Raw genomic sequence first — 114,082 nt, 5'->3', positions numbered from 1 at the left:
TGGCCGGCTGTCCGGGCGGTCCCTGGACGACATGATCGCAGGCGCGCGGGTCGAGGTTGCCCCCTTCAAGCGCGATCCGATGGATTTCGTGCTGTGGAAGCCGTCGGACGCGGATCAGCCGGGATGGGACTCGCCCTGGGGCCGGGGGCGGCCCGGCTGGCATATCGAATGCTCGGCCATGTCGGCGGAACTGCTGGGGCCGGTGTTCGACATCCACGCCGGCGGCATCGACCTGCAATTCCCGCATCACGAGAACGAAATCGCGCAGAGCCGCTGCGCGCATGGCTCCGAGGTGATGGCGAAGTATTGGCTGCATAACGAGATGTTGCAGGTCGAGGGCAAGAAAATGTCGAAAAGTCTCGGCAATTTTTTCACCGTGCGCGATCTGCTCGATCAGGGGATACCGGGCGAGGTGATCCGGTTTGTGCTGCTGATGACGCATTACCGCAAGCCGATGGACTGGACGGCGGAGAAGGTGCGGGAGGCCGAGGCGACCTTGCGCAAGTGGCGTGGTCTGACAGCGGACATCGAGCCCGCCGCCAGCCCTGCGCCCGCTGTCGTCGCCGCACTTGCGGATGATCTGAACACGGCGGGCGCGATTGCCGCGCTGCATGATCTGGCGCGGGCAGGGGATGCGGCCGGGTTGCAGGCGTCTGCGGATCTGCTCGGGCTTCTGACCGATGATCTCGGGGATTGGACAGCAGATGGGCCGGATCTCACGGCCTTGTCGGCACGGATGACCAAGCTTCGCGCAGAGGCGAAGGCCAGCAAGGATTTCAGCGCCGTCGATGCAATGAAGCAAAAGCTGACCGATGCCGGTGTCGAGATTCGCATGAGCGCGACCGGGGTGGAATTGCTGCCGGGCAGCGGCTTCGACGCGGCCAAGCTGGAGCGGATCTGATGGACCGCCTCTACCTCTATGACACCACGCTTCGCGACGGCCAGCAGACTCAGGGCGTCCAGTTCTCTGCCAGCGAGAAAACCGAGATCGCGCAGATGCTCGACGCGCTTGGAATCGATTACATCGAAGGCGGCTGGCCCGGTGCAAACCCGACCGACAGCGAGTTTTTCGACAACCCGCCCGCGACGCGCGCCACGCTGACCGCCTTCGGCATGACCAAACGGGCCGGGCGCTCTGCGGGGAATGACGAGGTGCTCGCGGCGGTGCTGAATGCCGGGACGGGCAGTGTGTGCCTCGTTGGCAAGACCCATGATTTCCATGTCCGTGAGGCGCTTGGCATCTCGCTCGACGAGAATGTCGAGAATATCCGCGCCTCGCTCGCCCATCTCAAGGCGCAGGGGCGTGAGGCGATTTTCGATGCGGAGCATTTCTTCGACGGCTGGAAAGCGAACCGGGATTACGCGCTGCAATGCCTGCTGGCGGCGCGGGATGCCGGGGCGCGGTGGATCGTGCTGTGCGACACCAATGGCGGCACGCTGCCCCATGAAATCGGCGCGATCACCGAGGCCGTGATCGCGGCGGGGATTCCCGGCGACTGGCTGGGCATCCACACCCATGACGATACCGGGAATGCGGTGGCGGGATCTCTGGCCGCGATCCGGGCCGGGGCGCGGCAGGTGCAGGGCACGCTGAACGGGCTGGGCGAGCGTTGCGGCAATGCCAATCTCACCACGCTGATCGCCACGCTGGCGCTGAAAGAGGAGTTCGCCCCGCTGGTGCCGCAGATCAGCAAGGCGGCGCTGACATCGCTGCTGAAGACCTCGCGCCGCCTGGACGAGATCCTGAACCGCCAGCCCGCGCCGGGCGCGCCCTATGTCGGTCCCTCGGCATTCGCCCACAAGGCCGGGCTGCATGCGAGCGCCATCGTCAAGAACCCCGCCACCTATGAACATGTCCCCCCCGAGGCGGTCGGCAATGCCCGCATCATTCCGATGTCGAACCAGGCCGGGCAGTCCAATCTGCGCGCAAGGCTGCAGGATGCCGGGCTGGTGGTGCCCGAGGGCGCGGATCTGGCCGCCATCCTGACCGACATCAAGATCCGCGAGGATCAGGGTTATGCCTATGACGGGGCGCAGGCGAGTTTCGAGCTTCTGGCCCGCAAGCATCTGGGTCAGTTGCCGAAATTCTTCGTGGTCGAGCGCTATCGGGTGATCGTGGAGCGGCGGCGCAACGCGATGGGTCAGCAGATCTCCGTCTCCGAGGCGGTGGTGGTGGTCGAGATGGACGGCCAGCGGGTCATGTCGGTCAGCGAGTCCCATGGCGAGAGCGACGCCGATGATCGCGGCCCGGTCAATGCGCTGTGGCGGGCGCTCGCCAAGGATCTGGGGCCGTTCCAGGCGGCAATCGACGATATGCGGCTGGTGGATTTCCGGGTGCGCATCACCAATGGCGGCACCGATGCCGTCACCCGCGTCACCATCGACAGCGAAGATCGCGACGGGCATCGCTGGTCCACCGTTGGCGTCTCGCCCAATATCGTCGATGCCAGTTTCGAGGCGTTGCAGGACGCGGTGGTCTGGAAGCTGATCCGGGACGGGGCGCGGCCGTGACCCCCGATCACTGCCTGGCGCTGCTGCGCGCGGGCGACCCGGACCGTTTTGCCGCGGTCGCGGCGTCCGAGCCGCGCGACCGGCCCCGGCTGGCCACGCTCTATGCCGCCAATCTGGAGATCGCGCGCGCCGCCATCGCCTCGCGCGAGCCGCTGATCTGCGAGATGCGGCTGCAATTCTGGGCCGATCAGATCGCGTCCATTGCCGAAGGGCGCGAGGCGGCGCGCCACGAGGTGGTCACGCCGCTGGCCGAGGCCTGGGGGGCGGAGATTGCGCCGCTCGCCACGCTGATCGCCGCGCGGCGCCGTGACACGGAGCGTCAGCCCTTCCGCGACGACGGTGCGTTGCTGGATTATATCGACGCCTGCTCCGGCACGGTGATGCGGCTCGCGGCGCAGGGCTGCGGCATGGCCGGGGACGCACCGCTCATCGCGCAGCAGGCGCGCGGGGCCGGGCTGGCTGGCTGGCTGGAGAATTACACGGCGTTGCGGACGCTGAACCTGGGGTTGCAGCCCGAAGGGGATGCGCGGCTGGCGCGGCTGGCGGAGATCGGGCTTGATGCGTTTGCCGCCGCGGCACGGATGCAGCCCGCGCCGCCGCGCCGCGCGGCGGGCGCGCTCTATGCCGGGGCCGGTGCCGGGCGGGTGCTGCGCGCGATTCGCGATGGGCGGAAGGTGCGCGTCACCGGATTTGCGCGCAACCTGTCGCGGACCGCGCTTGCCTTTTTCGGCCGCTGGCAGGGCTGAGCGAGCTTAAACCTATCTTCATCTGTCTCTGCCAGTTTGCCGTCCCAGAGAGGCAAGCAAGAAGGTTCGGTATGCCCCTGACATGGCGCGATTCGGGACGGGCATGAGCCAGGTCCGGGTCCTGATTGTCGACGATTCCGCAACGATGCGGCAGTTGATCCGCTTTCGCCTGCGCGCCGATCCGCGGATCGAGGTGGTGGGCGAGGCGTCGGACACCGCCCAGGCCCGCGAGGCGCTCGATACGCTGTCGCCCGACGTGATGACGCTGGATGTGGAGATGCCGGGGCAGTCGGGGCTCGATTTCCTGCGCGAGGTGATGCGCAGCCGGCCGATGCCGGTCATCATGGTGTCCACCGAAACCGAAAAGGGCAGCGCCGCCGCGGTCGAGGCGCTGTCGCGCGGCGCAATCGATTGCGTGGGCAAGCCGCGCAGCCGGGAATTCAACAATGCCTTCGGCGATCTGGCCCGGCTGGTCCATGGCGCCGCCACCGCCAGGGTGCAGCCGCGCGGCGCGGCGGAGGGGGCGCAGCCCCCGGTGGTCAGCCGGGATTTCCAGTGGAACGGCATGTATGTCCTGATCGGGTCGTCCACCGGCGGGGTCGATGCGCTGGAACGGATCATCGCCGGGATGCCGGCGAATTGTCCGCCGATCCTGATTACCCAGCACATGTCGGACGGGTTTCTGGCCAGTTTCGCGGAGCGGATCAACAGCCGCTACGCGCCGCGAGTCGAACTGGCCCGCAGCGATGCCCCGGTCGAGCAGGGCCGGATCTACCTCGCCCCCGGCGGCGAACAGCATCTGACGATGACGGTGGGCGCGCGACCGCGATGCCGGCTGATCGGGGGCGAAAAGGTCAGCAGCCACCGGCCATCGGTGGATGTGCTGTTCAACTCCGCCCTGCCGCTCGGCAACCGCGTCTGCGCGGCGCTGCTGACCGGGATGGGCAGCGACGGGGCGGACGGCATGCTGGCGCTGCGCCGGGCGGGTGCGACCTGTCTCGCCCAGGACGAGGCCAGCTCCGTCGTCTGGGGGATGCCGCGAATCGCCTGGGAACAGGGCGCCGCCCATCGGCTGGTCCCGCTGAAGCGGATGGCCTCGGAGATCCTGGACGCCACCGACCGGCGCGGCCGCATGTCCCGCGCGCCGCGATGAATGCGCCGCGAATCCAGGTGGTGCAGGGGGCGTTTCACGTGGCGTCAGGCCCCGGCGATTGCCTGCTGGTCACTGTGCTGGGCTCCTGCGTGTCGGTCTGCCTGTTTGATCCGGTGGCGCGGGTCGCGGGGATGAACCATTTCCTGCTGGCCAGCGGCGGCGCGGAAGCGGGCGACTCGGCGCGCTACGGCGTGAACGCGATGGAGCTGCTCATCAACGGGTTGCAGAAACGCGGCGCAGAGCGCGCCCGGCTGCGGGCCGAGGTGTATGGCGGGGCGACGATGGTGCCGGGGCTGTGCAATGTCGGCGCGGCGAATGCCCGCTTCGCGGTGGAATTCCTGCGCAACGAAACGATCTATCTGCGCCATGCCTCGACCGGCGGGCATCGCGCGCGCCGCGTGACGCTGCGGTCTTCGACCGGACTGGCGCGCGAGGAATTCATCGACCGCGTGGTGCTGACCGGCCCGCCGCCGCCGGTCGAGGCCGGGCATGTCGACCTGTTCTGATCCGCCGCGCCGCGGGGCGGCGCATCGGTCTTTCCCCCGGCATTGCAGGCTGTTGCTTAGCCCGTCATAACTCTGATCGGCCCGAATCGGGGCCGGTCGAGGAAGGTGCGCCAGATGCAATACGAACAGCCGGGACAGGTGGAGCGCGACTGGTCGGACGCGATTTCCAGCGTCGAGGAGATCATCGAGGATGCCCGCAACGGGCGGATGTTCATCCTGGTCGACCACGAGGATCGCGAGAATGAGGGCGATCTGGTCATCCCCGCACAGATGGCCACGCCCGACGCGATCAACTTCATGGCCACCCATGGCCGCGGGCTGATCTGCCTGGCGCTGCCGGGCGAACGGATCGACGCGCTCGGGCTCAGCCTGATGTCTCCGAAGAATTCCAGCCGCCACGAGACCGCCTTCACCATGTCGATCGAGGCGCGCGAGGGGGTGACGACCGGCATCTCGGCCCATGACCGCGCCCGCACCGTGTCGGTCGCCATCGACCCGACCAAGGGCGCCGCCGATATTGCCACGCCGGGCCATGTCTTTCCCTTGCGCGCCCGCGAGGGCGGGGTTCTGGTCCGCGCCGGACATACCGAGGCGGCGGTGGATATTCCGCGCCTCGCCGGTCTGAGCCCGGCAGGGGTGATCTGCGAGATCATGAACGAGGACGGCACCATGGCCCGTCTGCCCGATCTCATCGCGTTTGCGCAGCGCCACGGGCTGAAGATCGGCACCATCAGCGATCTGATCTCCTATCGCCGCCGCCACGACAACCTGATTGCCGAGCGCAAGCAGCGCCCGGTGCATTCCATGCATGGCGGCGACTGGATGATGCGGATCTTCGCGGATGAAACCCAGGGCGCTGAACATATCGTGCTGTCCAAGGGCGATCTGTCCGCGCCGGGGCCCGTGATGGTGCGGATGCATGCGCTCGACCCGCTGCATGACATCCTGGGCATCGAGCGCGAGCGGGCGGGCGATCTGCCGCAGGCGATGCGCATGATTGCCGAGGAAGGCCGCGGTGCCGTGGTGCTGATCCGCGATCTGACCAATGCGCTGCCGCTGGATGGCGAGGCCTCGCCGCACACGCTGCGCCAATACGGGCTGGGCGCGCAGATCCTGTCGGCGCTCGGTCTGACCGACCTGATCCTGCTGACCAACTCCGCGCCGCTGAAGGTGGTCGGCCTCGACGCCTACGGGCTGAGCATCGTCGAGACGCGCGCCATCTCCGGGGAGGGCTGACCATGGCCGGTGTCACACATCACCTGCTGGCGCTGCCCGAATTCGCCACGCCGCCGCGCCTGCTGATCGTGGTCGCGCCCTATTACAAGGACATCGCCGACCATCTCGTCGCCGGCGCGCGCGCCGTGGCCGAGTCCGCCGGGGCGGTCGTCGATCTGGTCGAGGTGCCGGGCGCGCTGGAAATTCCCGCCGCCATCGCCCTGGCCGCGCGCAGCGGGCGGTTCGACGGCTATGTCGCGCTTGGCTGCGTGATCCGGGGCGAGACGACGCATTACGACACGGTCTGCAACGACAGCTCGCGCGGGCTCACCCTGCTGGGGCTTCAGGGCCACGCGATCGGCAACGGCATCCTGACGGTGGAGAACATGGACCAGGCCGCGGTCCGCGCCGATCCGGCCGATCAGGACAAGGGCGGCGGGGCGGCGGCGGCGGCCTTGCATCTGGTTGCATTGTCGCGCAAATACGCGCCCACACCCACGCCCCGGCCCGCGGACAGCGCGGATCGCGACCCGATCCGGCTGGCGGGACGACTGGAAGGACCGACCGGCGCATGAGCAGCCAGACCAAACCGGAGGATCGCCGCCGCCGCAGCAGCGCGGCGCGTCTCTATGCCGTGCAGGCGCTGTTCCAGATGGAGGCGGCCGGCCAGTCCGTCGATCGCGTGCGCCGGGAGTTCGAGGATTGGCGCATCGGCGTCGAGGTCGAGGGCGAGATCGCGCCCGAGGCCGACGAGGCCCTGTTCCGGCGCGTGATCGAGGATGCGGTGAGCTGGCAGGCGAAGATCGACCAGATGACCGACCGCGCCCTTGTGGCCCGCTGGCCGATCGACCGGATCGACCCGGTGCTGCGGGCGCTGTTCCGCGCCGCCGGGGCGGAGTTGGTCAGCGGCAAGGCCCCGCCGCGCGTGGTCATCAGCGAATATGTCAGAATCACCGGCGCCTTCTTCGCCGAGGGGCGCGAGATGAAATTCGTCAACGCGGTGCTGGACCACATGGCCCGCGAGGCCCGGCCCGAAGCGATGGGCGGCGCAACCGGCTGAGCCGGTCCGCCGGGCGGCGGATGGCGGCTGCCATGCGCGTCTGGAACTTTCCAACCGGAATGGGGATGCTGGTGTGGCCACATCTGCCGGAGTGGCAGACATGCCCCGACTGATTCGTCTCTATCTGTTCAGCGCCGCCTGCGGGATCGGCCTGTCAGTACTGTTCACCGCGCTGCTGCTGATTTTCGACATCGCGCATCTGCGCCGCCTGCTTCTGACGGCGCCGGGCGGGGGGACCGCGCTGATGATGCTGATGCTGTTCACGGCGGCGCCGTTTTCCGCCGTTCAGTTCGGCATCCGGATCATGGCGTTGTCCGAGCCCGGAAGCGGCCCGCCCAGGGGCCGGCGCGCGGGGTCGCCCGCGCATGCCTCCCGCGACTCGGTTTCAGCGATCTGCGGCGCATCTTCGCCGCCCTGCCGCGCTGATCGGGGCTTTCCGGCAAAGCGACGGCAAAAATCGCGCTGAAATCGCCACGCAGATGTTGCAAAGCCGCAACGCGCGCCGTCACGATTTGCCGGACCTCGTTGCAGTATTGTAACGCTGAGGGGCGGAATGTGAATGAACATGCATCTGAACTGTTCGGTTCGGCGCTTTGCTCAAGCTTCGGATGTCAATTGTTTTTATAGCACCTGACATGTCCTTTTAGTCAGGTCTGCCGGAGAGTTCCCTCTCTTTGGCTCACATTTCCGCGATTGAGCCATCGCGCGGGGGTCGCTGGAAACCCGCCCCGGTCGGGCATAGTTGGGTCATCGGAAGTGAGGCGGCGTTTACATTGTCGCTTTGTAACTTTGATGAGGATGGAAACCATGAAAGCAGTTGCTCTTCTTGCCAGCGCCACCGCCATCGCCACCGTGTTCACGGTGCCGGCGTTTGCGCAAAGCGAAATGTCGACCGGCGCCGACGTGACCGGCGTGAGCCAGGTCGAGGATCGCCTGGACGATATCGAAGAAGCGGTTGAAGACGACTTCGCCCGTTCGAACGACGCCGACCGCTTCGGTCCGCAGGACCGTCGCCAGGGCCTGTTCGGCGGCATCTCGATGACCTATTCCGGCTCGACCGGCAATGACGAGAGCCAGGACATGGCGCTCGCCGGCCGCATGTCCTACAATCAGGGCCCGTTCGCGCAGTCCGTGGGTCTGGGCATCGAGTTCGGTGAAGACTCCGACGGCGACAAGGATCAGGAAGAAACCTACGCGATCTATGACGCGCAGTATTACTTCAACGATCGCTTCTATGCCTTCGCCCTGGGCCGGATCAACCAGGACGGCATGGTCGACGAAGAGCTGGACGACCTCTATGACGGTCTGCTGGACGCCGAAGAAATCTCCGAGCTGGAAGGCCGCAAGAAGCGGGACGCGTTCCTCGGCTTCGGTCCGGGTTACCGCATCATCAACACCCCGGACACCACCTGGCGTGTTCAGGCCGGTGTTGGTGTCCGCTACACCCAGGCCGTGGACTATAGCGAGGCCGACAACCTGGCCTCGGAAACCGAAACCGGCTACATCGCGTCGTCGCGGTTCTACCACCGCTTCAACGACATGATCTTCGTCACCAACGACACCGACTACATCACGTCGGACAGCGCCGGCGACGAGATCACCAACGAATTCGGCGTCAACTACCAGATGTCGGAACAGCTGGCGACCCGCATCTCCTACTCGACCGAGTACCAGGAGAATCGCGAAATCCGCACCGACAACGTGCTGGGCGTGTCGCTCGTCTATGGCTTCTGATCCCTCCCTCGGATCATAAGTCTCTCGGGGAAGGGCGGTCTTCGGACCGCCCTTTTTCATGCGGGACTGCCGCTCGCGGAAATGAGAAAGCCGCCCCCTGTCAGGGACGGCATGTGGCGAGAACCGCTGCGACCGTGGGCGCACAGGTTTTCCCGAAAGCCTGGAGAACCAGGTGGGCGCCGGGTAACATGACCAGGGCCATGACAGAGCCAGCTCCCATCGAGAAATTATAGGCCAGTGGAAAAAATGGCCCGCACGCGAAGAGCAGAAACTCGCCAGAGCCGGAGATAAGCCGGAGCAGGGCCGGTTTCAAGCCCCGCGCCCTGTGCGCCGTCTTGCATTTCGTTTCCGATTTGTTCACGATGCCCCCATGCAGATTGCCCCCGATCCCGCGGTGACCGAGACCGCCTTGCCGGCGCAGCCCGGTTTTCGCCTGGCCCGCGGCGTCGCCCGGCTGCTGCACAGCCTGGGCCACGCGGCGCTGTGCGAATTCGTGCCTGCGCGCGGGCTTCGGGTGGATGTGATCGCCATCACGCCGAAGGGCGAGATCTGGATCGTCGAATGCAAGAGCTGCCGGGCGGATTTCACCGGCGACCGGAAATGGCAATCCTATCTGGAGTGGAGCGACCGGTTCTTCTGGGCGGTGGATTGCGATTTTCCCGACGGGCTTCTGCCCGAGGAGAGCGGGCTGATCCGCGCCGATGCCTACGGCGCCGAGATCCTGCGCGACGCGCCGCTGACCCGCATGGCCGCGGCGCGGCGAAGCCGGCTGACGCGCGATATCGCGCGGGTGGCGTCGATGCGGTTGCAGGCATTGCACGATCCCGGCGCGGCCGGGTTCGGGGCAGGGGAGATCTAGGCGGCGGGCGCGGCCGGTCCCGCGCGGCCCGTGCAAAGCCTTTCAGCGGCGCGGCTTGCTCTTCTTGCCCTTGCCCATGTTGCGCGCGACCTCGACCGCGGCCATCAGCTCCTCGGCGATCTCGGTGGCCTCCTCGGGGTCGAAATCCAGCGGCAGATCCACGCCCTCGCCCTCGACATAGATCCGCACCATGCCCTGATCGGTCGGCCCGATCTGGAGGTTCGCGGCGATGTCGCTTTCGCTGTTGATGCCCATGTCCATGTCCTTTTTTTCCGTCCTAGCGCGGCAGCGAATTTGCGGCAAGTCCGGCCTTGCATCGACGCGCGCGGGGCGTTAAACGACGCGAACCGTGCCGCCTTAGCTCAGTTGGTTAGAGCGCTGGATTGTGGATCCAGAGGTCCCCCGTTCAAGCCGGGGAGGCGGTACCACCTCCTTCATCGCCTAAATCCCGCCGCCATCCGCAGTTTTCTTGCGGTTCTTGCGATTTATCAGTGCCTCACGCGGAACGGGCGGGCGGCGCGCAGCGTTCCCCTGCAGTATCTGCTGAATGCAAAGGAGTGCCATCATGGCGAGTAACGAATACACCGCCCGCGATCTGAAGACCGACGCGAAATCCGCCGCCCGCGACGTCAAGAGCGATGCGCAGGACACGCTCGACACCGCCCGCGCCCGCGGAGAGGAGCTGTCGGACCGCGCTCAGCATGTCGCGCAGAATGCCCGCGACAAGGCCGGCGAAGTCGCTGACCAAGCCCGCGATCTGGGCCGCGAATATGCCGATGTGGCCCGCGACGAGGCCAAGCGCCTGTATCGCGAAGGCGAGCGCCGCGCCGGTGAAGTCGCCGAGCAGGCCGAGATCTATTACGACGAGGTGTCCGAGATGGTCCGCCGCAACCCGGCGCAGGCCCTGGGCATCGCGGCCGGGGTCGGCTTCCTGTTGGGTCTGATCATCGCGCGGCGCTGATCCGATGTTCGACTATGTCAACAAGGTGCAGCTTGCCCTGAGCGACAAGGCGCGGCGCACCGGCCTGAAGGCCGGTGCCGCCGTGATCGCCCTGATCGCCCTGGGCTTCCTGCTCTCCGCATTGTGGAGCTTCCTCGCCTGGCGGCTGGAGCTGGGGCCGACCTATGCCTCGCTCATCATCGGCGGCGGGTTCCTGCTGATCGCGCTGATCCTGCAGCTCATGTCGAATTCCGAAAAGCACAGCATGCCATCGACCGACGAGCTGAAGAACGAGGTCGAGGCACGGCTGAGCCTGGCTGCCGACACCGCGCTCGACAAGGCCAAGTTCAAGGCCGAGGAGACGATGGATAGCGCACAGCAGCGCGTCCATGCGCTGTTCGGCAAGGCCGAGGACACGGCGCGTGGCTTCGTCAGCCGCACGGAATCGAAGGTGCATGACGTGACCGCCGATGTCAGCACGAAGGCGGGCGATCTGGCCGAGAAGGTCGGGCTGACCGACCGCAATCTGCGCGAGGCCAAGGATTCCTTCGATCGTGCCACCCAGTCGCGCGCCGCACCGGGTGTCGGGATTGTCGGCGCGTTTGCCGTAGGAATGGCAATCGCCGGGGCGCTTCGCGGTCGTCGGGATCGGGATGATTTCTATTATGACGATTTCGAGGATGACGCGGATCGCCGGGAGTATGACCCACGCTATCGCGGCGCCTGAGCCGAAGCGGGTTGAGACAGACCCGTCGTGAAATACAGCACCCGCCCCCTTACCGGGGCGGGTTTTTCGTGGGCGAGGGGGCGGAGCAGGGGCGCAGCAGAACGGACTCGCCCGGCTCCGCGCCGATCTCCCGGCAGGCCTTGCCGTCGCAGAGCCGCCAGCCCGCGCCCGTTGCGCCCGAGGCGGCGAGGCGCAGCTCTGCCTGCGGCGGCAGGTCGGGATCCCAGCTCCACCAGCCATCGCGCAGCACCGCATCCGCGCCGGGCTCCATCCCCGCGCCGGAGCCCTTGACCGAGGCGCGGGCGAGGTCCAGCCCGGCTTCGGTGACGCGCCATTGCTCGCGCCAGGCGATGTTCTCGACCGAATGGGTCCATTCCAGCGAAAAGCCGGGGCCGGACAGGCTCAGCGCCACGGTCCCGATCATCAGGCAGCTCATCGCCGCCGCCGCCCCAGCCACCAGATCCCGGCAAACAGGACAGCCAGGCCGAATCCGATCTCGTCGGTCAGGGGCAGGGCGGCGATCAGCGTGAAGGCGGCAATCATCGCCACCGCGCGTTCCCACAACGCCAGACGATGCCCCAGCCAGCCGATCACCGCGGTGCCCCACATGCCGATGGCCAGCACGCATTTCAGCACGATATAGGCGACGGCCAGCGGAAACCCGATGGAATCGGCCAGCGGCCCGCCCGCCTGCAGCATCAGCGCCGGGGTGAACACGGCCATATAGGGGATGACGAAACCCGCGGCAGAGACCTTGATCGCTTCCAGGCTGATCTTGAAGCCGCTTTCCTTGGCGATGGGGGCGGCGGCGAAACAGGCAAGCGCCACGGGCGGGGTCAGATCGGCGAGAATGCCGAAATAGAACACGAACATATGGCTGACGATCAGCGGCACACCCAGTTCCAGCAGGGCGGGCGCGGCGATAGACGAGGTGATGATATAGTTCGGGATGGTCGGGATCCCCATGCCCAGCACGATGCAGGTCAGCATGGTCAGCAGCAGCGACAGCATCAGCGAGTTCTGCCCGACGCCCACGATGAAGATGCCGAAGGTATTCGCCGCGCCGGTCAGCGTCATGGTGCCGATGATGACACCGACAAGCGCACAGGCGACGCCGACGGGCAGGGCGGTCTTGGCGCCTTCGGCCAGGCTCTCGATCACCTGGGCGATGGTCTCGCGCCCGCCATTGGTGAAGGCGCTGATCGCCAGCAGGGCGAGGACCAGATACCACAGCATCGCCTCCTGCCGCTCGCGCAGGATGAAGCCCACCGCCAGCCCCAGACCGATCCAGAAGATCGCGCGGATCACCGGCGAGGGCAGGCCCAGCATCAGCGAGGCACCGAGGATCAGCATCACCGTCAGCGCCAGCCCGACCGCGCCGGCAAACAGCGGGGTGAAGCCCGAAAACAGCAGAAACACCAGCACCGCCAGCGGCAGGATCAGATACCAGCCATCCTTCAGCGCCTTGCGGGCCGAGGGCAGCTCCTCCTTCGCCATGCCGCGCAGGGCGCGCCGCCCGGCCTCAAGATGGACCATCCAGAAGGCCGAAGCGAAATACAGCATGGCCGGCACGATGGCGGCGCGGACCACCTCGACATAGGCCACGCCAAGGGTTTCGGCCATGATGAAGGCCACCGCCCCCATCACCGGCGGCATGATCTGCCCGCCCATGGACGAGGTCGATTCCACGCCGCCCGCGAATGCGGCCCGGTAGCCGAAGCTTTTCATCAGCGGGATGGTAAACTGCCCGGTGGTCACGACATTGGCGACGCCCGAACCCGAGATCGTGCCCATCAACCCCGAGGACACGACAGACACTTTCGCGGCCCCGCCCATGCGATGCCCGACCATGCCAAGGCTGACATCGGTGAACAGCCGGATCATCCCGGCCTTTTCCAGAAACGAGCCGAACAGGATGAACAGGAAGATATAGGTCGCGCTGACATAAAGCGGCGTGCCGTAAATCCCCTCGGTCCCGAAGGACATCTGCTCGACCACCTGCTCCAGCGAATAGCCGCGGGTCTGGAGCGCACCGGGGAAATACTGCCCGAACAGCGCATAGAACAGGAACACCCCCGCCACGATGGGCAGGGCCGGGCCCATCACCACCCAGGCGGCAGCGAAGACCGCGATCAGCGTGGCGATGCCGATGACGGTATCGACCGCGTTGATATCACCCGCCCGCAGCATCAGAGGCACGTAATTCAGCCATTGATAGACCGCGATGCCGACGCCGATCGCCCCCATCAGCCAGACCACACCCAGCCACAGCCCGCTGCGCCCGCGCAGCGCGGCGAGCAGCGGGAATCCCAGCAGCAGCAGGAAGCCCAGATGGAAGCCCCGCTGGATCTGGCTGTTGAGGTTCAGCAGATGCGCCGCCGTCGCGATCTGGTAGATCGAGAAGATCACCGCGATCCAGAACAGGATGCGGCCCTGAACGGTCTGCGGGAAGCTCTCGGCCAGCGGGTCGTGAAGGCCCAGATCCGCGTCACCGGCGGGGGCAGGGTGGGGCTGTTCGGTCATGTCGGGCGTTCCGGTTCATGCGGGCCGGGGCATGAGCGCCCCGGCCCGTGTGGCTCACTCGGCGCTGACGCCGACCTCATCGTAATAGCGCTGCGCACCGGGATGGACCGGGATCGGCATCCCCTGAAGCGCGTTCAGCACGTCGATGGCGTTGGCCGCGGCATGGGCCGCTTTCAGATCGTCGAGATTGTCGAAGATCGACTTGGCCATGACATAGGCGTCGTCATCGCTGACCGCGTCCGAGGTGACCAGGTAGTTGATGACCGCCACAGTGGAGACCGCCTCGTCCTGTCCCTCATAGGTGCCGGCCGGGATCTCACCCGCGACATAGGGATCGCCGAGCGCCTCCGACACCTCGGCCGGGACCGACACGACGGTGATCGGGATGGAACTGGACAGATCCTTCAGCGAGGCCACGCCGAGACCGGCCGATTGCAGCGTCGCGTCAAGCTGGCGGTTCTTCATCAGCTCGACCGATTCCGCGAAGGGCAGGTATTCGACCTTGCCCAGATCGTCATAGCTCATCCCGGCGGCGTCCAGGATGGCGCGGGCGTTCAGCTCGGTCCCGGATTTGGGCGCGCCGACCGAGACGGATTTCCCGGCCAGATCGGCCAGGGTGGTGATGCCGGATTCCTCGCTGGCGACGATCTGGATATAGTTGGGATAGATCGCGGCAATGCCGCGCAGCTTGTCCAGCGGTGCGCTGAACCCGGCATCGGCATTGCCTTCCGCCGCCAGCTTGACGGAGTCGCCCAGCGAAAAGCCCAGCTCGCCATTGCCCTGCTGGAGCAGGTTCAGGTTCTCGACCGAGGCCTTGGTGGACTGCACCTGCACGCGGGCATCCGGCATGGCCTCGGAATAGATCTTCGAGATCGCCACGCCCATCGGGTAGTAGACGCCCGAGGTGCCGCCGGTCAGGATATTGACGAATTCGGCCGCGCCGGCACCCAGCGGCGCGGCCAAGGCCGACAGCCCGACCGCGGCAGCGGCGATGCGGTTGCGAAAGCTCATTTATTGTTCCTCCCACATGTTCTGTGCCGTCAGGTTAGGGAGGATTTCGCGCCGCGTCAAAAGGAAAGCCCCGCGCGGCGGCGGGGCTTTCGTGGCGTGAGTTGGTCAGGAAATTACCGCGATATCAGGCGTTTGCCTGACGGATCTTGTCCGCCGCTTCCTTGTTGTAGTCGATGTCCTTCTGATCGAAGAGCTGATCGAGCTCTCCCGACAGGGTCATCTCGGTGACAATGTCACAACCGCCGATAAACTCGCCCTTCACGTAGAGCTGCGGGATGGTCGGCCAGTCGGAGAAATCCTTGATCCCCTGCCGCACCGCCTCATCCGCCAGCACGTTCACGTCGCGATACGCCACGCCCATGTAGTTGAGCACGCCCGCCACGCGGCTGGAAAACCCGCATTGCGGCATTTCCTTTGTGCCCTTCATGAACAGCACCACATCGTTTTCGTCCAGGGCCTGCTGGATCTGGGTCTGCGCTTCGCTCATCGCTGGTTCCTTATTCTGGGGCCTTGGTGGTCAGCGCCAAGGCGTGAAGCTGACCGTCCGGCCCGTCCATTTTCCCGTTCAGCGCCGCATAGACGGCGCGCTGCTGCTGGACGCGGTTCTGGCCCCGGAAGGATTCATCGATCACCTCGGCGGCGTAGTGATTGCCATCCCCGGCCAGATCCGTGACCGAAATCGTGGCATCGGGGAAGGCGGCGCGGATCAGGGCTTCGATTTCGTGGGCTTCCATGGCCATGCAGCTATCCTTCGGCTTTCGGGAAAGATGTAGGGGAAGGGGCAGCGGCTCGCAAGGGCGTGACCGCCGGGTTTTCGTGCCGGCAGGAACCATGCAGGCCGGGCGCCGGGGTCAGCGCGCCGTGGTTTTCGGCCATGTCCACCAATGCTGATGGACCGGATTGTCGCGCCGCAGATCCGCCGAGGCGGGATCGGGCAAATGGTTCAGTTGCGGGGCTGAATCGTCCGGCATGGCAAGGTCTTCGGCCGCCAGTCCGACCCGGTTGCGATGCCAGTTCCGTGCCAGCTCATCGGCGGAAAAGCTCCGCCCGACATATTTCCGTTGCGCGGCCCTTTCGCTCAGCGCGATGTAGTGGCGCAGATTATGCGAGACAGGCGACAGCTTCAGCGGCCCGGTCAGACGATGCCCGGCGCTGTCGAGATTGGACAGGCCGACCCCGTGACGCCACATGCGGATCAGCCTGTAGGGCATTGGATTCAGGAAATAATACCGCGTCATCTCGGCCAGGTAGTCACGCCCGCTGAAATCCTCTCCCGGCCGGGGCAGAAACACGAATTCATCAAAATTTACAGCGTTGTATCCGGATTTCTTCGCGTGAGCAGCGAGATCGTGCAACCCCTGTCCGGGCTGGCGGCTTTGCAGGATTTCGTCGGCATCCATATGCAGCACCCATTCGGGCGCGTGCACCTCCATCAGGCGCTGCTTGGCCTGAAGCTGTGCCTGCAGCGAAAACGCACCCGCATAGGGCAGGTGGTGCAACTCCGTGATCCCGCGGCCGACAAGCTCGGCCGCAATCTCGGACGAGCCGTCATCCGAACCGTTGTCGATATAGGTCAGCGGCACATCCTGCGCACGAAGATAGTCCGTCATAACAGGTAGATACGAACTGATATTGCGGCCGCAGACATAGGCCATCATGGCCGGCCGGTTGCGGCTGTGCAATGCGGGCAGGGCGGGCAGATCGACATCGGGGCTGTCCACGCGAAACCGCCGGATCAGGTTGCGCAGCGCATCCTCATCCGCGACCAGATCGGAGAGCGGCTCACGCGCCAGCGGGGCCGGATCGGTCAGGCCGAGTTCGGCCAGAAGCGCCGGATCCGGCACGGTTTCATCGTCGAAGCGCAGCCACCCGGACGGCGCGTCGCCAAGGAACGCCGCCAGCAGCGCCCGGCCGATCTGGATCTCCTGCAGCATGGTCTTGAACCGCTGCGCATCCGTGGTGATCCGGAAACCGGCATCGGCGGGAATGGGCAGCGGATGCGGCGCATCCCTGGCGCGGCGGTCGAGGATCCACGCCTCGATGCGCAGCGCCCGGATCACCGCGCGGGTCGGATCGGCGCTGTCCATGCGGATGATCCGCGCATGCTGCATCCCGGCGTCCTGCAGCGTGATGCGGTCGAGCGCCGCCGTGCCGGGCAGGACGACGATCCGCGCCGACGATCCTTCTGGCAGGCTGTCCTGCGCCGCCAGGCCGCGCAGCCGCGTCAGGATGGCCGCGCGGTCCTGTGCCAGCCCGGAGAGCGGATCGACCACGATCTCCGCGCCGCTGCGGTGCAGGTTCTGCATCAGCGCCAGCGGCGCAACAGCCATGGAGGGCACGGCGAGGATGGTCAGCCAGGGTTGCGACATGAAGGCTCCGGGTCGGTTCGTGGTCACGGTTATCCGATCGCTGGCGGATTGACCATTCTCCAGCGGGCCGGGGCGATTTCCAAATATTCAATAATCGGTATTATGTAACTCACGTGCTGATGTCCGATGGCCGCGATCTGCGTGTGGCACGGCGTCCGGTCGCGCAGATCTATCGGATGCAGTGCCGATGCGCTATGGAGAAGCCGGCCCGCATGGGTCTGACCTTCACATCTAACGAGATGAGGCTGACATGGCGGTTTCTCCTCCGATCTGCGATTTCGGCGCGGCGATGCCGGATTTCACCCTGCCGGATCCCGATGGCACACCGCACCGGCTGGAAGACCTGCGCGGCGCGAATGGCACGCTGGTGATGTTCATCTGCAATCACTGCCCCTATGTGCAGGCGGTCATGGACCGGATCGTGCGCGACGCGGCCGAATTGCAGCGCGATCACGGAATCGGGGTCGTCGCGATCTCTGCCAATGACGTGGCCGATTATCCGCAGGACGCGCCGGAGCATATGAAGGCCGAAGCGCAGAAACACGGCTTCACCTTCCCCTATCTTTACGACGAGGATCAGTCGGTGGCCCGTGCCTATGGCGCCGAATGCACCCCGGATTTCTTCGGCTATAACGCGGATGGCGCGCTGCAGTATCGCGGGCGGCTGGATGCATCGGGCCGCAGCGCCGGCCCGCCGGATGCGCAGCGCGAGCTGTTCGACGCGATGGTCCAGATCGCGCGGACCGGCACAGGCCCGCGCGACCAGACCCCTTCCATGGGCTGCTCGATCAAGTGGAAGAGCTGAGGCGTCACTCCTCGATGCCCAGCCCGCGTTTGACGTTCTTGGTCCAGCCCAGATAGTGATCCTCGCCCGCGATGATCGCGGGGCGTTTCATCAGCGCGGGCTTGGCCGAAAGCATCTCCTCGGGCGGCTGGCTGCGCTCGTCTTCCGACATGCCGCGCCAGGTCAGGCTGGCCCGGTTGACCAGCTTTTCACCGAATGTATCGAGCATCCGCGACCATTGGGCGGTGTCGGGCGTGTGTTGCTTCACGTCGTGAAACTCGATTTCCCAACCGGCAGCCTCAAGCGCGGCGCGCGCCTTCTGCACCGTCGAGCAATAATCGAGACCGAACATTTTCAATGACTTGGCCATGATGTCAGACCAGCGGCACGAATGGCACGTTGCAGGCGGACAGCGCCAGAATGGCAGCCAAGGCAATCAGGATCTTCATGTCAAAACTCCGTTTCCATCCGCCTGTATCGCCGCCCCGCCCCGGCGCGTCCAGTCACGACTTTTGGATGGCCGCCTTCAGCCGCCGCAGCCCCATCCAGACCAGCCCGACCACCAGCGGTGTTGCCAGCGCCATCAGCACCGGCTTGTCGATCCCGGCCGCCCCGGCCAGGGGCGCTGCAAGATAGCCCAGCAGACCCACCGCGTAATAGCTGATCGCCACGACCGACAGCCCTTCGACCGTGTGTTGCAGGCGCAACTGCATCTCCGCCCGGCGGTCCATGCTTTCCAGCAGAAGCTGGTTCTGGGCGCTGCGATCCACCTCCACGCGGGTGCGCAGCAACTCGCCGGCCCGGCCGGTGCGTTCCAGCATCTGGCTGAGCCGCGCCTGGGTCGAGGTGACGGTGCGCATCGCCGGGTCGTAGCGGCGCGTCATGAACTCCGACAGAAGCTGCTTGCCGCCATAGCGCTCCTCGCGCAGCGCGTTCACGCGATCCATCACGATCGCCTCGTAAGCCCTTGTTGCGCCGAAACGAAATGCGCTTTGCGTGGCCAGCGTCTCAAGCCGGGAGGACACCGATAACAGGCGGTGCAGCGTGGCCTCGGCCGGGCCGTTCTCCATCCCGTCCACCATCGCGGCCAGTTCCGGCTCCAGCCCGTTGAGCCGCGCCGAAAGCAGGCGCGCCCGGCCCAGACCCAGCATCGACATGGCCCGATAGGTCTCGATCTCGCAGAGCCGCTGGATGATCCGGCCGGTCCGCCCTGCCCCGGTCTCCGGCCGGACGAAGACGGCGAACCGCATCCAGCCATCGGGATCGATGCGGAAATCCGAGGCGACGAGCGCCGAGCGGTCCAGCACCCAGAAGGCGGTCAGACCGTCGCGGCTGAACCAGTCCGCCAGCTTGGTGTCGATCTCCGAGAGATGACCGGGCAATGGCTCGATGCGCACCATCGCCGCGGTGACGCGCTTGCCGGGCGCGCCTTGCTGCCAGTCGGTGGAAAAGATCGCCGCGCTCGCCGGATCGAAGGGCTGCGGCGGCAACCCTTCGGCAAGCGCGGTGTAGCTGACGAACTCGGTATGGCTTTCCCAGACCACATGGTGGCGGCCGAGCGTGGCCGAGTAATGGCTGTCCCCGCGCGCCGGTTTCGGCCCGCCATGCCGCGCGGCCAGCCCGGTAAGATGCGCGACATCCAGGTCCCGGTCACGGGCGGCGGCCTCGCCCGGATCCTTGAAGGCCAGATAGACAGCATGGCATGGCGCCTTGATGCGCGGCGACGGCCGGGCATGCAGCTCATTGACCAGGGTTGTGCGCAGCGGGTGATCCAGGTTCCTGTCCATGCGCGCAGTCTAGCCAGCCGAACATGGCGGTAAAACAACGCTCTGAGGCCGCTGCTCAAGCTGACGTGAAGCGTGGCAGCATTGCATCGCCGCCCCCGCTCCGGCAGGTTGCCGGAAAACCGGGCAGACGCGAAGGGACGGATGATGCGGCGCGATTTTCTCAGGCTGATGCTGGGCGGGGCCAGCCTTCTGGCGATTGCCGGCTGTGCGGCACCTGAATCGAAATTCAAGACCTATGACGGCCCGCAAGTGACCCGCGTCGACCTGTTCAAGTCGCAGCGCCTGATGCGGCTCTATTCCGGCAATACGGTGTTGAAACAGTATAATTTCGGCCTCGGCTTCGCGCCGGTGGGCAACAAGCTCTACGAGGGCGACGGCAAGACGCCCGAGGGGCTGTATTACGTCGATCGCCGCAACCCCAACAGCCGCTATCACCTCTCCGTCGGAATCGACTATCCCAACGCCTCCGACAAGGCCCGCGCGCTCGCCGCCGGGGTGCCGGTCGGCAGTGACATCTTCATCCACGGCCAGGGGCCGGAGGGGCGTGTCGCCACCAAGCGGGACTGGACGGCCGGTTGCATCGCCGTGACCGATGACGAGATCGAGGAAATTTACGCCATGGTCCAGGACGGCACGCCGGTGGTGATCTATCCCTGATCGGGGAAGGTGGCGCGCCTGACCGCTTCCGCAGGAACAGACCCCCGGCAGCGATGCCGGGGGCCTTTTTTCATCCGGCTTGCGGCCGCCTAGCGGCGGTTCAGGCCGATATACAGCACACCGCCCAGCACCGCGCCGATCAGCCAGCCAAAGCCCGACAGCGCCTGAAGCGCGGGCAGCCAGACCGTCCCGATGGAGAACAGCGCCGCGATCCCGACCGCCAGCAAGGCGCGGCGGTTCCAGCCCTGGTCGTAGTGGTAGCGCCCGTCCGACCGCATGCTGAACAGATCCGCGACCGCGAGATCCCGCTTCTGCACGATGTAGTAATCGGCCACCAGGATCCCGTAGAGCGGCGCCAGGATGGCCCCCAGCGTATCGACAAAGCCCGCAATCCCGATCTGCGAAATCAGCGATACCCAAAGCGCGCCGATCACGAAGGCGATGGCGGCGGTGATCAGCCCGCCGGTGCGCGCGCTGATCTTCGCCGGGCTCATATTGGCGATGTCATAGGCCGCGGGGATGAAGTTTGCGACAAGGTTGATGCCGACGGTCGCCGCGAAGAACGTCACCGAGGCGATCAGCGTGAGCGCAAGATTGTCCACACGTGCGACGATCTCCGTCGGATCGGCCAGCCGTTCGCCGAACAGCACCACCGCTCCCGCGGTGATGAACAGGGCGATGAAGGAAAAGAACGCCATCGACACCGGCAGCCCCCAGAAATTCCCGCGCTTCATCGCCGCCTCGGTTTTCACGAAGCGCGAGAAATCGCCGAAATTGATGATGACCGCGGCGAAATAGGCCACCATCGTGCCGACCACGGCGATGAACCCGGCAACCGAGCTGCGTTCGCTGTCGCCGCCCTGGAAGATCACCCCGATCTCGCCAAAGATGCCGTTACCGGCCTGCCACCAGATCATCAGCGCAAGCGTGATCATCACCACATAAACAAATGGCCCGGCCCAGTTCAGGAATTTCCCGACCCAGTCGATGCCCATCAGGAACAGCCCGATCTGAAACCCGGCGACGATGATATAGGCCACCCAGTCCACCCCGCTCAGCCCCAGGAAACCGCCATCGCCCCGCGCGATCCCGGTCAGCGCATAAATGGCGAGCGCCACGGCGGTGGAGGCGAAATAGGTCTGCACCCCGTACCAGAAGATCGCGACAATCCCGCGCACCAGGGCCGGAAATCGCGCGCCGCGCACCCCCATGGCCGACCGCGCCAGCACCGCATAGGGGATGCCGTGTTTCACCGACGGGTGGCCCGACAGGTTGACCAGCCACATGATGAGCAACCCGGCCAGCACGATCGCGGCGAAGGTCAGCCAGCCATTCAGCCCGTAGCTGAGAAACAGCGACGCGGCGAGTGTATAGCCGAACAGGCTCTGGATGTCGTTGTTCCAGACATTGAAGATCTCGAACGCGCCCCAGTTGCGCTTCTCGGCCGGCAGCGGCGCGAGATCGTCATTATAGAGCGTCGGATCGCCGCCGGTGATCGGCGCCGGATGATGTTGGTCCATTGTCCCTCCCGTATTTGATACAGCGCGTTGACACTGTTTCTTCAATAGAAAGACAATGAAAGCACGCCGATAGACAATGGGTCATTCGGCTAAAGGTCTTTCAGGCTGCAGGGCGATGAAGCGGTCGCGGCGCCCGAACCGGCAGCGGTGCGGAACAGAGATTGGCGCTGCGGCGCGCGCTCGGCCGCGTTGAGGCCACACCGCAACAGCGGGTTGACGAATCGTTCTATAGGTAATAATGTAATTACATGTTAACCAAAGACGAGATGGACCGTGTTTTCGCCGCCCTGTCACACAGCTCACGCCGGGACATGCTAGACCTTGTCCGCGACAAGCCGGGGCTGAGCGTGGGCGAGTTGGCCAGCAATTTCGACGTCACGCGCATCGCGGTGATGAACCATCTCAAGGTGCTGGAGGAGGCGCGGCTGATCGTCAGCGAGCGGGATGGCCGGTCGCGCCGCCTCTATCTGAACGCGGTGCCCATCCAGGCGATCTATGAACGATGGACCGACAAATTCTCCGCTCACTGGCTGGACCGGATGAGCCTGATCAAATCCGCGGCAGAGGCCGCGGGCAAGGACACTGAAAGGACGGACGAATGAACTCTGCGACGACACAGATCAACCGCGTGCTCATCCGCGCGCCGAAGGAGACGGTCTGGAACACGCTGGTCAAGACCGACGAGGCGCTGCCGTTCTTTTTCGGGGCCGTCTGCGAGACCAGCGACGGCATGCGCGCCGATGTGAATTACCGCATGGTCAGCGCCAACCGGAAGGTGGCGATGGTGGTCGGCCGCGTGCTGCGCTTCGAGCCGCCCGATGTCTATTCCCACACGTTCCGCATGACCAATATCGACGAGCCGCCGGTGACCGTGACCTACACGCTGACCGAAAAGGATGGCGGCACCGAGTTCGAGCTGCGCATCGACGATCTCGTGCCGGGCAGCAAGCTGGCGAAAGAGATGGTCTCCTCGCAGGGCTTCATCGCCAAAAACCTCAAATCGCTTTGCGAAACCGGCAGGCCGGCCTTTTCGGGGCGGATGGTCGGATGGCTCGGCCCGGTCTTCACCCGCTTTGCCGGAAAATCGCAGGCCATCGCGAACTGGCCCATCTAGCTGTCCTGCCGGCTCGGCGGGGGCATGGCACCGTTTGCCGCGCCCCTGCCCTGACCCTCTCTCAATCGACGCGGACCAGCATGGTGAACGGCGCATCCTCCACCGCGCGGAAGGTCTGATGGACCCACAGCTCATAGCGGCTTTGCTGGGTGACAAAGCTGAACGTGTTGCGGTTATCGCCGATGCCGGGGATGGAGATCGCGATATCCGCCTGGCCGGTGACGATCTCGGCAAAGAATTTCTGACCGGGGCGCAGGTCGATGGAATAACAGGCCGAGCCCTCTGCCGGGGCATCGCCCTTGACGAAGGCGCCGGATTCGCCGGGCGCGAAGCGGATCGGCGAACAATCCTGGGCCATGGCTGGGGTGGCGAGGAACGACAGCAGCAGCGCGAATTTCAGGGACATGACGGGGAAACCTCATAACTGATCCACGCCGCGAGAGTATCGCAAATCCCTGATTCGATGAAGAAAAAAGGCGGGCCCTCCGGCCCGCCCCGCAGGTTCGGATAGGCTGATGCTATTCCACCAGCGGCAGCAAGGCGTTGATCGAATCCTTCGCGTCGCCATAGAACATCCGCGTATTCTCCTTGAAGAAAAGCGGGTTCTCGATGCCGGAATAGCCGGTCCCCTGCCCCCGCTTGGAGACAAAGACATTCTTGGCCTTCCACACCTCCAGCACCGGCATCCCGGCGATGGGGCTGTTCGGATCGTCCTGCGCGGCCGGGTTCACGATGTCATTCGAGCCGATGACGATCACCACATCGGTCGAGGGGAAGTCATCGTTGATCTCCTCCATCTCCAGCACGATGTCGTAGGGCACCTTGGCCTCGGCCAAAAGCACGTTCATGTGACCCGGCAAACGGCCCGCGACCGGGTGAATGGCGAAACGCACCTCCTTGCCCGCGGCGCGCAGCTTGCGGGTCAGCTCGCTCACCGCCTGCTGGGCCTGGGCCACGGCCATGCCATAACCCGGCACGATGACGACGCTGTCGGCCTCGTTCAGCGCGGTGGCCACGCCATCGGCGTCGATCGGCACCTGTTCGCCCTCGATCTCGGCGGCCGGGCCGGTCTCTCCGCCGAACCCGCCCAGGATCACGCTGACGAAGTTCCGGTTCATCGCCTTGCACATGATATAGGACAGGATCGCACCGGAAGAGCCGACAAGCGCACCCGTCACGATCAGCAGGTCGTTCGACAGGGTGAAGCCGATGGCCGCCGCCGCCCAGCCGGAATAGCTGTTCAGCATCGACACCACGACCGGCATGTCCGCGCCGCCGATCCCCATGATGAGATGCCAGCCGATGAAACATGCCAGCAGCGCGATCAGGATCAGCCAGAAGAAGGACGGCCCGACATCGCCGATATACATCAGCCCGAGGATCAGCGACAGGATCGCCGCGCCCGCGTTCAGCAGATGCCCGCCGGGCAGTTTCCTGGGCTTGCCGTCGATCTTGCCGGCCAGCTTGCCGAAGGCGACGATGGAGCCGGTGAAGGTGACGGCCCCGATGAACACGCCCAGGAACACCTCGATCTGGAGCATGTTCAGCTCGGCCGGGGTCTTGTGGGTCAGCACCTCGGCAAAGCCGCGGAACAGGTTGACCGGGATGACGGCAGCGCCCTGCTCGCCGGTGACGGCCACCGCATCGGGCAGCCCGGCCGCCTTGGCGCGCAGCACCCGGCCCAGTTCAAGCTGGGCGTTGAAGCCGACGAAAACGGCGGCGAGACCGACCAGGCTGTGCATCGCGGCGACAAGCTGCGGCATCTCGGTCATCTGCACGCGCTTGGCGACGACGTAACCGACCCCGCCGCCAATCGCGATCAGGATGACCGACAGCCACCAGTTCCCTGCACCCGGCCCGAACAGCGTCGCCAGAACGGCAAGCCCCATGCCGACAATGCCGTACCAGATGGCGCGCTTGGCGCTTTCCTGACCAGACAACCCCCCGAGCGAAAGGATGAACAGAATCGCCGCAACGACATAGGCGGCGGTGGTAAATCCGTATTCCATGCGTCCTCTCCCCTTACGATTTCTGGAACATGGCGAGCATGCGCCTTGTGACGAGGAAGCCACCGAAGATATTGACGCCCGCCATCAGCACGGCGAGCGACGCGAGGATCACCACCAGCCAGTGGCCCGAGCCGATCTGCATCAGCGCGCCCAGGATGATGATCGAGGAGATTGCGTTGGTGATCGCCATCAGCGGCGTGTGCAGCGAATGCGCCACGTTCCAGATCACCTTGAAGCCCACGAAACAGGCCAGCACGAAGACGATGAAATGCGACATGAAGCTGGCCGGGGCGACGAGGCCGATCAGCAGCAGCAGGATGCCGCCCCCGGCCAGCAGCGTCACCTGGCTTTTCGTCTCGGCCTTGAACGCGGCCACCTCGGCGGCGCGGCGCTCCTCGGCGGTCAGGTCTTTCTTTTTCTCTTTCGGCTTCTGCGCCGCGATGGCCGCGACCTTGGGCTTGGGCGGCGGATAGGTCACCTCGCCCGCATGGGCGACGGTCGCGCCGCGGATCACGTCGTCCTCCATGTTGTGATCGATCACGCCGTCCTTGCCGGGCGTCAGATCGGTCACGAAATGGCGGATATTGTTGCCGTAGAGTTCGGATGCCTGCGTGGCCATCCGCGACGGGAAATCGGTATAGCCGATGATGACCACGCCGTTCTCGCTGACGATGCGCTGATCGGGCTCGGTCAACTCGCAATTCCCACCCTTCTCGGCGGCCAGATCGACGATGACGCTGCCGGTCTTCATCGCCTCGACCATATCCTTCGTCCACAGCACCGGCGCGTCGCGGCCGGGGATCAGCGCGGTGGTGATGACAATGTCCATCTCCGGCGCGAGTTCGCGGAATTTCTCGAGCTGCTTTTCACGGAATTCCGGGCTCGACGGCGCGGCGTAGCCGCCGGTTTCGGCCCCGTCCTTGGTCTCTTCCTCGAAGTCGAGATAGACGAACTCCGCCCCCATCGATTCGATCTGCTCGGCCACTTCGGGGCGCACATCGAACGCGAAAACCTGTGCGCCAAGGCTGGTCGCGGCGCCGATCGCAGCCAGCCCCGCCACGCCTGCGCCCACCACCAGCACCTTGGCCGGCGGCACCTTGCCCGCGGCCGTCACCTGCCCGGTGAAGAAGCGCGGGAAATTATTCGCCGCCTCGATCACCGCGCGGTATCCCGCGATATTGGCCATCGAGGAGAGCGCATCCATCTTCTGGGCCCGGCTGATGCGCGGCACCATGTCCATGGCGATGGCGGTGATGCCCTGATCCTTGGCCTTGGCCAGCAGATCCTCGTTCTGCGCCGGGTAGAAATGCGAAATCAGCGTCTGCCCCTCGCGCATCCGGCCGATCTCGCCGTCCTGCGGCTGGCGCACCTTGACCACGACATCGACGCCGTCGGTCAATTCCTGCGCCGAAGGCAGCACGGTGACCCCCGCCGCCTCGTAATCCTGATCCGAAAACCCGGCCTTCTCGCCCGCGCCGGTCTCGATGAACACCTCATGCCCGAGCTTTTTCAGAAACGCGGTCGAGCTGGGGGTAATCCCCACCCGCGCCTCGCCCTCGTGGCTCTCCTTCAATGCGCCAATCTTCATCGCCATCCCCTTTCGATGTCGGTCGCCACTTGCATAGCATCGCGCAAGAAAGTTTCACAAGCGCGTGAGAGCGAGTCATTTGCGATTATCTGGCGACCGGCGCAGGGAAATCTTCCGACGTCGCGTGAAAACGCCGCCGCGACGGGGATCGCGGCGGCGCAGTCATGTCCGGCAGTCCGGAAAGGACGCGCCGCGACGGGCGCGCCCGGACCGGCAGGGCCGATCAGTTGGTGGTCGCGGGCTCTTCCTCGATCACGATCGCGTCGTCGGTGCCGTCCACCGCATCGCTGACCGCGTCGCCGGCGTCGCTCGCTGCATCGGTCACGGCATCGGCGGCGTCGCCGGCCGCGTCGGTCACGGTGTCGGCCGCATCGCTTGCCGCGTCACCGGTGGCGTCGACCGCGTCACCGGCGGTGTCAGCCGCGCTCTCGGCGGCATCTTCGGTCGCGTCGGCCGCACCCGCGGCGGCATCCTCGGTGGCGTCAACCGCGTCGCCCGCTGCATCGGCGGTGGCGTCGGCAGCATCTTCCGTCGCATCGGCAGCACCGGCCGCCGCATCTTCGGTGGCGTCCGCCGCGTCGGTGGCCGCATCGCCTGCCGCGTCAGCCGTGTCGGCGGCGGCATCTTCGGTCGTCTCGACAGCCTCATCCGCGGCCATGTCGGCATCAGCCGCGACCTCTTCGGCGTCTTCCTCGACCGCAGCCGCGTCAACCGCAGCCTCGTCGGTCACTTCGGCCTCGGTGGTGGCGTCGGCGGCGGGCTCTTCAACCACGACCTCATCCTCGACCACGACCTCATCGTCGCTGCCCATGAAGCGCGTCAGCACGAAATAGGCCAGGGCCAGTGCCAGAAGGATGCCAATAATCAGCGGCAGCGGAGAAGAGCGCTTCTCGACCGGTTCGACATAGGTCTCGCGCACAGTGGTCTTGTTCGGATCGTTCGGATCGTAGTTGGCCATATTGGTCTCCTTCAAATCAATCAGCCGGGCCCTCTCACCCAAGCCGGTCGCGTTTGACACGCCCGACTTGCGAGGCGGCTATCCTGCGCTTAACTCGAGCGCAAGACGACAAGTTCCCACGGCAGAAGCATTTTTCCGAAAGGTCCTGATAGAATGGCAGATAAGTCGCTCGATGCCCCCGCCGCCCAAGTTCCGACGCAACTGTCCGATTACCGCCCCTATCCGTTCGCGCTGACCGAGACCCGCCTCGACGTGACGCTGGCGGCGGAGGCGAGCAGCATACTGGCCGAACTGGATTTTTCCCGCCGCGCGCCGGGCGCACTCGTGCTGGATATCGGCAAGGCGGTGGATCTGCGCCGCCTGGCCATCGACGGGGCCGAGCTCGACGCCGCGCAATGGCGGCGCGACGGCGAGATCCTGCGCATCGACGCCCCGGCCGAGGGCAGCTTCACCCTGTCCAGCGAAGTGGTCGTCAACCCGTCGGCCAATACCGCCTTCGAGGGGCTGTATCTGTCCGGCGGCATCTTCTGCACCCAGTGCGAGGCCGAGGGGTTTCGACATATCACCCCCTATCCCGACCGCCCCGACGTGATGGCCCCGTTCCGGGTCACGCTGCGCGCCGATCTGCCGGTGCTGCTGTCCAACGGCAATCCGGTCAGCGCCGGGGACGGCGTCGCGGTCTGGCACGATCCCTGGCCCAAACCCGCCTATCTCTTCGCGCTCGTCGCCGGTGATCTGCGCGCCGTGTCGGGACAGTTCACCACCGCATCGGGCCGCGATGTGGCGCTGAATGTCTGGGTCCGCCCCGGCGATGAGAGCCGCGCCGATTACGCGCTGGAAAGCCTGATCCGTTCGATGGAATGGGACGAGAAGGTTTACGGCCGCGAATATGATCTCGATTTGTTCAACATTGTCGCGGTGGATGATTTCAACATGGGCGCGATGGAGAACAAGGGGCTGAACATCTTCAACTCCAAGTTGGTGCTCGCCTCGCCCGACACCGCCACCGATGCCGATTACGAGCGGATCGAGGGGGTGATCGCGCATGAATATTTCCACAACTGGACCGGCAACCGCATCACCTGCCGCGACTGGTTCCAGCTTTGCCTGAAGGAAGGGCTGACCGTGTTCCGCGACCAGCAATTCACCGCGGACATGCGCAGCGCGGCGGTCAAACGGATCGAGGATGTTCTGACCCTGCGCGCGCGCCAGTTCCGCGAGGATCAGGGCCCGCTCGCCCATCCGGTGCGACCGGACTCCTATGTGGAGATCAACAATTTCTACACCGCCACCGTCTATGAGAAGGGCGCCGAGGTAATCGGCATGCTCAAGCTGCTGGTGGGCGATGAGGGGTACGACAAGGCGCTCGGCCTGTATTTCGACCGCCATGACGGCGATGCGGCCACGATCGAGGACTGGTTGAAGGTGTTCGAGGATGCGACCGGCCGCGACCTGTCGCAATTCAAGCGGTGGTATACCGACGCGGGCACGCCGGTCGTGACCATGACCGAGGACTGGCAGGACGGGCATCTGACCCTGCGCTTTGCCCAGTCCACCCCGCCCACGCCGGGACAGGACGACAAGCCGCCCCGCGTCATCCCGATTGCCGTGGGGCTGATCTCGCCCAATGGCGATGAGGTGGTGCCGACCACCGTGCTGGAGATGACCGAAGCTGAACAGGAATTCAGCTTTGACGGGCTGGCGGCGCGTCCGGTTGTCTCGGCGCTGCGCGGGTTCTCGGCGCCGGTCATGCTGGACCGCCAGATGGATGCCACGACCCGCGCCTTCCTGCTCTCGCACGACACCGATCCCTTCGCGCGGTGGGAGGCCGGTCGGCAACTGGCCCGCGAGACGCTGCTGGCGATGCTGCGGGGCGAATCGCCCGGCGCGGAATATCTCGACGCGATCGGGCAGCTTCTTGCCGATGAGGCGGCAGATCCAGCCTTCCTCGCCTTGTGCCTGCGCCTGCCGTCCGAGGAGGAGATCGCCACGGTTCAGGCGCAGGGCGGCACCACGCCCGACCCCGACGCCATCCATGCGGCCCGAGAGGCACTCGCGACCGAGATCGCCCGGCGCCACGAAGCAGCACTCGAGGCGGTCTATGCGCGGATGGAGGTGAGCGCGCCCTATCGCCCGGATGCCGACCAGTCGGGCCGGCGGTCGCTGCGGCTGGCCGCGCTCGCGCTGCTGAACCGGATCGACGGTGGCCGCCGCGCCGCCGCGCTGTTTGCAGAGGCGGGCAACATGACCGAGCGCGCCGGGGCGCTCGGGCTGATGATCCAGGCGGGTGACGCGCAGCAGGCCCTCTCCGAGTTTCATCGCGAATTCAGCGGGGTGCGGCTGGTCATCGACAAATGGTTCATGCTGCAACCCCTCCATGCCGAGCCGGACCAGGCGGTCGCGGTGGCGCAACACCTCGCCGCCCGCGACGATTTCGACTGGAAGAACCCCAACCGCTTCCGCGCGCTGATCGGCGGGCTGACCGCCAACCATGCCGGGTTCCATGCCGCGGACGGCACGGGTTACGATTTCCTGGCCGACTGGCTGCTGAAGATGGATGCGGTCAATCCCCAGATCGCCGCGCGCATGTCGGCGGCGTTCGAAAGCTGGACGCGCTATGACGCGGATCGGCGGAAACACGCCGAGGCGGCGCTTGACCGGATCCTGTCCGCCCCCGCCCTGTCGCGCAATCTGGGCGAAATGATTGGCCGCATCCGCAATGCCACATGACCTGCTTGACGCGCGGAGGCCCCTTGCGGCCCTCCGCGCGCCCGGCGATAATCCCCAGCATGACCGGGCCGTTGGATAATCCCCGTAACGAGATGCAGCACCGTCTCGACCCGCTAATCGAGGAGCGGGCGCCCTGGCTGTTCTCGGGCCGGTTGCATCACCGGGTGGCGCGGCGCATCCTGATGCAGATGCTGGGCTATCCCCGCACGCTGGATCTGGGCGCGGAGTTCCGCGACCGCTCCACCGCCGATATTTTCCGCCATATGGACCGGCTCATCATCCGTGATCTGGAAGTCTCGGGTCTGGACCATATCCCGAAGACCGGACCGGCGCTGATCGTGGCGAACCATCCGACCGGCATTGCCGACGGGATCGTGCTCTATTCGCTGATCGGCCGGGTCCGCCCGGATCTGTTCATCTACACGAATCAGGACATCCTGCGGGTTCTGCCGCAATTGCAGGACATGATCGTGCCGGTCGAATGGCGCACCGAGAAGCGCAGCCATGCCAAGACCCGCGCCACGATGGAGCAGACCCGCGCCTGGCTGGCCGAGGACCGGATCGGGCTGATCTTCCCCTCGGGACGGCTGGCCAAGCGGCGCGGCATGACGCTGCATGAACGCCCCTGGATGGCCTCGGCGGCAATGATCGCGCGCAAGATGGGGGTGCCGGTCATCCCGCTGCGCATCCGGGCGCGCAACTCGATCCTGTTCTACCTGTTCGACGCGATCCACCCGACGCTGCGCGACGTGACACTGTTCCATGAGGTGCTGAACAAGGCCGGGCAGCAATACCAGATCACCGTCGGCGCGCCGGTCTCTCCGGCCTCGCTGCCCGCGAAAAGCGATGAGGCAATCGAGATGCTGCGCCGCATCGTGCTGGGCCTGCCCGAGCCGGACGACACCCGCCCGGTCTCCACCTCGCGGCTGATGAAGCGACGCATCATCCGCCATGTGTGATCCCGCGCGGGCGCGCGGCGGATCGGCGAACAGATAAAAAGGGGGCCAGCCGGCCCCCTTTTCAATGCGTTGTCGTGGCTGGCCGGATCACTCGGCCGGTGCCGCCTCGCCCTCCGCAGGCATGGCTGCCGGGGTCTCTGCCGGCGTTTCGGCACCCTCCGCCGGCGCGGCGGCATTGGCCTGCGCGGCCTCGGCCGCCTGGCGCATCTCGGCCACGGCGGTTTCCAGCGCGGTGTAGCCCGCCGTGAACCCTGCCAGCGACATGCTCAGGTTCACCACTTCCTCTTCGGTCGCGCCATAGGGCAGCAGGCTGACCGTCGCCGCGTTGCCCCGCTTCATCGCGTTCAGTTCGGCCTCGGTCAGACCCAGCCGCGACACGCAGCCCACAGGGGCGCAGAAGTTGAACGGATATCCCTTCAGCTCGCCGGAATCGATGCGCATCCCGATCCCCTGAGTCAGATCCGTCTCCAGCGGCGAGACCAGCGTCGCCCCGGCCACGGCCTGACCGCCGTTTTCTAGCGGGATCAGCGTCATCTCGGCGACCGAGTTGCCTTCGCCATCCTGCAGAAGCTGATAGAGCTCGCACGGATCGGCGCCGGTGCCGGAATTGATGCAGCGCAGGGTCCAGCTTCCATGCTGCTCGCGCGCGTAATAGGCCCCGACCTGCGGCTCGGCGGGGGCGGCTTCGGCGGCGTCGCCATCTGCCGGGGCCGCGTCCTCGGCGCCCGCGGCGGCGGCGGGGGCATTCTCTGCCGCCATGTCGTCGCTCTCGCCTGCGTCCATGTCCGCGCCATCCGTCCCGGCGGCCTCGGTGCCGGTCATGTCGTCAGCCTCTGCCTCGGCCTCGGTCTCCGCTTCGGCCTCAGCCGCGGCGGCGTCGGACTCACCCGCCGCTTCGGTCGCCGCGGTGCCGCTTTCGTCCATCCCGCTCTGCGCGGCGCTGCTGTCCGACGCAGGGGCCGGCTGGGTCTCGCTGGCGGCCTCGCCCTCGGTCGCGGTGGTCTGGGCCATCAGCGGCGCGGCGCTCAGCGCCAGGATCGCGGCAAGCGCGGTCGAGCATGATTTCGGTGACATCAAGGGCTCCTTCCTGAGTTCGTCTGGCACGAGCGTTAGCACCTGTCCGCAGCCTTGTCAGCGCCAGAAGCTGCGGCCCGCAGACACGGTTGCGTCAGCGATGCCGGGCGCGCCCCCGGCCAGGCCGATTGGCGGCCCGCATCGAATCAAACAGAAAAAGGGCCACGCGGACGTGACCCTTTCGTTCCCTGCCGGACTGGCCGATCTTCATCATTGCTGGGGACGGTAGAGGCCGCCGCCACGGCCCGTCAACTATCCTTTCGGACAGGTAAAACATGCCTATTCATGTAAAAAAGGCCGCGCCCGAAGGCGCGGCAGTCCAACAGGGAGGAAGTGTCCACCATGAACCGAAACGGTCCGGGCGGACAGGTTCAGTGTGGCACAAAACTTTTAAGATACTATTGTAATCGACGCGCTCGCCGCGAAATGCCTGAAATCTATTGCTGAAAGGCCGCACATGAATGTCATCGACCTGGAACAGGGCACCATTTTTGTCGGGGGTGCGGGGGCCGGATATGGCGATCCGGAACATCTGCTGATGAAATACGCCAACCGCCACGGCCTGATCGCCGGGGCCACCGGAACCGGCAAGACGGTGACGCTGCAGATCCTCGCCGAATCGCTGTCGCAGATCGGCGTGCCGGTGTTTCTGGCCGATGTGAAGGGCGACCTGGCGGGGCTCGCGAAAACCGGCTCGACCGGGGCGAAGCTGCACGAGGCCTTCGCGAAACGCGCCGCGACGATCGGGCTGGATCTCGACTACCAGTCCTATCCGGTGACCTTCTGGGATGTGTTCGGCGAAAAAGGCCACCCGGTGCGCACCACCCCAGCCGAAATGGGTCCGCTGCTGCTGTCGCGGCTGCTGAGCCTGACCGATGTGCAGGAAGGCGTGCTGAACATCGCCTTCCGCGTAGCCGACGAGCAGGGGCTGGCGCTGCTGGATCTGAAGGATCTTCAGGCGATGCTGGTCTGGGTGGGCCAGAACGCCTCGGAGCTGTCGCTGACCTACGGCAATGTCAGCACCGCGTCGGTCGGTGCGATCCAGCGGGCGCTGCTGACGCTGGAGGGCGAGGGCGGCGACCGGCTGTTCGGGGAGCCGGCGCTGGCGCTGTCGGACCTGCTCAGGACCGACGCGGCCGGCAGGGGGGTCATCAACATCCTCGCCGCCGACCGGTTGATGAATGCGCCGCGGCTCTATTCCACCTTCCTGCTGTGGCTGCTGTCGGAGCTGTTCGAGCAATTGCCGGAGGTGGGCGACCCCGACAAACCCGTCGCCGCCTTCTTCTTCGACGAGGCGCATCTGCTGTTCGACGATGCCCCCAAGGCGCTTGTCGACAAGATCGAGCAGGTGGCGCGGCTGATCCGGTCCAAGGGGGTCAGCGTGTGGTTCATCAGCCAGAACCCGACCGATGTGCCCGAGGATATTCTGGGCCAGCTCGGCAACCGGGTCCAGCACGCGCTGCGCGCCTTCACCGCCAAAGACCAGAAGGCGCTGCGTCAGGCGGCCGAAAATTACCGCCCCAACCCCGATTTCGACATTGCCGAGGCGATCACCGAGGTCGGCACGGGCGAGGCCGTGACCTCGTTTCTCGAACCCAAGGGCGTGCCCGGCGTGGCCATGCGCACGCTGATCCGCCCGCCCTTCTCGCAGCTCGGCCCGATCACGGCGGAGGAGCGTGCGGCGGTCATGGCCGCCTCGCCCATGGCGGCGAAATACGACACGACGCTCGACCGCGACTCGGCCCATGAACAACTGGCCGCACGCGCGGCAGAGGCGGCCGAGGCCGCGCGCGACCTGGCCAGCCCATCGCAGGACGACTCGGATCTGTGGGTGGTCGGCGGGCAGAAGGACGAGCGTTTCACCCGGGCCCGCCGCTACAATCCGGATCTGACCATCCCGGCGGCAAAGAAGCCCGCCGGGCGGCGCAGTTCGCGCAGCGACTCGGTGCTGGAAACCTTCGGCAAGACGGTGGCGCGCGAGATCGGACGGTCCGGCACGCGGGCGATCATGCGCGGGGTGCTGGGGGGCATGTTCCGCGGGCGTTAGGCGGCACCGGCCGGGCGACGAGGCGCAGCGCCGGGCCGGGTCCGGTTCCCTGCGCGGGTCCGCTCGCATCCTGCCCCGCCTGCAACTCGGCCAGCAGCGCAATCATCAGCAGCACATGGCGGTGCGGATCGTAATCCGGCGCACGGGCGCGGCGCGCTGCCTCCTGCCGCCATTCGGCCCGGCGCAGCGCCGCCAGCCCCGCCGCCCGGTCCGGCGCCTGGTCCAGCCCAAGAAGCCGCGCCAGATCCCTGTCCCGCCGCCACCTGCCCTGCCCGGCCTGCGCCGCGCGGATCAGCGTTGCCGGCCGGCGCGGTCCGGGCTGCGGCGCGGCAATGTGAAACCTGTCCTGGCGGATCTCGATGCTCATGGGGCTCTCCGTTCTGACTGCACGGGCCAGCTTTCCACGAGACGCGGCACCGTTGCCCGGCAAGTTGACGCAACGTCCCATCCAGAAGGATTTCTTTAGGAATTCTTAGGAATTCTACAGTTCTCCTTAACGCGACCTGCCGATTTATACAGGTCACCACGAGCGGGCGTGACGCTGCCGCTGCGCCCCTGCAAAAGACAAGGGACGAACATGACCATCTTGACGCCAGATTTCGATGTGGCCGGCGCAATGCGTTCGGGCTCGCGCATCGGCGCCGCGCCGCCCGCGCCGACAGGCAAAGCGGAATCAGCAGTTGATGAACATATCTGTGCCGATGCGCGGCTCTATCTGCGCCATGTCGAGGACGGCGTCTCGATCCGGGCCCTCGCGCGGGAGGCGGGCTGCCACGCCTCCACAATGCTGCGCCGGATTCGCCGGTTCGAGGCGCGGCGCGACGATCCGCTGGTCGATGCGGCGCTGAAATCGCTGGGGATGGACGAGATGCCGCCGCGCCCGTCGCGCGACTGCGCCGATCAGACCCGCCGCATCCTGCGCCGCATGGCCGAGCCCGCGGCGGAGATGATCGTGTCGGCCGATCTGCCCAATGCCATCGTCACCCGCGGCGAGATCCGCATCGCGGTGCTGGCGCGCAGCCTGGCCGAAACCTTCGCGCTGAAGGGCTGGTTGGAACTGGCCGGCCAGGGCAAGAAGCTGCACCGCTACCGGATCTCGCCTGCCGGGCGCGCGGCCCTCAGGCGGCTGCGGCGCGGCGATGGCGGGATGCCCTGCGCGGGGGATTTTGCCGATGCCCGCCCGGTCGGTGGGAACGCGGAGGCGGCCGCGCCAGGCATGGCCGACGGCGCCGCGTCCTTCGATCACGCCGGGCAGCACCGGGTCTGGGGGATGCGCGACCTGCCCGACCCCGACGATCAAGGCCCGCGGCGGATGCGGGTCAACATGGCGGAAAGCCCGTTGCAACTTCTCTCCCGCCGCCGCGATGCGTCCGGCAAGCCGTTCCTGTCGCCCGCCATGATCGCGGCGGGCGAGCGGCTGCGCGAGGATTTCGAGCAGGCGCAGATGGGGCCGCGGGTCAGCCAGAACTGGGACCGGTTCCTGACCGCCGGGGTGACATCCTCGGCCCCTGCAGGATCGGCCGCAGGAGGGTCCGAACGCGCCCGCGCCCGCGTGGCCGAGGCGCTGCGCGAGCTTGGCCCCGGCATGGGCGATCTGGTGCTGCGGGTGTGCTGCTTTCTCGACGGGCTGGAGATGACCGAGCGCAGGCTGGGCTGGTCGGCGCGATCGGGCAAGGTGGTTCTGCGCCTCGCGCTTGACCGGCTGGCGCGGCATTACGAGGACCGCTACGGCCCCGGCGGCCCGCTGATCGGCTGAAGGGCGGGCGGTGCGCGGAGATCCGGCGCGAGCAGCGGGGCAGGCGCATAACAGCCCTGCCCCGCGCGGCGTTGATCAACGGGCGTAAACCGATTAACTCTGGTCCGATCCCGCCAAGAGGCCGCCATGACCGAACAGCCCCCTGCCCTGCGCGCCCTGTCCGCCCGCGCCCGCCACCCGGAAAAGGCGCATCGTCCCGACCAGTCCCAGCCGAAAAAGCCGGACTGGATCCGGGTCAAGGCGCCGACCTCGCAGGGCTACAAGGAGACCCGCGACATCCTGCGCGAGAACCGGCTCTCCACGGTCTGCGAGGAAGCGGGCTGCCCCAATGTCGGCGAATGCTGGTCGCAGGGCCACGCCACCATGATGATCATGGGCGAGATCTGCACGCGCGGCTGTTCCTTCTGCAACATCATCACCGGCAAGCCCGACGCGCTCGACCCGTTCGAGCCGGGGCGGGTGGCTCATGCCGTGCAGAAGCTGGGGCTGAACCATGTCGTCATCACCTCGGTCGACCGCGACGATCTGGATGATGGCGGGGCGGAACATTTCGCCCAGGTGATCCGCGCCATCCGCCACCGCTCGCCCAGATCCACCATCGAGGTGCTGACCCCGGATTTCCTGAAATGCGGCCCGGAAGCCCTTGAAATCGTGGTCGAGGCGCGGCCGGACGTGTTCAACCACAATCTGGAAACCGTCCCCGGCCTCTATCCCAGCGTCCGCCCCGGCGCGCGCTATTTCCATTCACTGCGGCTGTTGCAGCGGGTGAAGGAACTCGACCCGGCCATGTTCACAAAATCCGGCATCATGGTCGGTCTGGGCGAGGACCGGCAGGGCGTGTTGCAGGTGATGGACGACATGCGCGCGGCGGATGTGGATTTCATGACCATCGGGCAATATCTGCAACCCACGCCGAAACATCACCGCGTGGATCGTTTCGTGACGCCGGACGAGTTCCGCGGCTATGAGCGTTCGGCCTATGGCAAGGGGTTCCTGATGGTCTCGGCCACGCCGCTGACCCGCTCGAGCTACCATGCCGGCGACGACTTCGCCCGGCTGCGCGATGCGCGGCTGGAAAAGCTGGGCCGCGCCTGAGCCTGCCGCTCAGCGGGGCGGTGGCCGCCATCCCTCGGCGTCCCAGCGACGGGCGACGATGCTCAGATCATCCATCAGCCCGCGCAACTCCAGCCCGCGCGGTGTCAGCGAATAGGTGACCTGAGGCGGAATCGTCGCGGCCTGTTCCCGCAGAACCAGCCCGGCGGCGTCCAGCATCCGCAGCCGTTCCGTCAGCACTTTCGTCGAGATTCCCGGCACCAGCTTCTGCAACGCGCCGAATCGCTGCGGCCCGTTCTGCGCCAGCACCCAGAGCAGATAGCTTGTCCATTGCCCCGAAATCACCCGGAGCAGGCGGTCCACCGGGCAGGCCGGCAGATTTTTTTCAGGCGGGATCCGGTCAGGTTTCACGGCAATTCTCGCATGCAGGTAACTAACTTACCAAAAGGTGCCTGCTTTCATTTTGAAAGTAAAGAGGCCAGCCTGCAGCCATCGACAGCATCAGGAGCCTCTCATGACGAATATCGCAATGATCTATTACAGCGGCTACGGCCATACCGCGAAACTCGCCGATGCCGTGACCGAGGGCATCCGCGCCGGCGGCGCCACCCCCATCGCCATCCGCATCAACGATGACGGTCTCATCGGCGACGATGACTGGTATTCCATCGAAACCGCCGATGCGATGATCTATGGCAGCCCCACCTATATGGGCAATGTGGCGTGGCAGTTTAAACGCTTTGCCGATGCCAGCTCAAAGCAATGGATCCGGCAGGGCTGGGCCGGACGCATCGCAGGCGGTTTCACCGTCTCGGCCAGCACTGTCGGCGACAAGGGGGAAACCATCTCCTGGCTGATGACCTTCGCACAGCAGCATGGCCAGATCTGGGTCGGCCCCGGCCAGTTGCCGAACAACGCGCTGGGAAGCACGCCCGCCGATGTCAACTGGACCGGCTTCTCGACCGGGCTGATGGGGATCGCGCGCTCCGATTCCACCCCCGATCAGGGCCCCTATCCCGGCGATCTGGCGGCCGGGCGGCAATACGGGCAGCGCATCGCCCTGTACACCTCACGCCACGCAGGTGCCGCGCGCAAGGCCGCCTGATGCCCATCGCGCCCGGCGACAGCCCCTTGCCGCCGGGCAACAACCCCGCTATTTCCGCTCTGTTGCCCGAGTGGCGGAATGGTAGACGCAGCGGATTCAAAATCCGCCGGAGCAATCCATGCCGGTTCGAGTCCGGCCTCGGGTACCAGCCACGCGATTGTTGCCGCGCCAGCAGACCCGCGCGCGGATGAAGGACATTGATTTGGCAAAGACCCTCCTGCCCGTTCTGCTTGGCGCCGCGCTGATCCTGGCGGGGTGCGGTGATCGCAGCGGCGACTACCCGGCCCTGCTGCCCTCCGAACAGATCCTGGCCGAGCCCGCGATTCCCGGTCACGCCGAGATTGCGGCCTCCAGCCCCGATCAGGTGGTGAGCGATCTTCAGAACGCCGGTGCGGCCCTCGCCGTCTCCTCGGCGGAGGTCACGGCGGCGCAATCGGCGGACGCGCAGGCGCTGACGGCGCGGGCCGAGGCGCTGCGCCGCCGCGCGGCGGAGCTGGCCCGGACCGCGCCAGAGTAAACTGGCAAAGCCGCCGCGATTCGCCCCGGCCCGATGGGCCACGGGGGCGTGCGGCCCCCGGCCCCGTTCTCAGTTCGACAGGCCCGGCGGTGGGCCGCCAAGCGGGTCCAGCCCGCCGGGTTGCGGGGAGGTCTCTGCGGGCGCGGGGGCACCGCTCTCGGGCTCATCGCTTGCGGGGTCGTCGCTTGCGGGGGCGTCGGCCGCGGGCGTCCCGAAATCGGGCGCGCCGCCCAGGCCACCGAGACTTCCCAGACCGCCATCCGCCGCGCCGCTTTCAGCCCCGGCGCCTGCGCCGCCAGGCGCGGCATCGCTGCCGAAGGGCACGCCGCCCAGACCGCCGAGCGATCCGAACCCGCCCGCATCGCCGCCGCCCATGGGCACGGTGAAATCGACCGATTCCACATCCACCGGCGCGCCCTTGTAATGCATGACCAGCCCCGGAAACAGGATCACGATCCCGATCATCAGGATCTGGATGAAGACGAACGGCACCGCGCCCCAGTAGATCTGGCCCGAGGTCACCCCCTCCAGCCGCCGCCCGGTCACCCGGTCGTCATAGGCGCTGCGCGGGGCGACGCTGCGCAGATAGAACAGCGCAAAGCCGAAGGGCGGATGCATGAAGCTGGTCTGCATGTTCACGCCCAGGATCACCCCGAACCAGATCAGGTCGATCCCCAGGCTTTCCGCCGCAGGCGCCAGCAGCGGCACGATGATGAAGGCCAGCTCGAAGAAATCGAGGAAGAAGGCCAGGAAGAACACCAGCACCGAGACCACGATCAGGAATCCGTATTCGCCGCCGGGCAGCGAGGTCAGAAGATGCTCGACCCAGATATGACCGTTCACCCCGTAGAAAGTCAGCGAGAACACCCGCGCCCCGATCAGGATGAACATCACGAAGGCCGCCAGACGCGTGGTGGAGGCGAGCGCCTGCCTTATCACCTCGATATTCAGCCGCCCCTTCATCGCCGACAGCACGAGCGCGCCGACCGCGCCCATCGCCCCGCCCTCGGTCGGCGTGGCCCAGCCTAGAAAGATCGTGCCCAGCACGAAGAAGACGAGCGCCAGCGGCGGCACCAGCACGATGATGACCTGCTGGGCCAGCTTGCTCAGAATGCCCAGGTGATGCGCCTCGCTGGGGGTGAAATCGATCGCGCCCCGCAACACACGCATCAGCGCGGAATAGAGCAGGAAGGCCACCACAGCCGCGACGAACAGCAGCAGGATCAGCGCGCCGACGCGCGGATTGGTGCCTAGCCCGGACACCGCGTCGGAGGCGATCACAGCATTCACCCCGGTCCAGGCGATCAGCGCGGCGGCAAGCGCCACGCCCAGCTTGACGAGAAAGCGCCAGCCCTCCTTGTCGAACATGGCGACGAAGAACAGGAACCCCACCGCCGATGCCGCCGAAAGGATACTGGCATTGCTGCCCTGCGAACCGGCCAGCAGACGATGCGCGCCGATGGCAACCGCCACGGCGATGCCGACCACGATCAGCAGCGACAAAACGCCGGACCCGAGCGTCCGCGCCTCGCGCGGCAGGGCCGGCACGGATTGCGGGCGGATGATCGACATCACGAAGACATAGAGCAGATAGATCCCGGTCAGCACCAGACCGGGGATCAGCGCGCCCTTGTACATATCGCCCACCGACCGGCCCAGCTGGTCGGCCATGACGATCAGCACGAGGCTCGGCGGGATGATCTGCGCCAGCGTCCCCGAGGCCGCGATCACCCCCGTCGCCACCCGCCGGTCATAGCCGTAGCGCAGCATGATCGGCAGCGAGATCAGCCCCATCGCGATGACCGAGGCCGCGACCACGCCGGTCGTCGCCGCCAGCAGCGCGCCGACGATGATGACCGCATAGGCCAGCCCGCCGCGGACCGGCCCGAAAAGCTGGCCGATCGTGTCCAGCAGATCCTCGGCCATGCCGGATTTCTCCAGCAATATGCCCATGAAGGTAAAGAAGGGAATGGCCAGCAAGGTCTCGTTCGACAACACCCCCCAGAGCCGGTCGGGCATGGTGCCCAGAAGGTTCCAGTCGAGATAGATCGAGCTCGACAAGGGGGCCAGCTCCACCCCGATCACGAAGAACAAGAGCCCGTTCGCCGCCAGCGCAAAGGCCACCGGATAGCCGAACAGCAGGAACAGGATCAGCGAGACGAACATGATCGGCGCCATGTTCTGCGCGATAAGCTCCATCATGCGCGGCCATCCTTGTTGTCATTGTGATCGCGGGGATGGTCGATATCCATGTCCGTCACCGGGTGATCGGGGCTGGCAAAGCCCGATTCGGCGCGCAGGGCCGGGTCGATCTCCAGCGGCGCATGGGGGCCGGAAATGGCGTGCGGATCCTCCATCGCGCCGCGCATGACCGCGATCTTCTTGATGATCTCGGAGATAGCCTGGAAGAACAGCAGCACGAAACCGAACAGCAGCAGCGCCTTGGCCGGCCACAGCGTCAGCCCGCCGAAACTGGCCGAGACCTCGCCGCGCTGGAAGGATTTGATGGCGTAGGGAAACAGGAAATACAGCATCACCAGCGTAAAGGGCAAAAGGAAGAACACATGCCCGATCAGGTCGATCCAGTGCTGCCGCCTGCGTGACCACATGCCATAGACCAGGTCGATGCGGATATGCTCGTTCTCCAGCAGCGTATAGGCCGCCGCCCCCAGGAACGCGGCACCGTAGAAATACCATTGCAGCTCCAGCCACATATTCGACGACGTGCTGAACAGCTTGCGCACGATGGCGTTGCCGGCGCTGACCATCACCGCCAGCAGGATCAGCCAGGACACCGCCCGGCCGATCGCGGAGTTCATGCGGTCAATGCCGCGCGCCAGGGCCAAAAGCCCACCCATGTTGCAACCTCCCCGAAGCGGGCGATCATCTGGCGTCGGCCCGCGAAAATATCTGCGTTTTGTAGCGTGCCGCCCGCCCCGATCAACCCCCCGCGGACAGCGCCAAGCGAATTGGCCGGCCCCGCACCCCTCGCCGCGGCCCGCGCCCGGTACCAGCCGGAAGTTTACGCTAGTGCCCCAAATCATGTTCAGACAAGTCTTGCCTGCCGGTTGAATTTGCCTAACCTTGCGCCATTCGGGCGCGCAACGACGCGCCGCCAACACGGGAGATCTTCCGCATGACCAAGTTTCTGATGACCACCGCGCTCGCGCTGAGCTTTGCCGCGCCGTCTTTCGCGGCCACCGTCGCCGAGGGCGACACGCTGGCCGAGACGCAGGAATATAATTTCTGGCTGCTCGACGGAATCAAGACCGTCGATCCGCAGCTCAACACCGATGTCGAAGGCTCGGACGTGATCCGCCAGCTTTTCGAGGGGCTGATGAACGAAGACGCGACCGGCGCGATGATTCCCGGCGTGGCCACCGATTACGAGATGTCCGAGGACGGGCTGACCTATACGTTCAATCTGCGCGAGGATGCGCGGTGGTCGAATGGCGAACCGGTGCGGGCGCAGGATTTCGTCTATGGCTGGCAGCGCGCCGTCGATCCGGCCAATGCGTCGGAATATGCCTGGTTCATCGAGCTGATGAATGTCGTCAACGCCACAGAGATCGTGAATGGCGAGGCCGAGGTCGATACGCTGGGCGTGACCGCCATCGACGACACCACGCTGGAGGTGCAGCTCAGCCAGCCCACCGCCTATTTCATCAAGACGCTGTCCCACGCCACCACCTTCCCGGTGCTGCAATCCGTGGTCGAGGAACATGGCGATGACTGGACCCAGCCCGGCAATCTGGTCGGCAACGGCGCCTACACGCTGACCGGGCATAATATCGGCGTGACCATCACCATGGAGAAGAACCCGGAATACTGGGACGCCGAGAACGTGATTCTCGAAAAGCTCACCGGCGTGGTGGTGAATGACCAGAACGTCGCGCTGACCCGCTATCAGGCGGGCGAGCTTGACCGGATGGATATTCCCGCCGGCCAGTATCCGCGCCTGTCCGAGGAGTTTCCCGACGAGGCCATCTCCTTCCCCTATTCCTGCTCCTACGCCTATCTCGTGAACATGTCCGACAAGGGCCGCGAGGAGTTGCAGGATGCCAATGTGCGCCGCGCGCTCGCTCTCGGTCTGAACCGCGACATCATCGTCGATCAGGTGCTTCAGGGCGGTCAGCGCCCCTCCTATAACTGGACCCATTGGGCGATTGAGGGCTTCGAGATGCCCGAGATCGAAATGGCGTCGATGAGCCAGGAGGACCGCACCGCCGAGGCCAAGCGCCTGCTGGAAGAGGCCGGCTATACGCCCGACAACCCGCTGCGGCTGACGCTGAACTACAACACCTCCGAAGATCACAAGAAGATCGCCGTGGTCGCCCAGCAGATGTGGAAACCGCTTGGCGTCGAGCTGACGCTGAACAACATGGAATGGAAGGTGCATACCGACCGCATGCAGGAACAGGATTTCGAGCTGGCCCGCTACGCCTGGTGCGCCGATTACAACGAAGCCTCGACCTTCCTCGATTATTTCCGCTCCACCGGCTCGAATTACGGCGAGTTCGACAATGCCGAATATGATGCGCTGCTGGACGAGGCCGTCACCTCGGAAAACCCGAACGAGCAATACACGGCGGCCGAACAGATCCTTGCCGCGGAATTGCCGCTGATCCCGATCTATCACTACGCCAATGTCGATATGATCAAACCTTACGTGAAGGGCGTGCCGCTCGAAAACGTGATGAACAATTGGTACGGCAAGGACATGTATATCGCGGCTGAATAAGCCCCGCGATGGAGTTGCGGGCCGGGACGGGTTGACCCCGCCCCGGCCCGCGGCGCAATCTTGTCCCCTTCCCGCCCTCGCGGCACCCTGACCGGAACCAGAGGATGTTCGGATATATTCTTCGACGGCTGGCCGTTGCCATCCCGACCCTGCTTTTGCTGATTGTTTTCTCCTTTATCCTCATGCACGCCGCGCCCGGCGGACCGTTTACCCGCGACCGCGAGATCCCGGCCCAGGTGCTCGCCAATCTTGAGGCGAAATACGGGCTGGACGATCCGCTGTGGAAACAGATCCTGGATTATGTCTGGGGCATCATCCGGCATTTCGATTTCGGCCCCAGCTTCGTCTATCCCGACCGCTCGGTGAACGAGATCATCGCCGCCGGTTTCCCGGTCACGCTGACCTACGGGCTTCTGTCCTTCGTGCTTGCCGTCGGGGTGGGCGTCGCACTCGGCGCGGCGGCGGCGATCCGGCAGAACAGCTGGCTCGATTACCTCGCCGTCGGCATCTCCATCGGCGCGCAGGTGCTGCCGAATTTCGTCATGGCGCCGATCCTCGTGCTGCTCTTCACCCTGACACTCGGCTGGCTGCCCGGCGGCGGGTGGAGCTTCAACAACCCCGATTACTGGATCATGCCGGTAATCGCGCTCGGCACCTCCTACATGGCCTCGATTGCGCGGATCACCCGGTCCTCGATGCTGGAAGTGCTGAGTTCCAACCATATCCGTACCGCGCGCGCCAAAGGCCTGCCCGAGCGTCGGGTGATCTGGAAACACGCGATGAAACCCGCGCTTCTGCCGGTGATCTCCTATCTCGGCCCGGCTTTCGTCTCGATGATCACCGGCTCGGTGGTGATCGACATGTATTTCTCCACCGGCGGGATCGGGAAAAGCTTCGTCGATTCGGCGCTGAACCGGGATTACGCGGTGATGATGGGGGTCACGATCCTCGTGGGCGCGCTGACCATATTGTTCAGCCTTGTCGTCGATATCATGTATGCATGGATCGACCCGAAGATCAGGTATTGATGCCATGACCATGATCGAACACGATAAAATCAAGGGCCTGTCGGATCGCATGGCGGCCGAGGAGGTCCGGGGCCGCAGCCCCTGGGCCGATGCGCGCAAGCGTTTCATGAAGAACCGGGCGGCGATGGTGGCGCTGATCGTGCTGGTGCTGATCGTGATCTTCGCGATCTTCGGGCTGGCTTTCGCGGAATGGGATTACGAATCCATCGACTTCATGGTGATGGGCTCGGCCGCGACGCAAGGCATGCCCTCGCTTGAAAACGGGCATTATTTCGGCACCGATGATCTCGGCCGCGACATCTATGCCCGCACGGTGATGGGCACGCGCATCTCGCTGATGGTCGGCACGGTGGGCGCGCTTGTCGCGGTGATCGTCGGCACGCTCTATGGCGCGACCTCGGGCTATATCGGCGGGCGCACCGATCAGGTGATGATGCGGCTCGTCGATATCCTGCTGTCCATCCCCTATATGTTCGTGCTGATCCTGCTGCTGGTGATTTTCGGCCGCCGGCTCGAAATGCTGTTTCTCGGCATCGGGCTGATTTCCTGGCTGGAGATGTCGCGCATCGTGCGCGGCCAGACGCTGACGCTGAAAAACCGCGAATTCATCGAGGCGGCGCGGGCGACCGGCGTCCCCGGCTGGAAGATCATCCTGCGCCATATCGTGCCCAATCTGCTGGGCGTGGTCGCGGTCTACGCGACGCTTCTGGTGCCGCTGATGATCCTGACCGAAAGCTTCATCTCCTTCCTCGGCCTCGGCGTGCAGGAGCCGCTGACAAGCTGGGGCGCGCTCATCTCCGAAGGGGCGGGCACGATGCGCTACGGCACGATCTGGCAGCTCGGTTTCCCGCTCGGCTTTTTCTGCGTCACGCTCTTCGCGCTGTTCTTCATCGGCGACGGGCTGCGCGACGCGCTCGACCCCAAGGATCGCTGATGGCACTTCTCGACATCCAGGATCTGCATGTCACCTTCCAGACCAATGACGGTCAGGTCCATGCGGTCAATGGCATCAACCTGTCGCTCAACCGCGGCGAGACGCTGGGCGTGGTGGGCGAATCCGGCTCGGGCAAGTCGCAACTGGCCTTCGCGGTGATGGGGCTTCTGGCGCGCAACGGCCGCGCCGCCGGCAGCGTCCGCTTCGACGGGCAGGAAATCCTGAACGCCAAGCCGAAACTGCTGAACCGCATCCGGGCCGAAAAGATCGCCATGGTGTTCCAGGACCCGATGACCTCGCTCAACCCCTATATGCGGGTGGCCGACCAGATGGCCGAGGTTCTGGTGCTGCATCAGGGCGCGTCCAAGCGCGACGCGGTGGCGGAATCGATCCGCATGCTCGACGCGGTGCGCATCCCCGACGCCAGGGGCCGCGCGCGGCTGTTCCCGCATGAGTTCTCCGGCGGCATGCGTCAGCGGGTGATGATCGCCATGGCGCTGCTCTGCCAGCCCGACCTGCTGATCGCGGATGAGCCGACCACCGCGCTCGACGTGACCGTGCAGGCGCAGATCATGACGCTGCTCGCGGATCTTCAGGCGGAATTCGGCATGGCGATGATGCTGATCACCCATGATCTGGGCGTGGTCGCAGGCGCCTGCGACCGGGTCACGGTGATGTATGGCGGCCGCATCCGCGAGGAAGGGCCGACCGATCCGATCTTTGCCGATCCGGCCCATCCCTATACCAAGGGGCTTCTGGCGGCGATCCCGCGCGTCGATCAGAAGGGCGACCGGCTCTCGGCCATTCCCGGCAGCCCGCCCAACATGTCCAACCCGCCGCCCGGCTGCGCCTTTGCGCCGCGCTGCGATTTCGCGATGGAGATCTGCGTGCAGGACCGACCCGCGCTTGCCGCCTTCGCCCCCGGCCGCGCCCGCGCCTGTCATGCCGAGATCAGCGTGATCCGCGAGGGTGCCGCACCCCATGACGATTTGCCCTTCGAGGCCGCGGCGGATGAGGCGGGCGCGCTCTCCACCCCCGAACCCGAACCCGAGATCGAGGCGGGGCTGAGCACCGGCCCCGCCACGGCCGGCCCCCCGCAGGAGCGTCCCGATGACCCACGCTGAACCGCTGCTCGACGTGCGCGATCTGCGCGTCACCTTCGACATCAGGCGCGAGGGCGACATGCCCTGGTCCCCGCCGCGCCTGCTTCATGCGGTGGGGGGCGTGAATTTCGCCTTAAACCCCGGCGAGACGCTGGGCATCGTGGGCGAATCCGGCTCGGGCAAGTCGACGCTGGCGCGGGCGCTGATCGGTCTGGTTCCGGCCAATGGCCATGCGATCTGGCAGGACGGCACCGATCTGATCGGGCTCTCCCCGCGCCGGATGCTGCGCTATCGCAACGACATCCAGATGGTGTTCCAGGACCCGCTCGCCTCGCTCAACCCGCGCATGACGGTGGGCCAGATCATCGCGGAGCCGCTGCGCACCCATCATCCCGGCCTGTCGCGGGCCGAAATCAAGACCCGGGTGAAAGAAAACATGGAGCGGGTGGGCCTGCTGCCCAACCAGATCAACCGCTATCCGCATGAATTTTCCGGCGGCCAGTGCCAGCGTATCGGCATCGCGCGGGCGCTGATCGTGGAGCCCAAGCTGATCATCTGTGACGAGCCGGTCTCGGCGCTCGACGTGTCCATCCAGGCGCAGGTCATCAATCTTCTGGCCGATCTGCAGCGCGATCTGGGCCTCGCGCTGATCTTCATCGCCCATGACCTGTCAGTGGTGAAACATATCTCTGACCGGGTGCTGGTGATGTATCTGGGCCGGGTGATGGAGCTGGCCGAGGCGCAATCCCTCTATGCCGCGCCGCAGCACCCTTATACCCAGGCGCTGCTCTCGGCCGTCCCCGTCCCCGACCCGGAGCTGGAGCGGTCCAAGACCATCATCCCGCTGGCCGGGGAACTGCCCTCACCCATGTCCCCGCCCTCGGGCTGCGTCTTCCGCACCCGCTGCCCGCGCGCGCAGGCAGCCTGCGCCGAGAGTGTGCCCGAGCTGATGGGCAGCCCCACCCATCTGACCGCCTGTCATTTCCCCGGAAAGCTGAGCGAGGAGGAGGTGGCGCTTGCTGTGCAGGCCGAGGCAGAGCCGGCATAGACCCGCCATTGATGCCAGGTTGGCTATTGCTTTTTGTTAATACCGTGCAAGTTGAAATGATCGCGCTGTTCGGGGCATAAGCGGCAACTGGACGGGTCAGGTGTTTTGTGACGCTGCACGCGACCCAGAGTCGTGTCGCGCGGTAAGGGGTAACGATGGCAGATTATGCATTTGGCGGCCTGATCAATGCCCCTGGCGTGTTCACATGGGTCTCCGGCGGGACCGATCCCGGATCGACCATCGACGAGGTCGGCGATGGACTTCCCGAGGCGTATAAGGATCAGGTTTACATCTATAATGGCGGCAGCAAGAACGCGGTCGTCGTCACCGACGACGACGACGGCTTTGTCGAGGCAGACGGTCGGCAGCAGCAACTCGCCCAGCCTGCCACGATCAACGGCACCCCCTACACCACTGGTGCGAAGATCACCACAACTGGGATGATCGTGTTCAACGATCCTGAGACGAACACCCAGTATACCGTCTTCACCGGCGCGGCCGGCACGAACAGTTCAGGGGTCGCCAGTCCGACGGATTTCTATATCTGGCAAGGCGGAAAGGAACCACCGCCCGGCACCAGTCTGACCGTCTTGTCGCGCCAGCAACCCAACAGGATCCTCTATAGCAGCCTGCCCGCGCCGTGTTTCTGCAATGGCACACTGATCGAGACGCCAGAAGGGCAGTGCCCGGTCGAGGAACTCACGACAGGCGATCTTGTCATCACGGCATCAGGGCGCCCCATTCCCATCCTGTGGATCGGGTCGCGCGAAGTAGGGCCGGACGATCTGCGCAACCTGCCCAAACTTCGCCCGGTCGTGATTTCCGCTGGCAGCCTTGGCTCGGGCACACCCGCCGCGGATCTCACGCTGTCGCCACAACACCGTGTGCGTATCGCCTCTGCCATCACGCATGAGCTCACCGGCACCGACGAGGTTCTGGTTCCGGCAAGCAAGCTGATCGGTGTGCCGGGGGTCAGTCTGCGCGACAGCGATGAGCCGTTCACCTATTATCACTTGCTGCTGGAGGCGCATAGCTGCGTGCTCAGCAACGGGGCATGGACGGAATCCCTTTATCTCGGCAAGGAGTTTCTCGGCAGCCTTTCCGCCGAAGGGCGGGCAGAACTGGCAATGATCTTCCCGGAGTTATTCGGCCCGGAATTTCACTATCCGCCTGCGGCTCCGATCATGTCGCGGCGCAAACATGTGGACCGGTTAATTGCGCATCATCTGAGAGAATCCGCAACGCTGACCTGAGCAGCCGTAAATATCGCGGCGAAGAAGAAACCCGGCTCTGCACGACGCGCGGTGTACGCCCAGTGTACACCCGGTGCACACCCCGTGCGGCCCTATTCCTCCGCCGTGGCTTCCGCCCGGCTCTTGCCCGACACATCGAGCGCCAAGGTCGCCGCCATGAACCCGTCAAGCGCCCCGTCGAGCACCCCTTGCGTGTCCGAGGTCTCGTGCGAGGTGCGCAGATCCTTCACCATCTGATAGGGATGCAGCACATAGGACCGGATCTGGTTGCCCCATCCGGCATCTCCCTTGGCATCGTGCTGGGCGTTGATCTCGGCATTGCGGCGGTCGAGTTCTTGCTGATAAAGCCTTGCTTTCAGGGCATTCATCGCCGCTTCACGGTTCTGGTGCTGCGACTTCATCGAGCTGGTCACGACGATCCCGGTCGGGAGGTGCGTGATCCGCACCGCCGAGTCGGTGGTGTTCACATGCTGCCCGCCCGCCCCTGACGAACGATAGGTGTCGATGCGGATATCGCTGTCGGGCACGGTAATCTCGATATTGTCGTCCACCACCGGATAGACCCAGACCGAGGAAAACGAGGTATGCCGCCGCGCCGAGCTGTCATAGGGCGAGATCCGCACCAGCCGGTGCACCCCCGATTCCGTCTTCAGCCAGCCATAGGCGTTATGCCCGGAAATCCGGTAGGCGGCGGAGCGGATTCCCGCCTCCTCGCCCGCTGATTCCGAAATCAGTTCAACGTCATATCCCTGTTTCTCGGCCCAACGCACATACATGCGCGCCAGCATCGCGGCCCAGTCACAGCTCTCCGTGCCGCCCGCGCCCGCGTTGATTTCGAGGAACGTGTCATTGCCGTCCGCCTCGCCGTTCAGCAGGGCTTCGAGTTCCTTCTGCGCGGCCTCCTCGGCCAGTTTCTTCAGATTGCCCTCGGCCTCGGCCACCAGATCCGCATCGCCCTCGGCCTCGGCCAGCTCGACCATCTCGGCATTGGCCTCCAGATCGCCCTCGATCCGGCGATAGCCTTCGACCGCATCGGACAGCGCCTGGCGGTCGCGCATCAGCTTCTGCGCGCGGGCCGGGTCGTTCCACAGATCGCCATCCTCGATCATCGCGTTCAGCTCTTCCAGCCGGTGCGGCGCGGTGTCCCAATCCATGCGCTGCGCCAGCAGCCGCAGGGATTTGCGGATCGCATCAACGGTGGCGGCGGTTTCGGCGCGCATGGGGTCGGTCCTTCCGTAACGGGTGGATGGTGAGATAACGCGAGACGCCCGCCCTCACAAGGGCAGGCGCGGCGCGCTGCGGCAGTGTCAGTAGAGCCCGCCCGAGGAGATGGTGCCGAAATCGGCCTTGCCGGGGATGACCTTGCGCTGCCCGGTCGAGGTGGTGACGGCCTTGCTGCCATATGTCCCTGCCCCGGTCGCCGGAAGCGCCTTCAGCGTCAGCGGCAGCCCGTCCACCGCCGGCATGATCTTCGGCTCGAACCCGCCATCGACATAGGCCATGCCGCTGTCCAGCGTGGTGCCGTCGCGGAAGAATTCCGAGATGACGTTGGCGCCGCTGGCATCGGCCGAGAGCCGCGCGCCGGTAAAGCGGTCGATCTTCATGAAATACCCGCCCTCCGGCACCTTGAAGGCCGAGCCGCCATACTCGGCCACGGCCTGCCGCATGAAGGCATTGAACACCGGCACGCAGAGCGTGCCGCCATACGCGTTCTGGCCCAGGGTGCGCGGCTGGTCGTAACCCAGGTAACACCCCGCCACGATGTTGGAGGAGAAGCCCACGAACCACACATCCTTGGCTTCATTGGTGGTCCCGGTCTTGCCCGCGATCGGCACCGGCAGATTGACCCCGGTGCCGGAGCCGCGCTTGACCACGCCTTCCATCATCGAGGTGATCTGGTACGCCGTCACCGCATCCATCACCCGTTCGCGGTTGGTGTCGATCTCGGGCGCGGTGCCGGCGGGCAGCGCGTTCTGCGAACAGCCCACGCAATCGCGCTGATCGTGGCGATAGACGGTGCGGCCGCGCCGGTCCTGCACCCGGTCCACCAGCGTCGGCTCCACCCGCTCGCCGCCATTGGCGAACATCGCATAGGCCGCGACCATGTTGTAGAGCGTGGTTTCCTGCGCGCCGAGCGAATTCGCCAGGAAGGGCCGCATCTGCCCGTCGGGATAGACTCCGAACCGCTCGGCATAGTTGGCGACGGTCTGCATGCCGATATCCTGGGCGACGCGGATCGTCATCAGGTTGCGCGACTGCTCGATCCCGGTGCGCAGCGGTGTCGGACCATAGGTGCGGTTGGAGGCGTTCTTGGGCCGCCACATCCCGTCCGGCGTGTTGATGGCGATTTCTTCGTCCACCACGATGGTCGCCGGGGTATAGCCATTGTCGAGTGCTGCGGCATAGACGAAGGGCTTGAAGCTCGACCCGGGCTGGCGCATCGCCTGCGTCGCGCGGTTGAACACCGAGGATTGATAGGAAAACCCGCCCTGCATGGCGATCACCCGGCCGGTATTGACGTCCATCGCCATGAAGCCACCCTGCACCTCCGGCACCTGTCGCAGGGTCCAGCGGATGAAGCTGCCATCGGCATCGCTGGTCATGGCGCCAACCATGACCACATCGCCCGGCTGCGCCAGATCGCCCACACCCTGCGCCCGCGGGCCCAGCGAGCCGTCCTCGCGCTCCGGGCGGGCCCATTGCGCGTCCTTGGCCGGCACCCAGTGGCCGTCGGCATCCTCCTCGATCCCCTCGATGCCGATGCGGGCATTGCCGGCGTCACTGACCTCCAGGATCACGGCGGGCATCCAGCCCGGCACGTCGCGCGGGGCGGCCTTCACATCGAACAGGGCCGCGCGCCACGCGGCCTCGCTGGCAAGCGCCTCCTCGGGCAGCGTCTCGATCACGCCATGCCAGATGCCGCGGCCGCGGTCGTAATCCTCGAGCGCGCTGCGCAGCGCGTCGGAGGCGACGGATTGCATATGCGGCTCGACGGTGGCGCGGATCGTCAGACCGCCGCCGAAGAACTCATCCTCGCCGAACTCCTCGGAGAGCTGGCGGCGGATTTCGTCGGTGAAATAGTCGCGCGGCGGCAGTTTCTCTGCGAACGCCTCGAAATCGCCGTTCTGAACCGAGCGCAGCGGCTTGGCCGACTCCGATTTCATCGTGGCTTCGTCGATATAGCCGTTCTGCCACATCTCGCGCAGCACGTAGTTGCGCCGCTCGGTCACGCGCTCCTTGGCGCGGACCGGATGATAGCGGCCTGGCGCCTGCGGCATGGCGGCCAGCGTCGCGGCCTCGTGTGGTTCCAGCTCGGACAGGGTCTTGTTGAAATAGGTCTGCGCGGCGGCGGCCACGCCATAGCTGTTCTGGCCCAGGAAGATCTCGTTGAGATAGAGTTCCAGGATCTGGTCCTTCGACAGCGACTGCTCCAGCCGCGTCGCCAGGATCAGTTCCTTCACCTTGCGCTCGACGCTGCGATCCGAGGAGAGCAGGAAGTTCTTCATCACCTGCTGGGTGATGGTCGAGGCCCCGCGCACATTCTGGCCGCGCGACATGACCGCATCGCGCCCCGCCGCCATGATCCCGCGCATGTCATAGCCGTGATGCTGGTAGAAATTCTTGTCCTCGGCCGAGACGAAGGCCTCCTTGACCAGATCGGGGATTTCCTCCCCGGGCACGAAGATCCGCCGCTCCTCGGCAAACTCGTCGATCAGCCGCCCCTCGCCCGAATAGACCCGGCTGATGGTCTTGGGCGCATATTGGCTGAGCTGTTCATGGCTGGGCAGATCGCGCGAATAGGTCCAGAAGACCCCGCCCAGAATCAGCAGGCCGAAGATCAACCCGGTGACGAGAAGCGAGAAAATCGATCCGAAAAAGGAAAGGATGAACCGGAACACGCAGCAGCCCTTGATGAGGAATACGCGGCTTCTTAAACGCGCCGTGGCGTCAGGTCAAAACAAGCTTGGGTGAGAGCGCGGATTTCCGTTGCGGAATGACGGGCGAGGACCGGGGTCAATGGCGGCGCAGTTCGGCAAGGGCCGCATCGTCATCGAGCCAGGCGGTGATGCCGTCGGTGACGGCGCGCGACATCTGGGCCCGCCATCCCGGATCGGTCAGCCGGTCCCGGTCGCCGGGATCGGTCAGGAATCCCAGCTCCAGCAACAGGGACGGGATGTCCGGCGATTTCAGCACGCTGAACGCCGCCCCCTTGACCGGGTTGCGATGCATTGCGAGCCCCGCCTGCGCCAGTTCCGCCGAGATATGCTTGGCAAGTGCTTCGGACCGGGGCTGGGTGTCGGCGCGGGCCATGTCCATCAACGTCTCGGCAATCTGGTCATCCGTGCCCTGCAGGTCCAGCCCGGCCACCAGGTCGGCACGGTCGTGGCGCGCGGCCAGCTGGCGCGAGGCGCGGTCATCGGCCTGGCTGTTCCAGGTAAAGATCGCCGCCCCCGCCGCCTGACCTTCGGGCAGCGCATCGGCATGGAGCGAGATCAGCAGATCGGCGTTCGAGGCCCGCGCCTCGGTCATCCGTGCCTCCAGTCCGACAAACACGTCCTTTCGCCGGGTCAGCACGACCTCGAACCCGGCGCGGATCAGCTTTTCTGTCAGCTCATGGGCGAAGTCCAGCATCAGATCGGCCTCGCGCAGCCCCGCGGCCACCGCACCGGCATCAATGCCGCCATGGCCGGGGTCGATCGCGATGCGCAGCGGCTGCGGGCGGGACGGGTCCAGCACCGGCGTCGTGGGCTGCGGCAGGTTCCACAGCGCCGACATGGCGTTGGTGGCGCCGTCGTAATCCTCCGCCGCGACCGGCGACAGGCGCAGCGACAGCCCGGTCGCGCCCGGTGCCGCGGTGCGCATGACGGCGCTGCGCACCGCATAAGGCTCGCGCAGCTCGAACACCATCCGCGTCCAGCCGGCGCGGAACGGGGCGGCGCGCACGGCGGCAAAATTCTCCGCCCCGTCGAACACGTCCGCCGCGTCCGCACCAGGTGCCGCCTTCACATCGATCACCAGGCGCTTCGGCTGGTCGAGCAGCATCAGCCGATAGGGCGCCGGCCCGCTCAGCCGCAGGTCCAACTCCAGACCGTCGCCATCGGCCACGGCGCGGGTCGCCCCGGTCTTGATGCGCGGTACATCCTGCGCCGCGGATGCCAGCGGCCAGGCCAGCATCAGGAACAGCCAGATCACCCGGATCATCTGGACGCCATGAAACTCGACAGCCGGGCAATGCCCTCGGCGATATCGTCAGTGCTGCCGGCATAGGACAGCCGGATCGTCCGGCGCCCGCGCATCGGATCGAAATCCAGCCCCGGCGTCACCGCCACGCCCGCGCGCTCCAGGATCTCGCCGCAGAAGCGCAGGCTGTCATCGGTCATGGCCGAGACGTCGGCATAGACATAGAACGCCCCGTCCGGCGGCGCGATGCGGTCGAAGCCGATCTTGGGCAGCGCATCCATCAGACGGCGGCGGTTCTCGGCATAGACGGCGCGGAACCCTTCGCATTCCTCCATCGCATCAAGCGCCCCGAGTGCAGCGATCTGGCTGGCATGGGGCGGGCAGATGAACATGTTCTGCGCCAGCCGCTCCACGGTGCGGATATGCGCCTCGGGCACCACCATCCAGCCGATCCGCCAGCCGGTCATCGAGAAATACTTGGAAAAGGAGTTCACCACGTAGACATCATCGCTGAACTCGAGCGCCGAGTGGCAGCGTTCGCCATAGCTGAGCCCGTGATAGATCTCGTCCGAGATCACGCTGACCCCAAGCTCCGCCGCGCGATCCAGAAGCGTGCGAAATGCCTGCGGTCCCAGCATCGTGCCGGACGGGTTGCCGGGCGAGGCCAGCATCAGCCCCTGCACATCGGCCGGGATCTCCTGCGGGCACGGCTGATAGCGATGCTCGGGCAAGGTCGGGATCGCCACCGGGCTGAGCGACATCGCACGCAGGATCTGGCGATAGCTGGGATAGCCCGGATCGCCCATCGCCACCCGGTCGCCCGCATCGAAGAGCGCGGCGAAGGCCAGGGTGAAGGCCCCCGACGCCCCCGCCGTCACCACCACCCGAGTGGGATCGAGATCGACGCCGTACCACCGGTCATACAGCGCTGCGATTCCGGCGCGCAGTTCGGGCAGGCCAAGCGCCACGGTATAGCCGAGCGGCCGATCCAGCCGCGCCTGCAATGCGGCGCGCGCCGCAGCCGGTGCCCCGGTGGCGGGCTGGCCGACCTCCATATGGATGATGTGGCGCCCCTCCGCCTCGGCCCGGCGCGCGGCCTCCATCACGTCCATAACGATGAACGCCTCGACCTGACCCCGTTTCGATTGCCGCATCCGCATCCCGGCCCCTTTCGCCATGTCTATGCATGTCCCCTGACCTGCTGGTCAAGCGCTTCACGCGCGCGTGGCTTGTCTTTCCGGGCAATCCGCGCCACGCTCCGCGCCGACACCGAAACGGAGCTGCGCCCGATGAAACCCCTTGCGAACGCCCTGATCGCCGCCCTGATGATGACCGCCAGCCCGGCCCTGGCCTTCGATCCCGGCGCGATGTCGGAGGCCGAGAAACAGGCTTTCGGCGGGGCGGTGCGCGACTACCTTCTGGAAAATCCCGACGTGCTGATCGAAGCGATGAACGCGCTCGAACAGCGCCGGCTGGCCGGCGAGGCCGAAAACGACGCCGCGATGATCGCGCAGCGTTCCGACCAGATCTACGAGGACGGCGTCAGCTGGGTGGGCGGCAATCCCGATGGCGACGTGACGGTGGTGGAATTCATCGATTACCGCTGCGGCGTCTGCCGGCAGGCCTTTCCGCATGTCGAGGAGGTGCTCGCCCGCGACGGCAATCTGCGCCTGATCCTGAAGGATCTGCCGATCCTGGGCGAGGAGAGCGAGCTGGCCGCGCGCTTCGCCATCGCCGTCAAGCAGATCGAGGGCGACGACGCCTACAAGCAGGTCCATGACCATTTCTACAGCATGCGCGGCAATGTGACACCGGACGGGCTGCGGGCCATCGCCGAGAAGATGGGCTTCGACACCGATGCCGTCATCGCGGCGATGAACGGCGATGACGTGACCGATGTGCTGCGCGAGAATGCAAGGCTGGCGCAGGCGCTGAACATCTCCGGCACGCCCAGCTTCATCATCGGCGACACGCTGCTGCGCGGCATGCCCCAGACCGGCATCGTCCCGGTGATCGAAGAGGCCCGCGCGTCCACCGGCGGCTGACCGACAAGCCGGTCAGGGTTTCTCCTTCACCCAAATACCCGCCTGCTGCGGGCGCGGCTATTCCGCCGCTTCCGCGGTGTTCTGCGCCTCGATCCTCGCGGCGCGTTCCTCGACAAGTTCGACGATGTGATCGACCATCTGGTCATTACTCATCTTGTGGTCCTGCCGCCCGGCCATGTAGACCATGCCCGACCCTGCGCCGCCGCCGGTAAACCCGATATCGGTCATAAGCGCCTCGCCCGGCCCGTTCACCACGCAGCCGATGATCGACAGCGACATCGGCGTCTTGATATGTTCCAGCCGCGCCTCCAGGATCTCGACGGTCTTGATGACGTCGAAGCCCTGACGCGCGCAGGACGGGCAGGAAATGATCTGCACGCCACGCGTCCGCAGGCCCAGCGATTTCAGGATCTCGAAGCCGACCTTGACCTCCTCGACCGGATCGGCGGACAGGCTGACCCGGATCGTGTCCCCGATCCCGGCCCAGAGAAGATTGCCGAGCCCGATGGCGGATTTCACCGTGCCGCCGCGCAAGCCGCCCGCCTCGGTGATGCCCAAATGGATCGGCGCATCCGTGATCTCGGCCAGTTGCTGATAGGCGGCGGCGGACAGGAACACGTCCGAGGCCTTCACGCTGATCTTGAATTCCTGGAAATCGTGATCCTGCAGCAGCTTGATGTGGTCCATCCCGCTCTCGACCATCGCATCAGGGCAGGGCTCGCCATATTTCTCCAGCAGATGCTTTTCCAGCGACCCGGCATTCACCCCGATGCGGATCGAGCAGCCGTGATCCTTGGCAGCGCGCACCACCTCGGCCACGCGCTCCGCACTGCCGATATTGCCGGGATTGATGCGCAGACAGGCCGCACCCGCCTCGGCGGCCTCGATGGCGCGCTTGTAGTGGAAATGGATGTCGGCCACGATCGGGACCGGGCTTTCGCGGCAGATCTCGCGCAGCGCCTTGGTGGTCTCCTGATCGGGTGCCGAGATGCGGACGATATCGGCCCCGGCATCGGCGGCGCGGATCACCTGGTCCAGCGTCGCGCGCACGTCATGGCCATCGGTGTTGGTCATGGTCTGCACGCTGATCGGTGCGTCGCCGCCGACCGGGACGGTGCCGACCATGATCTGGCGCGATCTGCGCCGTTCGATATTGCGCCAGGGCCGGATCGGGTTATGCGTCATCGCCAACTCCATTGCTTGCGCCCCAGATAGTCGCTTGCGGGGCTGGCGACAAGTTCAGCCCCGCGCCGCAACCGCCGGCAGGATCACCGTGAAGGTCGAGCCGCGCCCGCGTTCGGATTCGATGCGCAGCTTGCCGCGATGGCGGCTGACGATATGTTTCACGATGGCCAGCCCCAGCCCGGTGCCGCCCTGCTGGCGCGAGCGGTGCTTGTCGATGCGATAGAACCGCTCGGTCAGGCGCGGCAGATGCATCTCGTCGATGCCTTCGCCCCGATCCTCGACCGAGACGAAATTCGCCGGGCCGCGCAGCGTCGGCTCATGGTCGATCTGACCCAGCCGCAGCGTCACCACCCCGCCGCTGCCGCCATATTTCACCGCGTTCTCCACGAGATTGTGAAAGACCTGGGTGAGCTGGTCGGGATCCCCCGCCGCGATCACCGGCGAATCGGCATTCGCCACCTCGATGCGCACCCCCTTGGACTGGGATTGCGGCGCCAGCGTGGCGGCGACGCTGCGCACGATCACCGCCAGATCGAGGGATTCGGCAGGGCGGCGGCGTTCCTCGGATTCGACCCGGCTCAGCGACAGCAGATCCAGCACCAGTCGGTTCATCCGCCCGGCCTCGGTCTCCATGATCGACAGGAACTTGTCGCGGGCGGCGGCATCGTCGCGGGCCGGGCCGCGCAGTGTCTCGATGAAACCCATCATCGCGGTCAGGGGCGTGCGCAGCTCATGGCTGACATTGGCGACGAAATCGCGGCGCAACTGCTCGGCCTGCTCGACGCCCGAGCTGTCCTCGATCACGATCAGCGCGCCGCGCCCCTCCGGCAGCGCCGAGACCGTCACCTCGGCCATGAAGTCCCGCCCCCGCGCCGAGAGCGTCGCGCGGTTGCGATACCCGCCGAACTGCACCCGCCCCGGCGTCGGATCATGCAGCGGCACGCTGGCCGGATCGGGATGGAGCACGGAATCGACCGCCTGCACGATCACCGGATGGCGCAGCACGGTGACGAAGGGCCGGTTGGTCAACTGATCGCCCAGCAAGGTGCCGGCGGCCGCGTTCGCCGCCGTGACCCGCGCCTCCTCATCCACCGCCAGCACCGCCATCGGCAGCGCCGCGATCAGATCCTGCACCGAAAGCCCGCTCACCCTAGTCCAGCCGTTTCAGCCCGCCCCGGAAGCGCGCGGCATTGTCGCGGTATCGCGCGGCGGAGTTCAGCAGATCCTGACGGCCCGACTCGTCGATCTCGCGCACCACCCGGCCAGGGGCGCCCATGACCAGCACATGGTCGGGGATCTCCTTGCCTTCCGAGATTAGCGCCGCCGCCCCCACCAGCGAACCCGAGCCGACCGAGGCCCCGTTCAGCACCGTGGCGCCCATGCCGATCAGGCTGCCATCCCCGATCCGGCAGCCATGCAGCATGGCGCGGTGCCCCACCGTCACGTTTTCCCCGATGACCAGCGGAAAGCCCGGATCGGTGTGCAGGCAGCACAGATCCTGCACGTTCGAGCCGCGCCCGATGCGGATCTCGTCATTATCGCCGCGCAGCACCGCGCCCCACCAGATGCTGGCGCCGGGCTCGATCACCACCCGCCCCATGATCTGCGCATCGGGCGCGATCCAGGCATCCTCCGCGATTTGCGGCGCAACGCCGTCCAGTTCCCAGATCATGGCTGCTCTCCCTCCATCAAGCGTTTCACGAACCGCCCCAGCCCCTTCTGCCGCTCCCGCCGCAGACGCTCGGCGGTCAGGATGGCCGTCAGCCGCTCGAAGGTCCGGTCCAGATCGTCATTGACCAAGACATAATCATACTCGGCCCAGTGGGAAATCTCGCCCCGGCTCTTCTCCATCCGCCCGGCGATCACCTCGGCCGAATCCTGCCCGCGCGCAATCAGCCGGCGTTCCAGTTCCGGCAGCGAGGGCGGAAGGATGAAGATGCTGACCACATGCGGGCCGAGCGCCGAGGCGCGGATCTGCTGGCCGCCCTGCCAGTCCACGTCGAAGATCGTATCGCGCCCGGCTTCCATCGCGGCCTCGACCGGGGCACGGGGCGAGCCGTAGAGATTGCCGAACACCTCGGCATGTTCCAGCATCTCGCCCCCCGCCACCAGGTCGGCAAAGGCCGCGCGGTCCAGGAAATGGTAATGCTGGCCGTCGATCTCGCCCGGCCGGGCGGGGCGCGTGGTCGCAGAGACGGAGAAGGACAGGCAGTCATCCCAGTCGATCAGACGCCGCGCCAGGGTGGATTTTCCCGCCCCGGACGGCGATGACAAGATGATGAGAAGTCCGGTCCGATCCATGCCGCCCCCTTGAAGAATCCCCGCGCATTTGTCCGTTCCGCAGCGCAGAAATCAAGTCTCACGGCTTAACCATTCCCCAAGAATTCTCAACCGTTTCCTAATCCCACGCGCTACGCTGGAACAGTCGGCGTCGCTGATCCGGTCGCTTTGGCACGGTCGTCAGGCGCTGAGCCCCGACGGGATCAAGGCGGACGCAACGGGTGGAGAGGCCCGTCGGCTGACCCGCGATCCGGGACGTGCGGGCATGCAGGGTCAACGGGGCGGACATGGTGGACGGGTGCAGCTCCTGAAGCTGGGTAGGTGGTGAAACGGTGGGACGCGATGTGTGACGAGCGGGACGACAGATACGGCAAGCCCGGTGGAGAACGGCCTACGGCGGGGCGGGACGCCACGCCTCACCGGACAATTACGGCCGGAGCCGAATCGCCGGACACTCCAGCATTGTCCGGCGACAGGGGCGAGCTGATCCGGTTGGACGATGTGGTGCCCGCCGACCCCGCCCGCATCATTGCCGAGATGCATCGCTATTGGCGGACGCTCTGCCGTGGCCGCGCCGTCCCCGATCGCGCAGATGTGGAGCCGCAGGGGCTGCGCCACATCCTCGATTTCGCCTTCATCCTGGAACGGATTGCGCCCGGCGCGGCGCGGTTCCGGCTGGCCGGACGCCACCTCGTCGATCTGATGGGGATGGAGGTGCGCGGCATGCCGGTCTGCTCGCTGCTGAACCCCGACAGCCGCGGCCGCCTGTCCGACCTGCTGGAGACGGTGTTCAAGGGTCCGCAGATCGCGACGCTGCAACTTCACTCCCCCGGCAGTTTTGGCCGCCCCTCGCTTGACGGAAGGCTGCTGTTCCTGCCGCTGCGCTCGGATCTGGGCGATGTCACCCGCGCCTTGGGTTGCCTGGTCAGCCAGGGCGAGATCGGGCGCGGCCCGCGCCGCTTCGACGTGACCGGCGACAGCATCTCGCCGGTGATCGAGGGGGCCCGGCCGATCAGCCCCGTGGCCGAGGCGTTCGAGGAGCCGGCCCCGCGCTGGCGTGCGCCACCGCTGCCCGCGCAGCGCCCGCCAGCCCCGCCCCCGCGTCGCGAAACGCCCGAGGAATTGCGGGCCCGCTTCCACATCGTGAAGGGCTGACGCCGCCCGCGCTGCCGGGCGGCCGCGCCCCGATCCGGCCGACGCTCCCCCATCCCGGCGGCAGGGGCGATTTTGCGCATTCGGCTTCTGGTGATGGCCGAAGTTTTCCACTAGATATATGTGCCGTAGCCGTAAGGGCCGGGCCACGCGCCCGGCTTTCTGCCAATCGGAAGGACAGTCTCATGCCGGCCTATCGCTCTCGCACCTCCACCCACGGACGCAACATGGCGGGCGCGCGCGGCCTGTGGCGCGCCACCGGGATGAAGGACGGCGATTTCGGCAAGCCGATCATCGCCATTGTGAACAGCTTCACCCAGTTCGTGCCGGGCCATGTCCATCTGAAGGATCTAGGCCAGCTCGTCGCGCGCGAGGTCGAGAAATCGGGCGGCGTCGCCAAGGAATTCAACACCATCGCGGTGGATGACGGCATCGCCATGGGCCATGACGGGATGCTCTATTCGCTTCCTTCGCGTGAGATCATCGCCGACAGCGTCGAATACATGGTCAACGCCCATTGCGCCGATGCGATGGTCTGCATCTCCAACTGCGACAAGATCACGCCCGGCATGCTGAACGCGGCGATGCGGCTAAACATCCCGGCGATCTTCGTCTCTGGCGGCCCGATGGAGGCAGGCAAGGTGGTGCTGAAGGACGGCAAGCTGCACGCGCTCGACCTGGTCGACGCGATGGTCGCCGCCGCCGATGACAGCGTCAGCGACGAAGATGTCGCGGCCATCGAACGCTCGGCCTGCCCGACCTGTGGCTCATGCTCGGGCATGTTCACGGCCAACTCGATGAACTGCCTGACCGAGGCGTTGGGCCTGTCCCTGCCCGGCAATGGCTCCACACTCGCCACCCATGCCGATCGCAAGCGGCTGTTCGAGGAGGCCGGGCAGCGCATCGTCGGGCTGGCCAAGCGCTATTACGAGCAGGAGGACAGATCCGTCCTGCCCCGCAACATCGCCAACAAGAAGGCCTTCGAGAACGCCATGTCGCTGGATATCGCGATGGGCGGCTCGACCAATACCGTTCTGCATATCCTCGCCGCCGCCTATGAGGGCGGGATCGATTTCGACATGGACGATATCGACGCGCTCAGCCGCAAGGTGCCGTGCCTGTCCAAAGTCGCGCCGGCCAAGCAGGATGTGCATATGGAAGATGTCCACCGTGCAGGCGGGATCATGGCGATCCTGGGCCAGTTGGACCGCGGCGGTCTGATCCATCGTGACAGCCCGACGGTGCATGCCCCGAGCCTGGGCGAGGCCATCGACCAGTGGGACATCTCGCGCAGCGAGGATGCGGCCGTGCATCGCTTCTATTCCGCGGCCCCCGGCGGTGTGCCGACCCAGACTGCCTTCAGCCAGGATAAACGCTGGGACACGCTGGATCTCGACCGCCAGGGCGGGGTGATCCGCTCCGTCAACGCGCCCTTCTCCGCGGATGGCGGGCTGGCGGTGCTGAAAGGGAATATCGCGCTTGACGGCTGCATCGTGAAAACCGCCGGGGTGGATGAATCGATCCTAAAATTTGCCGGCCCCGCTGTCGTGTATGAGAGCCAGGACGCGGCGGTCAGCGGCATCCTGACCGGCAAGGTCAAGGAGGGCGACGTGGTCGTCATCCGCTATGAGGGCCCGAAAGGCGGGCCGGGGATGCAGGAAATGCTCTATCCGACCAGCTATCTGAAATCCAAAGGCCTCGGCAAGGCCTGCGCGCTCGTCACTGACGGCCGGTTCTCGGGCGGCACATCGGGGCTATCCATCGGCCATTGCTCGCCCGAGGCCGCGCAGGGCGGCATGATCGGCCTGGTCCGCGACGGCGACCGGATCGAGATCGACATTCCGAACCGCACCATCCATCTGGCGGTGGACGAGGACGAGCTGGAGGCCCGCCGCGTCCAGCAGAACCAGACCGGCTGGCACCCCGTTGAGAAACGCAAGCGCAATGTGACCACGGCATTGCGCGCCTATGCCACCTTCGCCGCAAGCGCCGACAAGGGCGCTGTGCGGGTGCTGCCGGACTGAGGCGGCATAGCTGGCTGACTGCAAAGCCCTGCCGGATCGGCGGGGGGATTTTCCGGTCGCGCAGCGAAGGTCGGCCCGCGCGGACCGCGCCTAGTCGACGAAGTGCTTCAGAAAGGCAATCACCTCGTCGGCGACGAGCCGGTGTATTGTCTCCCGCGCCTCGGGCGATGAGCCGCATATTGCACCGTCCTCTCCCTCTTCCGCCAGAATTTCTGGCCCGGCGGGGGTGCAAACGGCGAAACTGTCAACAATTGATGCCTCGGCGATCACGGTGGATATTGTCGCATTCTGCGCGCCGGAGGTCGTGTCCGACTCCCCGAGCGTGACCCAAAGCGAGGCGATGTCGGCGGGGAGGTCGCCGAGCCGTTCCGCATATTCCGGCCCGATGGCAATCACCGCATCGACCCGACGGTCCCGGGCGATGGTCGCCAGCCCGTCACGGCTTGTGTCGGACAAGCTGACATTCTGCCGCGCAAGCCAGTCGCAATCCGGTCCGGGCTTGCCGCCCTCCCCGTCGCATCCGCGCAGATATCCCGCCTTGTCCAGCTCTGCTCCTGCGAGGGTCAGCGCGGCGGTCGCGCCAAGCGCCACACCGGCAACGGCAATTCGGTCGGGGTCAACGCGCAGACCCCAGTCGTCATCAGACAGGATGCGGTCGATGGCACGGCTCAAATCCTGCGGCCGCAGCCAAATTTCATCCAGAGCCTCGGCAGCAGATTCGGGACGCGGCGCGCTCAGCTCGACGAAGATATATCCCGCCCGGGCGATGGATGCAGCAAGCCATGCGCCGGAACCCGGCGCTGAACGCAATCCCCCATGCGACATCACGACCAGCGGAAGATCCTTCGCGTCAATTGGCGCATCGACGGCCGCCGGGCTGCCTTTGAAGACCGGGTTTCCGCCGATGCTCGCGGATTGCGGCTGCTGCGCGGGATACCAGATCGACATGGCCAGCGGCCGGCCAGAGACGGAGCGATCCTCGATTCGCGCATAACCCGGCGCAGCCGCTGCCAGAGCCGGCGAGGTGATCAGTAAAATCGCAAGTGTCAGGCGGAATATCATCACGGAATCCACGGTTCATCTGAAGATTTTCATGATCTATCATGCGCTTGCAGAGATGAGGAGCAGTCTTCGCGGCCACAGGGCACGATGATGCGCGCTCATCCGTGATCACATGTTCACATCACCATATCATCCCGATGCACCAGGGCCGCCCTGCCCTCATAGCCCAGGATCTCGGCGATCTCGGCGCTGCGGTGGCCGGCGATGGCGCGGGCCTCGGCGGAGGTGTAGCGGGTCAGGCCGCGCGCAAGCGTCCCGCCATCCGGGCCGGTGATCGAGACCGGATCGCCGCGGCCGAACTCGCCCGCAACCCCCGTCACCCCGGCCGGCAGCAGCGACTTGCCCGCGCCGAGCGCCGTCGCGGCCCCGGCATCCACGGTGATCTCGCCGCGTGGTTTCATCGTGGCGATCCAGCGTTTGCGGGCCAGTTGCGGGTCTCCGTCCGGCAGGAACCAGGTCACCCGCGCGCCCGCCGCCACCGCGGACAGGGGCCGCAGCACCGAGCCTTCGGCAATCGCCATGGCGCAGCCGCCCGAGACGGCGGTGCGCGCGGCGATCAGCTTGGTCTTCATGCCGCCTTTCGACAGGCCGGAGACCGGCTCGCCACCCATCGCATCGATCTCGGGCGTGATGCGCTCGACCACCGGCAGATGCCGCGCCGAGGGGTCGGTCTTGGGGTTGGCGGTATAGAGCCCGTCCACATCCGACAAGAGCAGCAACTGATCCGCGCCGACCGTCACCGCGATCTGGGCCGCCAGCCGGTCATTGTCGCCGTATCGGATCTCGTCGGTGGCCACCGTGTCATTCTCGTTCACGATCGGGACCACGCCGAAGGACAGAAGCGCCTGCATCGTGGCGCGGCTGTTCAGATAGCGGCGCCGGTCCATCGTGTCTTCCAGCGTCATCAGGATCTGGGCCGTGGCCACGCCATGCGGGGCAAGCGCCTCCTCATAGGCGCGCGCCAGCCGGATCTGTCCGACCGCCGCGGCGGCCTGCGCTTGTTCCAGCGACAGCGCCCCGTTCGGCAGCCCCAGCACCCGCCGGCCAAGCGCAATCGAGCCAGAGGAGACCAGCACCACATCCGCCCCGCGCTTTCGCCATTCCGCCACATCGTCGCACAGCCCGCGCAGCCAGTCGCCGCGCAGCCCCTCCGGCCCGACCAGCAGGGCCGAGCCGATCTTGACCACCAGCCGTTTCGCAGCCGCGATATGCGGGCTCAGGGACGCCACGCGCCGTCATCCTTTTTCGCCACCTCGCGCGATGGCGCGATCCGGGTCCACAGCGCGCGCAGCACCTCCTGCACGCCCTTGCCGGTTGCGCCGGACATCAGCATCACCTCGGTGCCGAGCGTGTCGGCCAGAAGCGCGCGCGTGGCCTCGAGCGTCTCGGCATCCACCGCGTCGATCTTGTTCAGCGCGGTGATGCGCGGCTTGTCCATCAGCACCGGCGAATAGGCCGCCAGTTCGTCCAGCACGGTCTGCGCATCGGCCACCACGTCGACCGCCGTGGCGTCGATCAGATGCAGCAGCACCGAGCAGCGCTCGATATGGCCCAGAAATCTGTCGCCGATCCCGCGCCCCTCGGATGCGCCCTCGATCAGGCCGGGAATATCGGCCATGACAAATTCGCGCCCGTCCACGCCCACCACGCCGAGATTGGGATGCAGCGTGGTGAATGGATAATCCGCGATTTTCGGCCGCGCGTTCGATGTGGCGGCGAGAAAGGTCGATTTTCCGGCATTGGGCAGACCCACCAGCCCGCCATCCGCGATCAGCTTCAGCCGCAGCCAGATCGTGCGCTCCACCCCCGGCTGGCCGGGATTGGCGTTGCGCGGGGCGCGGTTGGTCGAGGATTTGAAATGCAGATTGCCGAACCCGCCATTGCCACCGCGCGCCAGCACGACGCGTTGCCCCACTTCGGTCAGATCGGCGATGACGGTTTCCTGATCCTCCTCCAGGATCTCGGTGCCGACCGGCACGCGCAGGATGATGTCGTCGCCGCCCGCGCCGGTGCGCTGGCGGCCCATGCCATGCTGGCCGTTCCTGGCAAAGAAATGCTGCTGATAGCGGAAATCGATCAGCGTGTTCAGCCCCTCGACCGCCTCGGCCACGACATCGCCGCCGCGCCCGCCATCGCCGCCATCGGGGCCGCCGAATTCGATATATTTCTCGCGCCGGAAGCTGACGCTGCCCGCGCCGCCCGCGCCCGAACGGATATAGACCTTGGCCAGATCGAGGAATTTCATCGCGGCTCTCCTTTGTTTCCGCGATACGCGCTGTGCCCGCGCGCCGCAAGAGACGCGCCCTTTTCATTTCGCCCGCCGACCCTATGTCTTGGGGCATGAACGCACCGGTTTTCAACAACAGCTATACCGCCCTGCCCCCGCGCATGTTCGCGCAGGTGGACCCGGCGGGCAGTCCCGATCCGCAGCTGATCGCGCTGAACGAAGCCCTCGCCGCGCGGCTCGGGCTGGATGCCGCCTGGCTGCGCGGGCCCGAGGGGCTGGCGATGCTCTCGGGCAATGCGCTGCCGGACGGGGCGGCCTCCATCGCGCAGGCCTATGCCGGGCATCAGTTCGGGCATCTTTCCCCGCAATTGGGCGATGGCCGCGCGCTGATGATCGGCGAGGTGGTGGCCCCGGACGGGGCGCGGTTCGATCTGCAACTGAAAGGCGCGGGGCGGACGCCCTTCTCGCGGCAGGGTGACGGGAAAAGCTGGCTCGGCCCGGTGCTGCGCGAATATCTGGACAGCGAGTTCATGGCGGCGGCCGGCGTGCCGACGACGCGGGCGCTTGCCGCCGTCGAAACGGGCGAGCGGGTGCAGCGCGAGACCGCCCTGCCGGGCGCGGTGATGACGCGGGTTGCAGCCAGCCATATTCGCGTCGGCACGTTTGAATTTTTCGGGGTGCGCGGCGATGTCGAGGCACTGCGCGCGCTGACCGATCATGTCATGGCGCGGCATTATCCCGAGGCGCAGAGCGTGCTGGGGTTGCTGGAACAAGTGGTCGCGGCGCAGGCGCGTCTGGTGGCGCAATGGATGGCGCTCGGCTTCATTCACGGGGTGATGAACACCGACAATATGGCGATCTCTGGTGAGACCATCGATTACGGCCCCGCCGCCTTCATGGATGGCTATCACCCCGACACGGTATTTTCCTCCATCGACCGGCATGGCCGCTATGCCTGGGCCGAGCAGCCGCATGTGGCGGTCTGGAACCTCGCGCAATTCGCCTCCTGCCTGATCCCGCTGATGGGCGCCGATCAGGACAAGGCGATCGAGGAGGCGACGCGGGCGGTTCACGGCTTCCCCGAACTGTATCAGGCGGCTTGGAAGGATCGTTTCACCGCCAAGCTGGGCCTCGGCCCGACCGACGGCGCGGTGACGCTGGTGAACCGCCTGCTCGACCTGATGGCGGCGGAGCGGGCCGATTTCACCCGCGTCTTTGCCGGCCTGGCTGATGGCAGCGCGCGGGACGAGTTCATGGCGCGCGACACATTCGACGACTGGGCGCGCGACTGGCAGGCGGCCGGGCCGGACGCCGCACGCATGGCCCGCGCCAATCCGCGGCGCATCCCGCGCAATCACCGCATCGAGCAGGCCATTCAGGCGGCGGTCGGCGGCGATTATGCGCCGTTCCAGCGTCTCGACGCGGCCCTGCGCGCGCCCTTCGAGGACCGCGCCGAATGGGACGATCTGGCCGCGCCGCCCCTTGCGGAGGAGCGCGTGACCCGCACATTCTGCGGCACATGAAGCTGCGCGTCGCCTCCTATAATCTGCACAAATGCCGCGGCATGACCGGGCCGCACGCGCCCGAACGCAATCTCCAGGTCATCGCAGAGCTGAACCCCGACATCATTGCCTTGCAGGAGGTGGATTTCCGCCTCGGCGCGCGGCCAGAAGCCCTGCCCCGCGCGATGATCGCGGAGATGACCGGGCTTGAGCCAATGCAGATGCGCACCACCGGCGAAACCTCGCTGGGCTGGCACGGCCAGGCGGTGCTGATGAAGCCGGAACTGGCGGAGCAGGCCGTCATGCGCCGCCTGCCTTTGCCGGGGATCGAGCCGCGCGGCGCGCTCGCGCTGCGCATCGGCGGGCTCACGCTGATCGGGGTGCATCTTGGGCTGGCCCGCTCCTCCAGGCGCCAGCAATTGGCCCGGCTGGTGGCGAAGGCTTCCCGGCTGGCCGGAGATGCGGTGATGCTGATGGGCGATTTCAACGAATGGCGCGGCACGCGCGGGCTGGAGTCGCTCGACCCGCTGCATCTGCTGACCCCCGGCCCGACCTATCCCGCCCCGATGCCGCGCCTGCCGCTGGACCGCATCGCAGTGTCCGCCGCGCTGCGGGTGACCGCGACCGGCGTGGGCGACAGCGCGACCGCGCGGCAGGCCTCCGATCACCTGCCGATCTGGGCGGAAATCGAGCTGTCCTGAAGATTGCGCCTTTCCGCGTGGCGCGATGGCAAGTAAGTAATCGCTGACACAGCCAATCGGAGGGACCGGATGACCGCCATTATCGATATCTTCGCCCGCGAGATCCTGGACAGCCGGGGCAACCCGACCGTCGAGGTCGATATCACGCTCGAAGACGGCACCCAGGGCCGCGCCGCGGTCCCCTCCGGCGCCTCGACCGGCGCGCATGAGGCGGTCGAGAAGCGCGATGGCGACAAATCCCGCTACATGGGCAAGGGCGTGCTGGAGGCGGTCAACAGCGTCAATGACGAGATCGCCGAGAACCTGCTGGGCGAGGACGCCACCGATCAGCGCAGCATCGACGCGCTGATGATCGAGCTGGACGGCACCGACAACAAGGGCCGTCTGGGCGCAAACGCGATCCTCGGCGTCAGCCTTGCCGTGGCGAAGGCCGCCGCGGAGACTTCCGCCCTGCCGCTTTACCGCTATGTCGGCGGGGCCTCGGCGCATATCCTGCCGGTGCCGATGATGAACATCATCAATGGCGGCGAACATGCCGACAACCCGATCGACATCCAGGAATTCATGGTCATGCCGGTCAGCGCGGAGAATATCCGCGAGGCGGTGCGCATGGGTTCCGAGGTCTTCCACACGCTGAAAAAGGAATTGTCGGCGGCGGGGCTGTCGACCGGGATCGGGGATGAGGGCGGGTTCGCGCCCAATCTGAACTCCACCCGCGATGCACTCGATTTCATCCTGAAAGCGGTCGAAAAGGCCGGCTACAAGCCCGGCGACGACATCATGCTGGCGCTCGACTGCGCCTCCACCGAGTATTTCAAGGGCGGCAAATACGAGATGGCCGGCGAAGGCAAGTCGCTGAGCCCGGCGGAGAACGTGGATTACCTCGCTGCGCTTTGCGGCGATTATCCAATCCTGTCGATCGAGGATGGCTGTTCGGAGGATGACTGGGAGGGCTGGCAACTGCTGACCGAAAAGCTCGGCGGCAAGGTGCAGCTTGTCGGTGACGATCTGTTCGTTACGAACCCACAGCGTTTGGCCGAAGGTATCGAGAAGGGCTGCGGCAACTCGCTTCTGGTCAAGGTCAACCAGATCGGCACCCTGTCCGAAACGCTGGATGCGGTGGCGATGGCGACGCGGGCCGGCTTCACCAGCGTGATGTCGCACCGCTCGGGCGAGACCGAGGATTCGACCATCGCCGATCTGGCGGTGGCGACGAATTGCGGCCAGATCAAGACCGGCAGCCTTGCGCGCTCCGACCGGCTGGCGAAATACAACCAGCTTATCCGGATCGAGGAGATGCTGGGGGAATCGGCGGTTTACGCAGGCAAGTCGATCCTGCGCTGACAATCCGGACCCACGGAGACAGAGAGGGCGCGTTGCGCCCTCTTTTCGTCTGAGGTCCCGCCTTGCGGCCTGCTGAGGGTCAGCCCGCCCCGGCCAGACGGGCCACGTAGCGGGCCAGCGTGTCGATCTCCAGATTGACCAGATCGCCGGTGCTGGCATCGCCCCATGTCGTGACCTGCTGCGTGTGCGGGATCAGGTTCACGCCGAACCGCGTGTCTTCGACCTCGTTCACCGTCAGCGAGGTGCCGTTCAGCGCCACCGAGCCTTTCGGCGCGATGAATCGTGCCAGATCCGCAGGGGCCTCGAACAGCAACCGTGTCGAGTCGCCCTCATCCCGCATCTCGACGATCTTGGCCACACCGTCGACATGGCCCGAGACGATATGCCCGCCAAGCTCGTCCCCGACCTTCAGCGCGCGTTCCAGGTTCAGCCGTTGCCCGGCCTGCCAGCCATTCGCGCCGATATTGGTCTTCGACACGGTCTCGGCCGAAATTTCCACGTCGAACCAGTCATCGCCCTTGCCCACCACGGTCAGGCAGACCCCGTCGCACGCGATCGAGGCCCCCATCTCCACCCCGGCCATGTCGTAGCCGGTGGCAATCCGGGCGCGCATGTCGCCGCGCTGTTCGCATTGCGTGACGGTGCCGATATCGGTGATGATCCCGGTGAACATGGCGGTCTCCTGTCCGGCTGGCGCAGCGCCGGCAGGCGCGCCGACGGTGGCGTAAACCTATTGCCCCGAAGAATCCTTTTCAACGTGTCTTGAACCTGCAATGTAATCCCTTGGAATGATTGAGATGACGCCTAACCCCGATGCCGCGACCGATCCAGCCTGCCGGTAAGAACCCCGAGACCGCGCCGTCGGCGCGGCTTCCGGGCGAGGCGCGGGTGTTCCTGCTGCTGCAGGGGCCGCACGGGCCGTTTTTCGACCGGCTCGGAAAGTTGCTGCGCGCGACGGGTGCGCAGGTCTGGCGGGTGGCCTTCAACGCCGGTGACGCGTTCTTCTGGTCCGCGCCGGATCGGCTGATCCGCCATTGCGATGCGGCCTGCGACTGGCCCGCGCATCTGGACCGGATCATCGCGGAGAAGGGCGTGACGGATATTGTCCTGTATGGCGATGTCCGGCCGGTCCACGCCGCCGCGCGCGAAGCCGCGACGCGACGCGACCTGACGCTGCATGTGTTCGAGGAGGGGTATCTCAGGCCGTTCTGGATCACCTATGAGCGGGGCGGCGCGAACGGCTATTCCCGGCTGATGGGGATCACGCTGCGCGAGATGCGGGCGGCGCTGCGCGGCCGACAGGGCGATGTGCCGCGCCCTCCGGCGCAATGGGGCGACATGCGCCAGCATAAATTCTACGGCGCACTTTATCATTTCCTGATCCTGACCGCGAACCGGCGCTTTCCGCGCTACCGCACCCATCGCGACATCTCGGTCTGGCGGGAGTTCCGGCTGAACCTGCGCCGGTTGCTGCTGTCGCCGGCGATCATGCTGCTGCACATGATCCGCACCATGCGCATCCGGCGCAGCGGCAGCCCCTTCGTGCTGGTGCTGATGCAACTGGAACACGATGCCAGTTTCCGCGCCCATTCCGATTACGCCAGCATGTCGGAGTTCACCGCCGAGGTGCTGCGGGAGTTCGCCGCCCATGCGCCGCGCCATCACCACGTCGTCTTCAAGGCCCATCCGCTGGAAGATGGGCGTGGCAATCTGCGCGCGGCGATCCGGGACCAGGCCGAGGTTCTGGGGATCGCGGAACGCGTGCATTTCGTGCCCGGCGGCAAGCTGGCGCCGCTTCTGGGGGATGCGCGTTCCGTCATCACCGTCAATTCGACTTCGGCGCAGCAGGCGCTGTGGCGCGGACTTCCGGTCAAGGCGATGGGCCGGGCTGTGTTCGATAAGCCACAGTTGGTCTCGGAGCAGAGCCTGGCCGAATTCTTCCTGCGGCCGCAGCGCCCGTCGCCGCATCTCTATCAGCGCTATCGCGACTATCTTCTGGAAACCAGCCAGATTCCGGGGGGTTTCTATGCCGCCAAGGCCCGCGCGCCCGCGCTCAGGCTGGTGGTGGATATGATGCTGACCCCGCTCGATCCCTATGATGCGCTGGCATTCGGACAAGCGGAGACCCGCCAGCAACCGGGGAGCGATTAGCTTATGAAACACAATAACATATGGAATTCAGGCGAATCCCGCGTTAACCTCGCGCGGAGGCACGAGCCGCGAAGGCCAATAGCAGGAGTAAATGGTTTGATTGCCACGGAAACACGAACCGCATCCAATCGCGGCACGCGACTGTCGCTGACCGTCGCGCTGATCGCCGCGACCGCGCTGAGCGCCTGCGGCCTGCCCCGCTCCGGTCCCAACAAACAGGAAATCCTGTCGGGCGCGGTGGAGAATGGCGGCGACGCCCATGTGATCTACGTGAACAACCATGTGAACCGGACGGCCAATTACACCCCGGCTTACGGCTTCTCCAACGAGTTCCTGAACGCCGGCACGGTGGCCGCCGACGAGATCCGTCCCGGCGACACGCTGGGGCTGATGATCTGGGAGAACGTCGATGACGGGCTTCTGGCCAGCCTCGGCCAAAGCTCGACCCAGCTCCAGCAGCTTCAGGTCGACAGCGGCGGCTATATCTTCGTGCCCTACGCGGGCCGCGTCCGCGCCGCCGGCAATACCCCCGACCAGCTTCGCCAGATCATCACCTCGCGTCTGGAAAACCAGACCCCCGACCCGCAGGTGACGGTGACCCGCATGGCCGGTGACGGCGCGACGGTATCCATCGTCGGCAAGGCCTTCGGGCAGGGCATCTATCCGATAGAGCGGCCGACCCGCACCTTGTCCGCCATGCTGGCCAAGGCCGGCGGCGTCAGCGTGGAGCCGGAAGTGGCGGTCATCACCGTCAAGCGGGGCCGAGAGACCGGCAAGGTCTGGCTGTCCGATCTGTATTTCAACCCCAGCTACGACATCGCCCTGCGCCCCGGCGACGTGATCCTGGTCGAGGAAGATCAGCGCAACTTCACCGCGCTCGGCGCCCTTGGTGGCCAGACCAAGGTGCCGCTCGGCAACGAACAGATCAGCGCGATCGAGGCGATTGCCATGGTTGGCGGGCTGTCCACCAACACTGCCGATCCGACCGGGGTGTTCGTGCTGCGCGACGAACCGGCGCGCGTGGCCTCTGCCGTGCTAGGCCAGCCCATCGGCAGCACGCAGCGCATGGCCTATGTGCTGGACATGACGCGGCCGAACGGGCTGTTCCTGGCGCGCGACTTCCTGATCCGCGACGGCGACACGATCTATGTGACCGAGGCGCCTTACGTGCAGTGGCAGAAGATCCTCGGCGCGATCACCGGCAGCGCCGGATCGGTCAGACAGCTCGAGAATCTCGCGAATTGACGACGCCTATTGCGACACGCGCCGCCGGGGAGATTCCCCGGCGGTTTGTCGTGTGCAATGGCGGGATGCTGCGCGGCCGGGTGCGGCGGATCCTGGAGCTGGCCGGGTATCGCCCGCGCATCGGCCTGCCCGGCCCCGGCGATGCGGTCGGGATCTGGGGCGGTTCGCCGACGGCGTGGCGCGGCAAATGGGTGGCGTCGCGCCGGGATTGCCCGCTCATCCATGTCGAGGATGCGTTTCTGCGCTCGGTCCTGCCGGGGCGGGCGTCGGGCCCGCTGGGGCGGCGCGGTCCGGTCGGGCTGATCGTCGATCCGGTCGGGCTGCATTTCGATTCCTCCCGCCCGTCGCTGATCGAGACGCAGATCCTCGCCGGTGCGACAGAGGCTGATCTGACCCGCGCCCGCGACGGCATCGCCCGGCTGATCGCGGCGGATCTGTCGAAATACAACGCCCATCTGCCGGACGCGCCCGCCCCGGAACCGGGCTATGTGCTGGTCATCGACCAGACACAGGGCGATGCATCGCTGATGGGCGCGGACCGGGCGGCGTTCCTGGCCATGCTCAACGCCGCGCGGGCCGAACATCCCGGTGCCCGCATCGTGATCCGGTCGCATCCCGAAACCGCCGCCGGGTTGCGGCCGGGGCATTTTCGCCGGGAGGATCTCCGCGGCGAGGAGATGCTCTCTACCGACCCGGTCTCACCCTGGCGGCTGCTCGCGGGCGCGGTCGCGGTCTATGCGTTCAGCTCTCAGCTTGGTTACGAGGCGATGCTGGCCGGCCACCGACCGCGCATCTTCGGCCAGCCCTTCTATGCCGGATGGGGCTTGAGCGAGGACGAGGCCCCGCTGCCCCGCCGCGGCAAGGCGACGACCGAGGCGCTTTTCGCGGCCAGCCATCTGAACGCCCCGATCTGGTATGATCCCTGCCGCGACCGGCTGACCGAGTTCGAGGGCGCGGTGGACCAGATCGAGGCCGAAGCGAAGGTCTGGCGGCAGGATCATCGCGGTCATCTGGCTTACGGCATGCGGCTTTGGAAACGGCGCGTCATCGCGCAGGCCTTCGGCTCGGCGCGTCCGGTGCGCTTCACCGCGAAACCGTCGGGCGCGGTGACGCTGGCCTGGGCGAACCGCGCCGCGGATCTGCCCGCCCCGGCGCTGCGTGTCGAGGACGGGTTCCTGCGGTCCCGCGGGCTGGGGGCCGAACTGACGCCGCCCCTGTCTCTGGTGGCCGATGATCTGGGGATCTATTACGACCCGACCCGCCCGTCGCGGCTTGAGGCGCTGATCGAAGACGGCGCACCGCCCGGCGGGCAGGCGCGCGCGGCCCGGCTGCGCAGGGCGCTGATCGCGGCAGGGGTCACCAAATACAACCTCACCGGCGCGTCGGACCTGCCGCCGCGCGACGGGCGGCACCGCATCCTCGTGCCGGGACAGGTGGAGGATGATGCCTCGATCCGGCTGGGCGCGGGAGAGGAACGCAGCAATCTGGCCCTGTTGCGGCGCGTGCGCGCGGAGAACCCGTCGGCGTTCCTGATCTACAAGCCGCACCCGGATGTCGAGGCGGGGCTGCGCCCCGGCGTCGTTGCGGAAGAGGATCTCCGCCATCTGGCCGATCACGTCGCCCGCCACGCTGATCCGGTGAGCCTGCTGGCGGATGTGGACGCGGTGTGGACCATCACCTCGACCTTGGGATTCGAGGCGCTGCTGCGCGGGGTGCCGGTCACGACGCTCGGCGCGCCCTTCTATGCCGGATGGGGGCTGAGCGATGACCGCGGGAAGGTGCCGCTCCGGCGCCGGACGCGGCCGGGGCTCGACGGGCTGGTTCATGCGGTGCTGATCGCCTATCCCCGCTACCTCGATCCGCTTAGTGGCCTGCCCTGCCCGCCCGAGGTGGCGCTCGCCCGGCTCGCCGATCCGTCGCTCGCCCCTCGCGGCCCGGCGCTGCGCGGATTGGCGAAGTTGCAAGGCGCGCTGTCCGGCCATGACTGGATCTGGCGGCGGTGAACCGGTGACGCGGCCGCGGTGCGATCAGTCGGCGTCCCCGTCCCGCGTCCAGACCTGGCAGAGATCGGGGCCGAGCCTGACATGGCGGCGCAAGGTGAACCTCGGATACGCCGCCAGACGCATCTCCGGCAGCGTGCCGACACAGGCCCGGCCCGCGCCGCCAAGGACGAGCCCGGCGGAATAGAGCACCAGCTCATCCACCAGATCGGCGGCAAGAAGCCCGGCGGCGAGGTCCCCGCCGCCCTCGCAGAAGATCCGGGTCAGGCCGCGCCCGGCCAGATCGCGCAACACGGCGTCAAGATCGCCCGACAGCCTCAGCAGCGGGCCGTGATCGGCATCCTCGCCCGGCAGAACCGGCAGATCGCGCGACGACAGCACGATCCGCAGCGGTTGCCGGACCGGGCCGAAGCCGCGCACATTCAGCGATGGCAGATCGGCCCGCGCCGTGCCGCCGCCGACCATCACCGCGTCATGGCGCATCCGCAGCAGATGCACATGCCGCCGCGCCTGCGCGCCGGTGATCCACTGGCTTTCGCCGCTTTGCGTGGCGATGCGCCCGTCGAGGCTGGTGGCCAGTTTCAGCGTCACCATGGGCCGCGCACGCGTCACGCGCAATAGAAAGCCGCGCTGCATCGCGCGGGCCTCTGCCGCGCGCACACCTTCCGTCACCGCAATGCCGGCCGCCCGCAGCCGGGCATGGCCCTGCCCCGCGGTGCGCGGATCGGGGTCGGTCAGCGCCGTGACCACCCGCGCCACCCCGGCGGCGATCAGCGCATCGGCGCAGGGCGGGGTGCGGCCATGATGGGCGCAGGGTTCCAGCGTCACATAGGCGGTCGCCCCGCGCGCCGCCGCCCCGGCCTGATCGAGCGCCACACGTTCGGCATGGGGCCGTCCGCCTGGCTGCGTCCAGCCTCGGCCCACGATGCGCCCGTCGCGCGTCAGGACGCAGCCCACCGCCGGGTTGGGCCAGACATTGCCCAGCCCGCGCCGCGCAAGCCGCAGCGCGTGATCCATGTGGCGCTGATCCGGGGTCACGCCTTGTCGAGATCGGGCGGCCGCAATTCCGACACGAACTTGTCGAAATCCCCCGCATCCTGGAAATTCTTGTAGACGCTGGCGAAGCGCACATAGGCGACGTTGTCGATCCGGGCCAGCGTCTCCATCACGATCTCGCCGATCACCTTGGACGGGATGTCGGTCTCGCCCATGCTTTCCAGCCGCCGCACGATGCCGGAGATGAGCTGGTCGATCCGCTCGGGCTCGACCGGGCGTTTCTGCATGGCGATGCGGATCGAGCGCGACAGCTTGTCCCGGTCGAAATCCTCGCGCCGCCCATTGGTCTTGACCACCACCAGATCGCGAAGCTGGACGCGCTCATAGGTGGTGAACCGGCCGCCGCATCCGGGACAGTAACGGCGCCGCCGGATCGCCGCATTCTCCTCGGCGGGCCGGGAATCCTTGACCTGGGTATCGGCATTTCCGCAGAACGGGCAGCGCATCCTATGTCCCTTATCTGGCTTTCACCCCCAACTTATCCACAAGCACGGCCCAAAGCGCAACAGGGTTTGTGGCCGCAGAAGGACCGGCCACCAGATAGGCAGGGTCAGACGCGGGTGAAGGCCAGGGCCACCTCGCGGCGATGCGGCATGGCGCGATGCTCCACGACATAGACGCCCTGCCAGCGACCCAGCAGGATGCGCCCGCCGCGCACCGGAATCGACAGCGACACCGGCAGCATCGCGGCCTTGATATGGGCCGGCATGTCGTCGGGTCCCTCAACGCGATGCGTGATCCAGCCCATGCGCGCATCATCCGCCTGCGGCACGAGCCGGTCGAGCCAGCCCAGCAGATCATGCTGCACATCCGGGTCGGCATTCTCCTGCACCAGCAGGCTGGCCGAGCTGTGCCGGATCATCGCGGTCAGCACCCCGTCGCCCTTCCCGCCGACGAAGCGCGCCAGCTCGGCGGTGATCTCGTGCAGGCCCGGTCCGTTCGTGTCCACCAGCACGATGTCGATCATCGCTCAGTCCTCGTCGGGCGGGGGCAAGGCATCGCTCTTGTCATGGTCCATCGCAATCCGCTTCTGAGCGCGCGCGCCAAGTTCGCGCAGCATCTCGACCTGCCGGATCACGTTACCCTGCCCGCGTGACAGCCGGTCGACAGCGGTGCGATGCGCCCCCGTCGCGCGGTCGAGCGCCTTGCCCACATCGTCAATCGCATCGACGAAGCCCGCGACCTTGTCATAGACCGCGCCGGCGCGTTTCGCGATCTCGAGCGCATTGGATTCGCGGCGCTCCACCATCCAGATATGCTCCACCGTGCGCAGCGTCAGCATCAGCGTGGTCGGCGTGGTCAGCCCGACGCGGCGTTCCATCGCGTAGCTGGCCAGTTTCGGATCGACCCGCAGCGCCTCGGAAAACGCGCCCTCGATGGGGATGAACATCAGCACGTAATCCACCGCGCCGTCATCCATCCGGTCATAGCCCTTGGCGGAGAGCGTGTTGATATGGGTGCGGACCGCCTCGACATGCCGTTTCAGCGCCAGGGCGCGCCCGGCCTCGTCCTCGGCATTCACCGCCTGTTCGTAAGCCACCAGCGAAACCTTGCTGTCCACCACCAGCAGCTTCTTCTGCGGCATCTTTACGATCACGTCGGGCCGCCAGCTCTTGCCGTCCTCATCGGTCCAGCTTGCCTGGAGATCGTAGTGCAGGCCCCGTTCCAACCCGGATTCCTCCAGGATGCGCTCCAGGATCATCTCCCCCCAGGCACCCTGTTTCTGCTTGTCACCCTTCAGCGCACGGGTCAGCGCACTGGCCTCGGTGCCGAGATTGGCGATCTGGTCGCGCAGCCGCGCGCCCTCTTCGTCGAGGATGCGGTTGCGGTCGCGCAGCTCACGCTGGAAATGCTGAACCTGTTCGCGGAACGGTGTCAGCAGCGCGCCGAGCTGTTCGCCCTGCAGCTTCTGCATGTCCGCCCCCTGCACCCGCAGCGTCTCGTTGGCCATCAGGCGGAACTGGCCGGTCATCTCCTCGCGCAGCTCGCGAAGCTGCTGAATGTCATGCGCGGCCCGCTCACGGTCCTTTTCGGCGGCAAGCCGGGTCTGGGCCAGTTCGGATTGCAGATCGGCCACGCGCTGCCGGACGGTGTGGAGCGCGTCATTCAGCCCGTCGCGCTCCTCGGTCATCTCGGAAAGCCGGGCACCGCGCGCCTCCAGCCGGGTTTCGGCCTGCGAGGCGCGCAGACCTTCGCTGCGGGCCAGGTCGGCCTGGCCGTCGAGACGGGTCTGAAGATCGGCAAGCGCGGCGGATTGCCGGTCACGCTCCGCCACGTGCTGCGCGATCTCTCGGGTGAGCGCCTCGGCCTCATTGCGCGACGCGGCGAGGCGCCGCCGGCTGCGCAGGAAAAGCCAGAGCAGGATCAGCGCCAGCAGCGCAGCCCTCGCCAGACACCATCCCGCCACGGCCGGATCGGCCAGCCAAACCGCCAATTGGGCGCGCAACTGCTCGATCATCCGTCCCCGCATTCGTTCTTGTTTTGTACCTAGCCGATAAGCGGCGTCGCCGCAAGCCGGTCAGGAAAAGCGTCAGGGCGGATCGCGCCGTCAGGCCGCGCGCAGCAGCAAAAACTGATGCAGGCAATCGGCATAGCCGCGCAGGTCATGCGAGTTCGTGCCGCGTTCGGCCAGAAAATCGAACAGCAACGCCTGGTCGCCGTCGGAATATCCCATCGTCCAGTCGGGGAATTGCCGCGCGTCGATGGGGCCACGGCTGAACACGGCGATGTCACGATGCCGCTTGTCGGCGAGGATGCTCTGCGACACCTCCTCGACCGACTCCTCCGGCCCTTCCAGCCACTGCACGAAAATCCCGTCCTCGGCATGCAGAAAGCCGGTCAATCCAAGCGATCCGTTCCGCCGCCTCGCGGTCTGCAGAATCGCCGCACAATCCGATCCAAACCGATCGAGCCTACCAGAACTGCGATACAAGAGATGAGCAAGCGCCATAGGTCCAAGTCCACAGTGTAAACAGTGTTACGCTAGGGCGAATTTCCAAGCCGACGCAACAGGTTATTTGCCCGGATTAGGAATTATTAAATCTCATTGATCCAGGAAGCTGCGCAACTTGCGCGATCGCGAGGGGTGTTTCAGCTTGCGCAGCGCCTTCGCCTCGATCTGGCGGATGCGCTCGCGGGTGACGCTGAACTGCTGGCCGACCTCTTCCAGCGTATGGTCGGTGTTCATGCCGATGCCGAAGCGCATCCGCAAAACCCGTTCCTCGCGCGGGGTCAGGCTGGCGAGCACGCGGGTCGTGGTTTCCTTCAGGTTTTCCTGAATAGCACTGTCCAGCGGCAGAACCGCGTTCTTGTCCTCGATGAAATCGCCGAGCTGGCTGTCCTCCTCGTCCCCGATCGGGGTTTCCAGGCTGATCGGCTCCTTGGCGATCTTCATCACCTTGCGGACCTTTTCCAGCGGCATCTGCAGCTTCTCGGCCAGTTCCTCCGGCGTCGGCTCGCGGCCGATCTCGTGCAGCATCTGGCGGCCGGTCCGCACCAGCTTGTTGATCGTCTCGATCATGTGGACCGGGATGCGGATGGTGCGGGCCTGATCGGCGATGGACCGGGTGATGGCCTGCCGGATCCACCAGGTTGCATATGTGCTGAATTTATAGCCCCGGCGGTATTCGAACTTATCGACCGCCTTCATCAGCCCGATATTGCCTTCCTGGATCAGATCAAGGAATTGCAGCCCGCGATTGGTGTATTTCTTGGCAATCGAGATCACCAGCCGCAGATTGGCCTCGACCATTTCCTTCTTGGCCTGACGCGCCTCTTTCTCGCCGCGCTGCACCTGATTTACTATGCGGCGGAATTCCTCGATGTCGACGCCGACATATTGCCCGACCTCGGCCATGTCGCCGCGCAGCTTCTCGACATTCGACATGCTGCGCTCGAATAGGGCCTGCCAGCCGCGTCCCTTGTTCTCGGACATGCGGTCGATCCAGGCCGGATCCAGTTCCGAGCCGCGATAGGCATCGACGAATTCGCGCCGGTTGATGCGCGCGGCATCGGCCAGCTTCACCATGCCGGAATCGATGGTCACGATGCGGCGGTTGATGCCGTAAAGCTGATCGACAAGCGCCTCGATCCGGTTGTTGTGAAGATGAAGCGAGTTCACCATCACGACGATTTCGCTGCGCAGCTTCTGATAGGCGCTCTCATCCTTGGTCGAGAAGCTGCCATCCTCGTTCAGCGTCGCCGACATGCGCTGATCCTGCATATGGGCGAGTTCTTCGTAATCGCGCGCAATGGCTTCCAGCGTTTCGAGAACCTGCGGCTTCAGGCTGGCTTCCATCGCGGCGAGCGACAGGTTGGCGCCGTCATCCTCGTCATCGTCATCCGACTGCATCGGGTTGCCGTCGGCGTCGGTTTCCGGCTGGCGTTCGGTCTGCGATGTCTGGGCAGCCGCGCCGTTGCCCTGCGCCACCGGCGCGGCAGCACCCGGCGTCAGCGCCTCGTCCTCGTCCTCCTCCATAGACTGGCCGAAGGTGGTTTCCAGGTCGATGACATCGCGCAGCAGGATGTCCTCTTCCAGAAGCTCCTGGCGCCACATGGTGATGGCCTTGAAGGTCAGCGGGCTTTCGCACAGCCCGGCGATCATGGTGTTGCGCCCCGCCTCGATCCGCTTGGCGATGGCAATCTCGCCCTCGCGCGAGAGCAGTTCGACCGAGCCCATCTCGCGCAGATACATCCGCACCGGATCGTCGGTGCGGTCCAGCTTCTCGGTCTCCGAGGTGGCAACCGCGACCTCGCGCGAGGTGGAGGTGGTGACAACTTCGCCGCCGGTCTCGCTGTCCTCGCCCTCTTCCTCGTTCTCGACGACCTGGATACCCATCTCCGACAGCATCGACATCACGTCCTCGATCTGGTCGGAACTGACCTGCTCGGGCGGCAGCACCGCGTTGAGCTGGTCATAGGTGATATAGCCGCGCTCCTTCGCTTCCGTGATCATCTTCTTGACCGCGGCCTGGCTGATGTCGAGCGAGTGGGCGCTGTCCTGGCTGTCGTCGCGGGAGGTGTCGTCGTCCTTGGCGGCCATGGGCATCCTGTCAGGGTGGTGATTCGGAATGATCCGAATCATGTGGGGCTTCGACGTGTTTAAGACAAGATGCGAGCCGGTTCAAAGTGCTGCCGATTCGGCGGCGGCCCGGCACGGAGCGAATCACCCCGATTACCGGCGCGTCTTGCCGGGCAACTTGTCGAAAAACGCAGCCAGCCTGGCTGAAAGCGCGTCGCGATCCTCGTTCAGATCGGTCGTGTCCTCGATCTCGGGGCGCTCGGAGCGGTGCCGGGCGCGGGCCGATTCGCTCATCCGCCAGGTCAGCCCCTCATCGACGAGCCCCTGGATCTCCGCCTCGGCGCGCGACAGCTCCGAAAACTCCATGCGCCTCGCCTCGATCTTGTCGAGGATATTGGCCAGCACCGCCGCCGCCTTGTCGGCATCGCCAGGCTCGCGGATCAACCGCGTCGCGCGGACATAGCGATCCGCCATGATCCGGGCCAGGGCGGCGCGGCCGGCGGCGCTGTCGCTGCCGGTGAGCAGATCATGGCACAACGCCGCGCGGTCGGGATCGGCGGGGGCCAGCAGTTCGAGCCGCGATTCGACCGATGCAGCCAGGCCGGGATAGGTCGCGCAGATCGCCAGCGCCATTACCTCCAGCATTACATCGCCCGCATCCTGCTGACCCAGCGGCGTGGCGCGGGTCTGGGCGCGCGGCGCGCCCGCCTGTGCCCCGCTGCGCTCGCGCGGGCCGGGCATCAGCCGCCCTGCCCCGCGACGGCCGCCGAAGAGCGCATAGCGGCGCTCGCGCAGGGCCGTGGCGTAGTGGTTGCGCGTCGCCTCGTCGGGGATCTGCGCGATGGCCTTGCGCAGATTGGCGTCCAGCGTCGCCCGCCGCTCGGGGCTGTCGAATTCCCGCCCCTCGATCTCGCGCTCCCAGAGTAGATCGACCAGCGGGCGCGCTTCGCTCAGCACGGATTGCAGGGCGCCGCGCCCGTGCGCACGGAGCAGATCGTCGGGATCGTGCCCCGCAGGCAGCACCGCGAAGCGCAGCGCCTGACCGGGTCCGGCCATCGGCAAGGCCAGGTCGATCAGCCGCCGTGCCGCGCGCTGCCCGGCCGCGTCGCCATCCAGCATGATGACCGGCTCGGGGCTGATCCGCCACATCAGGCGCAACTGATCCTCGGTGATGGCCGTGCCCAGGGGCGCCACCGCCCCCTCGAACCCGGCAAGTGCCAGCGCGATCACGTCCATGTAGCCCTCGGCCACGATCAGCGGCACGCCCTTGCCCACCGCCGTCCGCGCCGGGCCGATATTGTAGAGATTGCGCCCCTTGTCGAAGAGCGGGGTCTCCGGGCTGTTGAGATATTTGGCCCGCGCATTCGGATCCATCGCGCGGCCGCCAAAGGCGATCACCCTGCCGCGCGCGTCGCGGATGGGAAAGATGATGCGGCCGCGGAACCGGTCATAGGGCGCGCCGCCATCGTCGGGCACGATCACCAGCCCGGCCTCGTCAAGCACATCCTGCGCGATGCCCTTGTCGCGCAGCGCGGTGAACAACCCCTGCCGGGCGTCGGCGGCGAAGCCCAGCTCGAACCGGTCAATGCCGGCCTGATCCAGCCCGCGCCGCGCCAGGTAGTCGCGCGCATCCGCCCCCTGCCCGGTCGCAAGCTGCATCCGGTAATGCCGCGTCGCCGCCTCCATCGCATCGACCAGCACGCTGCGGCGGTCGGCGCGTTTCGCCGCGGCCGGGTCACGCTCGGGCATGGGCAGCCCGGCCTCCTGCGCCATGACCTTCACCGCCTCGATGAAGTCGAGCCCGTCGGAGTCGCGCAGGAAGCTCAGCGCATCGCCCTTGGCGTGGCAGCCGAAGCAATAATAGAACCCCTTCTGGTCATCGACATGGAAGGAGGCGGTCTTTTCGCCGTGAAACGGGCACGGCGCCCACCAGTCCCCCTTGGCCTGGTTTGAGCGGCGCAGATCCCAGGTGACCTTGCGCCCGACGATCCGGCTGACCGGAACTCGGTTGCGCAGCTCATCCAGGAAGGCGGGAGAGATCGACATGGCCGTTAATATCGGACGCCCTGCCGGTTCCGGCAAGAGGCTTAGGCGCCGACCGCGCCGCGCACCAAGGCGCAGTAATGGGCGTGCAGCGCATCTCGGTCCAGCCGGCCCCCGGCCCGGTACCAGTTCGTCACCCCGGTCAGCATGGCGATCAGCGCCATCGTCGTCAGCCGCGCATCCGCGATCCGCATCGCGCCCGCCGCCACACCGGCATCGAGGATATGCTGGAGCGCATTCTCGTAATCGCGACGCAATCCAGTGATCTCGGCATGATTGTCCGGGGTCAGGTTGCGCAGCTCCATATAGGACAGAAACACCCCGTCGGCGTGATCCAGGCTGGTGTCGATATGGAAGCGCACGAAGCGGTCGAGCCGCGCAGGCGGCGGCAGATCGGGGTCATCCTGCCAGCTTGCCAGCAGATCCTGCATATGCTCGCGCAACAGATCGGCCAGCAAGGCCTGCTTGTCGGCGGTATAGGCGTAGAGCGTGCCGACCTGCACCCCGACCTCGGCCGCGATCTGGCGCATCGACACGGCCGCATAGCCATGCCGCGCGAACAGCCGCCGCGCCGCGTCGCGGATCAGCGGTCCTGTGACCTCGGCGCGGGAACCCTGTGTGCGTCCCATCAGCCCCCCGGTGGCGAGCCGCGATGCGGGCTGATGCCGATCAGTTCGAAGAAGCCTTCGGGCGCGCGCGCCAGCAGCTCCTCCGCCAGGTCGCGGCCCATGGCCGGGCCGTCCACCGCCAGCCCCTCGCGCGCGCCGCTGAAACATTGCGAGCCGTCGGGCAGCAGGATCTCTCCGCGCAGATGCAGCCGGTCCCCGCTCAACTCCGCCAGCCCGGCAATCGGCGTCTCGCAGGAGCCGTCGAGCGCGGCCAGAAACGCCCGCTCCGCCGCCACGCGCAGCACCGTGTCGGCATCGCTGACCGGGTCGAGCAGCGCCGCCATGCGGCTGTCCTCGCGCCGCCGCTCCACCCCGATGGCGCCCTGCGCGATGGCGGGCAGCATCTCTTCGGGCGCAATCGGGCCGCGCGCCAGTTCGGGCCGGCCCAGCCGGTTCAGCCCCGCCATGGCCAGAAACGTCGCCTGCGCCACCCCCTCGCGCAGCTTGCGCATCCGGGTCTGCACATTGCCACGAAATTCGACGAGCTGCAGATCCGGGCGGCGATGGGCCAGTTGCGCGCGCCGCCGCATCGAGGAACTGCCGACCACCGCCCCCTGCGGCAGATCGGCGATGCCACCATGGTCCAGGCTGACGAAGGCGTCGCGCACATCCTCGCGCGGCAGGTAGCAATCGATGACCAGCCCGTCGGGCTGCAGCACCGGCATGTCCTTCATCGAATGCACTGCGATGTCGATCCGCCGGTCCAGCAGCGCATCCTCGATCTCGCGGGTGAACAGCCCCTTCCCGCCGATCGCCTGCAAGGGCCGGTCCTGGATGCGGTCGCCGGTGGTCTTGATCGCCACGATCTCGAAGGCGTCGCGCGGCAGACCGTGCGCCATCATCAGCCGGTCGCGCGTCTCTGCGGCCTGTGCCAGTGCCAAGGGCGAGCCGCGCGTGCCGATCTTCAGCGTGTCTTGGGGATTGGGCCAGTCAAACATCCGCCTGCCATAACGGCGGCGGCTCGCCTTGACAATGCCGGGCCGGCTGCGTTGAACGGCCCTGAGAAAGAGAGGCTCCGATGACCAAGACGATCCTGCGCGCACTTGCCGGCGAGACACTGCCGACCCCGCCGATCTGGATGATGCGTCAGGCCGGCCGCTATTTGCCCGAATACCGCGCCACGCGGGCCAAGGCGGGCGATTTCCTGTCGCTGTGCTACACGCCGGATCTCGCGGCCGAGGTGACGTTGCAGCCGATCCGCCGCTACGGCTTCGACGCCGCCATCCTGTTTGCCGATATCCTGCTGGTGCCGCAGGCGCTCGGCGCGGATCTGTGGTTCGTCACCGGCGAGGGGCCGCGTCTCTCCACCATCACTGATGCCGGGGGTGTTGCGGCGCTGAAGCCCGCGGACGCGGTGCATGAGACGTTGGGTCCGATCTATGAAACGGTCCGCATCCTGTCGCGCGAATTGCCCTCCGAGACCACTTTGATCGGATTTGCCGGCGCGCCCTGGACGGTGGCCACCTACATGATCGCCGGGCGCGGCACCAGGGATCAGGGCCCGGCCCACGCCTTCAAGCAGGCGGATCGCGCTGCGTTTTCTGCGCTGATCGACCGCATCACCGAGGCGACGATCGAATATCTCTCGGCCCAGATCGAGGCCGGGGCCGAGGTGGTCAAGCTCTTCGACAGTTGGGCCGGCAGCCTTCAAGGCGCGGATTTCGACGCGTTCTGCGTTGCCCCCGCCCGGCAGATCATCGCGGCACTCAAGCAGCGCCATCCGGGCGTCCCGGTCATCGCCTTCCCGCGCGAGGCGAAGGACAGATATGCAGGCTTTGCCCGAGCGACCGGCGCGGATTGCGTCGCGCTCGACAACTCCGTGGATGCAGGATGGGCAGCAGCCCAAGTCCAGACCGATGGCTGCGTGCAGGGCAATCTCGCCCCCGGCCACATGGTCACCGGCGGGCAGGCGCTGATCGAGGAGACCCGCGCCATTGTCGAAGCCTTCCGGGCCGGGCCGCATATCTTCAATCTTGGTCATGGCATCACCCCCGATGCAGATCCCGAACATGTCGCGCTGATGGTCGAAACCGTCCGGGCGCGATAGCCCCATGTGGGTCGCGGCCACGCTGATCGCGGCGCTTGCCCAGACCGGGCGCAATGCCGCGCAGGCCGGGCTGACCGCCGAGATCGGCACGATCGGCGCCACCGCCGTGCGCTTCCTGTTCGGCCTGCCCTTCGCCGCGCTGTTCCTTGTGATCCTGTCGGCCCGCACCCCCCTGCCCGCGCCGGAGTCAGCGACCTGGGCCTGGTCCGCGCTCGGCGCGCTCAGCCAGATCGCCGCGACTGCCTTCATGCTGGCCACCATGCGCGGTCAGGGCTTCGGCGTCGCCACCGCGCTGACCAAGACCGAGCCGGTGACGCTGGCCCTGTTCGGCGCGCTGCTCCTGTCCGAACCGCTCGGCCCGCCGCGCCTGGCCGCGATCCTGCTGACCACGCTGGGGGTGATGCTGATGTCGGGCGCGCAATGGCAGCGGGCACGCCTCGCCAGCATCGCCACGGGCATCATCGCGGGCGCGCTGTTCGGCCTGTCCGCCATCGGGTTTCGCGGCGCCATCCTCAGCCTGCCCGACGCCCCCGCCCTGATCCGCTCCGCCGTCGTGCTGGTGATCGCCCTCGCCCTGCAATCACTTGCCATGCTGGCCTGGCTCGGCTGGCGCGACCGGGCCGCACTCGCGGGCATCGCGCGGCACTGCCGCCCCTCGCTCGCCGCCGGCGCGCTCGGCGCCTTCGCCTCGCTGTTCTGGTTCATCGGCTTCGCGCTCACCGCCGCCGCCAATGTCCGCACCCTGGCCCTGATCGAGGTGATCTTCGCCCAGATCCTTTCCGCCCGGCTGTTCCGCGAAGGCGCGACCGCACGCCAACTGGCCGGCATGGCGCTGATCATGGCCGGCGTCGCCCTGCTGATCCGCGTCGCCTGAGCGCGGTTTGGCCATCCAGGACGATTTTCCCCTTGTGATCGGTCGCGCGCCACTGCTAAACGCGTCGGCGGAGACGTGGCCGAGTGGTCGAAGGCGCTCCCCTGCTAAGGGAGTATACCAGAGATGGTATCGAGGGTTCGAATCCCTTCGTCTCCGCCATTCTCGCTGCTGTGCCGCGACCCAAACCATTGAAATCGCTGGTAAGTGAGTTCGCGTTAGATCGCAAATACTCACTGTCGCTATGCAATTCGGACTGCATTCTTCGTCCCAGTCAGCCCATGAGATAGGGGGCCTGCATGGCCCTGAGAAACGCGGCAAGCGTGGTCAGCTCTCGCTCTACAAGCGGGTCCCGGCCCGATATGCGGCAGTCGAACCGCGAAAATTCGTTTCGCTGTCGCTGCACACCGACAGCGTGATTGAGGCGACACGCAAGTGAGCCGACACGTCGGCGGAAAACGCCGCATCCGGATCGAGATCATGTGCGGGAAGCTCAAAGACTGGAGACGCCTGGCGACACGGTAAGACTGATGCCCGGAAACTGTCTTCCCGGCGATCGCTCTCGCCGTGGCCTCCCTCTTCTGACCCTGACAACGGACGGGTCCAGACCCTAGCGGACCAAATCCGGTAAACAGGGCATATGACAATTGGGTTCTGATCAAGGCTGGATCAAAGAATTCCGCGATTAAATTCGCCAGGTCCATGCCCATAGATGGAGATGTCCACGCTCAGTGCCCCGGGTATCTTTCGGCCAATTCGGCAGCTCTGCCCGACATCGCCAGCGCAAGATCACGAGAGATATCGCTTATGAGATCGCGACATTCCACCTGACTTGCCCAGGGGTGGTTCTGAACCTGCTCGGGAAACAGCAGTCCCAGGCCATTCCCGGCAATCGCACCTGTTGAATCGCTGTCGCCCCCATGCGTCACCGCAATCTGAAGCCCGTTCTGGAAATCGCATGCGCAAAGGCAGGCATAAAGTGCGATGGCGAGGGCCTCCTCTGCAACCCAGCCACCGCCCAGAGTTTCCACGGTTTCCGCCCTTGCGTCGCGGGGAGCCGTTCGCGCCGCAACAAGGGCTCTTGTCGTCTCAGGGCCGAAAGCGCCTTCCTGCCGACGTGCCGCAACCTCGAGATCCACGCCCTGCGCCAGATCTGCCAAGATCAACGCCCAGGCCGCGGCGGCCTCCTGTCCGGTGAGATGACCATGCGTGAGCGCCGATGTCTCCATTGCCAGATCACGAACCTGCTCGGAAGCAGCGAATGCCGTCGGCGCCACCCGCATGATCGTGCCGCAGCCTTTGGAGCCATTGCGTGCGGCAACTCCAAACTGCCGGGCCGCGCCCAAAGCGGAGAGGCAGGTATTTCCCGGAGCCCGTCGGGCGTGCAGGCGCCGATCAAGGACCAACCCGGCATCGTCAACATCGACACCCGGTGCCTCCCCCTGCGTCACCAGCCAGCGCAGCAGGGCGTGGTGGATGACCCCTGCGGGATGACAGATACCGCGCATCTCATGGCGGACGGCTGCCCGGATCAGACCCTCTGCAGTAAAAAGGGTCATCTGCGTATCATCGGTGATGGCACCGACCATGCCATCATGCGGGGGAAGATTTTGCACGCCATCAGGAAAGTGGTCTCGAATCTGCGACAGCGACCAGAATTCGATTTCGGCCCCCAAAGCATCTCCGATGGCGCCACCAAGCAGGCAACTGAGAATCACGTGTTCAGAAGCGGGCATCGAAGACCTCTGTTTTCGGCCAGCGGCGGGCCCATTCTGTCATGGCGTCACGCATCTGCTGATCGGCGTTCACGACGAAAAAACTGCGGCTACCCCAAGCGCCGAAATAAACCGCAACCGTCTCGGGCCCAAGGGCGGTTCGCCATTTTTCGATCTCACCGAGCCTGGATACACGCCCGTGATGGTGATAGATCATCGCAGTTCGTCCCGCCGCGAGACATCTGGCTTCGGCGAGCGGAATATGCCGCAGGTTCTCTTTGCGTGAGGGAGAAAACCGATCGGCGGGACACAGGCCATTGTCTGGATCCGCGAACACGAAATCGCAATCGGCAAGGTCGGACATCGTGCCCTGAAACCACGTCTCGCGCCAAGCCGGGCGGCCAGCAACTGGTCCCGCATCAAATTCCAGTAGCCGGCCTGAAAAAGCCTGCGCGTTCAGAATGCCCGCCTGCTCGATCGCGGTGATTTTGCTCCCGCCATCGGCCCGCAATTTCCGCAGGCAATCAAAGATCTTTCCGTCATATGTCGCCCAGTTCGGGTCATTCAGATAGCTGTCATGACCACCATGCGTTCCGCCTTGATCCGGGGTGCGATACCAAGCGATGCCTGCTTTTCTGCCCCGTGCGAGCGTGTTGAACAGGCTGTACTTCGCATAGTCGCCTATATCTCCGACAAATTGATCCCTCATGCACGGGCTCCTGTTGTGATGACGCCATGTCTGCCGCCTGGCCTTCGGCTGATCAGCCTTTCACTTGCCGCCAGCACATTGTCGGCCAGGACAAGTTCGGATCTCCATTCCTGCGGAATCGCCAGATAACCCCAGCGGGCGCCGGCGATCTGCCCTGTGACAGCGCCGATCGTGTCGGCATCCCCGCCAAGATTGACCGCCAGCAAAACCGCATCCGCAAATGTACCGCAACCGGCAGTCGCCCATATCGCGGCTTGCAGCATATCGGCGACATAACCGGTACTTGGCGGTTTCTCACTCAGCAACGCTTCGGACAGACGCAACCTGACAGCCGGATTCGCGGATCCGTATGCTGCATCGATGGCATCTTTCCATGGGTCGCCCAGAATCAGCCGCCGCATCAGGTCGGCAGCAAATGCGCAGCAGGCTTCCGAGATCTTTGAAGCATGGCTGGTGCGGCTTTGAAGCGCGGCTACGGCAACGGCAAGCGCGGGTTCATCCCGAAAACGGATCGCAACGGGTGCAAGACGCATCAATGCCCCGTTTCCGTCTCCATGGCGCCCAAAATGCGGGGCTTCGAGGCTTCCGGTGCGCCGGAATTGCCCCAAAGCCCGCAATGTGTTCTTTCCCGCTCCGATACAAACTCCTGTACTAGTGTTTTCGCCGAGCTCTGCCCAACGACAGAAGCGATACAGAAGGTCCGAAGCGTCAAACCTGTCCGTTTCTGCCAGACTGTCTGCAAGGCACAGGGCCATCGCTGTGTCATCGGTCCAGGCCCCTGCCGGATGCCGGAAAGACCCGCCCGCGAGATAGCCTGTCACCGGCGCAAACCGGCTCTCAGCAAGGGTTTCAACCGACGCACCCAGCGCATCACCCACGGCGAGTCCCATCAAGGCGCCTCTGCACCTGTCGGCGATATCGTGGAGACAGGGATCTGTGGTCATGACTGGCTGTCCCCGTCGAGCTCATAGAATTCTGCCGGTCGGAATGCGTGCCCGGTTTCATGCTCCCCGGTCGCGCGAAGAGGATGGTGATCCAGCAGCTTGCGCCGAAAAGCCGGCTTGGCCAGCGACCGTCCGAGAACAACCTCATGGACCTCCTGCACATCTCGCAGGGTGAAGCGCTTCGGCAGGAAGGCAAAGCCGACAGGTCCGTATTCTATTCTCGCCCGCAACCGACGGACCGCATCCGCCAGAATGGCCTCATGGTCAAAAGCCAGTCGCATCGGGGCTCCGGCCTCATCCGTCACGATGGCACGGAAAGTATGGTTCTCGTCCATCTGGACACGCGCCAGCGTCAGATCATGCCGCGCCGCCATCCGGCTTCGGAAGGCGGCTTCCGGCGCGATGGCCAGCCATGCGATCGACACGACGTGACCTCGAGGGTCCCGGCCCGGATCACCGTAGACCGCCAATTGTTCGAGATGAAGGTCGCCTATTCCGGCCTTGGTTTGCGCCGCTCGGCCAATCGCCTCTTCAAGGGGCTGCCCCTTGTGAACAAAGGCGCCGGGCAGAGCCCAGTCACCGCCAACGACATCAATATCCACGCGCCGGATGAGCAGGCAGTGGAGTCCCGCATCCCGGACGCACAAGGCAACGATATCGACCGCAAGAGCGGGATGTGAATATTTGCTGAGTTCCTGCATTGCGTCACTTATTTTTATTTTGGTCATTACTATTTTGAGTGTAGGTCAAGACTGCTTTGCCGTTCCGAATTCACTTTGTAGGATCGCAGAGCACCAATCCGTCAAATTCTGGCCGTCGCCGGCGCATGGAGTTAAAAGGACTGGGGCAAGCAGGACATCCCGATCGACGTCGTCGACCGGCTCGCGGGTTTTTCAGAGCCGATCAGTCACGGCAAGCCGGCTGTCGAAGCCGCCGAAGGTGCTGCGCATCGCATCGCTTCGCAGTCCTGGACGGAAAAGACGCCCCAGACCGAAGCCCAACTTCGATCCCGCAACGCGACAGGAGTATTTTCGCGCAATCGCACGCCGCAGACATCAAAACTCCCGCGTCAGCCCGATTGACGCGGTCAGGTTTCGGTAGCGATTGAACGGGATGGTGGATCTCTGCCGCTCATAGCCGAGATTCAGCGTGGGCGAGAAGCCTCCGAGCGACAGGTTGCTGTTGCCGATCTGCAGGGTCACGATGCTGCGGCGGTCCTTGCGCGGGATGCCGAACAGCGCGTGGCGGCCGTCATAGCGGTTGCGCTCATGGAACAGGGTCAGGCCCAGCCGGTAGCCGCCCTCGAACTGGTATTGCCCGCCGAGGCTGACCGAGGCGCCGGCGCCGGCGAGACCCGGATCTCCGCTTTGGCGGCCTTCCAGCCGCAGCCCGCCATAAACGCTCAATTGCGGGCTGATGACGCGCGACAGGGTCAGGCTCGCGGCGCGGGTCCCGACATGGAACGGCGTGCCCACATGGTCCTCGCGCTCGGCGGAAAGGCGCAGATATGCGGCGCTGCGCTGCCCCAGCATCCGCGAATAGGCCAGCTCCACCCCGCGCGTCCGCGTATAGGGGTCGTCGTCGAGTCGCCGCTCGGCGCCATAGATCTCGACGCTGAACCGCTGGCCCCGATCGGCAAAGCGCAGCAGGCCGGCGGACAGCCGCGCGGTCACGTCGTCAGGGGCGTCGCCGTCGAAGATCTGCGCGTCAAGGCGCAGGCCCAGCCGGGCGCGCAGATCCGGCGCGAGCGGCGGCAACAGCGCGACGCCAAGCCCGACATCCACCCCCTGGGCCGGTTTCGCCCGATCCGCCTCGCGGATGACGTAATCCAGCCCGCCCAGGGTGAAGCCGGTCACCTCGGTCTGCTGGGCGGGGTTGGTCTCGCGGATGGTGGCGAAGCGGAAATATCCTTCCCAGTTCCGGCGCCGGTCGAGCGCGCCGAGGCTGGCGTCCACGTGGTCACGGATCTCGGGCGGCAGATCGCGCGCGCCCCGCACCATGCGGTAGTGGTGCCGGGCGCGGTCGTCCTGCCCGGTCTCGGCCAGGGCGGTGGCCAGTTGCAGCCGCGCCGGGCCGTCGGAGGGGTCGAGACTCAGAAGCCGTTCGAGCAGCGGGATCATCGCCCGCAGCCGACCCGCGGCGGCCAGGCGCGCGATTTCCTCGCGCAGCGCCTGCGCCTGATCGGATGTGCCTGTGCCGAGCCCCTGTCCCGCGCCGCTGGCGGTTGGCGGCGACAGGGGCTCGGCCGTGGCCGCGGCGGGCAGAAGGCTCATCCACCCCGTCACCACCAACGCAACGGCCAGCCGGAACAACCCGGCCGGCCCGCTGCGTCTCCGGGCCGGGCCGGTCGCACCCCGTCCGGCCCGGAGATGTCCCTCGCCGATCGGGCGGGGAGTCATTTCTTCTTGAGATAGTAATCCCCGGTCAGGGCCCCGTCGAACAGCGCCGGGTTCTTGGAGCCGACCTCCCTTATGCCGCCCACGGCGGGCCCGGTGATGGACTTGCCGCCCTTGCCGAAGAAGGCGCCGCCCAGCGTCAGGTTGGTGTCGTAGGACTTGCCGTCCACCTGAAGCTGTCCCGACATCGGGATTGCCGCCGAACCGCTGGCCGCGGTCACCGCCGGCACGCCCGGTATCTTCGGCAGCTTGGAGGTGTCCAGCACCACCCGCCCGATCGCCGGACCCATCTTCGGATCGACCTTCAGCTCGCCCGAGATGTCGCCTTTCTGCCCCGGCACCAGCGTCCCGGAGATATTGGAGATCGTGCCGGTGAACGGGTTCTGGCTGGCCGGCTGGCCATCTGTCCAGTTCACCTTCACATTCACGTCGCCATACGCGGTGCCGACGAGATCGGGCGAATTCGTGCGCCGCCCCTCGACGCGGAGCTGGCCGCTGTAATCGGCCTTGATCCGCGTCGGCATGTCGCCGGTGGGCGCCTCGGCCTGCACCGCATCGAGCGCGGCCTGGTAATCCGACGGCTTGGCAGGCTTCGGTCCGCCGCCGCCGCCACCACCGCCGCCACCGCCGCCATTATTGCTGCTGTTGCTGCCCAGGCAGCCGGCCAGGGCCGTCACCGCCAGCATCGCCGCGAAAAGCTTCGCCATCTGTGTCTTGCGCATTCCCTCACTCCAGTCATCGCCCCGTCTCGGGGGCATGGGCTATCTTCCGCTACGGGCCGCGTCCCGTCGCCCCCCTGTTCAGGGGGTGGGGAGATGATTATAGCATGATTATCAGAAGATTAGCCTGCATGCTGCGGGCGTCGGTCGTCGGGAGGTGGCCTGTGGTCAAGCTGATCGCCCCGGGAACGGTGCTGACAACGGCGGTCATTCTGGGGCTGCTGAATGCGGCCTTGCTGCTGTGGCTGGCGCTGAGCCAGCCCTGGCTGGGGGTCAGCCTGCACGGCGATCCGGACACCGGGCGTGCGGTTGCGCTGTCCGTGGACCCGGCCGGGCCGTCCCGCGCCCTGCCCGCCGGTGCCGAGATCCTGCAGATCGCGCCGCAGCGCGGGGCGCCGGTCGCGCTGCGTGCCGCCGACCTGATCGAAGAGCCGGACATGCTGGGGTCGGGCGGCGCGATGTCGGGGTTCTTCGCCCGGCAATCCGCGCTGCACAGCGCGCTGTCGGGCGGCGAGGTCGAGATCACTTACGCCACTGGCACCGGCTCCGACCCGATGAACCTGGTGGTGACGCCCGTGCCGGTGCGGCCGCTATCCGATCTGCCCATCGCCTTCTGGACACAATTGCTGGTGGCCCTGGCCGGGCTGTGGTTCGGGGCCTGGGTGCTGGCGCTGCGCCTGCATGACCCGGCGGCCTGGATGCTGTCGCTGGCCGGTCTGGGGCTGGCCCTGGCCGCCCAGGCGGCCGCGCTGTACAGCAGCCGCGAACTGGCGCTGTCGCTGCCGGTCTTCGGCACCGCCAGCCGCATCAACGGGATCGGCACGATGACCTTCGGCATCGGCATGGTCACGCTGTTCCTGATCTATCCGCGCCGGCTGGTGCGCGGAGCCCTGACCGCCCTGCCCGCGCTGATGATCTCGGCCGCGATCATCTGGATGGAGTTCATTCAATGGCCCCGCTTCGTACCCATGCTGCAGGGTCTTGTCGCGCTGGCCATGCTGGTTCTGCTGGCGGCGCTAGCGGTGCAGGTCTGGGTCAACCGGCGCGATCCGCGCGCCCGCGCGATGCTGGGCTGGTTCGGGCTGTCCATCGCGCTCGGCGCGGGCGGATTCGTGCTGACGGTCATCGTGCCGGTGCTGATCGGCCAGCCGCCGATCCTGGCGCAGAGCACCGCTTTCCTGCTGTTCCTGGTGATCTATGCCGGGCTCGGCCTCGGTGTGATGCGGTACCGGCTATTCGACCTGACCGACTGGTCGTTCCGGCTGCTCTTCTACGGGCTCGGCATGGGGATGATGCTGGGGCAGGACGCGGTGCTGGTGATGGTGCTGTCGCTGGATCACGCCGCCGCCCTGGCCGCGTCGCTTGCGCTCGTCGCGATCGTCTATCTGCCGGTCCGCCGCCGTATGTCCGGCTGGCTCCGGCGCGAGAACCCGCCCTCGGCCGAGGCGATGTTCACCGAGATCACCGAGATCGCCCAGGCCGAGGACCGCGATACCCGCATCGCGCGGCTGTGCACGCTGCTGCGCAGGCGGTTCGACCCGCTCTCCGTCGCCGTGCTGCAGGAGGCACGGCCGGCCGCGGTGCTGGAGCGCGAGGGCGAGGGGATGGTGTTTCCGGCGGTGGACGACCTGCCGGCGATCCGCCTGCAATGGGCGATGCAGGGGCGGCGGCTGTTTTCCTCGCGCGATCTGAACGCCAGCCGCCGCCTGGCCGGGGTGATCGGCGGCGCCATCGACCAGCACCGCACCTATCGCGACGCAGTCAACGCCGAGCGCGGGCGCATCAATCGCGACATGCATGACAATATCGGGGTGCTGCTGCTCAGCGCGCTGCATTCGAGCGGGGTGGAGCGCAAGAACCTGCTGATCCGTCAGACCCTGTCCGATCTGCGCGAGATCATCTCCAACCCGGCGCATGAAAGCTGGGATCTGGCGCGGCTCCTGGCCGATCTGCGCGCCGAGATTGCCGACCATCTGGACGCGGCGGGCCTGGCGCTCGACTGGCAGGCCGAGGCCCCGCCCGGCGTCAGCCTGTCGCCGCGCCGCGCCCATACGCTGCGGGCGTTCCTGCGCGAAGGGGTCAGCAATCTTCTGCGCCATGCCGGGGCCGGGACGGCCATGATCCGCATCACCGCCAGCGGGACGGGTGCCGAGGCGGCGCTGTCGCTCCTGCTAGCCGATGACGGGTCGGGATTCGACCCGGACCACATCCGGCCCGGCAACGGCTTCGTCAATCTGCGCGAGCGGGTCGCGCAATGCCAGGGCAGCTTCTCGGTTCAGACCGACGCGCAGGGGACAAGGCTCTCCGCCACCCTGCCGCTCAGCGCAGCCGACAGAAAGGCCCAGCCGTGAAGCATGTTCTGATCGTCGAGGACATCGCCGAGACCCGCGCCTGGCTGAGCGACATCGCCGCGCGGGCCTTTCCCGAGGCCGCGATTTCCGGGGCGGATTCGGTGCGCGCTGCACAGCGCCTCCTCGAGCGGCCGCTCGACCTGGCGCTGATCGATCTAGGTCTGCCCGATGGCTCGGGCCTCGATGTGCTGCGCCAGTTGCGGGCCAAATCCTCCGCCGCGATCTGCGTGGTGACGACGGTGATGGGCGACGATGCCAGCGTTGTCGCCGCGCTTTCGGCCGGGGCAGACGGGTATTTGTTGAAGGAGAATGCCGAGGCGGTGCTGATCCATCAGCTCGGCCAGCTTTCCCACGGCCTGCCGGCGCTGTCGCCCGCGATCGCGCGGCGGATCATGGATCATTTCCGCCATACCGGCCCGGCCGCCGAGCCCACCGCCCATCTGACCGAGCGTGAAAGCGAGGTGCTGAGCCTGATCGCACGCGGGCTGCGCAATGGTGAGGTGGCGCAGATCATGGGCATCGCGGAGACGACGGTGGCCGGTTACATCAAGATCATCTATCGCAAGCTGGGCATCGGCTCGCGCGCCGAGGCCGCCTGGCATGCCACGCGGATGGGGCTTCAGAACCGGTGATCGCTGCGGGCCTGCGATCATGTCGCAGGCGTCGGGGCAATCATCATTTTTGCGCAGTCCCGGCGACATAGACCTGCGCGATGGCGCGGTCATCCCCGAGCGTCTGCAGCACGAACAACTCCTCGGACAGCGTCTCCGCCCGTTCCATCCGCAGCGCCATGGCGGGCGTGGCGCGCGCATCCAGCACCACGATATCGGCCTCGCTGCCCGCGGCGAGCGTCCCGATCCGGTCCTCCAGCCCCAGGGCCACAGCATTGCCGCGGGTGATCCAGTGAAAGGCGCGCAGCGGGTGCAGCTTCTGGTTCTGCAATTGCAGGATCTTGTAGCCCTCATCCAGCGTGCGCAGCATGGAATAGCTGGTGCCGCCGCCAATATCGGTGGCAATCGCGTTGGTGATGCCGCGCCCGCGCAGTCCCGCATCGTCGAACAGCCCGCTGCCAAGGAACAGGTTCGAGGTCGGGCAGAAGACAGGCTTCGCCCCGGTCTGGGCCAGCAGGTCGATCTCACGCGGTTTCAGATGGATGGCGTGACCCAGCAGCGATCTCTCATGCAGCAGCCCGTAGCGCTCATAGACGCCGAGATAGTCAGGCGCGTCGGGATACAACTCGGCGGTAAAGGCGATCTCGTCGTGGTTTTCGCTCAGATGGGTCTGGACGTAGCACTCGGGATGCTCGGCCACGAGTGCGCCGGCCATCTCCAACTGCTCGGGCGTCGAGGTGATCGCGAAGCGCGGGGTGATGGCGTACTGCGCGCGCCCGGTGCCGTGCCATTTGGCGATCAGCGCCTTGCTGTCGTCATAGCTCGATTGCGGCGTGTCGCGCAGCCCGTCGGGCGCATTGCGGTCCATCATCACCTTGCCGCCGATCATGCGCATGTTGCGCCGCGCGGCTTCGGTGAAATAGGCCTCGACCGAGGCCGGGTGGACCGAGCAATAGGCCGCGGCGGTGGTGGTGCCGTGGCTGGTGATGAGGTCGAAGAACTGCCCCGCCATCGCCGCGCAGTGTTCCGCATCGGCGAAGCGGGTTTCCTCGGGGAAGGTGTAGTTGTTCAGCCAGTCCAGAAGCTGCGCCCCCCAGGAGGCGATGACCTGGACCTGCGGAAAATGCAGATGCGTGTCGATGAAACCGGGCATCAGCAGATGCGGGCGGTGGTCGATCTCGCGCGCGTCATGCGCCTTGGCCGCGACCTCGGCATGGCTGCCCGACGCCGCGATGATGCCCTCCGCGATCAGGATGGCGCCGTCCTCGACATAGCGGATGGCGTCGCGATCCCCGGGGCCCTGTGGTTCGGCGCTGAAATCCAGCAGGCGTCCGCGCAGCAGGATCCGTTTCGCTTTCTGGGTCATGTCTCGGTCCGGTGTCAGGAAAGGATGTGTCGGGCGATGCGGGCCGCGTGGCGTTTCCGGCGGCCCGCATCCTGTCATGCGCCTATTCGGCGAAGAAGGCGAAGCGGATCACGAACAGCGCCGCGACGATCCAGGTCGCCAGATGCACCTCGCGCGCCCGGCCCGTCGCCAGCTTGATCAGCGCATAGCTGACAAAGCCGAAGGCCAGACCGTTGGCGATGGAATAGGTGAAGGGCATCATCAGCGCGGTCAGCACGGCCGGGGCGGATTCCGTCACATCCTCCCAGGCGATCTCGGAGAATTCGCGCACCATCAGGCAGGCGACGTAGAGCAGCGCCGGCGCGGTGGCGTAGGGCGGGACAGAACCTGCCAGCGGCGCAAAGAACATCGCCAGCAGGAACAGCACGGCCACGACAAGCGCGGTCAGCCCGGTGCGCCCGCCCGCCTGCACGCCCGAGGCGCTTTCGACATAGGCGGTGGTCGAGCTGGTGCCCAGGACCGAACCGGCCAGGATCGCGGTGGAATCGGCCATCAGCGCGCGGCTGAGCCCCTTGTTGGTATGGGCCGGCCCCTCGGTCAGCAGCCCGGCGCGCTTGGCCACGCCGATCAGCGTGCCGGTGGCGTCGAACACCTCGACCAGCACCATGACCAGGATGACATGGAAGATCCCCACGGTCAGCGCGCCCGCCAGATCAAGCTGCATGAAGGTCGGCATCATCGAGGGCGGCATGGAGATGACGCCGCCGAAGGCCGACACGCCAAGCGCGATGGACAGCACGGTCACGGCAAGGATGCCGATCAGGATCGAGCCGCGCACCTTCAGCGCATCAAGTGCGGCGATGATGAAGAACCCGGCCACGGCCAGCAGCGTGCCGGTCTGGGTCAGATCGCCCAGGCCCACCAGCGTTGCGGGGTTGTCGACCACCACGCCCGCGCTTTTCAGCGCGATCAGGCCCAGGAACATGCCGATCCCGGCCGCGATTGCGCTGCGCATCGAGGTCGGGATCCCCGCGATCAGCCAGCGGCGGATGCCGGTGACGGAGAGAAACAGGAACACCAGGCCCGAGATGAACACCGCGCCGAGCGCCTGCTGCCAGGTGAAACCCAGCGCGCCGACCACGGTGAAGGCGAAGAAGGCGTTCAGCCCCATGCCGGGCGCCATGCCGATGGGCCAGTTCGCCCACAGCGCCATGATCGCCGAGCCGAGCGCCGCGGCCAGGCAGGTGGCCACGAACACCGCGTCCCGGTCCATGCCGGTGGTGGACAGGATGTCCGGGTTCACGAAGATGATATAGGCCATGGTCAGGAAGGTGGTGATCCCGGCGATCACCTCCGTCCGCAGGCTGGTGTTATGGGCTGTCAGCCCGAAATATTTCTCTAGCATAGCTCCTCCCAGGGATCTCGGCCCGCCCTGGCGGGTGGCCTCTCGGTTGTGTCGGTTCGGGCGCGGTGCCGGCATGGTGCGTTGCGCATCCCGCCCGTCGCTCCTCGACCGGGCGGCCGCGCCTGGAGACCAGACCCGTGCCACAGGTGAAATCGGTTGCGGACCGGACCCTGCGGCCTCGCCGCAGATCACGGGTGCCGCACCCGGTGGATGTCGTCACCGCAAGGCGGTGCGGGCGGTCCCTCTCGGCGCGCGGCCGCGGGGCTGCCGGATGGATCGGGCTCCTTTCGTTGTTCCTGTGACCTGGCTGCGCCCGCCGCCCGCCATGCGGGCCGAGGGGCCGCCGGTGTTTCAGTTGACGGCGATGCGCAGCGCCACGCCCCGCCGGGGCCGGTCTGCGCGGATTTCGGACGGGTGCGCCTGCGCCGTAGCAGAACTCAGCGCGGCGATGACTTCGGCGGCGACATAGGCGGCGATCACGGCGGGGCGCTTGTCGCGATTGCCGCCGGTGCCGATCGGGCAGACCAGATCCTCGACCGCCAGCCCGTCGCATTGCGCAGCACACCAGCTTCGGAACTTCGCCCGTTTCGTGGCCGAGCCGATCATGCCCACATAGGTCGCGTCCCCCCGTTGAAGCGCCGCCGAGGCCAGCAGGAAATCCAGCCCGTGATCATGGGTCAGCACGATGAAGGCGCTGCCCGGCGGGGCCTGCATGATCTCGAATTCCGGGATGGCGCTGTGGCGCGTCTCGACATGGGCGCGGTTCATCGCCAACTCGCCGGCGCGCTGATCGACCAGCACCGTGCGCAGCGGCAGATGCTGAAGCTGGCAGGCAAGCGCCCGGCCGACATGGCCCGCGCCCAGGATATAGACGCAGGGCAGGCCCGCATCCGCCGCCTGCGCGTCGGCCACCGCCTTGCGCCGGTCGCGCAGGCTCATCCGCGTGGCCCGGATCTCCACCCAGCCGCCGCAGCATTGCCCGATCTCGGGGCCGAGCGGCAGTTGCAGCCGGGTCGAGACGTCGCCCACCGCCAGCATGTCCCGCGCCGCCGCGATGGCGCGGTGCTCCAGCTGGCCGCCGCCGATCGTGCCGCAGATCGCATCCTGCCGGACGAACATCTCCGCCCCAGTCTCGCGCGGCGAGGATCCCCGCACCTCGGTGATGCAGATCTGCGCCACCGCGCCCGGCGGGTCGAGGAATTCGGCAAGCTGATCGCTGAACCGCATGGCCCTACCCCCCGCTCTTCAGCCGGTGGACGGCCATCAGCACCCGCTCCGGCGTCGCCGGCGCGTCGAGGCGCGGGCATTCGCGGTAATCCGCGACGCTCGCCACCGCCATCGAGATCGCCTCGAACACCGAGATTCCCAGCATGAAGGGCGGCTCGCCCACGGCCTTCGACCGCTTGATGGTCATCTCGCGGTTTTCCGACCAGTCGGCCAGCTTCACGTTGAACTGGCGCGGCCGGTCGCTGGCCAGCGGGATCTTGTAGGTGGACGGCGCGTGGGTGCGCAGCCGGCCCTTGTCGTCCCACCACAGCTCCTCGGTGGTCAGCCAGCCGACGCCCTGCACGAAAGCGCCCTCGACCTGGCCGCGATCGATGGCCGGGTTCAGCGAGCGGCCCACATCATGCAGCACATCGCTGCGCTCGATCCGGTATTCGCCGGTCAGCGTATCGACGGCGACTTCCGAGCAGGCCGCGCCGTAAGCGTAGTAGTAGAAGGGCCGTCCCTGTCCCGCCGCCCGGTCCCAGTGGATCTTCGGCGTCTTGTAGAAGCCCGCCGCCGACAGATGCACCCGCGCCGTATAGGCCTCGGCGATTAGCCGGTCGAACGGCATCACCTCGGCCCCGATGCGCACGGAATTGGGCAGGAACTCGATCTCGGTTTCCCCGACATTCCACTTTGCCGCCGCGAACTGCACCAGCCGGGACTTGATCTGCTCGGCCGCATCCAGTGCCGCCATGCCGTTCAGGTCGGACCCGCTGGATGCCGCCGTGGCCGAGGTGTTGGGCACTTTCTCTGTCGTCGTCCTGGTGATCTTGATCCGGCCGATATCGACCTGGAACGCCTCGGCCACGACTTGGGCGACCTTGGTGTTCAGCCCCTGCCCCATCTCGGTGCCGCCGTGATTGAGCTGGATGGAGCCATCCGCATAGACATGGATCAGCGACCCGGCCTGATTATACGAGGTCTTGGTGAACGAAATCCCGAATTTCACCGGGGTCAGCGCGATACCGCGGCGGATCACCCCGCCCTTCGCGTTCTCGGCCATGATTTCCGCGCGGCGGGCGCGGTAATCGGACCCCGCCTCGACTTCGGAGATGATGCGGCGGCTGATATTGTCCTTCACCTCCTGATGATAAGGGGTCAGGTTCCGCCCGTCGCCCGTTTCGCCGTAAAGATTGGCCAGCCGCACATCCAGCGGGTCCATGCCGAGCGCATAGGCGATCTCCTCCATCATCCGCTCGGCCACGATGACGCCCTGCGGACCGCCGAAGCCGCGGAACGCGGTGTTGGAGACGGTGTTGGTCTTTTGCGGGCGCGAAACCAGCCGGACATGGGGGTAGTAATAGGCATTGTCGGCGTGAAACAGCGCCCGATCCGTGACCGGCCCCGACAGATCGGACGAGTAGCCGCAGCGGGCGGCGAACTTGCCCTCCACCGCCTGCACGCGGCCGTCATCGCCGAAGCCGACCTCGTAATCGATCACGAAATCATGGCGCTTGCCGGTGGCGGTCATGTCCTGATCGCGGTCGGGGCGGATCTTCACCGGACGGTTCAGCCGCTTCGCCGCCATCGCCGCCACGCAGGCGAAGATGGTCATCTGGCTTTCCTTGCCGCCGAAGCCGCCGCCCATGCGGCGCACATTCACGGTCACCGAGTGGCTGGGGATGCCCAGCACATGGGCGACCATGTGCTGCGCCTCGCTGGGATGCTGGGTCGAGCAATGGACGATCACATCCTCATCCTCGCCCGGAATGGCGAAGGAGACCTGGCCCTCCAGATACATGTGATCCTGCCCGCCGACCGTCATGCGCCCGGAGATCCGCCGTGCCGAGGCACCGAACCCCTCGGCCACATCGCCCCGCTCCAGCTTCAGCGGCGTCGTGACCATGGGCATTCCGGCGGCTTCGGCCGCCACCGGGTCGAGCGCGTGGGGACGGGTTTCGTATTCGACCTTGGCCAGTTCCGCCGCGCGGCGCGCCGCGTCGCGGGTCTCGGCGATGACGGCAAAGATCGGCTGGCCGTGATATTCCACCAGTTCCTTCGGAAAGACCGGCTCGTCATCATTGCCGTTCGGGCTGATGTCGTTGACGCCGGGAATGTCGTCGGCGGTCAGCACATCGACGACGCCGCGGGCGCGGCGCACCTCGGACAGGTCCATCGACAGGATGCGGGCATGGGTCTCGCCCGACACGCCCAGATAGGCATGCAGCGTGCCGACCGGCTCGGCGATGTCGTCGGTATATTCGGCGCGCCCGGTGACATGCTTGATGGCGCTGTCATGGGCCAGTTCCTGATGCGCGGCGCCGGCGACGGGCTGGTAATCCTTCATGTCATCCTCCTCCGGGCGCGCTCAGGCCAGTTCCAGCCGGGCCGGCGCCGGGTTTGCTGCATCATGTTCGAGATGGAAGCGGCGCAGCAGGTTGCCCGCCACCATCAGCCGGTATTCGGCCGAGGCGCGCCAGTCGGAGAGCGGCTTGAAATCCTTTGCAAGCGCATCCGCAGCGGCGTCGAAGCTCTCGGCCGAGAACGGTTTGCCGATCAGCGCGGCCTCGGCCGCCGCGGCGCGTTTCGGCGTCGCGGCCATGCCACCGAAGGCAATCCGGGCCGTTCGGATCAGATCATTCTCGACGGTGACGGAAATGCCAGCCGCCACCGCCGAGATATCCTCGTCCCGCCGCTTGGAGATCTTGTAGGCTGCGTCGATCTGCCCTGTGGCGGGGCGGGGAATGCGAATGGAGGCCACGAACTCGCCCGGCGCGCGGTCCTGCTCTCCGTAATCGATGAAGAACTCCTCAAGCGGCATGCGGCGCGTGCCGCCCGCGTTTTGCAGCACCAGCTCGGCGCCGAGCGAGATCAGCACGGGCGGGGTGTCGCCAATGGGTGAGCCATTGGCGATATTGCCGCCGATCGTGCCCATGTTGCGGACCTGCCAGCCGGCGATGCGGTCCCAATAGGCGCGCAGATGGGGGAAGGCCTCGCGGATCGCGGCCTCGGATTCGGTATAGGTCACGCCCGCGCCGATCGTCACCGCTTCCGGCCCGATCTCGACGGATTTCAGATCCTCCAGATGGCCGATAAACACGACGGGCGAGATCGGGCGCAGGAATTTCGTGACCCACAGCCCGACATCGGTGGCGCCCGCGACGATGGTGGCCTTCGGGTTGTCGGCCAGCACCTGCGCCAGATCGGCCGCATCCAGCGGCAGGATGGCGCGGTCGTCCTGCGGCCCGATCTCGATCCGCTGCGCCTGGCGCAGGGCCGAGAGTTTCTCGGTGACGCTGTCGCGTTCGCGGTTCAGGTGGTCATGGGCCGGGCTGCCATATTCGTTGATCGCAAGGGCGGCGCGGATGATCGGTTCATAGCCGGTGCAGCGGCACAGATTGCCCTGCAGCGCGGTCTCGATCTGGGTGGCGTCCGGGCGCGGGTTGCCCATCCACAGCGCATAGAGCGACATGACGAAGCCCGGCGTGCAGAAGCCGCACTGGCTGCCGTGATGTTCGACCATCGCCTGCTGGACGGGGTGGAGCCGCCCCTCCGGCCCCGACAGATACTCGACCGTGACGACGTGGCAGCCATGCAGCGAGGCGGTGAAGCGGATGCAGGCATTCACCGTCTCGTAGCGGAGCTGGCCCTGATGGAGCCGACCGACAAGCACCGTGCAGGCCCCGCAATCGCCTTCGGCGCAGCCTTCCTTGGTGCCGGTCAGCCGCTTCTCGATGCGCAGGAACTCCAGCAGGGTCTGCGTTGCTGGCAGGTCGCTGAGGATGATCTCCTTGCCGTTGAGCAGGAATCGGATCTCGGACTGTTGCGCCATCTGGCCTCCCTGACTGGCTGTCTGCGACCGAAGTCGGCATCTCGGCGGGTTAATCGAAGCGTCTTGAAGGTTAACCGAAGCGCATCCTGCAAAAAATCGGCGTGTCAGGGAATTTCTTTCAACGCTGTGTTGAAAATAATGTGCTATGCGTTGGCAATTCCGGCGGGCATGAAGGTTGGGCCATGTCTCCGGCCGCGCAATCGCCGGACGGACCGGAAAGAGGAGGTGCCGCGATGTCCTATCTTGAAAGCCTGCGCGTCTTCGCGCGCGTCTCCGAACTGGGCAGCATCACCGCGGGGGGGCGCGATCTGCGCCTGACCCCGGCCGTTGCCAGCAAGCGCATCAAGGAGCTGGAACAGCATCTGGGTGTGCGGCTGTTCAACCGCACCACCCGTTCGCTTCAGCCGACCGAGGTGGGGCGCCGCTTCTATGACGAGGTGCGCAAGATCCTCGACCAGCTTGAACAGGCCGAGGCGGTGGTGGCGCAGGTCTCTGCCGCGCCGCGCGGGGTGATCCGCATCAGCGCGCCCTTGGGGATCGGACGGCGGATCATCGCGCCACTGATCCCGGATTTCGTCGATGAGTACCCGGATATCGAGATCCGCATGCGCATGTCGGATCGCAAGGTGGACATGCTGGCCGATTCGCTGGACGTGGCGTTCTTCGTCGACAACCCCGAGGATTCCAGCCTGAAGCTGCGCAAGATCGCGGTGTGCGAGCGGGTGCTCTGCGCCGCGCCCGCCTATCTGGAGCAGTTCGGCGCGCCGCAATCGGCCGAGGATCTGGTCGCCAATCACCATTGCCTGCTGCTGCGCTATCCCCGCTCGCCCGAATATTACTGGGTGCTGAACACCGCCGAGGGGCTGCGGCGTGTGGATGTGTCGGGGAAATATGACGCCGATGACAGCAATGTGCTGACCGACTGGGCCCTGGCCGGGCGGGGCATCGTCAACAAGCCCTTCTTCGACGTGGCCGAGCATATCCGCGAAGGTCGTCTGGTCGAGGTGCTGCCGCAGGCGCGCCCCGCCCCGGCGATTTTCGGCTGCCTCTATCCCCACAAACGATTGCAGGATCCCAAGGTGCGGCTGCTGGTCGATTTCGTTGCCTCGCGCGGGTTGCAATCGCTGAACCGACTGATCGGCACGCGCTGAGCCGGCGGCAAGCCGTTCAGGAATTTCGGTTTTCGCCGCAAAGGGGCTTGCGCGCCCGGAATCAATTCATTATTACATGAATTATGGAAAAGACACGCGCCCTCGACTCGCTCTCCGCCCTGTCGCACGAGGTCAGGCTGGATGTGTTCCGCCTGCTGATCCAGGCCGGCCCGGACGGCATGTCCGCCGGTCAGATCGCCGATGCGCTGAACATCCGCGCCAACACCCTGTCCAACAATCTGGGCATCCTCGCGCAGACCGGCCTGGTCCGGTCGGTGCGCGAGGGACGCTCGATCCGGTATTTCGCCGGGATGGAGGCCATGCGCAGCCTGCTGGGATTCCTGATGCAGGATTGCTGCGGCGGACAGGCCGAGATCTGCGAGCCGGTGCTGAACCAGATCGCCTGCAACTGCTGAGGAACATCATGTCCGGATCCCCCTATCACGTCCTGTTTCTGTGCACCGGCAACTCCGCCCGGTCGATCATCGCCGAAACCATACTGAATGCCGAGGGCGGGGGCCGGTTCAAGGCCTTCTCCGCCGGGTCGCAACCGAAATCCGAGCCGCACCCCTTCGCGCTGCAATTGCTGGATCGGGTCGGGCTGGACACGGACGGGCTGCGGTCGAAAAGCTGGGACGAGTTCGCGAAACCCGATGCGCCGCAGCTCGATTTCGTCTTCACCGTCTGCGACAATGCCGCGGGCGAGGTCTGCCCGCTCTGGCCCGGCCAGCCGATGACCGCGCATTGGGGTCTGCCCGATCCGGTCGCGGTCGAGGGCACCGAGGCCGAGCGGCGTCTGGCCTTCTCGGAGACCTACCGGATGCTGCGCAACCGGATCTCGATCTTCACCAACCTGCCCATTGCCTCGCTGGACCGGATGTCGCTGCAACATCGTCTGGACGAGATCGGGCAGCGCGACACCACCTTGACGGAAGGCTGACCCGCCATGACCGATAGCTCTGTGAACGCGGCCGCGACGCCGCTTGGCAGTTTTGAACGCTGGCTGACGCTCTGGGTGGCGCTGGCGATGGTGCTGGGGCTGATCGTGGGCAACCTGGCGCCGGGGCTGGTCTCGGCCATTGCCGGGGCCGAGGTGGCGCAGATCAACCTGGTCGTCGCCGTGCTGATCTGGGCCATGGTCTATCCGATGATGGTCAATGTCGATTTCGGCGCGGTGGCCGGGGTTGCGCGCCAACCGCGCGGGCTGCTGATCACGCTGGCGGTGAACTGGCTCATCAAGCCCTTCACCATGGCGCTGCTGGCGGTGCTGTTCTTCGAATACGTCTTTGCCGCCTGGATCTCGCCCGAGGATGCGCAGCAATATATCGCCGGGCTGATCCTGCTGGGTGCCGCGCCCTGCACGGCGATGGTGTTCGTCTGGTCGCAGCTCGTGCGCGGAGACGCCACCTATACGCTGGTTCAGGTCTCGCTGAACGATCTGGTCATGGTCGTGGCCTTCGCGCCCATCGTGGCGCTGCTGTTGGGGGTGACGGAAATCGCCGTGCCGTGGCAGACGCTGGTCATGGCAACCGTGCTCTATGTCGTGCTGCCGCTGGCCGCGGGGATGCTCACGCGCCGGATGCTGGGCTCGCAAGCGGCCATCGACGCATTTTCCGCCCGCATCAAGCCGTGGTCGATGATCGGGCTGATCGCCACGGTGGCGATCCTGTTCGGCCTTCAGGGTGAGGTGATCCTGAACCGCCCCTTCATCATCCTGCTCATTGCCGTGCCCATCGTGATCCAGAGCTATGGCATCTTCGCCGTGGCCTACGGCGCGGCCTATGCGATGGGCGTGCCGCACCGCATCGCCGCCCCATGTGCGCTGATCGGCACGTCGAATTTCTTTGAACTGGCTGTCGCCGTCGCCATCAGCCTGTTCGGCCTGAACTCGGGCGCCGCACTGGCCACGGTGGTGGGCGTCCTGGTCGAGGTGCCGGTGATGCTGTCGCTGGCGGCCTTCGCCAGCCGCACCCGCGCCCGCTTCGCACAGGAGTCTGCATGATCGTCATCCATCACAACCCCGATTGCGGCACCTCGCGCAACGTGCTGGAGATCATCCGAAAATCCGGCAGCGAGCCGGTGGTGATCGACTATCTGCGCGAAGGCTGGACCCGGCCGCAGCTCCTGGCGCTGTTCGCCGCCGCCGGGCTGACCCCGCGCAGCGCCCTGCGCGAGACGAAATCCCCCGCGGCCGAGCTGGGGCTGCTCGATGCGGGCGTCGCGGAGGAGGTGATCCTCGACGCCATGCTGGCGCATCCGGTGCTGGTGAACCGCCCGATCGTCGCCTCGCCCAAGGGCGTGCGGCTCTGCCGGCCCTCCGAGGCGGTGCTGCCGCTGCTGGATCGCCTGCCGCCGGGCCCGCTTCACAAGGAGGACGGGCAGATGATTATCGACGCGGCAGGCAATCTCGTCGGCTGATTGCGCGCTCAGGCCGGGACCAGGCTTCCGGCCATGCGCTGCAATGCCGCGCGATAGGAGGCGACATCGCCCAGCCGGGAGGTCTGCGATCCGTCCGGCAGGGTCACCCCGCTCATCGGGCTGCCCGGCTCGGCCAGCCGCCAGATCGGCCGTTTCGCACCGAGATAATCACTGAGCTTCGACGGAAGATAGGGATTGAACGGCTTGATCCCCGCCGTCACCGCATCGTTGACCAGCAACATGTCGTATTTCCGGCTGCGGGCCAGGAACTCCAGGAACGGCAGCAGCTCGAACTGCTCCACCGTGCCGGTCAGGCCTAGCTGCCCGATCATCTCGTTCAGCTCGGGATTCGCGCTGCAGTAGATGTCCAGCTTCAGCGCCCGCCGGTCTGCGGGGTCAAGCTGGCTCAGCGCCGTCAGCACCTCCTGAAGCCCGCGATTCTGGTAGAAATTGCCGAAATAGGCGATGCTGAAGCGCCCGGTCTGCGGCGTCCAGCGATCCTCGGCCATGTCGTAATAGCGATCCGGCAAGGTCGGATGGCGGCAGATTACCGCGCGCGGCGCGATCCGGTCGCGCAGCGGCACGATCCAGGGCCGCGAGAGCATGTAGTCCATCTGGTTGGCATTGGTGAACCACAGCTCATCCGCGAGCGCATAGGCAACATATTCGCACCATTTCATCACGCTCCGGGTCAGCGGGATCGGAAATCCGGCCTCGCGGATCATCGCCGTGATGCCGTTTTGCTCCAGCCAGTCCGGGTCGATTTCGCCGGGGCGGTCCACGCCCATGATGTCGACCGCCAGCGGGTCCGAGAACTCCGCCTGCCAGCGAAGATGCGGCAGCGCCGCCTTGATGCTCGCCCCCGCAAGGTGCGAGGCCGGCCACATCGCCCGCGAATACAGCGTGCGATAGGGATTCTTCTCGTTCAGCGCCAAGGCGTGCCGGCGGGACTGTTCGGCAAACCCGATCCCGCTGGCCGCATCGATGCTCCATCGCGGCGCCGATTTGCACACGATCTCGCGCCCGACGAGATCATGGCACAGATCCAGCAGCCGGCTGTCGGTCTTGCGGATCGCGGACATGTCGTTCGAGATCACGTCGAAGGGTTCCCCGGCCAGGGCCAGCCGCTTGGCCGCCACGATCGAGGCGGTGTCGAGCGAGGGGGGGAAACAATAGGAGATGACCAGCTTGTCGCGCAGCTTCTCGTTCAGATAGCGCAGCATGTCGCGCGTGACCGACAGGCCGGAGGCTGTGACGGCATCGACGACGCGCTGATGATCCTGCGGGTTCTGGCGCAGATAGGCGACCATGAAGCCGACACCGGACAGGATCTTCGACAGGGTGAACTGGCCCGGCGCGCGCTGATGCAGACGGTCCAGGCGGGCGATGACCTTCAGCCGGTCCAGCACGTTGAACTGGAACGACGCCGCCTGGCGCGACACGCTGCCGTCGCGCAGCTCGCGGTAATAGACCGCCGCATTCGGGCCGGTGAAGCAGACGCGCGGCTGAAACCGCGACAGCGCCTCGGTCCAGAACACGACATCCTCGCCGCTGGCCAGATCCGGGTCGAAGCGGATCAGATCGGCGTAATAGGCCGGAAACAGCTTGATGCAGGTCATGGTCAGCGCCGTGTCCAGCCCGTGCAATTCGCCGATCGCGGCCTCGCGGCGGTCGTCGAACGCGGCGCGGATCCGCTGGCTGATCGCGCTGTCGCGCACCCCGTCGGCGTCGAAATCGCGCAATTCCGCCAGCACCATCCGGTCGCCATCCCCGGCGCAGCGATACAGCGCCTCGAGGAAACCGGGGGAGATGTAATCGTCATCATCCAGGAACGTCGCGTGGTCGAAGCGCAGATGTCCCAGCCCGAGATTGCGGGCATGACTGGCGCCGATCTGGGGGCTGCGCAGCACGGTAGTCGAGATCTGCGGGTGCTGGCGGGCGAACTCCGTCAGCATCGCCTGCGTGCCGTCATCCGGGCCGTTCAGCACCACGATCAGCTCGAACATCCCCGGATGAAGCGTCTGCCGCGCAATGGAGTCGAGCGCCCGCCCGATGCGGCTGGCGCCGGAATGGCTGGGCATCACCACCGACACGCCCGGCCGCCGCTTCAGCCGGTTCAGCAGCCGCAGCGCGTCGTCGCCCATCGCCCCCGGCTGAATCCCGTGCAGCACCGCCTGCGCCGCGCCGCGGCGGCCATGCGCAAACAGCCGCCTTGCTGCGTCGGACAGCGCCGTGTCGCGCGACGGCAGATGGCCATGATCCGCCGCCGGGGCGGCATATGCTTGACTGTTCATCACTGGCCTCCCGTCGCTGCGGGGCGTGACCGGCCCCTGCCCTTGCCGCGCAATGCATTGCTGGCCAGGCGCAGCGGAAAGGTGACGCGCCAGGCGCGGTTCTTCAGCAGATCGTCGCGCTGCCCGTAGGCTGCGGCGAGTTCATCCTGCAGAAGGGACAGGTGATGCTCGACCTGGCCGAGCCTCGCGGCGAGATAGTCCTTCTCGGCGCGCTCCGCCTCCAGAGCTTGGGCCATGTCGTCGCGCTGCTGTGCGGACTGCGTCGCGGCATGCGCGACGGTCTCTGCCGCGGCATGGGCCGCCGCATCCGCCGCGGCCTTCCGCGCCGCTGTCAGCGCCTGCTGGTTGCCCGAAAGCGCCTGTTCAAGCTGCTGGTTCTGCTGCTGCAGCGTGGCGATCTCGGCCATGTAGTCCTGGGCCAGCACGGCGATGTCGCGCAGATGCTCCGCCTGGCGGCGCTCGGCCGCCGGATCCGACAGCTGATCCGGGTGGGCGCCGGACGGTGCCGGGGTCGGCACCATGTCAGAGGCCGGCGCTGCCGCCGCGCGATTGGCCGGCAGCCGCCCGCTCTCGTATCGCGCCCGCAGCCCCATCCCCAGCCGGCGCAGCAGCCGCTCCTCATCCGAGCGCCCTGCCCCCTGGATCGCAAGCGCCTGAAGCCCCTCGGGCAGTTCGTCCCCCGCCGCAAGCAGGGTCAGCGGCGCCGCATCCGGGTCGGGCTGGAAGGTGAAGCGGAAGCTGGCCTGGCGACGCCATTGCGCCCGGACCCGTTCGCGCTGCGCGGCATGCGTCAGGATCACCCCGCCGCGGCCAAGACGAGGCAGCCAGTCCGCCAGCATCTCCTCACCCGCATCCGGCCCGATCACCAGCAGATCGGGGTCGGCGCGCAGCTCCGTCACCTGGCCGGGCGGATCGGGCTGGGCAATGACCCGCGAGATCAGCGCATAGCGCGCGGCGTGCAGCTCGCTGGCCACCCCATCCAGCGCAGGCGGCCCGTCGGCGATGCCAAGCGCGGTCCCGCGCCCGTCCCCGTCCTGCAACGCCTGGCACAGCGCCATGTAGCTCAGCCCGTCATCCAGCCCCAACTGCACCACGCGTCGCGGCGCGAGACATCTGACCAGCCAGAAGATGAAAGGAAGATGCACCAGACCCGGCGCATCCTTCAGATAGACCGGATCGCGCAGCGCCGCGCGAAGATGGCGCAGCGGGGCGCCCCCGGTCTCGTGCAGCCGTTCCGCCACAGCGGGCCGGATCTGCTGTTCATGTCTCGAAGCCATAACCTGCCTCATCCCAAACGGGCTCTGCGACAGGCCGCCCGAACGGGGCGGATTTCCGCGTCTAACACAGCCACTCACCAAAAACACCGGCTCCGACAATCTGGAACCTGACAACAACACTGCCGCAGGGACCGGGCAGAATGCAAGCACAGCGATAGAAAACGGCCAATTCGTGTGGTTTTACAACCTGAAGACCTGATGCGGGCGGGGCAGATCAACCCGGGGATGCGGGAACCGGTTCGTGACGCGACGATGGCGGTTCCGAACGCGGCGTCAGGGCTGGTCAGCATCAGAATCGACTATCGGCGCATCGGGCCTGCCGTGCAACTGCCACGGACTTGCCGACGGAGCGGAGAGCGGTTTCCCGCCGGCAAGGAACGCCCTCAACCCTTCCAGCCGGAAAGGAGCGCGCCGCGTGATTCCCGCTCCCGGAGCAGCCAACCGGCCGGATCGGACCCGCGCGCCGGAATGAGATCGTTTGCGGGGCGGGTTCCGCCCCGCGCGTTCTCATGCAGCGCCCCAGCAATAGTTGAATGATTGCACCAAACGACCTGCCAATTGTCAGGCCTGAACTTGATATAAAAACCATCTACGAAAAAAATTTTTCTTACTTTTTAAGTCTTTACTAAACTTAACAGTTTGTTAACTTAACTCATGCTGACCCCTTGGTCATTGCACGCACGTCGATGGTTTTACCGTCTGTTACCTTGTGAGTGACCGATACCGCCCGGCTGTTCGGGCGCAACACCGGCAACCGCCGTCGCGGGCTGCCGCCCTGTAAAGATGTTCACATCGACATTCTCCATTTCCGGTCCCGACCGCGTGGTCAGGGATCTCTACAGACACGCGCGGAGTGCAGAATGCCTTATATTACCGAAGCCCCGGCCAGCCTCGTCACACTCGATCCGTTGCTCGATCCCATCGTGAACACCGGAGATATCGGCGTATTGAACCAGTTCGGGACATCGCAGGAATCAACCGGACCCCTAACCTCCAAACCGAATGCTGGGCAGATCGACGTCGCCGACCCGGGCGAGACGGTGACCTTCCCGACCGCCAGCGGCGACATCGAGGCGGAGTATGTTGGGGCGGTCACTTTAGCGAATTTGGACGCCACCGTGTTGGCACTCATAACGGTTCAACTAAATCCGATCGAAGGACATGTCCTCCAAGCCGGTGACGGAACCACCTACTTCGTCACGGATCAGCCGCTCGATCAAGGAAACCTGACCGTCAAAGTCCAAATTCCCCTGCTCGGCATTGATGCAGACCTCACGCTAACTGAGCTGCTCAACATAGATCTGGGAATTCTGGAGATCAACCTTAGTGGCATCGTGACAGATCTTCTTAACACCGCCATCCTCACCGCCACCCCGTCCGATGGCGATCTCGCCGTGCAGTGCTTCACCAGCGGCACGCTGATCGACACGCCGGACGGGCCGGTCGCCGTCGAGGCGCTGCGGATCGGGGATCTGGTGGTGACCTGCGACAACGGCCCGCAGCCGATCCGCTGGATCGGGTCGGTGACGCTCAGCGCCGCGCAACTGGCGCTCGCACCGCATCTGCGACCGATCCGCATCTGCCGCGGCGCGCTCGGTCCCGACATGCCGTCGGCGGATCTGGTCGTCTCGCCCCAGCACCGTATCCTGGTCCGCTCGCGCATCGCCGTGCGCATGTTCGGCACCGAGGAAATCCTGGTCGCCGCCAAGCAGCTTCTTCAGCTTGACGGGGTCGAGGTCGCGCGGGATCTGGACGAGGTCGAATATGTCCATTTCATGTGCGACCAGCATGAATGCGTCATCTCGAACGGGGCGGTCACGGAATCGCTCTATGCCGGTCCGGTAGCGCTGCGCACCCTGCGCCCGGCCGAGCTCGCCGAGCTGAAACAGCTCATGCCGCAGATCTTCGAGGACGGGCATGAGGCCGAACCGGCCCGCGTGCTGACGCCGGGGCGCAAATCGCGCAAGCTGGTGCAGCGGCATCTGGATAACGGCCAGCATCTGGTGTCGTGATCCGACCGCCCAAGCCGGCGCGGCGCCCGCCAGGCGGTGCCGCGCCGCATCCCGCGCCTCAGCCGATCCGCTGCGCCAGCCGGACCAGCGGACGCGCCAGCGGCATCAGAAGGAAGATGCGCACCACATGCGCGGCGGTGACAAGCGCCACGTCCTGATCCAGATATTGCGCGGTCAGCGCCATCTCCGTGACCCCGCCCGGCGCCGTGCCCAGGATCACCGTCTGCCAGGGCAGGCCGAAGCCGCGCGCGATCAGCACCGCGCCAGCACCGACAAGCGCCAGCAGCGCCACCGTGCCCAGCACCGTCGCCAGCAATTCGCGCCGCGCGCCCCCCAGCAGGGTGGGCTGGAAGGTGGAGCCGAGCCACGCCCCCAGCACGATCTGCCCGGCGCCGAGGATCACCGGCGGATAGGCGCTCAGCCCGACCCCGGCGGCGGTCAGCGCGCTGACCATGGCCAGCGGTCCCAGGAAGAACGGGTTGGCCCAGCCCATCACCCGAAACAGCATCGCCCCCGCCAGCACCGCAAGCGCCATCGGTCCCAGCCCCAGCCAACTGCTCTCCACCGGCCCCGCAAGCGCCGAGCCGCCCCGCACGCCCCCGTTCGCGGCGTAAAGCAGCAAAGGGATGGTGACGACCACCGCCGCGATGCGCAGGGTCTGGGCCATGACCACCGGCGCGGGCGAAATGCCGCTTTCCTCGGCGATGATCGCGGCCTCGACCGGTGCCACCGGAAAGGTCGCCAGCACCATGCGCGGCAGCCCCGCCCCCG

The 114,082-nt window shown here is 66.3% G+C and carries 102 protein-coding genes, 3 tRNA genes, 1 other RNA gene and 1 pseudogene (2 of these 107 cut by a window edge); 52 read left to right on the top strand and 55 right to left on the bottom strand.

Annotated elements, in window-relative coordinates; translation table 11 throughout:
* From cysS to BLT73_RS05425, 10 genes are all read left to right on the top strand, one after another.
* Nucleotides 1–901, top strand: partial view of a cysteine--tRNA ligase gene (cysS, locus tag BLT73_RS05470; protein ID WP_090521578.1) — the 3' portion only. Its footprint begins 464 nt before the window's first position; 901 of the gene's 1,365 nt are visible here — the last part of the coding sequence; the start codon falls outside the window, past its left edge; it ends in the stop codon at nt 899–901.
* The gene (cimA, locus tag BLT73_RS05465) at nt 901–2,511 is read left to right on the top strand and encodes a citramalate synthase (protein ID WP_090521576.1); all 1,611 of its coding nucleotides are present in this window, start codon (nt 901–903) and stop codon (nt 2,509–2,511) included. Before cysS ends, cimA begins: the two co-directional genes overlap by 1 nt.
* Nucleotides 2,508–3,257: a squalene/phytoene synthase family protein gene (locus tag BLT73_RS05460; RefSeq protein WP_176804927.1), complete on the top strand. Its 750-nt coding sequence runs from the start codon at nt 2,508–2,510 to the stop codon at nt 3,255–3,257. Before cimA ends, BLT73_RS05460 begins: the two co-directional genes overlap by 4 nt.
* Before the next feature lie 103 nt (nt 3,258–3,360).
* Nucleotides 3,361–4,410 carry a protein-glutamate methylesterase/protein-glutamine glutaminase gene (locus BLT73_RS05455; protein ID WP_090521574.1) on the top strand — a complete coding sequence of 350 codons (1,050 nt, stop codon included), beginning with the start codon at nt 3,361–3,363 and terminating at the stop codon, nt 4,408–4,410.
* A complete protein-coding gene (locus BLT73_RS05450) occupies nt 4,407–4,916 on the top strand; it encodes a chemotaxis protein CheD (protein ID WP_090521573.1) in 510 nt (169 codons plus the stop codon). Before BLT73_RS05455 ends, BLT73_RS05450 begins: the two co-directional genes overlap by 4 nt.
* Before the next feature lie 114 nt (nt 4,917–5,030).
* Nucleotides 5,031–6,152: a 3,4-dihydroxy-2-butanone-4-phosphate synthase gene (ribB, locus tag BLT73_RS05445; RefSeq protein WP_090521571.1), complete on the top strand. Its 1,122-nt coding sequence runs from the start codon at nt 5,031–5,033 to the stop codon at nt 6,150–6,152.
* A 2-nt stretch (nt 6,153–6,154) separates the two neighbouring features.
* Complete coding sequence (locus BLT73_RS05440) at nt 6,155–6,706, top strand: 6,7-dimethyl-8-ribityllumazine synthase (RefSeq protein WP_090521570.1); 552 nt, start codon at nt 6,155–6,157, stop codon at nt 6,704–6,706.
* Complete coding sequence (nusB, locus tag BLT73_RS05435; RefSeq protein ID WP_090521569.1) at nt 6,703–7,191, top strand: transcription antitermination factor NusB; 489 nt, start codon at nt 6,703–6,705, stop codon at nt 7,189–7,191. The genes BLT73_RS05440 and nusB overlap by 4 nt, the downstream gene beginning before the upstream one ends.
* A gap of 73 nt (nt 7,192–7,264) precedes the next feature.
* A complete protein-coding gene (locus BLT73_RS05430; protein WP_143025631.1) occupies nt 7,265–7,657 on the top strand; it encodes a hypothetical protein in 393 nt (130 codons plus the stop codon).
* Nucleotides 7,658–7,998: 341 nt separating this feature from the next.
* The gene (locus BLT73_RS05425) at nt 7,999–8,925 is read left to right on the top strand and encodes a DUF481 domain-containing protein (RefSeq protein ID WP_090521913.1); all 927 of its coding nucleotides are present in this window, start codon (nt 7,999–8,001) and stop codon (nt 8,923–8,925) included.
* 116 nt (nt 8,926–9,041) lie between these two features.
* On the opposite strand, the gene ssrS is transcribed toward BLT73_RS05425, so the two are convergent.
* Nucleotides 9,042–9,199, bottom strand: a non-coding RNA gene (gene ssrS, locus BLT73_RS05420) — 6S RNA.
* A 96-nt stretch (nt 9,200–9,295) separates the two neighbouring features.
* On the opposite strand from ssrS, the gene BLT73_RS05415 reads away from it, so the two are divergent.
* A complete protein-coding gene (locus BLT73_RS05415; RefSeq protein WP_090521566.1) occupies nt 9,296–9,784 on the top strand; it encodes an MmcB family DNA repair protein in 489 nt (162 codons plus the stop codon).
* A gap of 42 nt (nt 9,785–9,826) precedes the next feature.
* On the opposite strand, the gene BLT73_RS05410 is transcribed toward BLT73_RS05415, so the two are convergent.
* Nucleotides 9,827–10,039 (bottom strand): DUF6324 family protein, encoded by a 213-nt coding sequence (locus tag BLT73_RS05410; RefSeq protein WP_090521911.1) that lies wholly within the window; start codon nt 10,037–10,039, stop codon nt 9,827–9,829.
* Between the two features lie 96 nt (nt 10,040–10,135).
* Here BLT73_RS05410 and BLT73_RS05405 point away from each other — a divergent pair.
* The 3 genes from BLT73_RS05405 to BLT73_RS05395 all read left to right on the top strand — a co-directional run bounded on the left by BLT73_RS05405 (nt 10,136) and on the right by BLT73_RS05395 (nt 11,451).
* Nucleotides 10,136–10,212: transfer RNA gene (locus BLT73_RS05405), tRNA-His, on the top strand.
* A gap of 137 nt (nt 10,213–10,349) precedes the next feature.
* Nucleotides 10,350–10,745, top strand: coding sequence for an ElaB/YgaM/YqjD family protein (locus tag BLT73_RS05400; RefSeq protein WP_090521564.1), 396 nt, complete (start codon nt 10,350–10,352; stop codon nt 10,743–10,745).
* Nucleotides 10,746–10,749: 4 nt separating this feature from the next.
* Nucleotides 10,750–11,451, top strand: coding sequence for a phage holin family protein (locus tag BLT73_RS05395; RefSeq protein ID WP_143025630.1), 702 nt, complete (start codon nt 10,750–10,752; stop codon nt 11,449–11,451).
* 49 nt (nt 11,452–11,500) lie between these two features.
* On the opposite strand, the gene BLT73_RS05390 is transcribed toward BLT73_RS05395, so the two are convergent.
* The 6 genes from BLT73_RS05390 to BLT73_RS05365 all read right to left on the bottom strand — a co-directional run bounded on the left by BLT73_RS05390 (nt 11,501) and on the right by BLT73_RS05365 (nt 17,381).
* Nucleotides 11,501–11,875, bottom strand: coding sequence for a DUF1850 domain-containing protein (locus tag BLT73_RS05390; protein WP_425438802.1), 375 nt, complete (start codon nt 11,873–11,875; stop codon nt 11,501–11,503).
* Between the two features lie 8 nt (nt 11,876–11,883).
* Nucleotides 11,884–13,974, bottom strand: a complete 2,091-nt coding sequence (locus tag BLT73_RS05385; RefSeq protein WP_090521563.1) for a TRAP transporter permease — start codon at nt 13,972–13,974, stop codon at nt 11,884–11,886.
* Between the two features lie 54 nt (nt 13,975–14,028).
* A complete protein-coding gene (locus BLT73_RS05380; protein ID WP_090521561.1) occupies nt 14,029–14,985 on the bottom strand; it encodes a TAXI family TRAP transporter solute-binding subunit in 957 nt (318 codons plus the stop codon).
* A gap of 124 nt (nt 14,986–15,109) precedes the next feature.
* Nucleotides 15,110–15,472, bottom strand: a complete 363-nt coding sequence (gene grxD / locus BLT73_RS05375; protein WP_090521560.1) for a Grx4 family monothiol glutaredoxin — start codon at nt 15,470–15,472, stop codon at nt 15,110–15,112.
* 10 nt (nt 15,473–15,482) lie between these two features.
* Nucleotides 15,483–15,725, bottom strand: a complete 243-nt coding sequence (locus tag BLT73_RS05370) for a BolA/IbaG family iron-sulfur metabolism protein (RefSeq protein WP_090521558.1) — start codon at nt 15,723–15,725, stop codon at nt 15,483–15,485.
* A gap of 111 nt (nt 15,726–15,836) precedes the next feature.
* Complete coding sequence (locus tag BLT73_RS05365) at nt 15,837–17,381, bottom strand: glycosyltransferase family 2 protein (protein WP_143025629.1); 1,545 nt, start codon at nt 17,379–17,381, stop codon at nt 15,837–15,839.
* Nucleotides 17,382–17,604: 223 nt separating this feature from the next.
* Here BLT73_RS05365 and BLT73_RS05360 point away from each other — a divergent pair, with 223 nt between their 5' ends.
* Nucleotides 17,605–18,159, top strand: coding sequence for a thioredoxin family protein (locus tag BLT73_RS05360; RefSeq protein WP_090521556.1), 555 nt, complete (start codon nt 17,605–17,607; stop codon nt 18,157–18,159).
* Between the two features lie 4 nt (nt 18,160–18,163).
* Here the strand turns inward: BLT73_RS05360 and BLT73_RS05355 are convergent, their stop codons facing one another.
* Together BLT73_RS05355 and BLT73_RS05350 are read right to left on the bottom strand one after the other, a co-directional pair.
* Nucleotides 18,164–18,508, bottom strand: a complete 345-nt coding sequence (locus BLT73_RS05355) for an arsenate reductase family protein (protein ID WP_245727089.1) — start codon at nt 18,506–18,508, stop codon at nt 18,164–18,166.
* A 133-nt stretch (nt 18,509–18,641) separates the two neighbouring features.
* Complete coding sequence (locus BLT73_RS05350; RefSeq protein WP_090521552.1) at nt 18,642–19,925, bottom strand: DUF3422 family protein; 1,284 nt, start codon at nt 19,923–19,925, stop codon at nt 18,642–18,644.
* Between the two features lie 141 nt (nt 19,926–20,066).
* On the opposite strand from BLT73_RS05350, the gene BLT73_RS05345 reads away from it, so the two are divergent.
* Nucleotides 20,067–20,582, top strand: coding sequence for a L,D-transpeptidase family protein (locus BLT73_RS05345; RefSeq protein ID WP_090521550.1), 516 nt, complete (start codon nt 20,067–20,069; stop codon nt 20,580–20,582).
* Nucleotides 20,583–20,671: 89 nt separating this feature from the next.
* Here the strand turns inward: BLT73_RS05345 and BLT73_RS05340 are convergent, their stop codons facing one another.
* Nucleotides 20,672–22,102 carry an NCS1 family nucleobase:cation symporter-1 gene (locus BLT73_RS05340; protein ID WP_090521549.1) on the bottom strand — a complete coding sequence of 477 codons (1,431 nt, stop codon included), beginning with the start codon at nt 22,100–22,102 and terminating at the stop codon, nt 20,672–20,674.
* Nucleotides 22,103–22,350: 248 nt separating this feature from the next.
* Between BLT73_RS05340 and BLT73_RS05335 the strand changes: the two genes are divergently transcribed.
* A complete protein-coding gene (locus BLT73_RS05335) occupies nt 22,351–22,704 on the top strand; it encodes an ArsR/SmtB family transcription factor (protein WP_090521547.1) in 354 nt (117 codons plus the stop codon).
* On the top strand, nt 22,701–23,216 hold the full coding sequence (locus tag BLT73_RS05330; protein WP_090521545.1) for an SRPBCC domain-containing protein: 516 nt from the start codon (nt 22,701–22,703) through the stop codon (nt 23,214–23,216). The genes BLT73_RS05335 and BLT73_RS05330 overlap by 4 nt, the downstream gene beginning before the upstream one ends.
* A gap of 61 nt (nt 23,217–23,277) precedes the next feature.
* On the opposite strand, the gene BLT73_RS05325 is transcribed toward BLT73_RS05330, so the two are convergent.
* The 4 genes from BLT73_RS05325 to BLT73_RS05310 all read right to left on the bottom strand — a co-directional run bounded on the left by BLT73_RS05325 (nt 23,278) and on the right by BLT73_RS05310 (nt 27,771).
* Nucleotides 23,278–23,622 carry a hypothetical protein gene (locus BLT73_RS05325; protein ID WP_090521544.1) on the bottom strand — a complete coding sequence of 115 codons (345 nt, stop codon included), beginning with the start codon at nt 23,620–23,622 and terminating at the stop codon, nt 23,278–23,280.
* 112 nt (nt 23,623–23,734) lie between these two features.
* On the bottom strand, nt 23,735–25,225 hold the full coding sequence (locus BLT73_RS05320) for an NAD(P)(+) transhydrogenase (Re/Si-specific) subunit beta (RefSeq protein ID WP_090521542.1): 1,491 nt from the start codon (nt 25,223–25,225) through the stop codon (nt 23,735–23,737).
* A 13-nt stretch (nt 25,226–25,238) separates the two neighbouring features.
* On the bottom strand, nt 25,239–26,813 hold the full coding sequence (locus tag BLT73_RS05315) for a Re/Si-specific NAD(P)(+) transhydrogenase subunit alpha (RefSeq protein WP_090521907.1): 1,575 nt from the start codon (nt 26,811–26,813) through the stop codon (nt 25,239–25,241).
* Nucleotides 26,814–27,036: 223 nt separating this feature from the next.
* Nucleotides 27,037–27,771, bottom strand: a complete 735-nt coding sequence (locus BLT73_RS05310) for a hypothetical protein (protein ID WP_090521540.1) — start codon at nt 27,769–27,771, stop codon at nt 27,037–27,039.
* 153 nt (nt 27,772–27,924) lie between these two features.
* Here BLT73_RS05310 and pepN point away from each other — a divergent pair, with 153 nt between their 5' ends.
* Nucleotides 27,925–30,501: an aminopeptidase N gene (gene pepN, locus BLT73_RS05305; RefSeq protein ID WP_090521539.1), complete on the top strand. Its 2,577-nt coding sequence runs from the start codon at nt 27,925–27,927 to the stop codon at nt 30,499–30,501.
* A gap of 92 nt (nt 30,502–30,593) precedes the next feature.
* Nucleotides 30,594–31,460 (top strand): lysophospholipid acyltransferase family protein, encoded by an 867-nt coding sequence (locus BLT73_RS05300; protein ID WP_090521537.1) that lies wholly within the window; start codon nt 30,594–30,596, stop codon nt 31,458–31,460.
* Nucleotides 31,461–31,547: 87 nt separating this feature from the next.
* On the opposite strand, the gene BLT73_RS05295 is transcribed toward BLT73_RS05300, so the two are convergent.
* Nucleotides 31,548–32,534 (bottom strand): invasion associated locus B family protein, encoded by a 987-nt coding sequence (locus BLT73_RS05295; RefSeq protein ID WP_245727086.1) that lies wholly within the window; start codon nt 32,532–32,534, stop codon nt 31,548–31,550.
* 457 nt (nt 32,535–32,991) lie between these two features.
* Between BLT73_RS05295 and BLT73_RS05290 the strand changes: the two genes are divergently transcribed.
* Nucleotides 32,992–34,581, top strand: a complete 1,590-nt coding sequence (locus BLT73_RS05290; RefSeq protein WP_090521535.1) for a helicase HerA-like domain-containing protein — start codon at nt 32,992–32,994, stop codon at nt 34,579–34,581.
* Here BLT73_RS05290 and BLT73_RS05285 read toward each other — a convergent pair.
* Nucleotides 34,541–34,948: a DUF6477 family protein gene (locus BLT73_RS05285; RefSeq protein ID WP_176804925.1), complete on the bottom strand. Its 408-nt coding sequence runs from the start codon at nt 34,946–34,948 to the stop codon at nt 34,541–34,543. The genes BLT73_RS05290 and BLT73_RS05285 overlap by 41 nt on opposite strands.
* Before the next feature lie 210 nt (nt 34,949–35,158).
* On the opposite strand from BLT73_RS05285, the gene BLT73_RS05280 reads away from it, so the two are divergent.
* Both BLT73_RS05280 and lipA read left to right on the top strand, forming a co-directional pair.
* On the top strand, nt 35,159–36,337 hold the full coding sequence (locus tag BLT73_RS05280) for a DUF6456 domain-containing protein (RefSeq protein ID WP_245727085.1): 1,179 nt from the start codon (nt 35,159–35,161) through the stop codon (nt 36,335–36,337).
* 126 nt (nt 36,338–36,463) lie between these two features.
* Nucleotides 36,464–37,432, top strand: a complete 969-nt coding sequence (lipA, locus tag BLT73_RS05275) for a lipoyl synthase (protein WP_090521533.1) — start codon at nt 36,464–36,466, stop codon at nt 37,430–37,432.
* Between the two features lie 9 nt (nt 37,433–37,441).
* Here lipA and BLT73_RS05270 read toward each other — a convergent pair whose 3' ends face one another.
* Entirely contained in the window at nt 37,442–37,753 is a 312-nt protein-coding gene (locus BLT73_RS05270; RefSeq protein ID WP_090521901.1) for a winged helix-turn-helix transcriptional regulator, read from the bottom strand.
* 151 nt (nt 37,754–37,904) lie between these two features.
* On the opposite strand from BLT73_RS05270, the gene BLT73_RS05265 reads away from it, so the two are divergent.
* The 3 genes from BLT73_RS05265 (at nt 37,905) to BLT73_RS05255 (ending at nt 39,012) form a co-directional block, all read left to right on the top strand.
* The gene (locus tag BLT73_RS05265; protein ID WP_090521532.1) at nt 37,905–38,495 is read left to right on the top strand and encodes a flavodoxin family protein; all 591 of its coding nucleotides are present in this window, start codon (nt 37,905–37,907) and stop codon (nt 38,493–38,495) included.
* A gap of 64 nt (nt 38,496–38,559) precedes the next feature.
* Nucleotides 38,560–38,643 (top strand) — tRNA-Leu (locus BLT73_RS05260).
* A gap of 54 nt (nt 38,644–38,697) precedes the next feature.
* On the top strand, nt 38,698–39,012 hold the full coding sequence (locus BLT73_RS05255; protein WP_143025628.1) for a hypothetical protein: 315 nt from the start codon (nt 38,698–38,700) through the stop codon (nt 39,010–39,012).
* A gap of 69 nt (nt 39,013–39,081) precedes the next feature.
* Here BLT73_RS05255 and BLT73_RS05250 read toward each other — a convergent pair whose 3' ends face one another.
* Nucleotides 39,082–41,214 (bottom strand): TRAP transporter large permease, encoded by a 2,133-nt coding sequence (locus BLT73_RS05250; RefSeq protein ID WP_090521529.1) that lies wholly within the window; start codon nt 41,212–41,214, stop codon nt 39,082–39,084.
* On the bottom strand, nt 41,211–41,870 hold the full coding sequence (locus tag BLT73_RS05245; protein WP_090521528.1) for a TRAP transporter small permease subunit: 660 nt from the start codon (nt 41,868–41,870) through the stop codon (nt 41,211–41,213). Before BLT73_RS05245 ends, BLT73_RS05250 begins: the two co-directional genes overlap by 4 nt.
* Nucleotides 41,871–42,148: 278 nt before the next feature.
* Between BLT73_RS05245 and BLT73_RS05240 the strand changes: the two genes are divergently transcribed.
* From BLT73_RS05240 to BLT73_RS05215, 6 genes and pseudogenes are all read left to right on the top strand, one after another.
* On the top strand, nt 42,149–43,753 hold the full coding sequence (locus BLT73_RS05240; protein WP_090521526.1) for a peptide ABC transporter substrate-binding protein: 1,605 nt from the start codon (nt 42,149–42,151) through the stop codon (nt 43,751–43,753).
* Between the two features lie 104 nt (nt 43,754–43,857).
* The gene (oppB, locus tag BLT73_RS05235; protein ID WP_090521525.1) at nt 43,858–44,781 is read left to right on the top strand and encodes an oligopeptide ABC transporter permease OppB; all 924 of its coding nucleotides are present in this window, start codon (nt 43,858–43,860) and stop codon (nt 44,779–44,781) included.
* A gap of 10 nt (nt 44,782–44,791) precedes the next feature.
* Entirely contained in the window at nt 44,792–45,715 is a 924-nt protein-coding gene (locus BLT73_RS05230) for an ABC transporter permease subunit (protein ID WP_090521899.1), read from the top strand.
* Nucleotides 45,715–46,683 (top strand): annotated as a pseudogene (locus tag BLT73_RS05225) (oligopeptide/dipeptide ABC transporter ATP-binding protein); the annotation flags it as partial. The gene BLT73_RS05230 and the pseudogene BLT73_RS05225, both read left to right, overlap by 1 nt.
* Nucleotides 46,684–46,825: 142 nt before the next feature.
* Nucleotides 46,826–47,866 (top strand): oligopeptide/dipeptide ABC transporter ATP-binding protein, encoded by a 1,041-nt coding sequence (locus tag BLT73_RS05220; protein ID WP_090521521.1) that lies wholly within the window; start codon nt 46,826–46,828, stop codon nt 47,864–47,866.
* Nucleotides 47,867–48,021: 155 nt separating this feature from the next.
* Complete coding sequence (locus BLT73_RS05215; protein WP_090521520.1) at nt 48,022–49,119, top strand: Hint domain-containing protein; 1,098 nt, start codon at nt 48,022–48,024, stop codon at nt 49,117–49,119.
* Between the two features lie 92 nt (nt 49,120–49,211).
* On the opposite strand, the gene prfB is transcribed toward BLT73_RS05215, so the two are convergent.
* The 4 genes from prfB to BLT73_RS05195 all read right to left on the bottom strand — a co-directional run bounded on the left by prfB (nt 49,212) and on the right by BLT73_RS05195 (nt 55,454).
* The gene (prfB, locus tag BLT73_RS05210; RefSeq protein ID WP_090521518.1) at nt 49,212–50,339 is read right to left on the bottom strand and encodes a peptide chain release factor 2; all 1,128 of its coding nucleotides are present in this window, start codon (nt 50,337–50,339) and stop codon (nt 49,212–49,214) included.
* Between the two features lie 87 nt (nt 50,340–50,426).
* Entirely contained in the window at nt 50,427–53,018 is a 2,592-nt protein-coding gene (locus tag BLT73_RS05205) for a penicillin-binding protein 1A (protein ID WP_090521516.1), read from the bottom strand.
* 115 nt (nt 53,019–53,133) lie between these two features.
* Nucleotides 53,134–54,321 carry an N-acetylmuramoyl-L-alanine amidase gene (locus BLT73_RS05200; RefSeq protein WP_090521514.1) on the bottom strand — a complete coding sequence of 396 codons (1,188 nt, stop codon included), beginning with the start codon at nt 54,319–54,321 and terminating at the stop codon, nt 53,134–53,136.
* Complete coding sequence (locus tag BLT73_RS05195) at nt 54,318–55,454, bottom strand: pyridoxal phosphate-dependent aminotransferase (protein ID WP_090521897.1); 1,137 nt, start codon at nt 55,452–55,454, stop codon at nt 54,318–54,320. Before BLT73_RS05195 ends, BLT73_RS05200 begins: the two co-directional genes overlap by 4 nt.
* A gap of 135 nt (nt 55,455–55,589) precedes the next feature.
* On the opposite strand from BLT73_RS05195, the gene BLT73_RS05190 reads away from it, so the two are divergent.
* Entirely contained in the window at nt 55,590–56,345 is a 756-nt protein-coding gene (locus tag BLT73_RS05190; protein ID WP_090521895.1) for a DsbA family protein, read from the top strand.
* A 57-nt stretch (nt 56,346–56,402) separates the two neighbouring features.
* Here the strand turns inward: BLT73_RS05190 and ispG are convergent, their stop codons facing one another.
* Genes ispG through gmk form a run of 4 tightly spaced genes read right to left on the bottom strand, consistent with a single transcriptional unit; the run spans nt 56,403 to nt 59,831 of the window.
* A complete protein-coding gene (gene ispG / locus BLT73_RS05185) occupies nt 56,403–57,530 on the bottom strand; it encodes a flavodoxin-dependent (E)-4-hydroxy-3-methylbut-2-enyl-diphosphate synthase (RefSeq protein ID WP_090521893.1) in 1,128 nt (375 codons plus the stop codon).
* A gap of 54 nt (nt 57,531–57,584) precedes the next feature.
* On the bottom strand, nt 57,585–58,679 hold the full coding sequence (locus BLT73_RS05180; protein ID WP_342705156.1) for a sensor histidine kinase: 1,095 nt from the start codon (nt 58,677–58,679) through the stop codon (nt 57,585–57,587).
* A gap of 1 nt (nt 58,680) precedes the next feature.
* Nucleotides 58,681–59,202 (bottom strand): gamma carbonic anhydrase family protein, encoded by a 522-nt coding sequence (locus tag BLT73_RS05175; RefSeq protein WP_090521512.1) that lies wholly within the window; start codon nt 59,200–59,202, stop codon nt 58,681–58,683.
* Nucleotides 59,199–59,831 (bottom strand): guanylate kinase, encoded by a 633-nt coding sequence (gene gmk, locus BLT73_RS05170; RefSeq protein ID WP_090521511.1) that lies wholly within the window; start codon nt 59,829–59,831, stop codon nt 59,199–59,201. Before gmk ends, BLT73_RS05175 begins: the two co-directional genes overlap by 4 nt.
* A gap of 441 nt (nt 59,832–60,272) precedes the next feature.
* On the opposite strand from gmk, the gene BLT73_RS05165 reads away from it, so the two are divergent.
* The gene (locus BLT73_RS05165; RefSeq protein WP_245727084.1) at nt 60,273–60,965 is read left to right on the top strand and encodes a PAS domain-containing protein; all 693 of its coding nucleotides are present in this window, start codon (nt 60,273–60,275) and stop codon (nt 60,963–60,965) included.
* 182 nt (nt 60,966–61,147) lie between these two features.
* Nucleotides 61,148–62,986, top strand: coding sequence for a dihydroxy-acid dehydratase (gene ilvD, locus BLT73_RS05160; RefSeq protein WP_090521509.1), 1,839 nt, complete (start codon nt 61,148–61,150; stop codon nt 62,984–62,986).
* A gap of 90 nt (nt 62,987–63,076) precedes the next feature.
* On the opposite strand, the gene BLT73_RS05155 is transcribed toward ilvD, so the two are convergent.
* From BLT73_RS05155 to obgE, 3 genes are all read right to left on the bottom strand, one after another.
* On the bottom strand, nt 63,077–64,051 hold the full coding sequence (locus BLT73_RS05155) for an alpha/beta hydrolase family protein (RefSeq protein ID WP_143025627.1): 975 nt from the start codon (nt 64,049–64,051) through the stop codon (nt 63,077–63,079).
* A 113-nt stretch (nt 64,052–64,164) separates the two neighbouring features.
* Nucleotides 64,165–65,277: a glutamate 5-kinase gene (gene proB / locus BLT73_RS05150; protein ID WP_090521506.1), complete on the bottom strand. Its 1,113-nt coding sequence runs from the start codon at nt 65,275–65,277 to the stop codon at nt 64,165–64,167.
* Entirely contained in the window at nt 65,265–66,293 is a 1,029-nt protein-coding gene (gene obgE / locus BLT73_RS05145; protein ID WP_090521504.1) for a GTPase ObgE, read from the bottom strand. Before obgE ends, proB begins: the two co-directional genes overlap by 13 nt.
* Nucleotides 66,294–66,388: 95 nt before the next feature.
* Here obgE and BLT73_RS05140 point away from each other — a divergent pair, with 95 nt between their 5' ends.
* The 3 genes from BLT73_RS05140 (at nt 66,389) to eno (ending at nt 69,822) form a co-directional block, all read left to right on the top strand.
* Entirely contained in the window at nt 66,389–67,798 is a 1,410-nt protein-coding gene (locus tag BLT73_RS05140; protein ID WP_090521502.1) for a protein adenylyltransferase SelO, read from the top strand.
* Nucleotides 67,795–68,478: an endonuclease/exonuclease/phosphatase family protein gene (locus BLT73_RS05135; RefSeq protein WP_090521499.1), complete on the top strand. Its 684-nt coding sequence runs from the start codon at nt 67,795–67,797 to the stop codon at nt 68,476–68,478. Before BLT73_RS05140 ends, BLT73_RS05135 begins: the two co-directional genes overlap by 4 nt.
* A 69-nt stretch (nt 68,479–68,547) precedes the next feature.
* On the top strand, nt 68,548–69,822 hold the full coding sequence (gene eno, locus BLT73_RS05130) for a phosphopyruvate hydratase (RefSeq protein WP_090521498.1): 1,275 nt from the start codon (nt 68,548–68,550) through the stop codon (nt 69,820–69,822).
* A 79-nt stretch (nt 69,823–69,901) separates the two neighbouring features.
* Here the strand turns inward: eno and BLT73_RS05125 are convergent, their stop codons facing one another.
* Entirely contained in the window at nt 69,902–70,495 is a 594-nt protein-coding gene (locus tag BLT73_RS05125; protein WP_090521496.1) for a riboflavin synthase, read from the bottom strand.
* A gap of 140 nt (nt 70,496–70,635) precedes the next feature.
* Between BLT73_RS05125 and BLT73_RS05120 the strand changes: the two genes are divergently transcribed.
* From BLT73_RS05120 to BLT73_RS05110, 3 genes are all read left to right on the top strand, one after another.
* A complete protein-coding gene (locus BLT73_RS05120) occupies nt 70,636–71,973 on the top strand; it encodes a capsule biosynthesis protein (protein WP_090521495.1) in 1,338 nt (445 codons plus the stop codon).
* Nucleotides 71,974–72,069: 96 nt separating this feature from the next.
* A complete protein-coding gene (locus BLT73_RS05115) occupies nt 72,070–73,218 on the top strand; it encodes a polysaccharide biosynthesis/export family protein (RefSeq protein ID WP_483874352.1) in 1,149 nt (382 codons plus the stop codon).
* 65 nt (nt 73,219–73,283) lie between these two features.
* On the top strand, nt 73,284–75,221 hold the full coding sequence (locus BLT73_RS05110) for a capsular polysaccharide biosynthesis protein (RefSeq protein WP_090521492.1): 1,938 nt from the start codon (nt 73,284–73,286) through the stop codon (nt 75,219–75,221).
* Nucleotides 75,222–75,245: 24 nt separating this feature from the next.
* Here BLT73_RS05110 and ribD read toward each other — a convergent pair whose 3' ends face one another.
* From ribD to hemC, 9 genes are all read right to left on the bottom strand, one after another.
* On the bottom strand, nt 75,246–76,256 hold the full coding sequence (gene ribD / locus BLT73_RS05105; RefSeq protein WP_342705154.1) for a bifunctional diaminohydroxyphosphoribosylaminopyrimidine deaminase/5-amino-6-(5-phosphoribosylamino)uracil reductase RibD: 1,011 nt from the start codon (nt 76,254–76,256) through the stop codon (nt 75,246–75,248).
* On the bottom strand, nt 76,253–76,720 hold the full coding sequence (nrdR, locus tag BLT73_RS05100) for a transcriptional regulator NrdR (RefSeq protein WP_090521489.1): 468 nt from the start codon (nt 76,718–76,720) through the stop codon (nt 76,253–76,255). Before nrdR ends, ribD begins: the two co-directional genes overlap by 4 nt.
* A 104-nt stretch (nt 76,721–76,824) precedes the next feature.
* Nucleotides 76,825–77,241 (bottom strand): secondary thiamine-phosphate synthase enzyme YjbQ, encoded by a 417-nt coding sequence (locus BLT73_RS05095; protein WP_090521487.1) that lies wholly within the window; start codon nt 77,239–77,241, stop codon nt 76,825–76,827.
* Nucleotides 77,242–77,244: 3 nt separating this feature from the next.
* Nucleotides 77,245–78,744: a DNA recombination protein RmuC gene (locus BLT73_RS05090; protein ID WP_245727080.1), complete on the bottom strand. Its 1,500-nt coding sequence runs from the start codon at nt 78,742–78,744 to the stop codon at nt 77,245–77,247.
* 78 nt (nt 78,745–78,822) lie between these two features.
* The gene (locus BLT73_RS05085; protein WP_090521485.1) at nt 78,823–79,224 is read right to left on the bottom strand and encodes a BLUF domain-containing protein; all 402 of its coding nucleotides are present in this window, start codon (nt 79,222–79,224) and stop codon (nt 78,823–78,825) included.
* A gap of 93 nt (nt 79,225–79,317) precedes the next feature.
* Nucleotides 79,318–81,315, bottom strand: a complete 1,998-nt coding sequence (rpoD, locus tag BLT73_RS05080) for an RNA polymerase sigma factor RpoD (RefSeq protein WP_090521484.1) — start codon at nt 81,313–81,315, stop codon at nt 79,318–79,320.
* Nucleotides 81,316–81,447: 132 nt separating this feature from the next.
* Complete coding sequence (gene dnaG, locus BLT73_RS05075) at nt 81,448–83,340, bottom strand: DNA primase (RefSeq protein ID WP_090521482.1); 1,893 nt, start codon at nt 83,338–83,340, stop codon at nt 81,448–81,450.
* A 41-nt stretch (nt 83,341–83,381) separates the two neighbouring features.
* Nucleotides 83,382–83,966: a TetR/AcrR family transcriptional regulator gene (locus BLT73_RS05070; protein ID WP_090521481.1), complete on the bottom strand. Its 585-nt coding sequence runs from the start codon at nt 83,964–83,966 to the stop codon at nt 83,382–83,384.
* Complete coding sequence (gene hemC, locus BLT73_RS05065) at nt 83,966–84,943, bottom strand: hydroxymethylbilane synthase (protein WP_090521479.1); 978 nt, start codon at nt 84,941–84,943, stop codon at nt 83,966–83,968. The genes BLT73_RS05070 and hemC overlap by 1 nt, the downstream gene beginning before the upstream one ends.
* An 80-nt stretch (nt 84,944–85,023) precedes the next feature.
* Here hemC and hemE point away from each other — a divergent pair, with 80 nt between their 5' ends.
* The 3 genes from hemE to BLT73_RS05050 all read left to right on the top strand — a co-directional run bounded on the left by hemE (nt 85,024) and on the right by BLT73_RS05050 (nt 87,085).
* Nucleotides 85,024–86,052, top strand: a complete 1,029-nt coding sequence (gene hemE, locus BLT73_RS05060; protein WP_090521477.1) for a uroporphyrinogen decarboxylase — start codon at nt 85,024–85,026, stop codon at nt 86,050–86,052.
* Between the two features lie 4 nt (nt 86,053–86,056).
* Nucleotides 86,057–86,926, top strand: coding sequence for a DMT family transporter (locus tag BLT73_RS05055; RefSeq protein WP_090521475.1), 870 nt, complete (start codon nt 86,057–86,059; stop codon nt 86,924–86,926).
* A gap of 69 nt (nt 86,927–86,995) precedes the next feature.
* Nucleotides 86,996–87,085 (top strand) — tRNA-Ser (locus BLT73_RS05050).
* 566 nt (nt 87,086–87,651) lie between these two features.
* On the opposite strand, the gene BLT73_RS05045 is transcribed toward BLT73_RS05050, so the two are convergent.
* The 6 genes from BLT73_RS05045 to BLT73_RS05015 all read right to left on the bottom strand — a co-directional run bounded on the left by BLT73_RS05045 (nt 87,652) and on the right by BLT73_RS05015 (nt 93,394).
* Complete coding sequence (locus BLT73_RS05045) at nt 87,652–88,659, bottom strand: ADP-ribosylglycohydrolase family protein (protein ID WP_090521473.1); 1,008 nt, start codon at nt 88,657–88,659, stop codon at nt 87,652–87,654.
* Nucleotides 88,646–89,347, bottom strand: a complete 702-nt coding sequence (locus BLT73_RS05040; RefSeq protein WP_090521471.1) for a hypothetical protein — start codon at nt 89,345–89,347, stop codon at nt 88,646–88,648. The genes BLT73_RS05045 and BLT73_RS05040 overlap by 14 nt, the downstream gene beginning before the upstream one ends.
* Nucleotides 89,344–90,237: an ADP-ribosylglycohydrolase family protein gene (locus tag BLT73_RS05035; protein WP_176804921.1), complete on the bottom strand. Its 894-nt coding sequence runs from the start codon at nt 90,235–90,237 to the stop codon at nt 89,344–89,346. The genes BLT73_RS05040 and BLT73_RS05035 overlap by 4 nt, the downstream gene beginning before the upstream one ends.
* Before the next feature lie 50 nt (nt 90,238–90,287).
* A complete protein-coding gene (locus BLT73_RS16965; protein WP_143025625.1) occupies nt 90,288–90,992 on the bottom strand; it encodes an NUDIX hydrolase in 705 nt (234 codons plus the stop codon).
* 354 nt (nt 90,993–91,346) lie between these two features.
* Nucleotides 91,347–92,564 (bottom strand): surface lipoprotein assembly modifier, encoded by a 1,218-nt coding sequence (locus tag BLT73_RS05020; RefSeq protein ID WP_176804919.1) that lies wholly within the window; start codon nt 92,562–92,564, stop codon nt 91,347–91,349.
* Nucleotides 92,565–92,686: 122 nt separating this feature from the next.
* Nucleotides 92,687–93,394 (bottom strand): hypothetical protein, encoded by a 708-nt coding sequence (locus BLT73_RS05015; RefSeq protein WP_176804917.1) that lies wholly within the window; start codon nt 93,392–93,394, stop codon nt 92,687–92,689.
* Between the two features lie 143 nt (nt 93,395–93,537).
* On the opposite strand from BLT73_RS05015, the gene BLT73_RS05010 reads away from it, so the two are divergent.
* Both BLT73_RS05010 and BLT73_RS05005 read left to right on the top strand, forming a co-directional pair.
* Entirely contained in the window at nt 93,538–95,757 is a 2,220-nt protein-coding gene (locus tag BLT73_RS05010) for a sensor histidine kinase (RefSeq protein WP_090521460.1), read from the top strand.
* The gene (locus BLT73_RS05005) at nt 95,754–96,389 is read left to right on the top strand and encodes a LuxR C-terminal-related transcriptional regulator (RefSeq protein WP_090521458.1); all 636 of its coding nucleotides are present in this window, start codon (nt 95,754–95,756) and stop codon (nt 96,387–96,389) included. The genes BLT73_RS05010 and BLT73_RS05005 overlap by 4 nt, the downstream gene beginning before the upstream one ends.
* Before the next feature lie 43 nt (nt 96,390–96,432).
* Here the strand turns inward: BLT73_RS05005 and guaD are convergent, their stop codons facing one another.
* From guaD to xdhA, 5 genes are all read right to left on the bottom strand, one after another.
* Nucleotides 96,433–97,734, bottom strand: coding sequence for a guanine deaminase (guaD, locus tag BLT73_RS05000; protein WP_090521457.1), 1,302 nt, complete (start codon nt 97,732–97,734; stop codon nt 96,433–96,435).
* A gap of 82 nt (nt 97,735–97,816) precedes the next feature.
* Complete coding sequence (locus tag BLT73_RS04995; RefSeq protein WP_090521455.1) at nt 97,817–99,118, bottom strand: NCS2 family permease; 1,302 nt, start codon at nt 99,116–99,118, stop codon at nt 97,817–97,819.
* 351 nt (nt 99,119–99,469) lie between these two features.
* Nucleotides 99,470–100,345, bottom strand: coding sequence for a xanthine dehydrogenase accessory protein XdhC (xdhC, locus tag BLT73_RS04990; RefSeq protein ID WP_090521454.1), 876 nt, complete (start codon nt 100,343–100,345; stop codon nt 99,470–99,472).
* Nucleotides 100,346–100,349: 4 nt separating this feature from the next.
* Nucleotides 100,350–102,674, bottom strand: a complete 2,325-nt coding sequence (gene xdhB, locus BLT73_RS04985; protein ID WP_090521452.1) for a xanthine dehydrogenase molybdopterin binding subunit — start codon at nt 102,672–102,674, stop codon at nt 100,350–100,352.
* A gap of 21 nt (nt 102,675–102,695) precedes the next feature.
* A complete protein-coding gene (gene xdhA / locus BLT73_RS04980; RefSeq protein WP_090521450.1) occupies nt 102,696–104,159 on the bottom strand; it encodes a xanthine dehydrogenase small subunit in 1,464 nt (487 codons plus the stop codon).
* A 233-nt stretch (nt 104,160–104,392) separates the two neighbouring features.
* Between xdhA and BLT73_RS04975 the strand changes: the two genes are divergently transcribed.
* The 5 genes from BLT73_RS04975 (at nt 104,393) to BLT73_RS04955 (ending at nt 107,728) form a co-directional block, all read left to right on the top strand.
* Nucleotides 104,393–105,310: a LysR family transcriptional regulator gene (locus BLT73_RS04975; RefSeq protein WP_090521448.1), complete on the top strand. Its 918-nt coding sequence runs from the start codon at nt 104,393–104,395 to the stop codon at nt 105,308–105,310.
* An 83-nt stretch (nt 105,311–105,393) separates the two neighbouring features.
* Nucleotides 105,394–105,726, top strand: coding sequence for an ArsR/SmtB family transcription factor (locus BLT73_RS04970; protein ID WP_090521446.1), 333 nt, complete (start codon nt 105,394–105,396; stop codon nt 105,724–105,726).
* A gap of 8 nt (nt 105,727–105,734) precedes the next feature.
* On the top strand, nt 105,735–106,250 hold the full coding sequence (locus tag BLT73_RS04965; protein ID WP_090521444.1) for an arsenate reductase ArsC: 516 nt from the start codon (nt 105,735–105,737) through the stop codon (nt 106,248–106,250).
* Between the two features lie 6 nt (nt 106,251–106,256).
* Nucleotides 106,257–107,312, top strand: coding sequence for an ACR3 family arsenite efflux transporter (arsB, locus tag BLT73_RS04960; RefSeq protein WP_090521442.1), 1,056 nt, complete (start codon nt 106,257–106,259; stop codon nt 107,310–107,312).
* Nucleotides 107,309–107,728, top strand: a complete 420-nt coding sequence (locus BLT73_RS04955) for an arsenate reductase family protein (RefSeq protein WP_090521440.1) — start codon at nt 107,309–107,311, stop codon at nt 107,726–107,728. Before arsB ends, BLT73_RS04955 begins: the two co-directional genes overlap by 4 nt.
* Before the next feature lie 8 nt (nt 107,729–107,736).
* Here BLT73_RS04955 and BLT73_RS04950 read toward each other — a convergent pair whose 3' ends face one another.
* On the bottom strand, nt 107,737–110,022 hold the full coding sequence (locus tag BLT73_RS04950; protein ID WP_090521437.1) for a glycosyltransferase: 2,286 nt from the start codon (nt 110,020–110,022) through the stop codon (nt 107,737–107,739).
* Nucleotides 110,022–111,299: a class I SAM-dependent methyltransferase gene (locus tag BLT73_RS04945; RefSeq protein WP_090521434.1), complete on the bottom strand. Its 1,278-nt coding sequence runs from the start codon at nt 111,297–111,299 to the stop codon at nt 110,022–110,024. The genes BLT73_RS04950 and BLT73_RS04945 overlap by 1 nt, the downstream gene beginning before the upstream one ends.
* A 713-nt stretch (nt 111,300–112,012) precedes the next feature.
* Here BLT73_RS04945 and BLT73_RS04940 point away from each other — a divergent pair.
* On the top strand, nt 112,013–113,311 hold the full coding sequence (locus BLT73_RS04940; protein ID WP_245727078.1) for a Hint domain-containing protein: 1,299 nt from the start codon (nt 112,013–112,015) through the stop codon (nt 113,309–113,311).
* A gap of 58 nt (nt 113,312–113,369) precedes the next feature.
* On the opposite strand, the gene BLT73_RS04935 is transcribed toward BLT73_RS04940, so the two are convergent.
* Nucleotides 113,370–114,082, bottom strand: the 3' portion of a protein-coding gene (locus BLT73_RS04935) for an AbrB family transcriptional regulator (RefSeq protein WP_090521430.1). Its footprint extends 340 nt past the window's final position; 713 of the gene's 1,053 nt are visible here — the last part of the coding sequence; its start codon lies off the right edge, out of view; its stop codon occupies nt 113,370–113,372.

The sequence above is a fragment of the Paracoccus isoporae genome, from assembly GCF_900101865.1.
Classification (GTDB): Bacteria; Pseudomonadota; Alphaproteobacteria; order Rhodobacterales; family Rhodobacteraceae; genus Paracoccus; species Paracoccus isoporae.
The sequence above is the reverse complement of the archived record's forward strand: the minus strand, read 5'-3'. Positions and strand labels throughout refer to the sequence as shown.

Excerpts from the sequence above, each read along its gene's own strand:
- BLT73_RS05250 (WP_090521529.1), bottom strand. The coding sequence starts at position 41,214 with ATGATGGAGCTTATCGCGCAGAACATGGCGCCGATCATGTTCGTCTCG.
- BLT73_RS04950 (WP_090521437.1), bottom strand. The coding sequence starts at position 110,022 with ATGAACAGTCAAGCATATGCCGCCCCGGCGGCGGATCATGGCCATCTG.
- BLT73_RS05035 (WP_176804921.1), bottom strand. The coding sequence starts at position 90,237 with ATGGGACTCGCCGTGGGTGATGCGCTGGGTGCGTCGGTTGAAACCCTT.
- BLT73_RS05325 (WP_090521544.1), bottom strand. The coding sequence starts at position 23,622 with ATGTCCCTGAAATTCGCGCTGCTGCTGTCGTTCCTCGCCACCCCAGCC.
- BLT73_RS05055 (WP_090521475.1), top strand. The coding sequence starts at position 86,057 with ATGTGGGTCGCGGCCACGCTGATCGCGGCGCTTGCCCAGACCGGGCGC.
- BLT73_RS05320 (WP_090521542.1), bottom strand. The coding sequence starts at position 25,225 with ATGGAATACGGATTTACCACCGCCGCCTATGTCGTTGCGGCGATTCTG.
- xdhA (WP_090521450.1), bottom strand. The coding sequence starts at position 104,159 with ATGGCGCAACAGTCCGAGATCCGATTCCTGCTCAACGGCAAGGAGATC.
- BLT73_RS05085 (WP_090521485.1), bottom strand. The coding sequence starts at position 79,224 with ATGGCGCTTGCTCATCTCTTGTATCGCAGTTCTGGTAGGCTCGATCGG.
- BLT73_RS05450 (WP_090521573.1), top strand. The coding sequence starts at position 4,407 with ATGAATGCGCCGCGAATCCAGGTGGTGCAGGGGGCGTTTCACGTGGCG.
- BLT73_RS05020 (WP_176804919.1), bottom strand. The coding sequence starts at position 92,564 with ATGAGCCTTCTGCCCGCCGCGGCCACGGCCGAGCCCCTGTCGCCGCCA.
- guaD (WP_090521457.1), bottom strand. The coding sequence starts at position 97,734 with ATGACCCAGAAAGCGAAACGGATCCTGCTGCGCGGACGCCTGCTGGAT.
- BLT73_RS05240 (WP_090521526.1), top strand. The coding sequence starts at position 42,149 with ATGACCAAGTTTCTGATGACCACCGCGCTCGCGCTGAGCTTTGCCGCG.
- BLT73_RS04945 (WP_090521434.1), bottom strand. The coding sequence starts at position 111,299 with ATGGCTTCGAGACATGAACAGCAGATCCGGCCCGCTGTGGCGGAACGG.
- BLT73_RS05315 (WP_090521907.1), bottom strand. The coding sequence starts at position 26,813 with ATGAAGATTGGCGCATTGAAGGAGAGCCACGAGGGCGAGGCGCGGGTG.
- xdhB (WP_090521452.1), bottom strand. The coding sequence starts at position 102,674 with ATGAAGGATTACCAGCCCGTCGCCGGCGCCGCGCATCAGGAACTGGCC.
- hemE (WP_090521477.1), top strand. The coding sequence starts at position 85,024 with ATGACCAAGACGATCCTGCGCGCACTTGCCGGCGAGACACTGCCGACC.
- BLT73_RS05335 (WP_090521547.1), top strand. The coding sequence starts at position 22,351 with ATGTTAACCAAAGACGAGATGGACCGTGTTTTCGCCGCCCTGTCACAC.
- eno (WP_090521498.1), top strand. The coding sequence starts at position 68,548 with ATGACCGCCATTATCGATATCTTCGCCCGCGAGATCCTGGACAGCCGG.
- obgE (WP_090521504.1), bottom strand. The coding sequence starts at position 66,293 with ATGAAATTCCTCGATCTGGCCAAGGTCTATATCCGTTCGGGCGCGGGC.
- BLT73_RS05370 (WP_090521558.1), bottom strand. The coding sequence starts at position 15,725 with ATGGCCATGGAAGCCCACGAAATCGAAGCCCTGATCCGCGCCGCCTTC.
- ribB (WP_090521571.1), top strand. The coding sequence starts at position 5,031 with ATGCAATACGAACAGCCGGGACAGGTGGAGCGCGACTGGTCGGACGCG.
- BLT73_RS04955 (WP_090521440.1), top strand. The coding sequence starts at position 107,309 with ATGATCGTCATCCATCACAACCCCGATTGCGGCACCTCGCGCAACGTG.
- BLT73_RS05110 (WP_090521492.1), top strand. The coding sequence starts at position 73,284 with ATGCTGCGCGGCCGGGTGCGGCGGATCCTGGAGCTGGCCGGGTATCGC.
- ilvD (WP_090521509.1), top strand. The coding sequence starts at position 61,148 with ATGCCGGCCTATCGCTCTCGCACCTCCACCCACGGACGCAACATGGCG.
- BLT73_RS04995 (WP_090521455.1), bottom strand. The coding sequence starts at position 99,118 with ATGCTAGAGAAATATTTCGGGCTGACAGCCCATAACACCAGCCTGCGG.
- BLT73_RS05400 (WP_090521564.1), top strand. The coding sequence starts at position 10,350 with ATGGCGAGTAACGAATACACCGCCCGCGATCTGAAGACCGACGCGAAA.
- BLT73_RS05070 (WP_090521481.1), bottom strand. The coding sequence starts at position 83,966 with ATGGGACGCACACAGGGTTCCCGCGCCGAGGTCACAGGACCGCTGATC.
- BLT73_RS04975 (WP_090521448.1), top strand. The coding sequence starts at position 104,393 with ATGTCCTATCTTGAAAGCCTGCGCGTCTTCGCGCGCGTCTCCGAACTG.
- BLT73_RS05125 (WP_090521496.1), bottom strand. The coding sequence starts at position 70,495 with ATGTTCACCGGGATCATCACCGATATCGGCACCGTCACGCAATGCGAA.
- BLT73_RS05455 (WP_090521574.1), top strand. The coding sequence starts at position 3,361 with ATGAGCCAGGTCCGGGTCCTGATTGTCGACGATTCCGCAACGATGCGG.
- BLT73_RS05135 (WP_090521499.1), top strand. The coding sequence starts at position 67,795 with ATGAAGCTGCGCGTCGCCTCCTATAATCTGCACAAATGCCGCGGCATG.
- nrdR (WP_090521489.1), bottom strand. The coding sequence starts at position 76,720 with ATGCGCTGCCCGTTCTGCGGAAATGCCGATACCCAGGTCAAGGATTCC.
- BLT73_RS05340 (WP_090521549.1), bottom strand. The coding sequence starts at position 22,102 with ATGGACCAACATCATCCGGCGCCGATCACCGGCGGCGATCCGACGCTC.
- BLT73_RS05390 (WP_425438802.1), bottom strand. The coding sequence starts at position 11,875 with ATGATCGGGACCGTGGCGCTGAGCCTGTCCGGCCCCGGCTTTTCGCTG.
- BLT73_RS05380 (WP_090521561.1), bottom strand. The coding sequence starts at position 14,985 with ATGAGCTTTCGCAACCGCATCGCCGCTGCCGCGGTCGGGCTGTCGGCC.
- pepN (WP_090521539.1), top strand. The coding sequence starts at position 27,925 with ATGGCAGATAAGTCGCTCGATGCCCCCGCCGCCCAAGTTCCGACGCAA.
- prfB (WP_090521518.1), bottom strand. The coding sequence starts at position 50,339 with ATGCGCGCCGAAACCGCCGCCACCGTTGATGCGATCCGCAAATCCCTG.
- BLT73_RS05355 (WP_245727089.1), bottom strand. The coding sequence starts at position 18,508 with ATGGCCAAGTCATTGAAAATGTTCGGTCTCGATTATTGCTCGACGGTG.
- BLT73_RS05295 (WP_245727086.1), bottom strand. The coding sequence starts at position 32,534 with ATGTCACCGAAATCATGCTCGACCGCGCTTGCCGCGATCCTGGCGCTG.
- BLT73_RS05175 (WP_090521512.1), bottom strand. The coding sequence starts at position 59,202 with ATGATCTGGGAACTGGACGGCGTTGCGCCGCAAATCGCGGAGGATGCC.
- BLT73_RS05230 (WP_090521899.1), top strand. The coding sequence starts at position 44,792 with ATGATCGAACACGATAAAATCAAGGGCCTGTCGGATCGCATGGCGGCC.
- BLT73_RS05120 (WP_090521495.1), top strand. The coding sequence starts at position 70,636 with ATGCCGCGACCGATCCAGCCTGCCGGTAAGAACCCCGAGACCGCGCCG.
- BLT73_RS05350 (WP_090521552.1), bottom strand. The coding sequence starts at position 19,925 with ATGGACAGGAACCTGGATCACCCGCTGCGCACAACCCTGGTCAATGAG.
- xdhC (WP_090521454.1), bottom strand. The coding sequence starts at position 100,345 with ATGCGGTTCAGCGATCAGCTTGCCGAATTCCTCGACCCGCCGGGCGCG.
- BLT73_RS05190 (WP_090521895.1), top strand. The coding sequence starts at position 55,590 with ATGAAACCCCTTGCGAACGCCCTGATCGCCGCCCTGATGATGACCGCC.
- BLT73_RS05245 (WP_090521528.1), bottom strand. The coding sequence starts at position 41,870 with ATGGGTGGGCTTTTGGCCCTGGCGCGCGGCATTGACCGCATGAACTCC.
- BLT73_RS05440 (WP_090521570.1), top strand. The coding sequence starts at position 6,155 with ATGGCCGGTGTCACACATCACCTGCTGGCGCTGCCCGAATTCGCCACG.
- BLT73_RS04970 (WP_090521446.1), top strand. The coding sequence starts at position 105,394 with ATGGAAAAGACACGCGCCCTCGACTCGCTCTCCGCCCTGTCGCACGAG.
- BLT73_RS05220 (WP_090521521.1), top strand. The coding sequence starts at position 46,826 with ATGACCCACGCTGAACCGCTGCTCGACGTGCGCGATCTGCGCGTCACC.
- BLT73_RS05280 (WP_245727085.1), top strand. The coding sequence starts at position 35,159 with ATGACCATCTTGACGCCAGATTTCGATGTGGCCGGCGCAATGCGTTCG.
- dnaG (WP_090521482.1), bottom strand. The coding sequence starts at position 83,340 with ATGTCGATCTCTCCCGCCTTCCTGGATGAGCTGCGCAACCGAGTTCCG.
- rpoD (WP_090521484.1), bottom strand. The coding sequence starts at position 81,315 with ATGGCCGCCAAGGACGACGACACCTCCCGCGACGACAGCCAGGACAGC.
- oppB (WP_090521525.1), top strand. The coding sequence starts at position 43,858 with ATGTTCGGATATATTCTTCGACGGCTGGCCGTTGCCATCCCGACCCTG.
- BLT73_RS05290 (WP_090521535.1), top strand. The coding sequence starts at position 32,992 with ATGAATGTCATCGACCTGGAACAGGGCACCATTTTTGTCGGGGGTGCG.
- BLT73_RS05040 (WP_090521471.1), bottom strand. The coding sequence starts at position 89,347 with ATGAGGGATCAATTTGTCGGAGATATAGGCGACTATGCGAAGTACAGC.
- arsB (WP_090521442.1), top strand. The coding sequence starts at position 106,257 with ATGACCGATAGCTCTGTGAACGCGGCCGCGACGCCGCTTGGCAGTTTT.
- BLT73_RS05195 (WP_090521897.1), bottom strand. The coding sequence starts at position 55,454 with ATGCGGCAATCGAAACGGGGTCAGGTCGAGGCGTTCATCGTTATGGAC.
- BLT73_RS05330 (WP_090521545.1), top strand. The coding sequence starts at position 22,701 with ATGAACTCTGCGACGACACAGATCAACCGCGTGCTCATCCGCGCGCCG.
- BLT73_RS16965 (WP_143025625.1), bottom strand. The coding sequence starts at position 90,992 with ATGCAGGAACTCAGCAAATATTCACATCCCGCTCTTGCGGTCGATATC.
- gmk (WP_090521511.1), bottom strand. The coding sequence starts at position 59,831 with ATGGATCGGACCGGACTTCTCATCATCTTGTCATCGCCGTCCGGGGCG.
- BLT73_RS05395 (WP_143025630.1), top strand. The coding sequence starts at position 10,750 with ATGTTCGACTATGTCAACAAGGTGCAGCTTGCCCTGAGCGACAAGGCG.
- BLT73_RS05300 (WP_090521537.1), top strand. The coding sequence starts at position 30,594 with ATGCAGCACCGTCTCGACCCGCTAATCGAGGAGCGGGCGCCCTGGCTG.
- BLT73_RS05410 (WP_090521911.1), bottom strand. The coding sequence starts at position 10,039 with ATGGGCATCAACAGCGAAAGCGACATCGCCGCGAACCTCCAGATCGGG.
- BLT73_RS05345 (WP_090521550.1), top strand. The coding sequence starts at position 20,067 with ATGATGCGGCGCGATTTTCTCAGGCTGATGCTGGGCGGGGCCAGCCTT.
- BLT73_RS05015 (WP_176804917.1), bottom strand. The coding sequence starts at position 93,394 with ATGGCGAAGCTTTTCGCGGCGATGCTGGCGGTGACGGCCCTGGCCGGC.
- lipA (WP_090521533.1), top strand. The coding sequence starts at position 36,464 with ATGACCGAACAGCCCCCTGCCCTGCGCGCCCTGTCCGCCCGCGCCCGC.
- BLT73_RS05045 (WP_090521473.1), bottom strand. The coding sequence starts at position 88,659 with ATGCCCGCTTCTGAACACGTGATTCTCAGTTGCCTGCTTGGTGGCGCC.
- BLT73_RS05215 (WP_090521520.1), top strand. The coding sequence starts at position 48,022 with ATGGCAGATTATGCATTTGGCGGCCTGATCAATGCCCCTGGCGTGTTC.
- hemC (WP_090521479.1), bottom strand. The coding sequence starts at position 84,943 with ATGTTTGACTGGCCCAATCCCCAAGACACGCTGAAGATCGGCACGCGC.
- BLT73_RS05010 (WP_090521460.1), top strand. The coding sequence starts at position 93,538 with ATGCTGCGGGCGTCGGTCGTCGGGAGGTGGCCTGTGGTCAAGCTGATC.
- BLT73_RS05200 (WP_090521514.1), bottom strand. The coding sequence starts at position 54,321 with ATGATCCGGGTGATCTGGCTGTTCCTGATGCTGGCCTGGCCGCTGGCA.
- BLT73_RS05285 (WP_176804925.1), bottom strand. The coding sequence starts at position 34,948 with ATGAGCATCGAGATCCGCCAGGACAGGTTTCACATTGCCGCGCCGCAG.
- cimA (WP_090521576.1), top strand. The coding sequence starts at position 901 with ATGGACCGCCTCTACCTCTATGACACCACGCTTCGCGACGGCCAGCAG.
- BLT73_RS05140 (WP_090521502.1), top strand. The coding sequence starts at position 66,389 with ATGAACGCACCGGTTTTCAACAACAGCTATACCGCCCTGCCCCCGCGC.
- ispG (WP_090521893.1), bottom strand. The coding sequence starts at position 57,530 with ATGACGCATAACCCGATCCGGCCCTGGCGCAATATCGAACGGCGCAGA.
- BLT73_RS05425 (WP_090521913.1), top strand. The coding sequence starts at position 7,999 with ATGAAAGCAGTTGCTCTTCTTGCCAGCGCCACCGCCATCGCCACCGTG.
- BLT73_RS05385 (WP_090521563.1), bottom strand. The coding sequence starts at position 13,974 with ATGACCGAACAGCCCCACCCTGCCCCCGCCGGTGACGCGGATCTGGGC.
- BLT73_RS05360 (WP_090521556.1), top strand. The coding sequence starts at position 17,605 with ATGGCGGTTTCTCCTCCGATCTGCGATTTCGGCGCGGCGATGCCGGAT.
- grxD (WP_090521560.1), bottom strand. The coding sequence starts at position 15,472 with ATGAGCGAAGCGCAGACCCAGATCCAGCAGGCCCTGGACGAAAACGAT.
- BLT73_RS04965 (WP_090521444.1), top strand. The coding sequence starts at position 105,735 with ATGTCCGGATCCCCCTATCACGTCCTGTTTCTGTGCACCGGCAACTCC.
- BLT73_RS05415 (WP_090521566.1), top strand. The coding sequence starts at position 9,296 with ATGCAGATTGCCCCCGATCCCGCGGTGACCGAGACCGCCTTGCCGGCG.
- BLT73_RS05265 (WP_090521532.1), top strand. The coding sequence starts at position 37,905 with ATGACGAATATCGCAATGATCTATTACAGCGGCTACGGCCATACCGCG.
- nusB (WP_090521569.1), top strand. The coding sequence starts at position 6,703 with ATGAGCAGCCAGACCAAACCGGAGGATCGCCGCCGCCGCAGCAGCGCG.
- BLT73_RS05310 (WP_090521540.1), bottom strand. The coding sequence starts at position 27,771 with ATGGCCAACTACGATCCGAACGATCCGAACAAGACCACTGTGCGCGAG.
- BLT73_RS05095 (WP_090521487.1), bottom strand. The coding sequence starts at position 77,241 with ATGATCGACATCGTGCTGGTGGACACGAACGGACCGGGCCTGCACGAG.
- BLT73_RS05090 (WP_245727080.1), bottom strand. The coding sequence starts at position 78,744 with ATGCGGGGACGGATGATCGAGCAGTTGCGCGCCCAATTGGCGGTTTGG.